Annotated in this window: 117 protein-coding genes, 1 tRNA gene and 2 pseudogenes (2 of these 120 cut by a window edge); 55 read left to right on the top strand and 65 right to left on the bottom strand. The window is 59.5% G+C overall.

Annotated features, from left to right (window positions below; all coding sequences use genetic code 11):
- On the bottom strand, window positions 1–415 hold the start of the coding sequence (locus OOF89_RS09980; RefSeq protein WP_266079747.1) for a glutathione-independent formaldehyde dehydrogenase. The gene continues 746 nt to the left of window position 1, outside the view; only the first 415 of its 1,161 coding nucleotides appear in the window; its start codon is at window positions 413–415; the stop codon falls past the left edge of the window.
- A gap of 153 nt (window positions 416–568) precedes the next feature.
- On the opposite strand from OOF89_RS09980, the gene OOF89_RS09975 reads away from it, so the two are divergent.
- Together OOF89_RS09975 and OOF89_RS09970 are read left to right on the top strand one after the other, a co-directional pair.
- Window positions 569–1,276: a hypothetical protein gene (locus tag OOF89_RS09975; protein WP_266075683.1), complete on the top strand. Its 708-nt coding sequence runs from the start codon at window positions 569–571 to the stop codon at window positions 1,274–1,276.
- Window positions 1,277–1,361: 85 nt separating this feature from the next.
- Window positions 1,362–1,811 (top strand): ester cyclase, encoded by a 450-nt coding sequence (locus OOF89_RS09970; protein ID WP_266075681.1) that lies wholly within the window; start codon window positions 1,362–1,364, stop codon window positions 1,809–1,811.
- Window positions 1,812–1,869: 58 nt separating this feature from the next.
- Here OOF89_RS09970 and OOF89_RS09965 read toward each other — a convergent pair whose 3' ends face one another.
- Window positions 1,870–2,142, bottom strand: a complete 273-nt coding sequence (locus OOF89_RS09965; protein WP_266075679.1) for a hypothetical protein — start codon at window positions 2,140–2,142, stop codon at window positions 1,870–1,872.
- A 131-nt stretch (window positions 2,143–2,273) separates the two neighbouring features.
- On the opposite strand from OOF89_RS09965, the gene OOF89_RS09960 reads away from it, so the two are divergent.
- Together OOF89_RS09960 and OOF89_RS09955 are read left to right on the top strand one after the other, a co-directional pair.
- The gene (locus OOF89_RS09960; RefSeq protein WP_266075677.1) at window positions 2,274–3,968 is read left to right on the top strand and encodes a right-handed parallel beta-helix repeat-containing protein; all 1,695 of its coding nucleotides are present in this window, start codon (window positions 2,274–2,276) and stop codon (window positions 3,966–3,968) included.
- Window positions 3,969–4,037: 69 nt separating this feature from the next.
- Window positions 4,038–4,826: a DUF4397 domain-containing protein gene (locus OOF89_RS09955; protein ID WP_266075675.1), complete on the top strand. Its 789-nt coding sequence runs from the start codon at window positions 4,038–4,040 to the stop codon at window positions 4,824–4,826.
- A gap of 110 nt (window positions 4,827–4,936) precedes the next feature.
- On the opposite strand, the gene OOF89_RS09950 is transcribed toward OOF89_RS09955, so the two are convergent.
- Complete coding sequence (locus tag OOF89_RS09950) at window positions 4,937–5,281, bottom strand: hypothetical protein (protein ID WP_266075673.1); 345 nt, start codon at window positions 5,279–5,281, stop codon at window positions 4,937–4,939.
- A gap of 128 nt (window positions 5,282–5,409) precedes the next feature.
- Here OOF89_RS09950 and OOF89_RS09945 point away from each other — a divergent pair, with 128 nt between their 5' ends.
- Entirely contained in the window at window positions 5,410–5,742 is a 333-nt protein-coding gene (locus OOF89_RS09945) for a hypothetical protein (protein ID WP_266075672.1), read from the top strand.
- Between the two features lie 121 nt (window positions 5,743–5,863).
- Complete coding sequence (locus OOF89_RS09940; protein WP_266075670.1) at window positions 5,864–7,513, top strand: acyl-CoA synthetase; 1,650 nt, start codon at window positions 5,864–5,866, stop codon at window positions 7,511–7,513.
- A 128-nt stretch (window positions 7,514–7,641) separates the two neighbouring features.
- On the opposite strand, the gene OOF89_RS09935 is transcribed toward OOF89_RS09940, so the two are convergent.
- Entirely contained in the window at window positions 7,642–8,073 is a 432-nt protein-coding gene (locus OOF89_RS09935; RefSeq protein WP_266075668.1) for a hypothetical protein, read from the bottom strand.
- A gap of 193 nt (window positions 8,074–8,266) precedes the next feature.
- Here OOF89_RS09935 and OOF89_RS09930 point away from each other — a divergent pair, with 193 nt between their 5' ends.
- Complete coding sequence (locus tag OOF89_RS09930) at window positions 8,267–8,668, top strand: hypothetical protein (RefSeq protein ID WP_266075666.1); 402 nt, start codon at window positions 8,267–8,269, stop codon at window positions 8,666–8,668.
- A 167-nt stretch (window positions 8,669–8,835) separates the two neighbouring features.
- Entirely contained in the window at window positions 8,836–9,960 is a 1,125-nt protein-coding gene (locus tag OOF89_RS09925) for a mechanosensitive ion channel family protein (protein ID WP_266075665.1), read from the top strand.
- A gap of 25 nt (window positions 9,961–9,985) precedes the next feature.
- Here the strand turns inward: OOF89_RS09925 and OOF89_RS09920 are convergent, their stop codons facing one another.
- The 4 genes from OOF89_RS09920 to OOF89_RS09905 all read right to left on the bottom strand — a co-directional run bounded on the left by OOF89_RS09920 (window position 9,986) and on the right by OOF89_RS09905 (window position 12,214).
- A complete protein-coding gene (locus tag OOF89_RS09920; protein ID WP_266075663.1) occupies window positions 9,986–10,297 on the bottom strand; it encodes a hypothetical protein in 312 nt (103 codons plus the stop codon).
- Window positions 10,298–10,383: 86 nt separating this feature from the next.
- Window positions 10,384–10,731, bottom strand: coding sequence for a hypothetical protein (locus OOF89_RS09915; protein WP_266075661.1), 348 nt, complete (start codon window positions 10,729–10,731; stop codon window positions 10,384–10,386).
- Between the two features lie 78 nt (window positions 10,732–10,809).
- Window positions 10,810–11,091 carry a hypothetical protein gene (locus tag OOF89_RS09910; RefSeq protein ID WP_266075659.1) on the bottom strand — a complete coding sequence of 94 codons (282 nt, stop codon included), beginning with the start codon at window positions 11,089–11,091 and terminating at the stop codon, window positions 10,810–10,812.
- Between the two features lie 133 nt (window positions 11,092–11,224).
- Window positions 11,225–12,214: a TackOD1 domain-containing metal-binding protein gene (locus tag OOF89_RS09905; protein WP_266075658.1), complete on the bottom strand. Its 990-nt coding sequence runs from the start codon at window positions 12,212–12,214 to the stop codon at window positions 11,225–11,227.
- A 328-nt stretch (window positions 12,215–12,542) separates the two neighbouring features.
- Between OOF89_RS09905 and OOF89_RS09900 the strand changes: the two genes are divergently transcribed.
- Both OOF89_RS09900 and OOF89_RS09895 read left to right on the top strand, forming a co-directional pair.
- Window positions 12,543–13,712: a thiolase C-terminal domain-containing protein gene (locus OOF89_RS09900; RefSeq protein WP_266075657.1), complete on the top strand. Its 1,170-nt coding sequence runs from the start codon at window positions 12,543–12,545 to the stop codon at window positions 13,710–13,712.
- Window positions 13,709–14,095, top strand: coding sequence for a Zn-ribbon domain-containing OB-fold protein (locus tag OOF89_RS09895; protein WP_266075655.1), 387 nt, complete (start codon window positions 13,709–13,711; stop codon window positions 14,093–14,095). Before OOF89_RS09900 ends, OOF89_RS09895 begins: the two co-directional genes overlap by 4 nt.
- 158 nt (window positions 14,096–14,253) lie before the next feature.
- On the opposite strand, the gene OOF89_RS09890 is transcribed toward OOF89_RS09895, so the two are convergent.
- On the bottom strand, window positions 14,254–14,397 hold the full coding sequence (locus OOF89_RS09890) for a hypothetical protein (protein ID WP_266075653.1): 144 nt from the start codon (window positions 14,395–14,397) through the stop codon (window positions 14,254–14,256).
- A 72-nt stretch (window positions 14,398–14,469) separates the two neighbouring features.
- Between OOF89_RS09890 and OOF89_RS09885 the strand changes: the two genes are divergently transcribed.
- From OOF89_RS09885 to OOF89_RS09860, 6 genes are all read left to right on the top strand, one after another.
- On the top strand, window positions 14,470–15,921 hold the full coding sequence (locus OOF89_RS09885; RefSeq protein ID WP_266075651.1) for an ATPase domain-containing protein: 1,452 nt from the start codon (window positions 14,470–14,472) through the stop codon (window positions 15,919–15,921).
- Window positions 15,922–16,020: 99 nt separating this feature from the next.
- Window positions 16,021–16,221, top strand: a complete 201-nt coding sequence (locus OOF89_RS09880; protein ID WP_266075649.1) for a hypothetical protein — start codon at window positions 16,021–16,023, stop codon at window positions 16,219–16,221.
- A gap of 95 nt (window positions 16,222–16,316) precedes the next feature.
- The gene (locus tag OOF89_RS09875) at window positions 16,317–16,493 is read left to right on the top strand and encodes a DUF7556 family protein (protein ID WP_266075647.1); all 177 of its coding nucleotides are present in this window, start codon (window positions 16,317–16,319) and stop codon (window positions 16,491–16,493) included.
- 163 nt (window positions 16,494–16,656) lie between these two features.
- Window positions 16,657–16,890, top strand: coding sequence for a hypothetical protein (locus OOF89_RS09870; RefSeq protein WP_266075645.1), 234 nt, complete (start codon window positions 16,657–16,659; stop codon window positions 16,888–16,890).
- Window positions 16,891–17,005: 115 nt separating this feature from the next.
- Entirely contained in the window at window positions 17,006–18,082 is a 1,077-nt protein-coding gene (locus OOF89_RS09865) for a M42 family metallopeptidase (protein ID WP_266075643.1), read from the top strand.
- Between the two features lie 63 nt (window positions 18,083–18,145).
- Entirely contained in the window at window positions 18,146–18,385 is a 240-nt protein-coding gene (locus OOF89_RS09860) for a hypothetical protein (RefSeq protein ID WP_266075641.1), read from the top strand.
- A gap of 19 nt (window positions 18,386–18,404) precedes the next feature.
- On the opposite strand, the gene OOF89_RS09855 is transcribed toward OOF89_RS09860, so the two are convergent.
- From OOF89_RS09855 to OOF89_RS09825, 7 genes are all read right to left on the bottom strand, one after another.
- Window positions 18,405–18,923 (bottom strand): hypothetical protein, encoded by a 519-nt coding sequence (locus OOF89_RS09855; RefSeq protein WP_266075639.1) that lies wholly within the window; start codon window positions 18,921–18,923, stop codon window positions 18,405–18,407.
- 101 nt (window positions 18,924–19,024) lie between these two features.
- A complete protein-coding gene (locus OOF89_RS09850; RefSeq protein WP_266075637.1) occupies window positions 19,025–20,383 on the bottom strand; it encodes an ABC transporter ATP-binding protein in 1,359 nt (452 codons plus the stop codon).
- Window positions 20,376–21,410, bottom strand: coding sequence for an ABC transporter ATP-binding protein (locus OOF89_RS09845; RefSeq protein ID WP_266075635.1), 1,035 nt, complete (start codon window positions 21,408–21,410; stop codon window positions 20,376–20,378). Before OOF89_RS09845 ends, OOF89_RS09850 begins: the two co-directional genes overlap by 8 nt.
- Window positions 21,411–21,467: 57 nt before the next feature.
- Window positions 21,468–22,439, bottom strand: coding sequence for an ABC transporter permease (locus tag OOF89_RS09840; protein ID WP_266075633.1), 972 nt, complete (start codon window positions 22,437–22,439; stop codon window positions 21,468–21,470).
- Window positions 22,440–22,443: 4 nt separating this feature from the next.
- Window positions 22,444–23,421, bottom strand: a complete 978-nt coding sequence (locus OOF89_RS09835; RefSeq protein WP_266075631.1) for an ABC transporter permease — start codon at window positions 23,419–23,421, stop codon at window positions 22,444–22,446.
- Between the two features lie 29 nt (window positions 23,422–23,450).
- Window positions 23,451–25,109, bottom strand: a complete 1,659-nt coding sequence (locus tag OOF89_RS09830) for an ABC transporter substrate-binding protein (RefSeq protein ID WP_266075629.1) — start codon at window positions 25,107–25,109, stop codon at window positions 23,451–23,453.
- Window positions 25,110–25,258: 149 nt separating this feature from the next.
- A complete protein-coding gene (locus tag OOF89_RS09825) occupies window positions 25,259–26,737 on the bottom strand; it encodes a metallopeptidase TldD-related protein (protein WP_266075627.1) in 1,479 nt (492 codons plus the stop codon).
- A gap of 107 nt (window positions 26,738–26,844) precedes the next feature.
- Here OOF89_RS09825 and OOF89_RS09820 point away from each other — a divergent pair, with 107 nt between their 5' ends.
- Both OOF89_RS09820 and OOF89_RS09815 read left to right on the top strand, forming a co-directional pair.
- A complete protein-coding gene (locus tag OOF89_RS09820; RefSeq protein WP_266075625.1) occupies window positions 26,845–28,236 on the top strand; it encodes a M28 family metallopeptidase in 1,392 nt (463 codons plus the stop codon).
- Window positions 28,233–28,985, top strand: a complete 753-nt coding sequence (locus OOF89_RS09815; protein WP_266075623.1) for a creatininase family protein — start codon at window positions 28,233–28,235, stop codon at window positions 28,983–28,985. Before OOF89_RS09820 ends, OOF89_RS09815 begins: the two co-directional genes overlap by 4 nt.
- A 41-nt stretch (window positions 28,986–29,026) precedes the next feature.
- Here the strand turns inward: OOF89_RS09815 and OOF89_RS09810 are convergent, their stop codons facing one another.
- The 5 genes from OOF89_RS09810 to OOF89_RS09790 form a co-directional block, all read right to left on the bottom strand.
- On the bottom strand, window positions 29,027–29,665 hold the full coding sequence (locus OOF89_RS09810; protein WP_266075620.1) for a DUF4352 domain-containing protein: 639 nt from the start codon (window positions 29,663–29,665) through the stop codon (window positions 29,027–29,029).
- Between the two features lie 114 nt (window positions 29,666–29,779).
- The gene (locus OOF89_RS09805) at window positions 29,780–30,934 is read right to left on the bottom strand and encodes a PKD domain-containing protein (protein WP_266075618.1); all 1,155 of its coding nucleotides are present in this window, start codon (window positions 30,932–30,934) and stop codon (window positions 29,780–29,782) included.
- Window positions 30,935–31,323: 389 nt separating this feature from the next.
- Entirely contained in the window at window positions 31,324–32,034 is a 711-nt protein-coding gene (locus OOF89_RS09800; protein WP_266075616.1) for a sensor histidine kinase, read from the bottom strand.
- A gap of 357 nt (window positions 32,035–32,391) precedes the next feature.
- On the bottom strand, window positions 32,392–32,949 hold the full coding sequence (locus tag OOF89_RS09795; protein ID WP_266075614.1) for a hypothetical protein: 558 nt from the start codon (window positions 32,947–32,949) through the stop codon (window positions 32,392–32,394).
- On the bottom strand, window positions 32,946–33,719 hold the full coding sequence (locus OOF89_RS09790; protein ID WP_266075613.1) for a nucleotide-binding protein: 774 nt from the start codon (window positions 33,717–33,719) through the stop codon (window positions 32,946–32,948). The genes OOF89_RS09795 and OOF89_RS09790 overlap by 4 nt, the downstream gene beginning before the upstream one ends.
- A gap of 219 nt (window positions 33,720–33,938) precedes the next feature.
- Here OOF89_RS09790 and OOF89_RS09785 point away from each other — a divergent pair, with 219 nt between their 5' ends.
- The 3 genes from OOF89_RS09785 to OOF89_RS09775 all read left to right on the top strand — a co-directional run bounded on the left by OOF89_RS09785 (window position 33,939) and on the right by OOF89_RS09775 (window position 34,651).
- Window positions 33,939–34,076, top strand: coding sequence for a hypothetical protein (locus OOF89_RS09785; RefSeq protein WP_266075610.1), 138 nt, complete (start codon window positions 33,939–33,941; stop codon window positions 34,074–34,076).
- A 199-nt stretch (window positions 34,077–34,275) separates the two neighbouring features.
- On the top strand, window positions 34,276–34,419 hold the full coding sequence (locus OOF89_RS09780; protein WP_266075608.1) for a hypothetical protein: 144 nt from the start codon (window positions 34,276–34,278) through the stop codon (window positions 34,417–34,419).
- Between the two features lie 109 nt (window positions 34,420–34,528).
- On the top strand, window positions 34,529–34,651 hold the full coding sequence (locus OOF89_RS09775) for a DUF7503 family protein (RefSeq protein ID WP_266075605.1): 123 nt from the start codon (window positions 34,529–34,531) through the stop codon (window positions 34,649–34,651).
- On the opposite strand, the gene OOF89_RS09770 is transcribed toward OOF89_RS09775, so the two are convergent.
- Both OOF89_RS09770 and OOF89_RS09765 read right to left on the bottom strand, forming a co-directional pair.
- The gene (locus tag OOF89_RS09770) at window positions 34,652–36,733 is read right to left on the bottom strand and encodes a hypothetical protein (RefSeq protein ID WP_266075604.1); all 2,082 of its coding nucleotides are present in this window, start codon (window positions 36,731–36,733) and stop codon (window positions 34,652–34,654) included.
- 20 nt (window positions 36,734–36,753) lie between these two features.
- Complete coding sequence (locus OOF89_RS09765; protein ID WP_266075602.1) at window positions 36,754–37,440, bottom strand: DUF7504 family protein; 687 nt, start codon at window positions 37,438–37,440, stop codon at window positions 36,754–36,756.
- A gap of 111 nt (window positions 37,441–37,551) precedes the next feature.
- On the opposite strand from OOF89_RS09765, the pseudogene OOF89_RS24620 reads away from it, so the two are divergent.
- Window positions 37,552–37,680, top strand: a pseudogene (locus OOF89_RS24620) (ABC transporter ATP-binding protein); the annotation flags it as partial.
- A gap of 104 nt (window positions 37,681–37,784) precedes the next feature.
- Here OOF89_RS24620 and OOF89_RS09760 read toward each other — a convergent pair.
- The gene (locus tag OOF89_RS09760; protein ID WP_266075600.1) at window positions 37,785–38,966 is read right to left on the bottom strand and encodes a M24 family metallopeptidase; all 1,182 of its coding nucleotides are present in this window, start codon (window positions 38,964–38,966) and stop codon (window positions 37,785–37,787) included.
- A gap of 160 nt (window positions 38,967–39,126) precedes the next feature.
- Between OOF89_RS09760 and OOF89_RS09755 the strand changes: the two genes are divergently transcribed.
- Window positions 39,127–40,986 (top strand): SLC13 family permease, encoded by a 1,860-nt coding sequence (locus tag OOF89_RS09755; protein WP_407661560.1) that lies wholly within the window; start codon window positions 39,127–39,129, stop codon window positions 40,984–40,986.
- A 309-nt stretch (window positions 40,987–41,295) separates the two neighbouring features.
- Here the strand turns inward: OOF89_RS09755 and OOF89_RS09750 are convergent.
- Window positions 41,296–41,369, bottom strand: a tRNA-Tyr gene (locus tag OOF89_RS09750).
- Between the two features lie 129 nt (window positions 41,370–41,498).
- Here OOF89_RS09750 and OOF89_RS09745 point away from each other — a divergent pair.
- The 3 genes from OOF89_RS09745 to ftsZ all read left to right on the top strand — a co-directional run bounded on the left by OOF89_RS09745 (window position 41,499) and on the right by ftsZ (window position 43,579).
- Window positions 41,499–42,020, top strand: coding sequence for a double zinc ribbon domain-containing protein (locus tag OOF89_RS09745; protein ID WP_266075599.1), 522 nt, complete (start codon window positions 41,499–41,501; stop codon window positions 42,018–42,020).
- 185 nt (window positions 42,021–42,205) lie between these two features.
- Complete coding sequence (locus OOF89_RS09740; protein WP_266075598.1) at window positions 42,206–42,385, top strand: ribbon-helix-helix domain-containing protein; 180 nt, start codon at window positions 42,206–42,208, stop codon at window positions 42,383–42,385.
- Between the two features lie 3 nt (window positions 42,386–42,388).
- Window positions 42,389–43,579 (top strand): cell division protein FtsZ, encoded by a 1,191-nt coding sequence (ftsZ, locus tag OOF89_RS09735; protein WP_266075597.1) that lies wholly within the window; start codon window positions 42,389–42,391, stop codon window positions 43,577–43,579.
- A 38-nt stretch (window positions 43,580–43,617) separates the two neighbouring features.
- On the opposite strand, the pseudogene OOF89_RS24615 reads toward ftsZ, so the two are convergent.
- From OOF89_RS24615 to ncsA, 3 genes and pseudogenes are all read right to left on the bottom strand, one after another.
- A pseudogene (locus tag OOF89_RS24615) lies at window positions 43,618–44,586 on the bottom strand (outer membrane protein assembly factor BamB family protein); the annotation flags it as partial.
- A gap of 84 nt (window positions 44,587–44,670) precedes the next feature.
- Window positions 44,671–44,814 (bottom strand): hypothetical protein, encoded by a 144-nt coding sequence (locus tag OOF89_RS09720; RefSeq protein ID WP_266075595.1) that lies wholly within the window; start codon window positions 44,812–44,814, stop codon window positions 44,671–44,673.
- Window positions 44,815–45,052: 238 nt separating this feature from the next.
- Complete coding sequence (gene ncsA, locus OOF89_RS09715; RefSeq protein ID WP_266075593.1) at window positions 45,053–46,060, bottom strand: tRNA 2-thiolation protein NcsA; 1,008 nt, start codon at window positions 46,058–46,060, stop codon at window positions 45,053–45,055.
- 535 nt (window positions 46,061–46,595) lie between these two features.
- On the opposite strand from ncsA, the gene OOF89_RS09710 reads away from it, so the two are divergent.
- Window positions 46,596–47,243 carry a DUF7095 family protein gene (locus OOF89_RS09710; RefSeq protein ID WP_266075592.1) on the top strand — a complete coding sequence of 216 codons (648 nt, stop codon included), beginning with the start codon at window positions 46,596–46,598 and terminating at the stop codon, window positions 47,241–47,243.
- Window positions 47,244–47,506: 263 nt separating this feature from the next.
- Here OOF89_RS09710 and OOF89_RS09705 read toward each other — a convergent pair whose 3' ends face one another.
- Complete coding sequence (locus tag OOF89_RS09705) at window positions 47,507–48,298, bottom strand: class I SAM-dependent methyltransferase (RefSeq protein WP_266075590.1); 792 nt, start codon at window positions 48,296–48,298, stop codon at window positions 47,507–47,509.
- A 138-nt stretch (window positions 48,299–48,436) separates the two neighbouring features.
- On the opposite strand from OOF89_RS09705, the gene OOF89_RS09700 reads away from it, so the two are divergent.
- Window positions 48,437–49,117, top strand: coding sequence for an AzlC family ABC transporter permease (locus tag OOF89_RS09700; RefSeq protein ID WP_266075588.1), 681 nt, complete (start codon window positions 48,437–48,439; stop codon window positions 49,115–49,117).
- A gap of 1 nt (window position 49,118) precedes the next feature.
- A complete protein-coding gene (locus OOF89_RS09695; protein ID WP_266075586.1) occupies window positions 49,119–49,463 on the top strand; it encodes an AzlD domain-containing protein in 345 nt (114 codons plus the stop codon).
- A 14-nt stretch (window positions 49,464–49,477) separates the two neighbouring features.
- Here OOF89_RS09695 and OOF89_RS09690 read toward each other — a convergent pair whose 3' ends face one another.
- The 3 genes from OOF89_RS09690 to OOF89_RS09680 all read right to left on the bottom strand — a co-directional run bounded on the left by OOF89_RS09690 (window position 49,478) and on the right by OOF89_RS09680 (window position 51,797).
- A complete protein-coding gene (locus OOF89_RS09690) occupies window positions 49,478–49,624 on the bottom strand; it encodes a hypothetical protein (RefSeq protein WP_266075585.1) in 147 nt (48 codons plus the stop codon).
- 124 nt (window positions 49,625–49,748) lie between these two features.
- A complete protein-coding gene (locus tag OOF89_RS09685; protein WP_266075583.1) occupies window positions 49,749–50,618 on the bottom strand; it encodes a deoxyribonuclease IV in 870 nt (289 codons plus the stop codon).
- A gap of 369 nt (window positions 50,619–50,987) precedes the next feature.
- Window positions 50,988–51,797 (bottom strand): lipoate--protein ligase family protein, encoded by an 810-nt coding sequence (locus tag OOF89_RS09680; protein ID WP_266075581.1) that lies wholly within the window; start codon window positions 51,795–51,797, stop codon window positions 50,988–50,990.
- Window positions 51,798–51,903: 106 nt separating this feature from the next.
- Between OOF89_RS09680 and OOF89_RS09675 the strand changes: the two genes are divergently transcribed.
- Complete coding sequence (locus OOF89_RS09675; protein WP_266075579.1) at window positions 51,904–52,137, top strand: hypothetical protein; 234 nt, start codon at window positions 51,904–51,906, stop codon at window positions 52,135–52,137.
- A 63-nt stretch (window positions 52,138–52,200) separates the two neighbouring features.
- The gene (locus OOF89_RS09670) at window positions 52,201–52,611 is read left to right on the top strand and encodes a VOC family protein (RefSeq protein ID WP_266075578.1); all 411 of its coding nucleotides are present in this window, start codon (window positions 52,201–52,203) and stop codon (window positions 52,609–52,611) included.
- Between the two features lie 39 nt (window positions 52,612–52,650).
- Here the strand turns inward: OOF89_RS09670 and OOF89_RS09665 are convergent, their stop codons facing one another.
- Complete coding sequence (locus tag OOF89_RS09665; RefSeq protein ID WP_266075577.1) at window positions 52,651–53,790, bottom strand: pyridoxal phosphate-dependent aminotransferase; 1,140 nt, start codon at window positions 53,788–53,790, stop codon at window positions 52,651–52,653.
- Window positions 53,787–54,275: an Lrp/AsnC family transcriptional regulator gene (locus OOF89_RS09660; RefSeq protein WP_266075576.1), complete on the bottom strand. Its 489-nt coding sequence runs from the start codon at window positions 54,273–54,275 to the stop codon at window positions 53,787–53,789. Before OOF89_RS09660 ends, OOF89_RS09665 begins: the two co-directional genes overlap by 4 nt.
- A 255-nt stretch (window positions 54,276–54,530) precedes the next feature.
- Between OOF89_RS09660 and OOF89_RS09655 the strand changes: the two genes are divergently transcribed.
- Entirely contained in the window at window positions 54,531–55,448 is a 918-nt protein-coding gene (locus OOF89_RS09655) for a serine/threonine-protein kinase RIO2 (RefSeq protein WP_266075575.1), read from the top strand.
- Between the two features lie 42 nt (window positions 55,449–55,490).
- Here OOF89_RS09655 and OOF89_RS09650 read toward each other — a convergent pair whose 3' ends face one another.
- Window positions 55,491–55,643, bottom strand: coding sequence for a DUF1328 domain-containing protein (locus tag OOF89_RS09650; protein ID WP_266075574.1), 153 nt, complete (start codon window positions 55,641–55,643; stop codon window positions 55,491–55,493).
- Between the two features lie 592 nt (window positions 55,644–56,235).
- On the opposite strand from OOF89_RS09650, the gene OOF89_RS09645 reads away from it, so the two are divergent.
- Entirely contained in the window at window positions 56,236–56,826 is a 591-nt protein-coding gene (locus tag OOF89_RS09645; RefSeq protein WP_266075572.1) for a 50S ribosomal protein L15e, read from the top strand.
- A gap of 206 nt (window positions 56,827–57,032) precedes the next feature.
- On the opposite strand, the gene OOF89_RS09640 is transcribed toward OOF89_RS09645, so the two are convergent.
- From OOF89_RS09640 to OOF89_RS09625, 4 genes are all read right to left on the bottom strand, one after another.
- The gene (locus tag OOF89_RS09640) at window positions 57,033–58,211 is read right to left on the bottom strand and encodes an AI-2E family transporter (RefSeq protein WP_266075570.1); all 1,179 of its coding nucleotides are present in this window, start codon (window positions 58,209–58,211) and stop codon (window positions 57,033–57,035) included.
- Between the two features lie 109 nt (window positions 58,212–58,320).
- Window positions 58,321–58,476, bottom strand: coding sequence for a hypothetical protein (locus OOF89_RS09635; RefSeq protein ID WP_266075568.1), 156 nt, complete (start codon window positions 58,474–58,476; stop codon window positions 58,321–58,323).
- A gap of 98 nt (window positions 58,477–58,574) precedes the next feature.
- Window positions 58,575–59,591, bottom strand: coding sequence for an NADP-dependent oxidoreductase (locus OOF89_RS09630; RefSeq protein ID WP_266075566.1), 1,017 nt, complete (start codon window positions 59,589–59,591; stop codon window positions 58,575–58,577).
- A gap of 57 nt (window positions 59,592–59,648) precedes the next feature.
- Window positions 59,649–60,464, bottom strand: a complete 816-nt coding sequence (locus OOF89_RS09625; RefSeq protein ID WP_266075564.1) for a CPBP family intramembrane glutamic endopeptidase — start codon at window positions 60,462–60,464, stop codon at window positions 59,649–59,651.
- Between the two features lie 124 nt (window positions 60,465–60,588).
- Between OOF89_RS09625 and ubaA the strand changes: the two genes are divergently transcribed.
- Together ubaA and OOF89_RS09615 are read left to right on the top strand one after the other, a co-directional pair.
- Window positions 60,589–61,407, top strand: coding sequence for an SAMP-activating enzyme E1 (gene ubaA / locus OOF89_RS09620; RefSeq protein ID WP_266075562.1), 819 nt, complete (start codon window positions 60,589–60,591; stop codon window positions 61,405–61,407).
- 80 nt (window positions 61,408–61,487) lie between these two features.
- Window positions 61,488–62,606, top strand: coding sequence for a hypothetical protein (locus OOF89_RS09615; RefSeq protein WP_266075560.1), 1,119 nt, complete (start codon window positions 61,488–61,490; stop codon window positions 62,604–62,606).
- A gap of 8 nt (window positions 62,607–62,614) precedes the next feature.
- Here the strand turns inward: OOF89_RS09615 and OOF89_RS09610 are convergent, their stop codons facing one another.
- Together OOF89_RS09610 and OOF89_RS09605 are read right to left on the bottom strand one after the other, a co-directional pair.
- Window positions 62,615–63,127, bottom strand: a complete 513-nt coding sequence (locus OOF89_RS09610) for a winged helix-turn-helix transcriptional regulator (protein ID WP_266075558.1) — start codon at window positions 63,125–63,127, stop codon at window positions 62,615–62,617.
- A gap of 13 nt (window positions 63,128–63,140) precedes the next feature.
- Window positions 63,141–63,467 carry a DUF7471 family protein gene (locus OOF89_RS09605; RefSeq protein ID WP_266075556.1) on the bottom strand — a complete coding sequence of 109 codons (327 nt, stop codon included), beginning with the start codon at window positions 63,465–63,467 and terminating at the stop codon, window positions 63,141–63,143.
- A 125-nt stretch (window positions 63,468–63,592) separates the two neighbouring features.
- Here OOF89_RS09605 and OOF89_RS09600 point away from each other — a divergent pair, with 125 nt between their 5' ends.
- The gene (locus tag OOF89_RS09600; RefSeq protein WP_266075554.1) at window positions 63,593–64,225 is read left to right on the top strand and encodes a DsbA family oxidoreductase; all 633 of its coding nucleotides are present in this window, start codon (window positions 63,593–63,595) and stop codon (window positions 64,223–64,225) included.
- Between the two features lie 21 nt (window positions 64,226–64,246).
- Here the strand turns inward: OOF89_RS09600 and OOF89_RS09595 are convergent, their stop codons facing one another.
- Window positions 64,247–65,317, bottom strand: coding sequence for a guanosine monophosphate reductase (locus OOF89_RS09595; RefSeq protein ID WP_266075552.1), 1,071 nt, complete (start codon window positions 65,315–65,317; stop codon window positions 64,247–64,249).
- Between the two features lie 116 nt (window positions 65,318–65,433).
- Here OOF89_RS09595 and mutS (OOF89_RS09590) point away from each other — a divergent pair, with 116 nt between their 5' ends.
- On the top strand, window positions 65,434–68,016 hold the full coding sequence (mutS, locus tag OOF89_RS09590; protein WP_266075550.1) for a DNA mismatch repair protein MutS: 2,583 nt from the start codon (window positions 65,434–65,436) through the stop codon (window positions 68,014–68,016).
- Here mutS (OOF89_RS09590) and nucS read toward each other — a convergent pair.
- The 4 genes from nucS to OOF89_RS09570 form a co-directional block, all read right to left on the bottom strand.
- The gene (gene nucS, locus OOF89_RS09585; protein WP_266079741.1) at window positions 68,013–68,705 is read right to left on the bottom strand and encodes an endonuclease NucS; all 693 of its coding nucleotides are present in this window, start codon (window positions 68,703–68,705) and stop codon (window positions 68,013–68,015) included. The genes mutS (OOF89_RS09590) and nucS overlap by 4 nt on opposite strands.
- Before the next feature lie 97 nt (window positions 68,706–68,802).
- The gene (locus OOF89_RS09580; RefSeq protein ID WP_266075548.1) at window positions 68,803–69,324 is read right to left on the bottom strand and encodes a DUF6735 family protein; all 522 of its coding nucleotides are present in this window, start codon (window positions 69,322–69,324) and stop codon (window positions 68,803–68,805) included.
- 58 nt (window positions 69,325–69,382) lie between these two features.
- Window positions 69,383–71,086, bottom strand: a complete 1,704-nt coding sequence (locus tag OOF89_RS09575; RefSeq protein ID WP_266075546.1) for an L-lactate permease — start codon at window positions 71,084–71,086, stop codon at window positions 69,383–69,385.
- 201 nt (window positions 71,087–71,287) lie between these two features.
- On the bottom strand, window positions 71,288–72,058 hold the full coding sequence (locus OOF89_RS09570; RefSeq protein WP_266075544.1) for an NAD-dependent epimerase/dehydratase family protein: 771 nt from the start codon (window positions 72,056–72,058) through the stop codon (window positions 71,288–71,290).
- 84 nt (window positions 72,059–72,142) lie between these two features.
- Here OOF89_RS09570 and OOF89_RS09565 point away from each other — a divergent pair, with 84 nt between their 5' ends.
- Genes OOF89_RS09565 through thiD form a run of 3 tightly spaced genes read left to right on the top strand, consistent with a single transcriptional unit; the run spans window position 72,143 to window position 75,564 of the window.
- Window positions 72,143–73,153, top strand: coding sequence for an AIR synthase family protein (locus tag OOF89_RS09565; RefSeq protein WP_266075542.1), 1,011 nt, complete (start codon window positions 72,143–72,145; stop codon window positions 73,151–73,153).
- A 36-nt stretch (window positions 73,154–73,189) separates the two neighbouring features.
- Window positions 73,190–74,203: an AIR synthase family protein gene (locus OOF89_RS09560; protein ID WP_266075540.1), complete on the top strand. Its 1,014-nt coding sequence runs from the start codon at window positions 73,190–73,192 to the stop codon at window positions 74,201–74,203.
- Window positions 74,200–75,564, top strand: a complete 1,365-nt coding sequence (thiD, locus tag OOF89_RS09555; protein WP_266075538.1) for a bifunctional hydroxymethylpyrimidine kinase/phosphomethylpyrimidine kinase — start codon at window positions 74,200–74,202, stop codon at window positions 75,562–75,564. The genes OOF89_RS09560 and thiD overlap by 4 nt, the downstream gene beginning before the upstream one ends.
- A gap of 27 nt (window positions 75,565–75,591) precedes the next feature.
- Here thiD and OOF89_RS09550 read toward each other — a convergent pair whose 3' ends face one another.
- The 3 genes from OOF89_RS09550 to OOF89_RS09540 all read right to left on the bottom strand — a co-directional run bounded on the left by OOF89_RS09550 (window position 75,592) and on the right by OOF89_RS09540 (window position 77,768).
- Entirely contained in the window at window positions 75,592–76,053 is a 462-nt protein-coding gene (locus OOF89_RS09550) for a hypothetical protein (RefSeq protein WP_266075536.1), read from the bottom strand.
- A gap of 80 nt (window positions 76,054–76,133) precedes the next feature.
- Entirely contained in the window at window positions 76,134–76,481 is a 348-nt protein-coding gene (locus OOF89_RS09545; RefSeq protein ID WP_266075534.1) for a four-helix bundle copper-binding protein, read from the bottom strand.
- Between the two features lie 42 nt (window positions 76,482–76,523).
- Entirely contained in the window at window positions 76,524–77,768 is a 1,245-nt protein-coding gene (locus tag OOF89_RS09540) for an arylsulfotransferase family protein (protein ID WP_456071276.1), read from the bottom strand.
- Window positions 77,769–77,911: 143 nt separating this feature from the next.
- Here OOF89_RS09540 and OOF89_RS09535 point away from each other — a divergent pair, with 143 nt between their 5' ends.
- Window positions 77,912–78,205, top strand: coding sequence for a hypothetical protein (locus OOF89_RS09535; protein ID WP_266075532.1), 294 nt, complete (start codon window positions 77,912–77,914; stop codon window positions 78,203–78,205).
- Between the two features lie 90 nt (window positions 78,206–78,295).
- Entirely contained in the window at window positions 78,296–80,971 is a 2,676-nt protein-coding gene (mutS, locus tag OOF89_RS09530) for a DNA mismatch repair protein MutS (RefSeq protein ID WP_407661603.1), read from the top strand.
- A gap of 82 nt (window positions 80,972–81,053) precedes the next feature.
- On the opposite strand, the gene OOF89_RS09525 is transcribed toward mutS (OOF89_RS09530), so the two are convergent.
- Window positions 81,054–81,236 carry a GMC oxidoreductase gene (locus tag OOF89_RS09525; protein ID WP_266075530.1) on the bottom strand — a complete coding sequence of 61 codons (183 nt, stop codon included), beginning with the start codon at window positions 81,234–81,236 and terminating at the stop codon, window positions 81,054–81,056.
- Window positions 81,237–81,545: 309 nt separating this feature from the next.
- The gene (locus OOF89_RS09520) at window positions 81,546–82,688 is read right to left on the bottom strand and encodes a M24 family metallopeptidase (RefSeq protein WP_266075528.1); all 1,143 of its coding nucleotides are present in this window, start codon (window positions 82,686–82,688) and stop codon (window positions 81,546–81,548) included.
- A 355-nt stretch (window positions 82,689–83,043) separates the two neighbouring features.
- Here OOF89_RS09520 and OOF89_RS09515 point away from each other — a divergent pair, with 355 nt between their 5' ends.
- The 5 genes from OOF89_RS09515 to OOF89_RS09495 all read left to right on the top strand — a co-directional run bounded on the left by OOF89_RS09515 (window position 83,044) and on the right by OOF89_RS09495 (window position 89,353).
- Window positions 83,044–84,537, top strand: a complete 1,494-nt coding sequence (locus OOF89_RS09515) for a S8 family peptidase (protein ID WP_266075526.1) — start codon at window positions 83,044–83,046, stop codon at window positions 84,535–84,537.
- Between the two features lie 123 nt (window positions 84,538–84,660).
- On the top strand, window positions 84,661–88,617 hold the full coding sequence (locus tag OOF89_RS09510; protein ID WP_266075524.1) for a PAS domain S-box protein: 3,957 nt from the start codon (window positions 84,661–84,663) through the stop codon (window positions 88,615–88,617).
- 78 nt (window positions 88,618–88,695) lie between these two features.
- Entirely contained in the window at window positions 88,696–88,977 is a 282-nt protein-coding gene (locus OOF89_RS09505; RefSeq protein WP_266075522.1) for a HalOD1 output domain-containing protein, read from the top strand.
- Window positions 88,974–89,177, top strand: a complete 204-nt coding sequence (locus OOF89_RS09500; protein ID WP_266075520.1) for a DUF7576 family protein — start codon at window positions 88,974–88,976, stop codon at window positions 89,175–89,177. Before OOF89_RS09505 ends, OOF89_RS09500 begins: the two co-directional genes overlap by 4 nt.
- 32 nt (window positions 89,178–89,209) lie before the next feature.
- The gene (locus OOF89_RS09495; protein WP_266075518.1) at window positions 89,210–89,353 is read left to right on the top strand and encodes a DUF7331 family protein; all 144 of its coding nucleotides are present in this window, start codon (window positions 89,210–89,212) and stop codon (window positions 89,351–89,353) included.
- A 36-nt stretch (window positions 89,354–89,389) separates the two neighbouring features.
- Here the strand turns inward: OOF89_RS09495 and OOF89_RS09490 are convergent, their stop codons facing one another.
- Window positions 89,390–89,677, bottom strand: coding sequence for a hypothetical protein (locus OOF89_RS09490; protein ID WP_266075516.1), 288 nt, complete (start codon window positions 89,675–89,677; stop codon window positions 89,390–89,392).
- 255 nt (window positions 89,678–89,932) lie between these two features.
- Between OOF89_RS09490 and mutL the strand changes: the two genes are divergently transcribed.
- The 3 genes from mutL to OOF89_RS09475 all read left to right on the top strand — a co-directional run bounded on the left by mutL (window position 89,933) and on the right by OOF89_RS09475 (window position 93,105).
- Window positions 89,933–92,059 carry a DNA mismatch repair endonuclease MutL gene (gene mutL / locus OOF89_RS09485; RefSeq protein WP_266075514.1) on the top strand — a complete coding sequence of 709 codons (2,127 nt, stop codon included), beginning with the start codon at window positions 89,933–89,935 and terminating at the stop codon, window positions 92,057–92,059.
- 79 nt (window positions 92,060–92,138) lie between these two features.
- Window positions 92,139–92,882, top strand: coding sequence for a hypothetical protein (locus tag OOF89_RS09480; protein ID WP_266075512.1), 744 nt, complete (start codon window positions 92,139–92,141; stop codon window positions 92,880–92,882).
- A gap of 31 nt (window positions 92,883–92,913) precedes the next feature.
- Complete coding sequence (locus tag OOF89_RS09475; protein WP_266075510.1) at window positions 92,914–93,105, top strand: DUF7333 family protein; 192 nt, start codon at window positions 92,914–92,916, stop codon at window positions 93,103–93,105.
- A 10-nt stretch (window positions 93,106–93,115) separates the two neighbouring features.
- Here OOF89_RS09475 and OOF89_RS09470 read toward each other — a convergent pair whose 3' ends face one another.
- The 7 genes from OOF89_RS09470 to OOF89_RS09440 all read right to left on the bottom strand — a co-directional run bounded on the left by OOF89_RS09470 (window position 93,116) and on the right by OOF89_RS09440 (window position 99,581).
- On the bottom strand, window positions 93,116–93,967 hold the full coding sequence (locus OOF89_RS09470; protein WP_266075508.1) for a class I SAM-dependent methyltransferase: 852 nt from the start codon (window positions 93,965–93,967) through the stop codon (window positions 93,116–93,118).
- Window positions 93,968–94,200: 233 nt separating this feature from the next.
- Complete coding sequence (locus OOF89_RS09465) at window positions 94,201–95,211, bottom strand: polysaccharide deacetylase family protein (RefSeq protein ID WP_266075506.1); 1,011 nt, start codon at window positions 95,209–95,211, stop codon at window positions 94,201–94,203.
- Between the two features lie 473 nt (window positions 95,212–95,684).
- Window positions 95,685–96,656: a phosphoadenosine phosphosulfate reductase family protein gene (locus tag OOF89_RS09460; protein ID WP_266075504.1), complete on the bottom strand. Its 972-nt coding sequence runs from the start codon at window positions 96,654–96,656 to the stop codon at window positions 95,685–95,687.
- A gap of 162 nt (window positions 96,657–96,818) precedes the next feature.
- Window positions 96,819–97,397, bottom strand: a complete 579-nt coding sequence (locus tag OOF89_RS09455) for a DUF7110 family protein (protein WP_266075502.1) — start codon at window positions 97,395–97,397, stop codon at window positions 96,819–96,821.
- Between the two features lie 105 nt (window positions 97,398–97,502).
- The gene (locus OOF89_RS09450) at window positions 97,503–97,850 is read right to left on the bottom strand and encodes a glutaredoxin family protein (RefSeq protein WP_266075500.1); all 348 of its coding nucleotides are present in this window, start codon (window positions 97,848–97,850) and stop codon (window positions 97,503–97,505) included.
- A 43-nt stretch (window positions 97,851–97,893) separates the two neighbouring features.
- Window positions 97,894–98,520 (bottom strand): transcriptional regulator GfcR, encoded by a 627-nt coding sequence (gene gfcR / locus OOF89_RS09445; RefSeq protein WP_266075498.1) that lies wholly within the window; start codon window positions 98,518–98,520, stop codon window positions 97,894–97,896.
- Entirely contained in the window at window positions 98,517–99,581 is a 1,065-nt protein-coding gene (locus OOF89_RS09440; RefSeq protein ID WP_266075496.1) for a glucose 1-dehydrogenase, read from the bottom strand. The genes gfcR and OOF89_RS09440 overlap by 4 nt, the downstream gene beginning before the upstream one ends.
- 251 nt (window positions 99,582–99,832) lie before the next feature.
- On the opposite strand from OOF89_RS09440, the gene OOF89_RS09435 reads away from it, so the two are divergent.
- On the top strand, window positions 99,833–100,873 hold the full coding sequence (locus tag OOF89_RS09435) for an NAD(P)-dependent alcohol dehydrogenase (RefSeq protein WP_266079737.1): 1,041 nt from the start codon (window positions 99,833–99,835) through the stop codon (window positions 100,871–100,873).
- On the opposite strand, the gene gfo6 is transcribed toward OOF89_RS09435, so the two are convergent.
- On the bottom strand, window positions 100,863–101,939 hold the full coding sequence (gene gfo6 / locus OOF89_RS09430; protein ID WP_266075494.1) for a D-xylose 1-dehydrogenase Gfo6: 1,077 nt from the start codon (window positions 101,937–101,939) through the stop codon (window positions 100,863–100,865). The two genes, OOF89_RS09435 and gfo6, sit on opposite strands and share 11 nt — an antisense overlap.
- A 356-nt stretch (window positions 101,940–102,295) precedes the next feature.
- On the bottom strand, window positions 102,296–103,243 hold the full coding sequence (locus OOF89_RS09425; protein WP_266075492.1) for an AIR synthase family protein: 948 nt from the start codon (window positions 103,241–103,243) through the stop codon (window positions 102,296–102,298).
- 136 nt (window positions 103,244–103,379) lie between these two features.
- Between OOF89_RS09425 and thsA the strand changes: the two genes are divergently transcribed.
- The gene (gene thsA / locus OOF89_RS09420; protein ID WP_266079735.1) at window positions 103,380–105,008 is read left to right on the top strand and encodes a thermosome subunit alpha; all 1,629 of its coding nucleotides are present in this window, start codon (window positions 103,380–103,382) and stop codon (window positions 105,006–105,008) included.
- Between the two features lie 167 nt (window positions 105,009–105,175).
- On the opposite strand, the gene rbcL is transcribed toward thsA, so the two are convergent.
- Window positions 105,176–106,423 carry a type III ribulose-bisphosphate carboxylase gene (rbcL, locus tag OOF89_RS09415; protein WP_266075491.1) on the bottom strand — a complete coding sequence of 416 codons (1,248 nt, stop codon included), beginning with the start codon at window positions 106,421–106,423 and terminating at the stop codon, window positions 105,176–105,178.
- Window positions 106,424–106,559: 136 nt separating this feature from the next.
- Here rbcL and OOF89_RS09410 point away from each other — a divergent pair, with 136 nt between their 5' ends.
- Complete coding sequence (locus tag OOF89_RS09410) at window positions 106,560–107,393, top strand: NmrA/HSCARG family protein (RefSeq protein ID WP_266075489.1); 834 nt, start codon at window positions 106,560–106,562, stop codon at window positions 107,391–107,393.
- Window positions 107,394–107,424: 31 nt separating this feature from the next.
- Here the strand turns inward: OOF89_RS09410 and OOF89_RS09405 are convergent, their stop codons facing one another.
- Complete coding sequence (locus OOF89_RS09405; RefSeq protein WP_266075487.1) at window positions 107,425–107,595, bottom strand: hypothetical protein; 171 nt, start codon at window positions 107,593–107,595, stop codon at window positions 107,425–107,427.
- 76 nt (window positions 107,596–107,671) lie between these two features.
- On the opposite strand from OOF89_RS09405, the gene OOF89_RS09400 reads away from it, so the two are divergent.
- On the top strand, window positions 107,672–108,184 hold the full coding sequence (locus OOF89_RS09400) for a gamma carbonic anhydrase family protein (protein WP_266075485.1): 513 nt from the start codon (window positions 107,672–107,674) through the stop codon (window positions 108,182–108,184).
- Window positions 108,185–108,621: 437 nt separating this feature from the next.
- Window positions 108,622–109,809, top strand: coding sequence for an alpha,alpha-trehalose-phosphate synthase (UDP-forming) (locus tag OOF89_RS09395; RefSeq protein ID WP_328517175.1), 1,188 nt, complete (start codon window positions 108,622–108,624; stop codon window positions 109,807–109,809).
- Here the strand turns inward: OOF89_RS09395 and OOF89_RS09390 are convergent.
- Complete coding sequence (locus OOF89_RS09390; RefSeq protein ID WP_266075483.1) at window positions 109,806–111,206, bottom strand: nicotinate phosphoribosyltransferase; 1,401 nt, start codon at window positions 111,204–111,206, stop codon at window positions 109,806–109,808. The genes OOF89_RS09395 and OOF89_RS09390 overlap by 4 nt on opposite strands.
- Window positions 111,207–111,446: 240 nt before the next feature.
- Window positions 111,447–112,271 carry the 3' portion of an MFS transporter gene (locus OOF89_RS09385; RefSeq protein ID WP_266075481.1) on the bottom strand. 576 nt of this gene lie beyond the right edge of the window, so only the last 825 of its 1,401 coding nucleotides appear in the window; its start codon lies off the right edge, out of view; its stop codon occupies window positions 111,447–111,449.

Raw genomic sequence — 112,271 nt, 5'->3', positions numbered from 1 at the left:
TGAAGTCCGCGAACGGGACTCGAAGGCGCTCCGCCTGACCTCCTTTGTACGGTCCCATCGCGACGTACCCGTACGCTCCACCGGCGAACCCGGGGTTCACGTTGAGACAGAACCCCGTTTTGCCGTTCTCACAGTTCTTACAGAACCCACAGGCAACGTTGAACGGCAGGACGATTCTGTCACCCTTTTCGAGTGTTTCCACGCCGTCGCCGACTTCGTCTACGATTCCCATGTTCTCGTGCCCGAAGACGATACCGGGGTCCGCGTCGGTTCGTCCTTCGTACATGTGGAGATCGGATCCACATATCGCCGACGTCGTAATGTCGATAACGACATCGTTCGGGTGCTCGATACCGGGTTCATCGACCGATTCCACTTCTACATCGTGCGGTCCTTGGTAAACGACCGCGTCCATTGACATTTGTTCCCACCCCTGCAACTACACGGCTACGAGGGTGAAGACCATGATGTTTTTGTCCCAAAATGAGAGCAATCCATCGGTCGGAACGGATCCGAACGAATCGGCTCGGGCCGTGAGGAATATGCACGTGCAGACCGACCGTTACTCGTGGATAGAAGGGGGTTCATCGAGCGACTGGGAGGGGCAGTCGTCGTGGGGAGCGGCATCGTCGCTGGGCGGCAGAGCGATGGGCGGTACAGAAATCCGACGGTAACCGACCCGCTCGTTCGGCAGTGGGAAATCGAAGCGAGGGAAACCGACCGGTTCGACGTTCGTCGCCGCGGTATCGATTTCGGAGATGCCTACAGAACCACGCTGATTTACAAAGACGTTCGCCTCACGGAGGCGGTCGATACACGTCTTCAGAGCGACTTCGAGGGTATCGTCGGCGTGTTCATCGCCACACGTATCACGTTCGATTCACCGCTCTCGGCGCTCGCGCGACCCGGGCTGGTCGATGGAATCGCCAAACGTCGATTCGAACGAACGGCCCGGAAACGAGGATTTACGGAGTTGCGCGAGCGAGAACCGGCGGAGCGGGAAACGACGCAGGCGCAAGCGACCGCCGAGTACGTCGGGTACTACGACATCGACCGGTACTCCGAGGCCCCGGTTCCGAACATCGAACGATTTCCGGGGATTCGTCGGAACGGTCGAGTGAAGACGGTACTCTACTTCGACGTATCGCGGTCCGACGGATCACTCATCCTCACGACGGGGGTTCGACCAACGAACGAGTTCTTCCGGACGGTGCTGCATCGGAACAGCGACACGTACCGGGGGGAACTCCTCCGGTTGATGCACAGCGTTCGATGATGGCCAGCTATCCAGTGGTCCATCAAATGACATTTCAGTAACAACTTTGTACGTCGGAGTCGTTCCTTTAACTGGGGGAAAAGCGATGACACGAACGGACGAGAACAAAGCTGTCGTTCAGCGACTGATAGCCGAGTTCGTCAACGAGGGGGACGAATCGACGGCCGACGAACTACTCGCGCCTGACTATGTACGATACGACCCCGACGCGCCCGGTGGAGTACAGGGCCCGGACGAATTTATCGAGATGATGTCGATGTTCCAATCGGCCTTCCCGGACGGGGAAGTGACCATCGAAGAGATTATCGCGGAGGACGATTTGGTCGTGTTCCGCGGCGTGGAGCGTGGCACCCACGAAGGGGCGTTCATGGGCCACGAACCGACGGGTGAGACCTTCGAAATCACCGGTCTCGCGATGCATCGCGTCGAGGACGGCGTTATCAAAGAGACATGGGCGAACTGGGATATGCTGGGAATGCTCCAGCAACTCGGTATCGTGCCGATACCCGACGAACTCGCAGGAATGGCGGAGTGAGCGGTTTTTCGGGGTGAACGGGGTACTGGTCGATCGAACCACCCCGGTTTTGCTGACATCACAGAAATCGTCGTACTGACCAGTACAGCCCTGAACCGATGCTTCGCACGACAGCAATCGGGGAGAATTTCGAGTCAGGGTTCGCCGCGGCTTCGAACTCGGTGTCGAGGACGTGCGAAGAGACGTGTAGTATCTCGCCGGTAAACGCGCGTCTTCCTTGTGCGTCGGTCACCCGCAGAAGCGTTATCTCGGCACTCGCGCCGACGACACGATAGACGCCGGACGGGTAGGCATTCGTCGTCGGACGATAGTGTTCGTAAACCTCGACCATGGTGTTAGAGGATCGTCGAAAGAGGTATAAATCGCTATGCCCGTCGATTCGTCCGCGCACTCTAACGGAGAGAGTGCCGACACGGGTTCGGCCACAAAACAATGCTTGCTTCCCGTCGTCACTCGAACGGGATGGGGGGAATTCCACGGCGAGGGGTGTTACGGAGAACTGCCGGATTGGCGCTCGCGTTCGCCGGGCGTGACGTTTTTGCAACCACACCGGAGGAGACGAAAGCGGGCCGTTTCGCCGATGCCGTCATCACGACGACATCGGCCCTCGAATCCGCGTTCAACGACCTCTCGGCGGGCGACACCGTCGTCATTACCGGGGAGAACGCACCGTATCGAACGACCCAGTGGCTCGACATCGACGTGGACGGCGTCACCGTCGTCGGTCCCGACATACCGACGCTGGTTAAACCCGCAGACGGGGCGAACGTCGGTGGGTTCCGAATCGGCCACCACGACCACTGTGAGAACGTCACGATTCGCGGCGTGGGATACGACGGAAACCCCGATGGCCAGCGTCCGAGCGCGAAGTTGTGCCACGGCATCGTCGTGAAGGACGCCGAAAACGTCACGCTGTCCGGGAACTATCTGACGCGAACCCATCCGTATCACGAACACGGAACCGGCGGGAGCGGCATCAGTGCGGAAAAGGAATCCCGTAACGTCCGCATCCTCGGCAATCGAATCCGTGATATCGGCGACAGGGGAATTCAGGTCGGTGGTGCAAACGTCCTCGTCTCCGGAAACGTCGTCACCGACGGCCTCGACCGTTCGATTTCCTGTGACGTCTGGCGCGGGTTCGACCACCAACAAGCCCGAAACGTCGCCATCGTCGGGAACGTGCTAGGAAACAACCTCGAGGGGAGTCTCACCGGAATCGGCGGCAACGATCTCCAAGCTGGAGGATACATCCTCATCGCGAGCAATATCGGGTTTGGCTACCACAAATCGTTCTGTCACGTCGGATTCGGCGGGCGGGCGCGAAACGTCCGAATCGACGGCAACGTGAGCGTCCAAGAGGAGTCCGCGGATTTCGCCGGGGTATCGCTCAACATCGAGCGGGCGACGAACGTTACCGTCGTGGACAACGACCTTTATGACTACGGTGGGACGGGAGTCAACATCGAAAAGGGAATATCGGACTTCGTGGTCGCGAGAAACGGCCTCTACGACGTCGGAAGCGATGGGATTCGAATTACCGGTGCGAAGGATGGCATCGTCGCTCGAAACACCGTATCCGAGACCGGTCGGGCCGGAATCCTCCTCGACGATGCACGATACGTTGCGGTCGAACACAACGACGTTCGAGGAGCTCAGCGGTCGGGTATCGTCTCCCGTGGAAATGGAACGACGAACCACGAAATCAGCGAAAACCGAGTCAGGAAATACGGAAGGAGTGACGGCTACTACCAAGGAATCCTTCTTCAAACGAGGGAAAACGTCGTCCGTGGCAACCGAATCTATCGGAGCGGAGGTGGCCTCGCAATCGTCGAAACCGATGGCGGCGGCGACAACTGCTACAGTGAGAACTGGGCAGACGGAACGTCCCCGTGGCGTATCGAGAGTGCAACCTCGCTCGTTCGCGGCCACGTCCCAGCGTTCGACGTTCATCGCGGTGTCGTCGGCGACGACGCCGGAACCGTATCAGTGAGGTTCGACAAATCCTACGCGCGACGTCCGAAACTGACGTTCGGGCGCGTCGGAGGGGGGATAGAAACGGTGTCCTACACGAAAACGAAGCGTGGAGCGTTCGATGGAGTTACCATCACCGTCGAGTCCTCGAACGGCGTCCTCGACGTCTTCGTCGAATCGGTGTGATGGGCACTCGAACTCGTTGGGGGAAATTCTTTTTTACTAATCAGTTGTCGAACGGCGGGGGAAACGAGAATGGAACAGACACGACGCCGAGTACTCCGAGCTATCGGAGCGAGTGGACTAGCCGTCTTCGCAGGGGTTTCGGGCGCACAGCAAACGACGACGACGGGTGGTGGCGGTGGCAGCGAAAGGGCCGTGGGCATAAGAGCCATCCATGCCATCCCCGGTGGACCGAACGTGGACGTGTTCATCGACGGAGACCCCGTTCTACAGGACGTGGCGTTCAAAGATGTCAGCGACTACCTCGAAGTCCAACCGGGCGAATACACCGTTCAGGTCACGCCGACTGGACAGGGCCAAGGGACCGCGCTTCTCGAGGAGCAGGTGACGCTCGAAGCGCCACTCGACTACACCTTTGCGGCAGCGGGAACGCCCGACAATCCCGAGTCGTTCGTGTTCGAGGACAGAAACGAGATTCCGTCGGGCAACCGGGTCAGCGTCCGAGCGGTCCACCTCTCGCCGGACGCACCGGCGGTCGATATCGCCGCGGACGGCGATCTGCTCGTCGAGGGACTCGAATTCGGCAACGCCAGCCAGTACGTCGACCTTCCCGCCGGGTCGTACACCATCGAAGTTCGACCTGCCGGGGAGAACCAGGCCGTCGCGTCGACCGACGTCACGCTCGACGGGGGTACCGTCATCTCCATGTTTGCCGTTGGCCTTCTGCAAACCAACAACGACGCCGAGGCGTTGGACCTCGTGACAGCGGTGGATTCGGGCGGCGAAGGAACGACAACGACGCAGGAAGGCACCGGTACGGAGACGACTGGAGCGGGGACGACTACGACGCAGTCGTCGTAGTAGGTCCGCCCACTCGTAGCGACTCCAGCTGTTTTTCTGAGACCCGTTCGGGACACTCGCGCTCTTTCGAGGGGGTTACGGCGATTTTGCTCTCGTTCCCGCTTCGACCATCAGGTAAACGATGCTTCCGTCTCCTCTTCGGGGTCGCCCCATTTGTCGTGGTCGTCCGGGTGTTGGTAGAACAACTCGGGCGGTTCGTGTGCACCCTTTCCCTGTGGCTTCTCCGGCATCATGACGTAGTGACCACCCCGAGGTCCGCGCAGGTGAACACGATAGTACACGTCGTCGTCGCGTGCGGACCGCTCCTCCGCGATTCTATCGACGATAAACGAGCGAGGTTCCCGAAACGATCCGGTGTCCGTTCCGACAGTCACGGTATCACCGCGTCGAAGGCGGCGAATCAGCGACTCCAGTCGGCCACTGCTCGCGTCGGTTCCACGATTCGTACGTTCCATATCGTCTCATACGCCGTCGTCGGCTATAACCTCGTTCGGCGAGATGAGTCGGCGACGTATTCGTGACAGTCGTGAATTACGGGAAAGAATCTACATCATTTAAGTTCCGGGTCGATGTTGGATGTGCTATGGGTAGCCATGGGGAACGTCAAACCGACTCGTTGAAAACCAGTGAAAATCCACAGTCGTCCCAGCGCCGTTCTCATCCACCGATGGGGGGTGGATGCCGGATCAGTTGGAACCTCGGCGACCATCTCCGGCGACTCGACACTGTAACGCTTACCACAGAACTGACCGATTCACGGTCACGGCGAACGCTTTCCGTCTACGACCCCGATGGCGATACCTACCTCGTTCGTCTCCAAACGCCCGTTGGACGGGAACGATATCGTGAAGTCCCGAAATCGGAGTTCGACCTCGACGAACTCTCACGGGGGAGCCGCTGGACCCAAACGACATAGAAGATCGGCATTCCCGGCCGAATAACCGTTTTTGACGTACTGGGCCGAGAGCTGTCGAAGTAGACGACATCTAAACGACCAGTGATAACGACTTTATCCACCGTTCCCGATAGTTTGTGTGATGTCTGTGCACAATTTGCACGATTATGACGAAAAACTGGAAACGTTCGACTGGAACGATATCTTTGACGAAGCCGACTGGAACGCGCCGGGGGAGCTAAACATCGCACACGAGGTCTGTGACCGACACGCGAACGATAGAGGGAAGGTCGCCCTCTATTACGCCGGGAGAAACGGCGAACGCGAGACGCTCACCTTCTGGGAACTCGCCGAGCAGTCGAACCGGTTTGCAAACGTCCTCTCCGACCTCGTCGATACGGGCGACCGCGTCTTCTCTTACATGCCGCGGGTACCGGAACACTACGTCGCACTTATCGGGACCCTCAAGGCAGGTGGCGTTTGGGGAGGCGTAAACGAACGGTTCGGACCGGATGGCATCGCCTATCGACTGGACGACTGCGATGCGAAAGTCGTCGTCACCACGTCGAAAAACCGAGAGACCATCGAGAAGGCACTCGATGACGCGCCTTCGGTCGAACACGTCGTCGTCGTAAGCCGGGATGGTACTGGAATTCGGCGCGGCGACATCAGCTATCACGCGGCGATGGAAGACGCGAGTACGGTGTTCGAAACGGTCGAAACCGGTGGTGAGGACGACGCTCTGCTATACTACACCAGCGGCACGACCGGTCTGGCAAAAGGCGTCCTCCACAAACATCGCTGGGTTGCCGGCGTCGCCGCGACCCAGCGATTCGCGGTCGATTTACAACCCGGCGACCTGTACTGGTCCACCGGCGACCTGGGGTGGCTGACCGGACCCATCAACACGCTCGGGGCGTGGTTTTGGGGGGCGAGTCTGTTCACGTACGAGGGCGAGTTCGATCCGGAAACGTGGGCCGAATTGCTCGATGAGTTTCCGATTTCGGTGCTGTTCAGCGTCCCGACCGCCTACCGGATGCTCCGCGAGAACGAGCGGGTTCTGGAGGACGCCTCCCTCGACCTGCGACACGCGCTCTCCATCGGCGAACCGCTTTCCGCGGGCGTGGTCGCGTGGGGTGAGGATATCCTCGGCGTCACCATCCACGACACCTACGGCCAGACGGAGACGGGGAACATGATAATAAATAACTATCCGACCATGGAGATCCGTCCCGGAAGCATGGGCAAACCGCTTCCGGGTATCGAGGCTGCCGTGGTGGACCCGGAAACCGGGGAACCGCTGGAGCCGGGTGAGACGGGAGAAATCGCGCAGCGAGGCGACTACCCATGTTTCTTCGCGGAGTACTGGAACAAACCCGAGAAAACCGACGCCTGTTTCGTCAACGATTGGTATCTCTCCGGCGATTTGGGGCATTTAGATGAGGACGGGTACTTCTGGTTCGAAGGACGGGCGGACGACGTTATCATCAGTGCGGGCTACCGAATCGGCCCGTTCGAAGTCGAAAGTTCGCTCGGCGAACATCCCGCCGTCGCGGAATCCGCCGTCGTGCCGAAGTCCCACACCGAACGCGGGAACATCGTGAAAGCCTACGTCGTCCCGAGCGAGGGTACAGACCCCAGTTCGGACCTCGCCGAGGACATCAAACGTCACGTCAAAGAGGAGCTTTCGGCACACGAATACCCCCGCGAAGTCGAGTTCGTGGACGAGTTGCCGAAGACGGTGACCGGAAAGATACGCCGCACCGAACTGCGCGACCAGACTGGGGAGTAGGCGGAACGATACTGGCGTACCGTTCGTGTTAGACAGGTGGTTGTTGAAACCACGTGGGATTCCCTCATCGGCGTCATGTGACGGATTTCGCCACAACGGAACGTCGTATCAAAAACAACCCCGTCAGCTCATCTCCGAAACGGCTCGTCGCGAACCTGCACGCCCACTTCCTCGCGCTTCGCGTCGAAGTTGTTCGTGGACGCGATTTTACCGAGCGCTTCCTCGTACCGATTCAGGGAGAAGACGAACTCGTCGGGCAGGACGCCCGGGTCTTCGGTGGGAGGACCATACTCCGGCATCGGAAGGAGGGTACCATCATCGAGAGCGAGAAAACTCACTTGGTCGAATGGACTGTCGTCGTGGAACAGGCGGTACGTCGCCTGCTGGAGGGAATCATCGTCCGACCAGTCGTCCCACGGGGCTGAGACGTTCGACCACTCGCCGATTCGTTTCACCGAGATATCGCGGTCGGGATGCGTGAACGAATCCGGCACGCCGTCGGTGACCCACTGGTTCGGATCCGAGTCGAGCACCGCCTGCTTGAGGTCGGTGTTGCTCATATGGACGTTCGTTTCACGACCGGTGTGAAATAGCTATTTGCCGCACGATTACGTATGTAATCCTCCGACTTTCACATGCAGGGTGATGTGGTGACACGCCCTCGTTCGAGCGTCCGACAACGGGTCGTTATACGGTTTTCTCGCCGGTAGTTTGATAGCCGAATCAGTTGTTGGTAAAGCACCATTTCCAACCATGTCACCGAACCGACGACCGATCTACATCGGTACTGACCCCGAAGACGCAGTATGTGAGCGACACGGTACGATGAAACCGAAGACGCCAGTCGTCACCTTCGACGGGCATATTCACGCACCCCGCGAACCGGTGTCCGTTCGCAGTTGTCCCGACTGCTGTCTCGAACTCGCGCGCGAGAGCGGTGGCCCGACTGCGAGTCCACAGGATGCCTTCGAGGCCTGCTGGCGACAACTGGTCGATGAACGCTGGCGAACTGGTCTCTCCCAATTGTTCGTCGACCTTGGCCGTGGCGCTGTCGATGACGGAACGATTTATCTCCACGACGAAACCGACCCGATGGGCGTTCCGCGCTCCCTCCGCGAGACCGACGACTGGGCTGTTCGGATGAAGGACCCCTAGCGAACTCACGTTCGAACACCGTCATGGGTCGCGAAATACGCTCGTACTGTCCCGGGTTTGGAGAACTTCCACCATGCTAAAGCATATCGCAGTCTATACGCTAGGTGGGTACTGCGAGACGCTGTCATTGCATCGATAGCATGTCGCCCCCGACGGAATCGATTCCCATGCCGACCGTACCGCTCCCCGGATTCCTTCAGCAACTCCCGGTTCCAGACGCCCGAATACTGTTCTCGACGTTTCTGCTCGTCGTCCTCGTGTTCGTTACGTGGGTCCTGTGGAAAATCGCACCACGGTTGAAACGACGGATGGACTCGCGTCTCGTGGACGTCCTCTTGCTCACCACGAGTGGACTCGCCGCGGTTCTCATCGGGCAGTACACGCTCGCACTCTGGACGGACTCCGCCGCTCCGGCCCCGAGGGTTGACGTGTTCTCGAAACTAACGTCTGCCGGCGTTCGTCTCGGAATTACCTTCGGCGTGCTCGCGGCGGCCTACATCGGTGCGGGGATGATCGTTCGCCTCGTCGACCGTTTCGCCACTGGAACCGGGCAAGTTACGAGTCATCAAGGGGAGGTTATCGCTCGAGTGACGGAAGTCAGCGTCTATCTCTTCGCCGGATTGTTGTTGCTCGGGGTCTGGCGGGTGGACGTTCGCGCGTTCCTCATCGGGGCTGGATTCCTCGGCATCATCATCGGATTGGCCGCGAACGAAACTCTGAGCGCACTGATCGCCGGATTCACGCTCATGTTCTCGCGCCCGTTCGAAATCGGCGATTGGATACGGATTCCTATCGAAGGCGACGAGGGAGAGGAAGGAATCGTCACAGACATCACGCTGTTTACAACGCGAATCGAGACGTTCTCCGGCAAGTACGTCATCATCCCGAACGACGTGGTCGGCTCGAACATCATCACGAACTACGGGCGAAAAGGCCGACTTCGACTCGAAGTCGAAGTCGGTATCGACTACTCGACCGACCCCTATCGAGCGATTGCGATCGCGGAGAGAACGATGACGGGCCTCGACGACGTTTTAGAGGTCCCCTCCCCACGCGCCGTTTTGACGGGGTTCGGCGATTCCGCCATCCTGCTCGAACTTCGGTTCTGGATAGACCGACCGAGCAGTCGGCGGCAGTGGCGCGCCACCACGGCGGTCGTCGCGGCAGTGAAAACCACCTACGACCGGGAGGGAATCAAGATACCGTTCCCACAACACGAGGTGTCGCCGCGGGAGGGAACTGCCGGGTTTCCCCTCATCGACAGTCGGGAACGGGAACGGCAAATAGAGTGACCTCCGGATTCACCGACACACAGTATCAACCGAATTTCTCCAAGCAGTTCCCGCAGTAGTCGGCGTAGTTCGGATTCGTCGTCTCACAGAAACGACAGCGAACCCCCTCCGAAACGTGATTCGATGTCGTGTACCGATGGCTCCCCGCCGAAAAGGCGAACCGGTCGGGATGAACGAGTAAATCGGATACCGGGCCGAACTCGCCGTTCATCGTTCGATTGACCAGATCGTCGTCACGAAGCGCCATCAACCCCCGCCATAATCCAAGGAACAGCACCGTCGGCGCGACGGTGAGTACCCCGGCAACGAGTACCCGAAAGACGGTCTCAAACTCCATGGCATGTGATAGCAACTCATTCACCTTAATCATTTAAAAACCACCTCCTTTTCAAACAAGTCAGAACGCAGAACTGAAATGGGGCGCTATTCGTCGGGGTTCGTCACCGGGTTACGCGTCTCACAATAGGGGCACCGGTTACGGAAGCGCTCAAGATTGGTTCCGCAGTATCGACACACGTAGCCGTCTTCGGGTGCTTCGACGTTCGTCGGAGACGACGAGTTCCCTCGCGTCAGCACACCTGCTCGAAACGCGAGCACGCTGCCGATGACGAGCAGGCCGACCGCAACCCCAGCGAGTACCGTGCCGTCTACGCCGATCCCTCCGAGGGAGGTTCCGAACTCGTTTCCGCCGAGCAGTCGCCGTCCGAGTGAGAAAACCATGAGAATGATAAGGATTCGAAACAACCGACCTCGGCCGGGTGTCGCCCGCATTATTCTACCCCTCCGTTCATACGTCATCTCGGGAGCGAGCGGGTATAAGCCCTCGGTGCAGCAGGTATCGATAGGCCCTCACAGTCCGTCGAACAGCGATCGCTCCGACTCCTCCTCGTCTACGTTGAGGGGGACAGGCGGTCCCCAGAGATATCGATGTTGCTCGCCACACTCCGGACAGTCGTACGTTGCGATCCCCTCACCGTCATCCACGTCCGAATCCCACTCGTCCGGGTCCGTATCCTCCGTCGCTATCAGTCCCATCGTCTTCGGGCAGTGGATTTCGATGCGGTGGTCCTGGTCGAACTCCGGATGGTCGTCTGTCGTACGTCGGCTGAATGGGTTGAGTTTGTTGAACATGATCACACGGTCCGAGGGTCCCTCGAAGACGGGGTCGTGTTCACGACAACGCAGGTAGGAACTGACCCAACACTAATCCGTCGGTCCATCGTGAGACGTGTCACAGGAAACGAAACGAATACTCAGCAGACAGCTATCCGTTCTGCGGCTTGAAAATATCCGCGATACGTCCGACGAACGAGTTTCGTGCGTCGGTTTTCTCGACGATTTCGTACTCGCGTCGGAGCGTGTCGTTTCTCGTGAGACGCAGGACCGATATCCCCTCGTCCGCGATAACGTCGGCAGTATCGGCACCGACGACTTCCCCCGAGGTGGTAACAAGTGTTGCCCGCGCATTCGCATCGGACGCGATCGACTGCAGTTCACGAACGTCATCTTCCTCAGGGCGTTCGTGAACCGCAGCGATGACATGGTCGTCCAACAGGTCGTCGTGTGCGGAGACGTGGACCGGGGTTTCCGCTCCCGCACCGTTCGTCACCGTCGTGTCGATGCTCGTTTCGAGTTTTCGCGCTTCCAGTATCTCGACCATCAACTGACGCGCGGTCAACTGCTCTTCGACCCACTGCGCACCGTGGTCGCTTATGTAATACCGGTAAAGGATTCGTTCGATGGTTTGCAGGGGCGGCGCTACGTAAAGGCACTCCCGGCACCGAAGACGATGTTTTGGAGTTTCGAAAACCTCCTCGCAGTCCTCACAGATGTGAGCGGCGTCCGATTCGAGGTGTTTCAACGATTCCAAATGCGCTTCGCAGTCGGGGCAGACGACGCCGTTCTCGGCGACGAACTGCTCGCGTAGTCCTTCGTATCCACAGTCGGGGTGTCGAAACCGGTCCGTGCGAATCGTCTGCGGCGATTCGCACGTCGAACAGGCCGTAGTGTACTGCATCCCTTTCGCCTCACACCGGGGGCAGATGTACTGCTTTTCCTGAAATTCACGATAGAGGAGGTCGCGTTCCGCCAGCGTTTCAAGCACCTCGAACGTCTCTCCATCCTGCTCGTCTAACTGCTGTGTCGCGTCGGGATACGTTACCTCTCCCGTATCGACATCGAGCGTAGGCCGAATCTCGTCCAGCGACCCCTCCCAGAGGGCGGTCAACAACCGTACCGTACCCGGTGAAGCCATGCTATAGCACGACGGAGGGCGGCCATTTAGTAATGATTCGAATACGAATCGGTAACTATCGTCATAGATTGCAACGTCAGCGGCGCTCGTGTGACGATCGATATATCCTCGCACGGGTATTCCGCCCCCCGAGAACGCTGCTTCGGAAACCCTCCGCGGAGATAGCGATTCGAACGGGCTCACCGTCGCCCTGAAAGCAGCGGCTACGTGCTTTGGAGAGGAGTTCAACCGATGCCTGACGCTGCCCTCACGAATACGGCAGTGGTCGATTGCTGCTGGGATGGAAAGGGAGGGCAGTTTATTAGTCTCCTTCGTGAAACGAACGGTCGTGCCACGAGCTGTCGTCGTCGGGGCTGGAATGACCGACTTTGGCCCACACGACCAACCGCTGGAGGAACTGTTCGCGGACGCCGCGTTTCTCGCGATCGACGACGCGGGCGTCTCGCTCGACGAAATCGATGCGTTCTACTTCGGCAACGCGATGGGCGGACAGGCCGAAGACGACACGCATCTCGCGCCGAAACTGGCGACCCACATCGGACTGCAGGGAATTCCCTGCCAACGATTCGAAGACGCGTGTGCGACCTCGTCGAACGCGTTCAAACACGCCGTTCAGGCGGTCGAAGGCGGAGTTCACGACGTTACCTTGGTTGGCGGTGCGGAACGCTGTACGCCCGAAACCGGCCTCGGAACCGGCGAGATGACGAAAATATTCGCGAGCGCTGCCCACCGTCAGTACGAACAACCGGCGGGACTGACCTTCCCCGGCGTGTTCGCGTTACTCACCAAACGCCACATGCACGAGCACGGTACGACCGAGGCACAGCTCGCCGATGTCGCCGTCAAAAACCACTACCACGGTCAGTTCAACCCTCACGCGCATTTCGGCCGCGACACGACGACCGAGGCGGTTCTCGAAAGCCCCCTCGTCGCGGACCCGTTTCACCTCATGGACTGCTGTCCGTTCTCCGACGGCGCGTCCGCAGTACTCGTCGTCTCGGACGACCTGGCGGAGAACTTCGACGGAGAACCGGTGAACGTCACCGGCGTGGGGCACCGAACGGACGCGGTTCCGCTGGCCGACAAGGTCTCGCTTTCGGCGACACAGTCCGCTCGCGACGCCGCGCGGGAGGCGTACGACCAAGCCGGGATCTCGTCCGAGGATGTCGATTTCGCCGAGGTTCACGACTGTTTCACGGGCGCTGAGGTTCTGGCCATCGAAGCGGTCGGACTGTTCGAGGACGGAACCGGTGCACGGGCGGCGGCCGACGGCCGAACATACGTCGACGGGGAACTCCCTGTAAATCCGAGCGGTGGCCTCAAGGCAAAGGGGCACCCCATCGGAGCGACCGGGACTGCACAGATCGTGGAGTTGACCGAGCAACTTCGGGGAACCACCGGCCGACGCCAAGTCGAGGATGCGACGACCGGTATCGCACACAACCTCGGCGGCGACGCCGGAACGACCGTCGTCACGGTCATGGAGGAGCGGGAATGAGCTCCGACGATGAAATCGACGAGAACGGCGGTCTGACCTACGCGGAATGGCGAACGCGTCTCGAATCGGGCGACCTCGTCGGACTCGAATGTCGGTCGTGCGGTCACGTCACTGCGACGCCGAAACGCGCGTGCATCGACTGCGGCGGCCGAAACCTCACGTCGAACCATCTCCCGCATGCGGGTACGGTGCACAGCGAAACCACCATCACCGTCCCACCGGTGGGGGTCGACGGTCCGTTTCAAGTCGGTATCGTCGAGTTGGGCGATGCACGCCTCCTCGGTCGTGTCGAGGGCGACGTCGAAATCGGGGACACAGTCGAATTGAGCGGAACCGTCGAAGTTGACGGGATGCCCGCCCCGATGTTCGAAGCACGCGACTGACCGACGACCTCGTTCCTGCGGATGAATTCCGCAGCGTCGTTCGCCGTTCAAACCGTGAACTGACAACGGCAGTGGGGAGAAATCCGTTCGCGATATCGAGGGTTCGAGAATCGAGGGAGAAGACAACAGATCAGATATTTAAACAGTATCCGCGGTTGTCATCCCCGAACGAACGTCGAACCCTCCACGTACAAATCCCTCTTGGAACCGACCCATCCGTTCTCCAACCGGACGGGGAAATGATGTTCGATGGCGCTCCGACGGTCGATAATACGGCGACCGGATTCCCCGTTTTTATCCACCTATACTGAAATATTAGTACGCAGTTTAAATAATCCAAAACTATTTTCCGATAGCGCTTCGCGGCTATACCAATGTCAACGAAACGATTATCCACGGGGATACGCGGGCTCGACACCGTTTTGAACGGTGGGCTTACTGGAGAGCGGTCGTACGTCCTTCGTGGCGATGCTGGCGCGGGGAAGACGCTCGTCAGCCTCCGATTTCTCGAGGCGGGCGTCGAACGGGGCGACACGGCCTTGTTCGTTCACTGCTCGAAAACGCGGGACGAACTCCGTCAAAAAGCCGAATCCATCGATATCGACGCCGAAAACGTCTCGTTTCTCGGGTTGCATGGCGAGACTCAACTCGTGGACGAATCACCAGAGTCGTTCGCCACAAACGTGTCTGATACACGACTCGTCGGACGGGTCGCCGAGCGTATCACCGAACTCGACCCCGACCGCGTCGTTGTCGACCCGGTGACGAGGCTTCGCCACCTCTTTTCCGATTCGGAACGGTATCGGGAGGAAGTCGTCGGTTTGGCACGTCACCTCAAAGGACGCGGAGCGACAGTGCTGTTCACGTGCCGTACCGACCGATACGAGCACGTACCGTCGGTCGTTGACGACGGTCGACTCGAACTCCGCCGAAGCGAACGGACTCGAACGCTTACCGTCCCGAAAGCGCCGAACAGCGCGCGGGATGGTTCACACGGAATGCGAATTTCCGATGACGGCATCCAGATATTTCCGGCCCTCGACCCGGTCGTGTCCGAACGTGATTTCGAACCCGAGAGTCTCTCGTCGGGCATTCCGCAAGTGGATCAGTTGCTCGATGGCGGTATCGAACGCGGAACGACGACGGTAATCAGCGGGGCGACCGGCGTCGGGAAAACGACGTTCGGAACGCAGTTCATGAAGGAAGCCGCCGGGAGGGGCGAACGTTCGGTCGTGTACATGTTCGAAGAATCGACCGAAACGTTCCACGAGCGAAGTAGGTGCATCAACGTTCCCGTCGAACGGATGGTAGCGGATGGATCGCTCCGACTGGAGGAGATCGAACCGGTCAAGCGCTCTTCGGTCGAGTTTTCGGATATGGTTCGACGCGAGGTCGAAACTCACGACACGGATATCGTAATGATAGACGGCGTCGAGGGATACAACGTCTCGCTTCGTGACGACCGACTGAGCCTCGTCGAAACGATGCAGGCACTCTGTCGCTACCTCAAAAACCTGGGGGTGACGGTCATTCTCATCACCGAACACGATTCGATGACTGGACAGGTCAAGGCAACGGGGGAAGGGATCAGCTATCTTGCGGACAACATCATTCTCCTTCAACACCTCGAACTGGAAGGAGAACTACGGAAGGCCATCGGCGTCCTGAAAAAGCGAACCAGCGACTACGAACGTTACCTCCGGGAGTTCAGCATTACCGAAAACGGAATCAAAGTCGGCGAACCGATGGATAACCTGCAAGGAATACTCACCGGAATGCCTCGATTCGGCGACGACGGGGAGCAGATCAGTACCGAGGGCCACTGATCACCGGAAACCGAGAATTATACCGAGTATATCGACTTCGCTCGAGGTTTAATCGGCATTGTTATATGTTACCAGTGTCAGTTCTCGACTGAACAGAGTATGGGAATAACACTCACACTGTTACCATTCTGGGAGACCGTTCGTTGGCTCGGAGCAACCGTCCCGTTCCTTTCCGTACTTCCGACGTTTATCGGCATTCTCGTCGTTATCAAGATGTTCATGCCGGAGGTTTCGACACGCCGAGCAGTGCCAGCGTCTCATGATAGTGAGTACCTCTTCGACCCCGACGATTTCGACTGACGATTCGAGAGATCGGTCACAACGGATTTTATACAACGGACGCAAAACCCGTCCGGAACGAACCGTTCAAACACGCTCGACCATCGACTCCAGTCATGACGAACTCAGCACTCGACGGACGAAACGAGGAAGCGCCGGAAATCGTCTTCGCGATCGACGAAACAGCGGACGACCGATGTCCCGACCGAGCGATCATCGCCGACATCGTACGGGACGACGCATGGGTCGCAGTGGATCTCCCGGACGCGCTGGTGCTGGAAGAGTGGCGATAATCCTGAACATGGGGATACGGAAATGGGAGTCCTAAATTGAGGGACGTTCACCGACTAGCCTTACCCCACGGTACATATCACGAAAGAGGACTGTACAACAGGGAAAAGACAAATCTGTTGGCTTAGAATAACTTTAACACCCTTCTGTGAGTGACCGGAAACGATGTCTGGAATCAAAAAATCACCTGAGATTCCCCAATCCGTTCCGAAATTAGAAGCCGAACTCGTTCGAGAAGCGTACGAGACGGCAGGCCGTGGTCGTCGCCCAGGCGAGGACTTCGGCGACGGAACATCTATCGACCTTTCGGATGCGGAGCGACGAGAGATCCGACGACGAATCATCGAAAACGGCGTCTCTGAAGAGACGCTGGTCGAACTCGGGTTCGACGCGAACTGATAACTGCGGTTTTCGCATTTCACGCCGTTTTGGCCGATATCGAACCGCGTCGAGTGGTAACCGTCCGGATTGCACCGACCCGAACGGTTAACCCCCGTTCGGTCACGGTTCACGCATGCACGTTTCGTTCGAAGACCTCGAAACGCTGGTCGAAGCACCCGGTGCGCCCGGAAACGAGTACGCCGTCGCCGACCGGTTTGCGAACCTGATGGAACCACACGTCGACCACGTCTCGTTCGACGCGATGGGCAACGTCACGGCGACGAGTGAGGGAAGCGAGGATAGCGATTTTGAGGTTATGTTCGCGGCTCACACCGACGAATTGGGGTTCCTCATCGACCGAGTGGACGAAAACGGGTTTCTCACCTTTCGGATGCTCGGTGGACACTACAAAGGGAACCTGTCAGGCCAACGGGTTCGCGTCGGTCCGGACGGCGTTCCCGGCGTCATCGGCCCGCGCTGTCGCCACTATATGAACGAGGACGAAAAGGAGTCGCTTCCGGAGAACCTCCGCATCGACATCGGGGCAACGACGTCCGATGATGTGGCCGAACTCGGCGTCGAACCCGGCGATTATGCGATATGGGACTGTGGCGTCACTCGACTCGGGAACGACCGAATCGCTGGTCGGGCGCTGGACGACCGAATCGCATTGGCAATCCTGCTCGCAATCGCTCGCGAGGAGGATGTCGACGCAACGGTACACTACGTCGCCACGGTACAGGAGGAAGTCGGCCTCCGTGGCGCCCGTGCCGCGGGATACAGTCTCGACCCCGACGTCGCCATCGCGCTCGAAATCTTCCCGGTGGACGACTACCCTGCCGGACGAACCGACGGTGTAAAAGCGACGCTTGATGGCGGTCCCGTCGTCGAGTTCGGCGACGGGACGTCGGAGTACCTCTTCGGCGGCGTCATCGTGGACCGACAGACCAGAACGTGGCTGCAGGATGCCGCGGAAAAAATAGGAGTAACGATTCAACACGACCTGATGTTGACCGGTTCGACCGACGCGACCGAGCTCCAACAGGTTCGCGGCGGCCGCCACGCCGGGGCCATCGCGGTTCCCTGTCGATACTCACATTCGCCGGTCGAAACGCTCTCCATGGTGGACGCGGAGGAGACTGCTGACGTGCTGTTGTCCGCATTGAATCAGGAGTTCCCGAGTCGGGACGAGATTCGGAGACCACGCTGAACGACGGTCATCGACTGCGATCGACTCCACAACGTTCACCTATCTGCTCTCCAACCACGGAGTATGCGACTTCGAGGGCCACAGCGCGGATGGGCGAAGATAACGCTCGGCGTCTCGCTCCTGTTTGCGGTCGTGGTTTTCGTCGCGCTTTCCTTCGCGGGACAACCGTTCCGCGGCGTCGCCGGTGGCGTACTGATTATCGTCGTGGGTATCTGGGAGTGGCGCCGAAAACGAAGCGACGAAATCCGTGCCGAGCAGTTGGAAGCCGAGGCGGAAGAAAGCCAGCGAAAGCGTCGGGGATGACCGACGTAACGGGAGTCGTTCAATCGGACTCACCCTCGGTTGCTCGTTTCAGTCGTTCTATCAGTTCTTCCTCCGGGTCGGACCGTCGTTCCCCCGAAACACTCGAATCGCTCTCCTCGTTCGACTCACCCGCTTCGCTCGATTCGTCTCCCCGTTTCGATCTCACAACACGGGAGCGAATTCCATCCCACAACAGTCGAAGCACGCGACCGACGATGCGTCCGATCAGACCGCCGATCATCCGACCGACGAACGCACCCACCTGCGCACCGTGGCTGCTTGATTGACGGCTTCGTACCGATTTCGATCCCCCGGATCGGGGCACGTCGAGTTCTATCGCGTCCAAGCCGAGCGTGAGTCCATCGATGTCGGCTTTGACACCGGACAGGTCGAGCGACAACCCCCCGAGACGAAAACGAAAGTCGTCCGCGTCGTCATTTGCTTTCGTACTATCGTTCGTCATCGTGCCATCGTCGGCCCTCGTATCATCGTTCGTCCCACCGTCGGAAAGAACCCGAACATCGTTGGTATCGAACATATTGTATCAGTCAGGGACGTTCTCCGACCTTGTTCGACACTATGCGGACGGTACTGTAGTCTTCGGCCGATCACGGTGCCGTTTTCGAAAAGGGAGAGCGTTCAGTTGGCGGACGATTCCGCCGAGGGAGTGAGTTCCTCGGGTTTCGCCTCCTCGATTTCGGCGTACGGATCGAAGCCTTCCGCACTTTCGTAGCGGTGACAGGCGACTTCCCGTTCGCCATCGATGTCCGTCCGTTCGTGGAGTGGTGGGAGTGCATTGGCACAGACACTTTCGTCCTCGAATCGACCGGTGAGTAGGTCGTCAGCGTCGTCCAATTCCCCGGCGGAAACCAACGAGAGACCCTCGTCCACGATATTACCCGCTTCGCCATCGAGGGTTACGTCGGCAAAGAACTCACTTCTGATTTCGGCCTCGTCACGGCTCTCGATATTGTGTAACTGAACCGCGCGCATGAAGGTTCTCACAGCGGTCCACTCGTCGTCGGTGAGGTTGTACTCCGACGGTTGGATGAGTTTTTGACACCGCTTCCGGAACCGACAGCCGGACGGCACGTTGATCGCGTCGCCGACCTCACCCTCCAGTTCGACCCGTTCCCGGCCCGCCAACGGGTCGGGAACCGGCACCGCGTCGATGAGTGCCCGCGTGTAGGGGTGTTTCGGGTTCGTGATTATCTCCTCCGTCGGTCCCTGTTCGACGATTTTTCCCATGTACATGATGGCGAGTCGGTCGCACATGTGACGCAGGAGCGAGAGGTCGTGACTGATGTAGACGACCGAGAGACCGAACTCGTCGGTCATGCGCTCCAGCAGGGAGAGTACACCGGCGCGGAGACTCACGTCGAGCATGGACACCGGTTCGTCGGCGACGATGAAGTCCGGGTCGATGACCAACGCCCGAGCGATGGCGAGGCGTTGGCGCTGGCCACCCGACAGTTCGTGCGGATAGCGGTCGAAGTACGCCTCCGCCGGTTCGAGTTCGGCGAACTCCAGCGCGCGTCGAACGCGCGCGCGTTGGTTCGGCACGTCGTGGATGCGGAGCGGTTCGACCACGGTGTCGTACACCGTCATCCGCGGGTTCAGGCTCTCGAACGGGTCCTGAAATATCATCTGAGCGTTCTGCCGGAAGTTCGTGAGGTCGGAGCCGCTCTTGTCCGCGATGTCCTCGTCGTCGTAGTAGATGCTGCCACCGGTGGGTTCGTACAGTTTCGTCAGGCACATCCCGGTCGTGGTCTTGCCACAGCCGGATTCCCCGGCGATACCGAACGTCTCACCCTCACGGAGGTCGAAAGAGATACCGTCGATGGCGTGAACTGCATCTTCTTCCTCGCCGCGGATGGATCTCATGAGACTGCTCACGAGGCCGGTGCCGACCGGGAAATGCTTTTCCAGCCCTTCGACGCGGACGAGCGTGTCGTCGTCCGTGCCGCTCGCCGCATTCCCCGTCGTCGGGTCAGTCATCGCTCACCCCCATCGACGCCTCGTTCTCCCACGTCTCCGCTTGACTCGCGACTGGACGCAGTTGCGAATCGATCTTGTCGGCATGGTGGCAGTACGACCGCAGGTCGCCGTGGATCACCGCGGGTGGGTTGTCCTCCGTACATTTTTCCGTCGCCAGTGGACATCGTTCCGCGAACCGACATCCGCTGGGTGGGTTGCTCAAATCCGGCGGGTGACCGCCGATGCTCACGAGGTCCTGACTCGACTGTCGGATATCCGGGAACGCGCTTTTCAGTCCCAGCGTGTAGGGATGGTACGGTTCGCCGAAGATGAACTCGGCGGGGCCTTCCTCCGCGATTTCGCCCGCGTACATGACGACGACGCGGTCACAAGTCTCCGCGACGACCGCCACGTCGTGCGTGATGACCATCATTGCGGTGTCGCTCTCGCGCTGAATCCCGTTGATTCGCTTGAGAATCTGGTCCTGCATGATGACGTCCAGTGCCGTCGTCGGTTCGTCCGCGAGGATGAGCGACGGTTGAAGCACGAGCGACATGGCGATCATGGCACGCTGGCGCATCCCCCCCGAGAACTGATGGGGATAGTCCGTCTGCCGTTCGCGGTCGAGACCGACGAGATCGAACGACTCGTCGATGATCTCTTGCGCTTCGGTTCGACCCATCTTCGGGTAGTGTGCGTCGATGGCTTCCAGGATCTGTTCCCGGATGGTGTAGACGGGGTCGAGCGCGTTCATCGCGGACTGTGCGATGAGTGAAATCTCGTCCCAACGGAGTGCCCGACGACGCTTTTCGGGCATGTCGGTCAGATCTTCGCCCTTGAACCGGATGCTCCCGCCGTTGATGTAGCCGTTTTTCGGCAGGATTCCGATGAGGGCCTTGGCGAGCGTCGATTTTCCACAGCCGGATTCGCCGACGATGCCGATGGTCTCGCCCGCTTCGATTTCGAAGCTGACGCCATCGACCGCCTTGACCGGGCCGTCTTCGCTGTCGTAGTACACTTCGAGGTCCTCGACTTCGAGCAGGGCCACGTCAGCGTCCCTCCTCGATTGCGAGTCCGCGATTCGATGATAATCGTGAGAGTAGATTCATTGTTCGACCTGTAGTTCCGGATTGACGATTTCTTCGTAGCCGCGGCCGATGAGGAAGCCGCTGATGACCACGAGCGCGATACAGACTCCTGGCGGCACGAACCACCACCACGCGCCTTCAGTCATCGCGCTGTAGACGCGTGCACTCTGGAGCATCACGCCCCACGAGACGCTGTTGGGGTCGCCGAGTCCGAGGAACGACACCCCGGCTTCGGTGAGAATCGCCCACGCGATGGCGAACGCGCCGTAGAGGAACGCCATCGGGAGGACGTTCGGCGCGATGTGGCGCGAGATGATTCGCCAGTTGCTCGCGCCGGACACCTTCGCCGCCTTGACGAACGAGCGTTCGCGGAGCGAGAGGACGAGCGCGCGAATAACACGCGCCGAGGTTCGCCACTGCAGCAACACGAACGCGAGGATGATGTTCTCCAGGCCCGGTCCGAGCACCGTCACGAGGACGATGACCGTTGGGAGGAGCGGAAGCCCGTAGACGAAGTCTACGATTCGCATCAGTGTGTCGTCCACGCGGCCGCCGTAGTACCCGGCGGTGAGGCCGACGAGGGTGCCGAGACCGACCGTCATGAACGCGGCGACCAGGCCAACCATCAAGGCCGGGCGTGCGCCGTAGAGGAGTTGGCTGAAGATGTCGTACCCCTGCGCCGTCGTCCCGAGGATGTAGCCGCCGTCGCCGCCGAGGAACGAGGGCTTCACCCACTTGGCGAACAATCCGTTCGTCATCAGGCGGTCCTTCGGACCGTACGGCGCTATCCACGGTGCGATTGCCGCGATGATACCGAAGAACGCGAGCGTCAGCATCGCGAGAACGACCATCGGGTCCTCGACGAGCATGAAGAACTGCTCCGAGACCGTCTCCTTCCAGAGTCGGAGGTTCCGTTGCCACGCGCTGAACTGCTCGTCTTCGTCCCCCTCGATGTCTTCGAATATGGACCGTTCGTGTTCCTGGCTCATCGTTTCAGTCATAGGTCACCCGTGGGTCGAGAACGCCGTACAGTAGGTCGGCCACGAAGTTCATCACGATGACCGACAGTGCGAGGACGAGGAACGTCCCCTGCGCGACCGGGAAGTCGCGCCTGAGCACCGCTCGAATCATCTCCCGTCCGATACCCGGCCATCCGAACACCGTCTCGATGAGGACGCTCCCGCCGACCGCGTAGCCGACCGCGATGGCCGCGGCAGTCAGGACGGGAAGCAGGGCGTTTCTGGCGGCGTGTTTGAACATTATCGACCGTTCCGTCAACCCCTTCGCCCGACAAAGGTCGATGAAGTCCTCAGAGAGTGTTTCGAGCATGCTGTTGCGCATGATGAGCAGTGGATAGCCCATGTAATAGAACGCGAGCACGATGACGGGCGCGATGAGGTGATGGAGGAAGTCCACCGAGAAGACCATACCCCAGAAGTCCTTCGGACCGGAACCGAGGCTTGTCATGCCGCTCATCGGGATGACGCCCAACTTGGCACCGAATATCCAGAGGACGAGGATGCCCATCCAGAAACTCGGGACGCTCCGGCCGACGAGTGCCGTCACGACGGCGGATTTTTCGAACTGGCTCCCGCGATACCAGCCGGTGAACACGCCCAGCGTGATGCCGATGATGTACGCGACGACGAATGCGGTCAGCATCAGGATGAGCGTATTTGGAAGATACGTGACGAGCACGTCCACGACACGCTCGTTCGTTTTGAACGAACGACCGAGGTCGAGCGTCAACAAGTTCTCGATGTATCGAACGTACTGTACCCACAACGGGTCGTTCAACCCGTAGCTATCGACGAGTCGCTGTCGCACTTCCGGCGTCATCCCGGGTGAGATGATGTACGAGGTCGGATCCCCCGGCATGAGCCGAAACAGCATAAACAACGCAGTGGCGACCGCCCATAGCGTCAGCCCCAATTGGAGCGTGCGTCTGACAAAGAAATCTAGTTTTCCCATTTAATTTACGTGAAATATGTTGTTTCGCGTTACTTCGACGACTTCGCCTGAACCTTGCCGTTTTTGATACTGTACCCGGCGTCTTCGAGCACTTTCTGTCCCGCTGCTACGCCGTCGTTTTTCTGGTATTTCTTGACGTCCGGGTTGCTGAACTTGCCGAACGACTCGCCGACGAGGTTCCAGCCTTGCGTCGCGAATCCGTACAGGATCTGCTTGTTGATGGCTTTCTTCGGAATCGCGTGGACGGCAGCCTGCCGGACGGCTGGGTCCTTGAGACCTTTCTGCCGGGTATTCTGGCTGAAATGCCACCAGCCGTCGCCGGGTGCGGATTCGACCCCGATACTGTTGTTGTTCTGATTGTCGTTGAGCTGTTTGCCGATACGGGTGTATGGCAGGTAGTTCAGGTCGCCCTTTTTCAGCAGCGACCAGACAGTCGAACTCTCCGGGATGATACGCCAGATTCTGCGGTTGAACTTGACGGGGCGCCAGTGGCTGTCGTACTTTTTGAGGCTCAGTTCGCTGCCCTTGTCCCAGTAGTCGAACTGAAGCGGTCCACTTCCGACGGGTTCTTTGACCGACGCTTTCGCCGGATTCGAACGACTTTCCCATTTGTGCTTGGGAACGATCGGAATCTGGTTCGAGAATAGCTTGTGGACCGGTCCGATCGGGTCCTTGAACGTCACCGTCACCCACTGTCCGTCCACGGAGACCGATTTGTACAGTTCCCACTGCGTCGAGTAGAGCGGAATTTTGTTCTTCTTGATGTAGTCGAGCGTGAACTTCACGTCCTCGGGGGTCACGTCCTCGCCGTCGTGCCACTTGTGACCCTCCCGAATCTTGTACTTCACCGTCGTGTCGTCGGGGCGCTCCCAGTCCGTCGCCAGGCTGAGTTTCGGATCGGGTTCCAGCTTGGAGTTGATGCGCACGAGCTTGTCGTACATCATCTCGAACTGGTGGATGAGTTTCGTCTCGTTGTTGTAGCCGAGAACGTTCATCGTCCCGAGCGTCTCCGCCCACGACCCACGAAGTTCCTTCTTGCTGTTGTTCACTTCGACGTTGGTCATCGGCTCGAAGTGGAAATAGCCCGCGATGTGGTTCGTCCAGCCGCTGACCTGATTTTTGTTGTACGCCACGATGTTCGGCATCTGGACGATCGGATGCATCGGCACGTCCTCGTTGATGGTTTTTTGAATATCGTGGAGCATGTCGATGCGTTTTTGCTCGTCCTTTTCCTGCAGTTGCTTCATCAGGGTCGGGTCGAGGTCCTTGTTCGAGTAGCCGGTGAAATTACCCTGACCTTTCCCCGTGTTCGACGAGTGGAACTGTTCGGGCATTCGCCGACCGGGGTCGATACCGAGACCGCGTGACCACGTCGCGAACGAGTAGTTGAACTCCTCGGTGATCTTGGTGTACAGCGTCCCCCACTCGAACACCTGCACCTTCGTATTGAAACCGAGTTGATTGAGCTGTTCGCCGATGAGGTTGATCGCGTCGTGGCGAGCAGGGTTGTAGTTGGCCGGGTTGTTCAGGTACGTGTACTGTGGTAGTGTATTTCCGGAACTGCCCGAACCGTCACCGTTGCCGTCGGAACCGCTACAACCCGCAAGCGCGGTCATCCCCCCAAGTCCAGCGGCGGTCGAATATTTTAGAAAGTCACGTCGTCCAACATCCTTGTTATCGTTTGCCATTAGCCATTAGTGAACAGGTGCATCTACTATATAAGCTAAATTGAACAGATTTTATAGGAACCCAATGCAACATAGATTGTCGGAATCCAAAATATTAATCAGAACACCGACCTCTGCTTGCGATCGTATCGGTTCACGTTACTACCCCGTCACTCTGTTCGAACGCGCGCAGCGAGTCGAACTGCCGGAGCGGTGACCGCGTAGGGGAGCATCGACCGATGTTTGGAACACGTTCCTGTCACCGTCTCGCGCTCGATGCCGACGCCGGAAATGGAACGAACGTCCGAGAGCGACACGACGACGGAACCCTCGGTGATCATACCCGCCCGCTCCCCGTCGTGTATCGTGTTTCCGAGACGTATCGGAAACACGAACACCTGCTCGTCCGCTTCGTTTTCGAACTCGCTAGGCGTCGTCTCGGCGATGTCTTTCGCGTACAGAACACTCGGCGGCATGGAACTCTCCCGTTTCGTTCTGGTCGCCTCGTTTTCGATTCGCGGTGGTTCGACCGACTCCACGTACAGGTCGGCACCGTCGCTCCGCGACGGTGCCGTTTCGTCGGCGGCCACATCGAGATGTCGCGCGTGGATCCTCGGCGGTCGCTCGTGACCGAGACTCGGGACGACCGAACCCGCCGGTGTCGTCCCCTCCTCGATGGCGGAAACCATATCGTGAAGATGATTCCGAACGATCCCATCGGAAACGAGCGTCACCGGCGTGGTCGGCCGTCCCTCCGCGTCGAACGCCCTGCTCGCCCACGACCCGGAACGAACACCGTCCTCGATGGTGAGACCGGGTGGACCGAGTCGGTCACCCACCGAGAACGGACTCGACCCTAAGTAGACGGAATCGATTTCGAGATAGTGCATGAGATGGTGAAACAGCTCCGCCGACGCCCGCGGACCGAAAACGACTTCGCTCGTTTCCCCGAAATCGGGAGTCTCGTCGGTCGTCGGCCAGTTTACATACCGTCTGACGTCGGTCGCAAGCTCCTCGAAACGTCCCGGAAGCGACTCCAGAAACGACGACCCGGCAGTGCTTCCGAAGTGGCGCTGGACCTTCGGCGCATCGAACGGGTCGAAAACCACGTCCACCGACGCACGTTCGAGGGTCGTTCGAACCGTCGTCCCAGTCGTGGTCAATACGGTACTCTCGATTCGGTCGTCGCGATAGGAGACGTTCGCTCGGTCGAGCGACAGGCCTTCGGTCGTATCCGCGAGTGCTGATCGAACCCGTTCCAGCTTTTCCGCCGCATCGAAATCGCCGAGCGACCCACCTACCGTCCATCCGGAATGCACCGCTCGGTGAACCGTCCCACGGTCGTATCGTGCCGAGGTTCGCTGGTCGAGAACGGTCGCCGACCGTATCGACCGTTCGATGAGATCCTCGAGGTGGTCGGTTTCGAACGAGGTAGCGTATCGGTAGTCGGCACTCCCGTCCGCGAACAGTCGCCACCACACACCGGCCTGTGAGAGGTCGGTCGCGGACCGTACCTCCGCCGGAATCACCGACCCGTCGGTGCTTTCCCTGTCGATAGATCCGACCTCGGCGTAGGCGACCGACTCCTCGGATTCGAGTCGTGATAGCACCCACTCCGCGGTGTCGATGCTCTGCGTAAATCCTTCCATGCCGTCCGTTGGTCCGGGTGTGGTAAAATTTGTTCCGCAGATGCGCGGATTTCTCCCATCCAAACCTACATTACACCCGCTCCCATCTGTGTTTTCTACCACGGACAATGAAAACAGTACCCACGACAATAGTTGGCGATGCGTACACCAGTTCGCATCATTGGAATCTCCTCTGTGATCTCGTCGATTTGGACAATCGGATGGCCGGACAACAAGGCGAAATCGAAGGCGCGGCGTTAGTGAAAGACGCGTTCGAGTCACATGGCCTGCGAGACGCCTCGATAACCGAATTCGAGATTCCCGGTTGGTGGCGGGGGTCCAGTTCGCTAACCGTCGAACGCGAGCGAACCCACGAGTTCGATGCACAGCACGAGACGGTCGCTCTCCCGGGAACGCCGAGCGGCGACGTGAGCGCCGAACTGATCGATGTCGGTGATGGACTGCCGGAGGATTTCGAGAACGCCGATGTGGAGGGAAAAATCGTGATGGCGTCCAGTCTCACACCGGACGAGTACGGACGGTGGATTCACCGTGGGGAGAAATACGGCGCGGCAGTGCGCGGCGGTGCGGCCGGGTTCCTCTTTCGAAACCACCTCGACGGCAACCTTCCACCAACGGGAAGTATCGGCAACGAAGACGGCTCGGGGGATATCCCTGCGGTCGGCGTCTCGAAAGAGGTCGGCCATCGATTGGTTCGTTACTGCGAGGATGGCGAACCGACCGCCCGACTGACCGTCGACTGTCGAAACGAACCGACGAACTCCCGAAACATCGAGGCGGTCGTCGGTCCGGAAACGGACGAAGAGGTCCTCGTGACCGCCCACGTCGATGCGCACGACGTGGGCGAGGGTGCGAACGACAACGGCGTTGGCACCGTGCTCGTCGCCGAAATCGGACGACTGCTCGTCGAAATGGAGGACGAACTCGACACGAAGGTTCGCTGTCTCGTCTTCGGCGCGGAGGAAGTCGGCCTCTACGGGGCGTATCACTGGGCCGAAACCCACGACCTCGATTCGGTGAAATGCATCTTCAACATGGACGGTGCGGGCTACTCCCGGACCGCCGACGTGTACACGCATGGCTTCGAGCCCATCGGGGACGCGTTCGCGGAAGTGCGCGACGAACTGGGCGTTCCGGTCGAAATAAACGCGGGAATCCGCCCACATAGCGACCACTGGCCGTTCGTTCAGAACGGCGTTGCGGGTGCACAAGCACGGTCCATCGCCGACGACAGCGGACGGGGATGGGGACACACCCACGGTGACACCCTCGACAAGCTCGACCGCCGTGACCTTCGCGACCTCGCCGTCGTCTTCACTGCAGGAGTCGTCAAACTCGCGGACGGGTCCCGCGAAATCTCCTCGAAACCGGTCGCGGAAGTTCGTGATGCGACCATCGAACAGGGGTACGAGGAAGGGATGCGAAACGCCGGAAACTGGCCGTTCGAGGGTGACGAAGCCGAAACAACCGCGGGAGCGATGGCGAAGGGTGACCGATGACCGTCCGTCTCGATTACGAGGAGTACGACCTCGGTGGGATGACGTGGGAGGATGCCGAAGATGCGATCCCGGACGCCGACTTTGTCGTTCTACCGACTGGAAGCGTCGAACAACATTCGATCCATCTGCCGGTCACCGTCGACACGCTCCGGGCCGAAGCCCTCTCGCGTGAACTGGTCGAATCCGCACCGGAACACGACCTATCCATGGTACGACTGCCGACACTACCCTACGGCTACTCCGAACACCACATGAACTACGCCGGGACGATTACGCTGTCGGGAGAGACGTATCAGCGCGTCATCATGGAAATCGCACAGTCGATGGCGGAACACGGCGCGAAACGACTCGTCCTGCTCAACTGCCACGGCGGCAACCGCCCGCCGATGAAGCTCGCTGGCGACCGTATCCAGCGCGACTACGGCGTGAAAACGTTCTTCGTTCACTGGACGGATTTCGCCCGCGAAAGACTGAAAGAGCGATTCGGTGAGGAGTGGGGTCACGCGGGCGACCACGAGACGAGCGTCATCGAGCTATTCTACCCCGACCTCGTGAAAGCCGACAAAAAGGAGCCACAGACCCGAAAAGCGAGGTTCAAAGCCCGACAGTACACGTACTACGATGACATCACGGAACAGGGCGGACGTGGCGATCCGACCGAATCCGATGCTGAGTTTCTGGCGGAAGTCGTCGAGGAGACGACCGGAAAAATCCTGTCCGCGCTGAAAGAGGACATGAACCAGGAGTGACTCGGACAGCGACCGATTCCCTACTGTCGGTCGAACTCCGGTCAATCCATGCGCCACTGAACGACCCGTTTCGTTCCCGATTCGCTGTACGACACCACCACTGCGAGATCGAACGAAGAAGCTGCGTCCTTCGGCACTTCGAAGGCGACGGTCGCTGACGCCGACTCGCCCGAGCGTACCGACGTCGAAACGTACTGTTGCCACCGTTCGGTTGCCGCATCGGCCAATTCGTACTGTCCCTCGTTCGTCCGCACAGACGCCGCCGTTCCTTCGGGCAGTGACTGGGCGGACTGTGCGGAGTTTTTCGTCTCGAACGTTACGACGAGGAACGTCTTTTCGGCACCCGATTTCGTCGTCGTCTCCCCATGCTCGTACGAACCTGACGTGTTCGCCTCGGTGACGGCGACTTCGAGACCGTCGCCAACAGTCGCGGACTCACCGAAAGCGACGGTTCGTGTCTCGTCCGTCGTCGTGGACGATTCCGACGTTGTCGTTTCGGTTGTCGTGCCGTCCGCCGTCGTTTTGGAGGCGGTGGTTTCGCCCGCCGTGGTGCCGGTCGCTCGTTTCGTTGTCGATTGCTCAGTTCCGGTCGTCGATGAACCGGTGTCGTCTCCGCTGGAGGAGCATCCCGCGAGAAAGACCGCACCCGCCGTCCATCCGATAAACGTTCGACGTTTCATAGCGTCTCGGCGGTTTCCGCTCGACGTATAATTCACTATTGGCCGTGAAAATGCAAATTATCCCAACATTTGTTCAAGAACGTTGCGAGAACCAACAATAATTTACAGTACCAATCAGACGACGGAGATGACGACTTCGTCGGTCGCCATCGCACCTTTGTCGTCGGTTACCTGCAAGGTGACTCGGTAACTTCCACACTCGGACGGCGTCATTTCGGTAGACTCGCCGTCAGTTTCGAACGAACCGTCGCCGTCGAGGTCCCACATGTATTCTACGATTTCGCCATCACCGTCTTCCGATGCGGAGGCGTCCAGTGTCACAGTCTCACCCCGTTCGACTGACCCGCCACCAACGTTTGGCGCCGTTTGAATATGCGCGACAGGTGCTTCGTTCTGCTCGTCACCGGTTTCGCCGTCCTCGCCGTCAGTTCCGTCGTCATCCTCGTTTCCGTCCTCCTCATTGTTTTCGTCTTCGCCGTCCCCGGACGTGGTGAGGATTTCCTCCTCGACGAGTTGTTGAACGAGTTTGGTGTGCCACTGCACTCGCTTGTCGATTCCCGTGTCCTTGGATGTCACTTCGGCCAGGAAGGCGAGGGCGTCGGCATCACGTGCGGCCTTGTGGGCGAACAGTCCGCTCGGTTCGTTCGACGGCGAGGAGAACGCTCCGATCGAGAACTCGTACTCGTCGCGCGAGACGTAGTTTTCGTTGAGATAGTCGGCAGCCTTTTTCGCGTCGCTTGACGCCGCTTCGTCCCACGAAGTGAAGATCACCTGTCCGACCCCGCCGACGAGGTCTCCATCGTAGATACCGACCGATTCGTGAAGGTCGATGACGACATCGGGATCGTACTCCTCGACGACGCCCCAGATGGCACGGGCGAGTTCAGTCGTCGGTTCCTGACCGGTCGGGAACTGGCGGTTCAGGTCGTCCTCGCCGTTCGCAGTGCGCGCGTCTTCCGCGACGGCTTCGGCGTTCGTTTTCGGAATCACGACTAGCGTTCCACGTTCGATATCCCATTGTGCGACTCGTTCGGCGGCGAGGTACCCTCCCTCTTCGTTGCCGTGCATTCCGCCGACGACAAGCGCGGTCGGTCCGGATTCGCTGGCCGTAGTTACGTAGACCTTCGTCGCATCTTCTGTTCCGCCCATGAGCGTGAACGAATCGCGGGAGAGGTCAGCGCCGCTATCGCCACCGCTCTGTGCCGCACCGAGGCCGAGGAGTCCTGTGCAACCGACAGCAGTCAAGAACGTACGTCGTGTAGTGGTCATCGATACTCATCTACACGTCGAAAGCCTAGGTTATCTTTTTTTGGATTTACTCAAAATTATGTGGGCCGTATTTACAATCTTGGAGTAATAAAGGATATATAATAACACAAAAATCAGGTCATACGGCCATATATGAAACAAAAACATAAAACTAGACAGACATATAATTTTTTTGAGTGACATGGTTTGGTAGAAACTGACGAACGAAATGGATGGTTCACGACGGGCAAAACGCTGCAAGCACGTAACCAACGATCATCTGACCGAACCGCAAAGCGACGATAGACTGTCTCCGACGGCGAATTCGACGACCGTGGGGAGCGGGAACTCGACCGACGCACACCCAATCGCCACAGCGTCTTTCGCATCGATTTTCATCGTTTGCCGACTCAACTGTTCGGGACCACGGGATTTGTGAATACTTCGAACCTCGCGCCACTCGTATCCCCCTCTCCGACCGTAATCGACCACCCGTGAGATTTCACCAGATTCTCGACGATGGCCAACCCGAATCCGGTCCCGTTTTTCTGCGTCGTATACCCCATCTCGAACACCTTACTGCGCATTCCGTCCGGAATGCCTGTCCCATCGTCTTCGACGTAAAATCCGTGTTCGGTCGTCCCGATTGTGATAGTTGTCGCCTCGCCGTGTTCGATGGTGTTTCGAAACATGTTTTCGAAGACGTGTTCCAGCAAATCCGGGTAGCCGTCGAGCATACGATCGTTTGTGCGCGCGAAAGACACCGATCCCGTTTCGACGTTCGACCACGCATGTTCGGTCAATTTGTTGAGTCGGATCGGTTCCTTATCGCGCCCCTCAGTACCGTACCGCATGAGGGAAAGGGCGTCATCGATGATGGCTTCCATTCGCAGGAGCGATGAGAGAACGTCATCGAGATAATCGTCCTCGATATCCATCGCCAGTATCTTCGCCGACCCTTGCGCTACTGCGAGCGGGTTACGAAGATCGTGTGAGAGAAGTCTTGCGAACTCCTGCAGTTCCTCGGTTCGGCGCTCGGCTTCCAGTTCCGCGACCTTTCGCTGGGTGAAGTTCTCGTGTACGACGACGAGATAGTCCGACTCGCGTGCATCAGAAACCATCGTTTTCTCCCCGGAGAGTGACACGGGTATTCGAACGAGAACGTCTCGCGTTCCTCGTCGATGATTTCACGAAGGCCAGCAACAGCGGTTCGTGCATATTCATCGTCCGATCGGTCACAGATGTCGATATAGTTGTCACCGACCGTGTCCGCAGGCGGCCGAATATCGTTGTCACGACCGAACTCCTGCCACGCACGATTTGAGGCGAGTATCGTCGCATCCGAATCCAGAATGGCAACGTTGAGTGTGAGCGAGTCGAGCGCCGGGCCGAGGAGATTCCCGGGAATCTGCATCCGTTTTCAGTCACTCGATTGAGGTACCTATACCTTCTCCCTTCGAACGAACACGATCGCTTGCTTATGTGCCTAACTGACTGTCCAATCCCCACTCCTCGGCGCGGCGTTTGGCTTCTTCGCGCGCCTGTTTTCGAATCGCATCGATTTTCTCTTCGTCTTCGAGAAACGCCTCCACCGCACTGACTGGACTATCTCCCTCGTCGTCGGGTAACGCTTGCTGTCGGTCGATGGGCGCACATTTTCGTGTCCGCGATGCCAGTTCCGGGTCGCCCGCCAGTCGCTCGGCGGGCATTCCGGGGGGAACTCGACGATTACCGTTCGCACCGACGTGGTCGAGTTCGTCCGAACGAAGCCGAAAAAGATCGATACTGTACGGTCCGGGGACGGCGAGGTCAGCCAACGCCGGGGGGCCACCGCGACCAGTTCCGGTATGGTACGCAAAGACTGGAACGCCCGCTTCGAACGTAATGATTCCATGACCATCAGCATCCAGGAGGAGGGTATCCTGTGGTTCGAAGACGGCGTATCCTGTCAAGCGTCGCTCTAGGACGGTCGATAGCGCCGTTGCAGGGTCACTAACGACTCGGGACCGGACGAGTTCGCCACCCAACTGCATCATGGCGAATCGGGGATGACCGCGCTCCGAAAGCGCTCCGCGACGGCGGTCGATTCACCCGACCGAACGTCGAGGCTGGCAGCGGCATCTCGATATGCTCGTGCCGCTGGGCTTTCGGGCGCATGTGCGAGGAGCGGTTTTCCCGCCTGTCGTGCCGCACGTGCCGCGTCGTCGTCCGGAACCTTGGCGAGCGTTGGCCCGTCGAAGTAGCGCTCGCTTTTCTCTGCAATCGCGGCCACGTTCTCGTCGGCGTGGACCTTGTTGAACAGCACACCTGCGGTCCCGGTTCCGTAAGAACGAGCATACTCTTGGACCTTCAGACCGTCGCTGAGCGACGGAATCGTGGGTTGGAGAACGACGACGATACGGTCGGCGAGGACGATCGGAAGAATTGCACTCTTGCTCCCGAGGGCTGCGGGCGAATCGAGTAACAGCACGTCCGTTTTCGACGCGAGTTCAGCAACCACATCTTGCAGTCGATCCGGGTCGGCACGCTCGAATGCGGAGAGACTCGTGCCACACGGCACGACACGCATCCCGAACTGCTCGTAAACCGCATCTTCGACCGCCGCGTCGCTCCCTTCGATGAGGAGATCGTGGAGTGTCGTTTCTACATCGGTAAGACCCGCGTGGAACAGGAGATTCGCCATTCCCGTATCAGCATCGACCACTGTTACATCGTACTCCTCTGCCAGCGCCATTCCGAGCGAAAGCGTACTCGTGGTCTTTCCAGTCCCGCCTTTGCCGCTCGCGACCGCAAACGCCTCGACCATTGTTCAATACTCCTCTCGCCATTCGTTAAAAAATCATCCACTTCGAGAGTTCGGAAAACCGTCCACAGACGTACGTGACGAGTGGAGGCGATGTGTATCGACCGTACTCGTAGAAACGAACGACACACCGATTGTCAGCGGGGAAAATCCGAAGGTTCGGAGTTATCTCGTCCAGCGATAGGGTAGGGACGCACGCCGAAGCGACCGACGGCGACGCGAGTGGGGGAGGGTGTCGCAGTCCGCATCGAAATGCTCTCACACTGGTCGAACGGTGGTGACCAGTGTGAGAGCCGTGCGTACGAATCGGTCGTTCATTCGTTTCTCGTGCATCCCACCGCCATCTACAACTTACTTTGACTAAAAATTTATCGTTTAGTCGGACGTATATTAAAATGGGTTGTATCGAGATGGATCCGATATAGTTTCGAAACAAACATGCGATACCATACCAAATGGGTACTCCGCAGGACGAGCTCACCACACCGCCACTCACACGAGTGTTCGTCTATTCCGCACGCGTAAAATTTCTCGCAGTACTCGCGGACAACCCGGACGAATGCTTCAACGCGACGTATCCGGATACACGCTTGCTTCGACGGTGCATGTACAACTCCTGCGCCGACTCTCTGAGGACATCGACGCCGTCCTGTACGAACTCAATGACCCGCTCTCGGACGTTATCGGCGGTTTCGCGCAGTGAAATTCCGCAAGGCAAATTGACACTATTCATTAATTATTTACTATAATTAATTTTTAGTCCGTATTATTAAATTAAATATAAGAAAGAAGAACCACATGTATTAGTTGCAATGTCACAAGATGATGCAAAAGGGCTCGCACAGAACCCACGAATGATCGGCGCACTGTTCACACTCAGCGTGCTACTAACGCAAGCGGGTAGCGCTTTGGCTGGAACGTATCCCGGCCCATAGCTACTCGAAATCCGATATTTTGAGTTCATTGCACCAATAAAGACAATTTTCAACCTCGACGGGGGCGACTTCGAACGAAAACCGTTGGTCGAGTTCATCCGAGGTTAAAACGACGGTCGTCAGTGGTGCAGACGCGATATACTGCTTGTGGGATCGGTCTCGAGGAAGGTTGGCAAGCGTTCCGAATCCCTGTAGATCCGTTGGATATGTGTTGACTTCTACTTCAAATCGGTCATCGCCGATCCGTTCAACGACGAAATGAAACGGAATCCCACTTTCACACTGTACAAGCGACAACCCACCATCGCCAATTACTGTGTACTGGTAGCCATATACCGAGTGGCGACGCGCAATCAATAGCGCCGAGCGAAGCGGAAACCCGCAATTCAGGAGTCGTGCCAGTGTTTTACCGAGGTCTGTCGCTGACGGGTTACCGACCGGCGAGAGCGTGGCGACGCCGCCACGGCTTCCCTTTTTGACGAGTTCGTACCCCTGTTGGTATGATTCACAAGCGTTCAAGAGGAACGCCGTCACGCCGACGTCCGAGAGCGACCGAGCATCGAGCGACCCGTCGGAGCACAGAAACCCCCGGTCGTCGATGTGGCCGATGTAGTGGAGGAAATCCGACTCCACGGCGAGCAGGTCCCTGAGTTCGTCACACGAGAGGTCGTAGTGACCAGTGACGTCGAAATCGAGGAACTCACGCGACCCGTAGAACTCCTTTACCACGTCCTCGTCCTGCATTTTATCGTCGTTGCAGACGACGTGGATGTCGATAGTGTCCGAGGAGGGGGTCCGGTCGACCCCTCTTCGGAGCGCGGACAGGTCGAGTTTGTTGACCTCGAGCGGGAATCCCGGTCCGGCCCAAGCCTGTTCGATTACGTTCATCATCGGATCGACCTGAAACACGTCTTGGTTGTCCACTTCGTCCCATCCGTCCGACCCGCGTAGCATCGCGCCGGCCGGGGGTGAACGGAAGAATTCGCTTTGTGCATCCGACATCGGCTTGACCGATTTCGGGTTCGGGGTATCGGGTATCCGAACCAGGGCGACGTTATTCGCAAGATACGGGATGTACTCGATGTTTTCGACCGTCGGGGTGAGGTCAACGCCGAGCCGCCAGTTCGGGATATGAGGTTCGAGCGTCTCGAACGGAACCGATAGATGGGTCGCAAGACGTTCAGTCAGTGACGCGTCGTAGAGTGCCGAAAAATCTATCTCGACCAGCGGTTCGATCTGCTGGCGTTCGTGAAGGTCGACTCGATAAAATCCCTCAGTTCGAGTGAGACAGTCGAGGAAAAACGTCTGTCGAAGAACCCGATTGACGGCGTTTACATACCCATCCGGACCGGTCAGTTCGTACTCGAACTCCCCCGCGACGAGGCGTGGGCTACATCCCGGAACGACGTCCGCACCGAGGTAGTATGCAAGCGACGCCAGCGGATAGACGTGCTCTCTGTCCGGTGGAACGACCAACTCGACACCCGTATCCGGCGAACGAATTCCTGTCGGTGCCGAGAATTCGTCGCCGCGCTCGATAAGCGGCGGGTGCCCGCGGAGCGTCGGGAACGACCGTTCAGGACTCGTCGTCTTCAGTGCCGAACCGGATAGCGACATCGCGCGCATCAGGTCACGCACGTTGTCAGTGACCGTTATCGTTCCTGCAGGGCGGTCGTGATAGGAGCGTGCACCGACGCGAACGGTCGCTTTCGAGCCGAAATCGAGGACGACAGTGGCGTCTTGCTGTTCGAGTTTGAACGCGCTCTCGGCCGCGACGTACAGTTTCATCGGCGCTGTGCTTAACTCGATCAGATAGCGTCCGGGCCCGATGGTTTGATTACCCCCGTCGGAGGTTTCTGCGACCATCCGACCGTCCTGTGTTCGAATCGTAACCGGTAGCAGTTTCGGGACTTCCACTGTCGCGGTTTCGATCGTGACGGCCGCATCGACCGGAAAATAGAACGTCTCGGTCGCTATGGCTGTCGGCTGGACTGGGTCGGACGTCAACAGCGCAAACCGAACGTTCTCGATGGGGTCATAGATATCGAGACCGTCCCGGTTAGGATGCCGCCGAAACTCCATGGATGAAATATGTGTATCTTTTATGATAGTTGTACCCAGTATGTGGTCTCATCGAGATCGGGAACGTGCCAGCGCTGTTCTGCCACCCCGGGACGTTTTCGAAGTTCGATGCGTGCATCGAACAGGGGTGACAGATCCTCTACGAGCTGGTCGTCGTCAGGCACGCGGACGTGGTAGTGTGCCATTCCGTTCACACCGCGAACGATGGCTGTGAGACCGCGAAGGAATTGAGAGAACGAAACGATGTCCTCTCCTCCGGTGAGCATATCGATCGAGTCGATACCAAGTCGGAGTTCGGCGGGAGCAAACCCACCATTTTCATCGTCGAATCGACTGATGGCTGAGATCAACTCCGAGCGGAGCGTCTCTCGGTCGAGGTCGGAAACGCGTTCGTTTACGCTGTCGCTCGTCGTACCCCGGTGTTCGGTCCGCCGGTCGAAAATCCGTGTATTTCCGGTGGTCGGGTGGACCGGAAGATAGGACCCGGCATCGAGCGTGGTGGGATTCGTGAGTGCGAGAAGGCGCGACCGTCGTCCCTGCCCGAAGAGCGTCCGACTGAAGCCGGCACTCGTCTCTTTTGGCACGTCACCAGTAACGAGGAGATTGCTGCCGCTGGTTTTCAGTTCTGCGAGCCATTCGGTGAACTGCACGTCTTGTGTCGCCGAATCCTCCCCCGTCCGATTTCGAAATTCGAGACGAGAAGCCATTAGTAAGACGAACGTTCCGACCAAAAATAAGGGTTCGGGGTGTGGTGTTATCGGTCGTGGTGAAACGTTCCCGGCGAACACTATACGCCCCTCGGAGGCGTTCTCCGTCCCGTGTCCATAACGGAACCGATCACAGTCGAGCGGTTGACAAAATACTACGGGGACGTTCGCGGAGTCCAAACCCCCACGTTTTCGGCCGAATACGGGGAAATATTCGGTTTTCTCGGAGCGAACGGGGCGGAAACAGGCGGAATCAAAACTCCGAACATCCCCCACGGCGCGTAACTCAGGTACGACGGTAGCCGACAATTGGGTGGCGGTGAATCACCCGCAGAAACGGTTGCTTACCACGTGATGACGTTGCTCTCCAGGTCACGCGGGAAGTAAGTTAGCATTTCCGTGCCGTCCTCGGTGATGGCAATCGTATCGGAGTGGCGATAGCCGTAGGTGTCGGTGTAGAGTCCAGGTTCGATGGTGTACACGTGGCCGGGTTCCATCTCGGCGTCGCGGTCATCGACGTGGTCGCTCCATCCTCGGTCGATGTACGGCGGTTCGTGCCCGCCCATGCCGATATTGTGCCCGACGTGGTGCTGTGCCAGGTCGGTAACGCCTTGCTCCTCGAAATAGTCCCACACTTGCTGGTCGACGTAAGACAATGGGACGCCCGGACCGAGTGCGTCGATAGCGATGGTCTGGGACTCCAACATCAGTTCGAAGTACTGTTCCTGTTCGTCGGTCGGTTCACCGACGAACATGGTCCGCTCCAGTTCGGAGTAGTAGCCATCGACGTTCGCGGCAGCACCCGTGATCAGGACGTCCCCCTCCTCGATTCGACGGTTCGCGGTGTGTCCGTGGGGGAGAGCGGTCTGCGGGCCGGAAATGTAACCTGCATAGGCCGGACCGTCGCCGCGCGTGCGCGGTACATACGTGTCACCGAGCGTATCCAGCATCGCGCGAGATGCATCCGTCGAAGCCTGCTGGCTGACGGTTGCTGGGTGTGCTCCGGGTTCGGTGTAGTCGGCGAGATACCGGTGAGCGAGATTTCCCCACTTCGCCGACTCTCGGATGAGGTCGATTTCGGCATCCGTTTTTGCCCACCGCATCCGATCTACCCAACTTTGGGATTCGACTTCGATGAACTCGGAGAGTGCGGGACCATCGTACCCCATCACACCCGGCGCGCCGTCCGCGTCCGCAACGACGGTCCTCACGTCAAGCCCCGAAAGCATCTCGGCAGCGACGTCGATCGGTTTGCCGCCGGGATAATCGAAGTAGTGATGCACCGCATCGATTCGTGGGTTCGGTCGTACCCGCTCGACTTCGAGTCTCGGAACCGTGATTTCGATTCGGTCGTCAGTGACGGCCAACACGACCGGTCGCTCGGTTTGGATGTGGTCGAAGCCGGTAAGATATTCGATGCTCGTGGCGCCGAACCAGACCCCAGCGTCCGCATCCCGTTCACGAATCTTTTCTCGCACCTCGGCGAGACGGTGGTCGAACTCGGAATCGGGAAGTCGTGTACTCATACCGGAGCGTTCACAGGTGCAGAGTAAAAGCCTTCACGTGGCGGAAACCTGCTCCACGCATACTATTACGGACGAATCACGTCCTTACTCGGCGAGAAGGCCGAGCCTACTCACGTTTCGCAGGATATTCTTTACTGGTTGGGCGACGTGTTCCGTTCGGATGCTCATTCCCGACCTCGCGGTCCAAACCGGGTCGGCGATTCCGGAACTCACGCTGGAGATGGTCGTCGTTTTCGGTATCGCAGTGGCGACTTTCGTTCTGTTCGCGACGGAGACGTTTCCTCCCGACATTACCGCCATTATCGTCATGGTCGTCCTCATCCTCCTCGGCCCATGGACGGGAATTTCTCCTGAAGAGGGCATATCGGGGTTTTCGAACGACGCGACGATCACCGTCCTAGCGATGCTCGTCTTGAGTTACGGGGTGAGCCAAACTGGAGTCGTACAGGAACTCGGCGAACGAATGGCGTCGTTCGCGGGCACCGACGAGCGAAAACAGCTCGCTTCCGTTCTCGCATTCGCGGGTATTCCGTCGGGCGTACTCAACAATACGCCGATCGTCGCCATGCTCATTCCAGTCGTTTCCGACCTCGCAAATCGCGGACGGACGTCACCGTCGAAACTGCTTATCCCGCTTTCGTATGCGGCGATGGTCGGCGGTATGCTCACGCTCATCGGCACGTCGACGAACCTCATTGCCAGCAGCGTCGCCGCACGTCTCGGGCGCCAGTACCCCTCCCTCCACGCGTTTTCGATGTTCGAATTCACGAAACTCGGAATCGTCGTTTTCGTCGTGGGAACGGTCTATCTGATGACCATCGGCCAGCGACTCATCCCAGAACGAGTGCTTCCGGAGGAAGACATTTTAGAGGAGTACGAACTGTCGCCGTATTTGACCGAGGTCGTCGTCGGCGAGGACTCGGCGTTCGTCGGTCGAACCATCGACGAAACCCTCTCCGAAATCGAACTCGACGTGGATGTCGTTTCGCTTATCAGAGACGATGAGACGTTCATAGAACCGCTAATGAGGAAAACGGCTCGACCGGGAGACGTGTTGGTCGTTCGCGCGGATTTCGGGTCGCTTCGGGAATTGATGTTAACGGAGGGCCTATCGCTCGTCGCGTTTTCGTCCGTAACCGAGGAGGCACTCGAACCGGAGCAGGAAGGCGGAGCGCTCGTCGAACTCGTCCTCCCATCGTGGTCGTCGGTGACCGGTGAGACACTCGAAAGCACGACGTTTCGTGAACGATACGACGCCAACGTTCTTGCGATCAGGCGGGGAGCGGAACTGCTCCGGGAGCGGATGGACCGGACGACGCTCCGGCGGGGGGACACCTTGCTGGTACAAGCAACGGAAGACAGCGTCAATCGGTTGGCTACGAACCGCGATTTTATCGTCACGCAGGTAGCAGCCGAACCGGACTATCAGCGGTCGAAGATTCCCCTCGCCATCGCCATCATCCTCGGCGTTGTCGGGTTCGCTGCGCTGGGTGTGTACGATATTCTCACGACTGCATTGGCGGGCGTCGTCGTGATGATACTGACGGGTATCGTGAAGCCGGGAGAGTTGTATGACGCGGTGGAGTGGGACGTCATCTTCCTCCTCGCAGGCCTCATCCCGCTCGGCATCGCGTTCGAGGAGACCGGTGCGGCGAACCTCGTCGGTGCGGTAGTAGCGACGAGTGCGGACTTTCTGCCCGCAATCGGTGTCCTATGGGTGTTCTACGTCATCACTACCCTCGTTACGGCCGTCGTCAGCAACAGCGCGAGCGCCATTCTCATGATACCGGTTGCCGTCGAGGCAGCGACTCGCGTCGGTGGCGACCCGTTTTCGTTCGTCCTCGCCGTGACGTTCGCTTCCAGCGCCGACTTCATGACTCCCATCGGCTATCAGACGAACCTGCTCGTGTACGGTCCGGGCGGATACAAGTTCACGGACTACTTCCGCGTAGGCGCGCCGCTCCAACTACTGCTGTCGATAGCGACCGTCCTCGGAATCGCCGTATTCTGGGGCGTATAGCGTGTAATACACGAGGTGTTTGCAGCAAGTTTCATACAGAAAATTGAGGGACGACTCGACGACGATGCCAAAATCCAAATGTTTACGGACGAACGACCTGCCCCGTCTCGCTCGACCACGAAGCACAGAACGGAGCAGATGCACCCCGAACGCTGTGAGACGGTCCTGCTCACACGGGAGGGGACGAACTCTTCCCTGTTCCCGTTCGCTCCGTGTTCGTTCACGAGAACGTCGCTGCGCGGGCGTGCGACTCACAAGCTCAAACGCCCCAGTCGTGCGTATGACTGCTCACGTCGTTCGCAGTAAAAGTCCGCCCTCCCCGATTTGAACGGGGGACAAGTCGATCTACAGTCGACTGCTCTACCAGTCTGAGCTAAGGGCGGGCACGCACTTCCACCTAACCGGGTTGTGGACTTAAGAATTATTATTCGCGGCCGCGTGTCGGACACACGGAAAGGTTCAAGTATGATAGGCTGTGTGTATCGGGATACAGACGAATTCAGGTGGCCAACATGAGTAAAATAACATTTCGCGCGGACGACGACCTCGTTAAACGACTCGAAACGCTCGATGCATCGAAGAGCGAGGTCATGCGCGAAGCACTCCGCGACTATCTCGACGGCCACAGCGAATCGACGGAGCAGAACGACGGAACGCTCGATGCAGTCGTCGCAGAGCGCGTAGACGACCTTATCGACCAACGACTAGGCCCACGCGGGAGCGAAAACGCGCGCGACATCAACGTGAACGTTACCGTCGAAGGTAGTAACGTCCGAGCGAGCGAAGGGAATTCGGTAGCGAGCACGACGGACGAGCGTCCACGTCATACGACCGCCGACACATCTCAGGCAGGAAACACGTGCGGGCAGTGCGGCGAGTCGCTGGATTCGGGCCACGTTTACTGCCCGAACTGCGGCGAGAAGGCAGCCCATCGCGTGTTCTGTGACTGTGGTGACGAACTCCGTTCGGACTGGGCGTTCTGCCCCGGGTGTGGGCGACGAACACCATCGGCAGACGTTTTGGACTCGGCGTAAAACGATTGTTTTACGATCGCCGTTAATTATATATACTGTGCCTCTGTGGATACTTCCACGTAAGACGATTGTCTTACGCCGCGAACTAAATGGCCGAATTACTACGTCTCGGCTGCTAATACGGCGTAAGACGGGATAAACACCGCATCGCGTGTATCGTCTTACCATACAAGGGGAATACAACTATGGAGCGCGTGACACTACGAATTCCAAAACAGCAAATCGAAGAGGTCGAACAGATGGTCGAAACTGGCGAGTTCCCGAATCGAAGCGAAGCGATTCGCGCAGCAGTTCGTGACATGCTCAACGAGCAAGACGGAAACGGAACCGAGACCACGAACAAGCGCACCTGGGCAAAGGTGTGAACGATGCAGGACATCGTCCAAGAAGCACTGGAGAACGCCGAAAGCGAACAGCGTGAGATGGATGCCGTCGCAACCGGTGACGAGTTCGGTGACCCGCGAATCGTCATCGTCGGTTGCGGTGGCGCAGGGAACAACACTATCAATCGGCTCTACAACATCGGCGTAGACGGTGCTGACACGGTTGCAATCAATACCGACAAACAGCACCTGAAAATGATCGAAGCCGACACGAAAATCCTCGTCGGCAAATCCCTCACATCCGGTCTCGGGGCTGGCGGCGACCCTTCCATGGGCGAGCGCGCCACCGAGATGGCACAGGGAACGGTCAAGGAAGTGCTCGGCGATGCCGACCTCGTCTTCGTGACCGCAGGCATGGGTGGCGGCACCGGAACCGGTGCTGCACCCGTTGTCGCGAAAATCGCCAAAGAACAGGGCGCAATCGTCGTCGGGATGGTCTCGACGCCGTTCAACGTCGAGCGTGCTCGCACAGTAAAAGCCGAAGAAGGATTGGAGAAACTTCGCAACGAGGCGGACTCCATCATCGTCCTCGACAACAACCGACTCCTCGATTACGTCCCGAACCTACCGATCGGCAAGGCATTCTCGGTGATGGACCAGATCATCGCCGAGACCGTGAAAGGTATCTCGGAAACCATCACACAGCCAAGCCTCATCAACCTCGACTACGCCGACATGACCTCCATCATGAACCAGGGCGGCGTCGCGGTGATGCTCGTCGGTGAGACACAGGACAAAAACAAGACCGAGGAAGTGGTGCGCGACGCGATGAACCACCCGCTTCTCGACGTGGATTATCGCGGTGCCTCCGGCGGACTCGTGCACATCACGGGGGGACCGGACCTCACGCTCAAAGAAGCAGAGGGCATTGCGGCCAACATCACCGAACGCCTCGAAGCGAGCGCCAACGTCATCTGGGGGGCGCGCATCCAGGAGAACTACAAGAGCAAAGTCCGAGTCATGGCAATCATGACCGGCGTCAAAAGCGCACAGGTGCTCGGCCCATCGACACAGAAACAGGCTGACCGCTCCCGCCAGAAGATGCGCGACGTGGATGCACAGTCCTACGACGCCAGTAACAACGCCGATGCTGTCCAACAGAAAACGTTTGGCACCCAAAGTGACGGTGGCAGAGACGAAGTAGAGAAGAACAACGGTCTCGACGTTATTCGATAATTCACGGCCCCTCCTTTTCTCTCTCGGTGACCGACGGATTACTCCAGCGCGAGCAGGTGATATTTTCGTTCGCCAGTCTGCGCAACGACGTAGAGTACTCCGTCGTTCAGGACGGGACCAGGGCCGACGCGACCATGAAACGATGTTTCGAATCGGAGACTCGGACCCGTTCCCGGAATCCGAAACGATGGCGTCGGGTCGAAAGCGTACAACTTATCTCCACCCACGAACAGCGTATCTCGACCGAGCGCGGGGGCGGTCCACCGCCAGTCACCGATGTCGTGTTTCCACACTCGTTCACCGTTATCCGGGTTGATAGCGTGCAGTCCCCTCGTTCCGGCGGCGTACAGGTGTTTTTTCACCGCCAGTCCTCCGCCCGCCCAGCCAGTCCGTCGCTTCCAATCGATGTTCAGTTTTGGTGGGTTTTCCATCGTCATCCCGTACGTCCTTCCGTCCATACAGGTGACGTAGACGCCGTCCGCGTCCGCGGTCGGCGGTGCCCGAGGCTCTGCCGGCAGGTTCCATTCACCCTCGCCGGTGCCATCCGGGGCGAGAAGATACAGCTTCCCAGCTTTCGTGGCGAGTACGACGAAATATCCCATAAAAACCGCGGGTGAGCCGAGGATTTCGCCGAAGAGCGCGCGAGACCATTCGATTTCCCCCGTATTCGAACTGACTCGGTACACGGTTTCCCCGACGGGAACGTATAGCCAGCCCGAGTCGTACATTGCCGGGGTTCTGACGCTCCCACTCTCGTCGAACGTATGTTTCCACTGCGTCCCGCCAGTTTCGACATCCAGCGCGAGCAATCTGTCGCTTCCACTGACGTAGACGGTCTTCCCACGAACGAGGGGTGTCGCATACGTATCGACACCGCACTCGCGAGTTTTTCGCCACAGTTCGGCCCCGTCAGTCGCATCGTAGACGACGAGTGCGGACGGAGTAGGAACGAAAACTCGACTATCGGTGACGAGCGGTTCCTGATACGTGGTTTGTGGAACCTCGACCCGCCATCGTTCGGAAACACCATCGACGGGAGCTTTTCCGTCGGCGACTGCACGCGTATTACTAGCGTTACAGCCGAAACTCGACTATTCGCCGTCCGCGCCGTAAATATGTCTATCGGGGTCCGTCGATTGGTTCGACCCTGGCTCGGGTGGGTCGTCGGCAATCGTCGTACACCCGGTTATGGCAGTAACCGCACCAAGCGCGAGGAACCGTCGTCTGGAGGGCATATCTTCGGCGTTGGTGTTCGTCGTAATAAGTTTTCTTTACCGCAGGAGAGGCTACAAACGGCAGGGTTTCAGTCGTTGCTACAATAACTGTTGATCTATTACAATAGTGAAACACGCATGGACGAGTTCGAACCGGTGCTCGTTTCGCCTTGGTCAAATACTGGCTTCGAGAGGACGAGATCTCCCTCCGGTGACGAAACTTCGGCGAGGAATCGAAAGCGAGGCTTCGCCAGTTCGGCTATACCGCGTGAATCGATTCCACGAGCGCGCATTTCCGACAGACGTCGCGGGTCGTGGATGCACCGCAGCGTTCACATTCGTTGAGTTCCCGTTTTCCGTCTCCCGCACCGAATTCGTCCGCGGCAACAGCGGCGAGTTCTTCGTACCCGGCCATGATGGAGTGGCGCGTTCCGGGGTGATTTTCCTCCAGTGAAAGCATCAGCTCCTGAATTTCGGCCCGATATGCCTCGCTGGAGTGTGGACATTCGGTGATGTGTGCAGGTAGGTCTTCCAAGTGTGCGTACAGCGCGACTTCTTTCTCCGGGACGTCTCGAAGCGGTTTTGCACGGGGCACAAACGAATCTTGGTCGCTTCTCGTCGGTGAAGTGTCTTCGTCCGACCCGCCTCGCGCGTCTTCCGCGAACTTTCCGAGACTCGCATCGAAATGTTTGGCGATTTGGGCAACGTCGCCTTCGAGGAAGTTCATCAGCGCGGTTTCGGCCTCGTCGTCCAGATTATGCCCCGTGAGTAGTTTATCTGCCTCGTATTCTTCTGCGTACTTCGAGAGCAAATCCCGGCGGAACACGCCACAGTAGGCACAGGCGGCCATACTTTCGGGATCCTTTTCCACGACATCGTCCATCCGAACGTCGAACTCGTCCTCGTAGGTGACGACTTCGTGCCGGATGTCGAGGTCGTCGGTGAGTTCGAGGCAGGCGTCCAAGCTCGCATCACGGTAGCCCTCGATACCTTCGTGAATCGTCAGCGCAACGAGTTCGATCCGTGGATCGTTCGCGAAGGTGTCGTGGAGAATCTGGGTGAGAACGACGCTGTCTTTGCCGCCCGAGAGCCCGATAAGCCACGTCTGGGGATCATCGGGGGTTGCGGACGAGGGGAGGAGATTGTCGTCACGGATCCGCCGTCGAAGACGCTTTTCGACCGACCGACAGAAGTGGTCTTCGCACAGATGAAGCCCGGAGTAGGCCGCATGCATCACCGCTTCTCGGTCGCACTTATCGCAGTCCATTACGTGTCGTTTTCGTCGCGGGCCGTTTCACGGTTTCGCTCCGTCGTAAACCAGATATCGCGATAGCAAATTGGAGGTGTGTCGTACGAGGGATATCGAACGAACTCAACCGTACGTCGGACTGTTTCGCCTTTCGAAATTCGACACCCAAATGTGAGGATGACGGGGACACCGTGACCCTCTCGTAATCGGTCAGATAGGCCGGCAACCGCTCGCCACCTCGAGGTCAGACATCAATACAGTTCCAACGTTTCGGATACCGACATTTACGTCGGTGCCAGCGACAGCCGAGTGTACGTACTGTCGGCCGACGACGGAACCGAATTCGACGGTTCGAGACCGGCGCTGAGATGGGACACGTCGCGGTCAATGAGAGCGGGACGAGCGATGTAGCATATGCATCGAGCGACGTCGTGTACGCTTTCGAATAGTACTCGACGTGCTAGACTGCGCTATAGTCCAGAACCATGAGAGATTGTAACGTCGTCTGGCTGTTCCAGCGGACTTATCCACGCCAAACCCGAATCGTGAATCGATGGAGCGAAGCGAGGCAATCGAGCACATCGAGAAAATCGTCGAGACAGTCGATACCGACACTATGCCCGTCCCTGTCCGTGAAATCTGGGTGTTCGGCGACGTAGCGCTCGGTCTCGATCCGATCGATCGCCTCGACGTCTACATAACGAAGGATATCCTGCTCCGCGGCGACGATGCCGACCGCGAAACGGAGTTCGTTGATACTCACGCGGTAAAAGGCATCGGGAAGACGGTACGTGCCGCGTGGGCAGACGAACATCCGGACCTGATTCGGGCGAACGACAACGGCTATGCCGCTCCCGAAAAGTGTCTCGCAGCGCACCTACTCCCGGAGGACGAACCGGTTCATCTCGAAGTCTGCAATTCGAGTTTCGAGGATAACGTCACGCAACGATTGCGGGGTGCAATGGCGCGCGACGCCTACGAACAAATCCTTGACCCGCGCGGAGTCTGTCTCTGGATCGATGGGCAGCGGAGCACGGAAGCGTTCCGTAAACTACGGGAAGGCGAGTTTGCCTTCCCGACGCTCCCTGCCGCGTTGGAAATGCTCGGAATGGACGATGAGAAAATCGACGAGGCCGCAGAAGCGGTCGAATCGTACCGACGGCGACAGGAAGGCACGACTGTCCGCGGCGACGTGGTATAGTCGTCGGGGTTGGTTGGGCTAACGGGCGATGCTTGCGATTCACGTGGGGGCGCACCGCACGACCGCTTCGACCACCCACGCGACCGATTTCAGGTCACGTCGAGGTTGGCCGCGCTTCAGTATATAATATCACGCAATTCGGTTGTCGTGACTTCGTCCCGTCTCATTACTCGGACACACCGAGCCAGAAGACTCGTTTGGCAGTTCGATCGTTCGATCGACTTCGATATACGAGTGTATGACGATCGGCGATCGCGTCGAGTTCATATCCGGCCAGTCGTAACGTAGAACGGTACGACCTCCGCCCGCCGATACTCGCCCGTTTGCATTTGCTCGATGACCAACCGACCCATCTCGCGCCAGCGGGCACGAAGGTTTTCGTATTCGTCGGGAGAAAGTGATTCGAGCAGCGTCTCGCGTTTCTCGACGAGTGCGTCCGCAGTGGCTTTTTTCTTCGCGGCCTCGAGGTCGCGCGCCGAGTACGGCGGCGCGACCGTTTTCCCGTGATGGTGTTTGTGGGTCGAAACGCCGTCGAGACCGATCGCGTTGAAAGCGTTCCGTGTTCCCTCGCCGCCGAGAGCCACGTCCGTATTCACACCGGCGACGTACGCTTCACGGGCGCGACGTGCCAGTTCCGCTTCCGCGGAAACCGTCGATTCGACCGACACGGCCGAGTTATCCGGTTCGATCGCCGAGACGATGTTGGACGAAACGCGGGCGAACTCCCGCACGGCTCGTTCCGGGTCGGGGAGATTGATGAGCAGTGCTTGACAGACGACGAGGTCGAAGCTGTCGTCCGGAAATGGAAGACGGTGAGCATCGCCCGCAACGACCGAAACGTGTTCCCGGGCGACGGACAGCAGTTGCGAGTCGGCGTCCGTCCCGACCACTTCCCCCGGCGTCTCTTCCGCGAGGACACGGGCGAGTTCACCCGTCCCACAGCCGACATCCAGCACGCGCTCACGGGTGTCTAGTCGGAGGTTGGACAAGGACTCGCGTGATTCCCACATCCCGTCCCGCGTTCGTCGCAGATAGTCGGCGGAGAACTCTCGCACACTTGATTCCTCATCTCGATTTCGAAGGGGAACGGGAAAAACGGGGTGGTCTGTGATTCCGGGCCACTCGGTCGGAACGTAGCCGCGACTTACCGAGATACCAAGCTTGATACCGGAAAGCGAACCTACGATGAGACAGTGTCTTCATCACGTGCGGATTTCCTCTCCGGAGTTCGGGTTTCCCTTCCGATTATTCTCGGTATCGTTCCGTTCGGAATGGTCGCGGGGGTTGCCGCCGTCAGCGCCGGGATACCGGCCGCACAAGCGCTCGCTATGTCTGTCGTTATTTTCGCTGGAGCGTCCCAACTCGCCGCGGCAGACCTCATCGGACGAAACGTGCCCGCCGCCATCGTCGTGCTGACTGTCCTCATCATCAATCTCCGGATGATGATGTACAGCGCCTCCATCGCTCCGTACTTCCGCAAGCAGTCGGCACGGTGGAAGGCGGGGCTTGCATATTTCCTCACCGACCAGGCGTATGCCGTCTCCCTGATGCGGTTCGAACGCGACGACGAGACGAACCGGCGATGGTACTACCTCGGCGTCGCAACCCCGCTCTGGGTAGCGTGGCAGTTCGCCACCGTGGCTGGAATCCTTCTGGGCACGAGCGTCCCCCCGAGTTGGAAGCTCGAATTCGCCGTCCCGCTCGTCTTCCTCGCGGTCCTCGTCCCGAGTGTTACCGACCGCGCGACGACGGTGGCCGCGGTCGTCGGCGGGACGACTGCAGTCCTCGCCGAGGGACTCCCGTTCAACCTCGGGCTGGTGATCGCCGCAATCGTCGGCATTCTCGCCGGGTTGTTGGTCGAGGAGGTGGCCTAAGATGGCGCAGACGGGATTCACCCCCGAAATGCTATGGCTCATCATCATCGGTGCGGGAGTCGGGACCTACGCGATTCGGGTGTCGTTCATCGCCTTTTTCGGACGGTTGGACGATATTCCGGACTGGATCGAACGGGCGCTTCGATTCGTTCCCGCGGCGGTGCTTTCCGCGCTGGTCGTCCCGCAGTTCGTCTATGCCGACGGCGCGATTTCACTCTCACCCGATAATCTCCGCCTGTTCGCGGGGGGATTAGCGATACTCGTCGCGTGGAAAACCGAGGACATTCTGGCGACACTGGCCGCGGGAATGGGCGCGCTGTGGCTGTTGAGTTTCCTGTTCGGCTGAAAACGGGTCGCTATTTACTGACGGTACATCGATCGTCGAATCGTCATGAAGAGTGCGATGATGACACAGCCGACCGTAAATGCCATGACGACGGGATTTCCGGTCGAATCGAGCCGCCAATCGAAGACGATGGAGCCAACGAGTCCGACGACAACCGCCAACAAGCCGACGAGTTAGAGAGCGTTGGACTGCGAACGCATGATCGATAATGATCCGTGTCAATACAAAAAATCGGTCACTGGGAAGCGGTGTGGAAACGGATATGGTGTAGCTGTTCGCTGACGACTATTTGTTCCTGAGTTCCTTCACGCGGTCGATATTCCACGCAAAGCCTTTGCCGTTCTCGGTCGGCGTTTCGAGGACGAGCGGCACGTCTTCGAGTTCGGGATGGTTGATGAGCGTCTCCATCCCTTCCTCGCCGATGAGGCCCTTGCCGATGTGGGCGTGTTCGTCCTTGTTCGTGCCACACTCGTGTTTCGAATCGTTGAGGTGGATACATTCGAGGTGTTCGAGTCCGACGACATCGTCGAACTCCTCGATGGTCTCCTCGACACCCTCGCTGGTGGAGAGGTCGTAACCCGCCGTGAACGCGTGGGCCGTGTCGATACAGACGTCCAGGTCCTGCTCCGACTCGGAGAGTACCTGCGCAAGGTGTTCGAAGTCGCCGCCGAGTTTCGTCCCGCTTCCGGCGTCGCTTTCGATGAGCACCGTCACGCCGTCCGGGATGTCCAGTTCATCGAGTGCGCTCGCGGCGTTCTCAAGTCCGCCTTCGACGCCTGCGCCAGTGTGTGCGCCGAGATGGACGTTCACATACTCGACGCCGAGTTTGTCCGCGGCATCGACTTCCTTTTGCATGCTGTCGATGGATTTCGCGCGGAGGTCGTCCTTCGGCGTGCAGAGGTTGACGAGATACGAGGAGTGGATAACCCACGGTCCGTCGAGTTTCCCTTCGGTTTCCCGCTTGAACAGTTCCGCCTCCTCGTCGCTGATGTTCGGTTCCTTCCACACCTGCGGGGAAGTCGTGAATATCTGCCCGCAGTTGCCACCGAAGGTAACCTGCCGACAGACGGCGTTGGCGATGTTACCGTGCTTCGGTTTCGACTCGTCACTGGAGACTTTCGAACTGGAGATGGACACGTGTGCTCCGACTCGCATATTCGCTGACTAGTAATTCGGGGGTCAAATGCACTTCGAAGCGCTTCCGAACACGAATGTCGATACCCCAAGAGAGTCGCGAAAGTCCGATTCAGGTGGCCTGTCGGTCGGGAAGGGGGCAGCCGAGTAGAGGTGGCCCACCCGTTACCAGCGACGGGACGGTCGAAGCCATCTCGCTTTCGTCATCCTTGCGAACAGTTCTGTACCGTCATCGTTTTGCACGAACGATTTCGGACCGGAATCTCCCGATAGACCCGACGATGGACCTACCGCCGCTGTCGAAGTTTCAGGAAGCGATTCAGATGCATACGGTCCTGTACCGGAACGGGTTGGCTTTTGAGCCGATGGTACACGACAGGACAGGTTGGATTACGCAGTCGGGTCGTCGCGCCGTTTCGTCCACGCCTCGCTTCCGAATTTGGCACGGGCGTGTTCACGTCCCCGAGACAGTTCGTCGTCAGTCCACTCTCCTCCGCTCGCGTCGGCCCAGTCCCGAAGTGCGGATTCCACAGCCGTGACGGCATCTTCGCGGGAGAGACTGACTTGTTCGTTTATCGTCGTCACGCGTTCATGGAACGTCTCCGGCGTGGTATCCGGTTCTGCGAACGTCGAAAGGTGGCGCTCGGCGTCCAGGGCGAACTTCAGTGAACCGTGTTGGATGACGGCATCTTTCCGGCGGTACTGGGCGTTTCCGCTGATTTTTCGCCCCCTCGCTACTACGTCGTGTGCGGGATGGAGTTCGCGAAGGTAACACGCGGGTTGATGGATGACGGGGAGTTTTTCGTCGGTGAACTGCGCGTCGATACCCATCCGATCGAATGCATCGAAGAGAGGGTTACAGAGCAGTTCGTACGTGTCCATCAGGTTTCCCGGTAGTTCATCGGCGGGCGCGATGATGGAATAGGAGATATCCCCGTAGTTGTCGTGGTAGATGCCGCCACCACCGGTGGGTCGCCGGGTGACGGTGATGTTTTCGGTTTCGCAAAACTCCCAATCGACCGTTTCCGGTTCCTGTCGGTAACCGAGCGACAATGTGCTCGGCTCCCAGCGATATACGCGAAGGGTTCGCGGGCCGCCCTCCGCTGCGGTTTCGGCCGCGATTTCGTCCAGTGCCATGTTGAGCGGGCCGTCCCACGACTCCTCTCGAATCAGCCGCCAGTCCCTATCCGCCAGCGTCATACCACGGGGTTGGGAAGGGGGAGCAAAAGCGATTGCGGACGACAGACAATCGAGTTGACAAAACGCTAGTGGATGGTAAAGGGATTCGCAGATGTAGCTGAAGCCATTGTTCGTCGAACCACAGGCCGAGTTCGGAAGTTACGAACTCATCGAAACGACCGTCACGTATCGATCGTTGGACTTCTATCGTGACAACCCGGTGCAGGTTCGAACCGTCGTTGATCCACGAATCACACCGCCACCCGACCTCGCACAACTGGTGGATGATCGAATTACTCGACGAACCGGGAAGGAAACTGACGTCGAAGTAGCGTTCGTTCGATCGCAGGAATCGTCCTGACCGAACTGATTCGACCGACCTTCGATTCGGTAATCATTTGTCAGCGTACCGCCCATTTCGAGCGTGACATCCGATTCTCGATCCGGATTACTCCATCACGTCGAACTGTACGCCTCGGACTTCGACACGTCAGCCGCTTTCTGGGAATGGTTACTCGGTGAACTCGGCTACTCCGTCTACCAGAACTGGGACGGTGGTCGGTCGTGGAAGCGTGGACCGACGTATCTCGTTCTCGTGCAGGCGGATGAGAAGTATCTCGACGAACCATATCATCGCAGTCGTCCGGGTCTCAATCACCTGGCGTTTCACGCCGACTCGCGGGAGCACGTGGACGAACTGACTGCGCAGCTTCGCGAACGAAGTATACAGATCCTGTACGAGGATGACCATCCGTATGCAGGTGGAGACGGCCACTACGCCGTCTATTTCGAGGATCCGGAACGGATGAAAGTCGAAATCGTTGCACCGGAGTGACTCGGACGCGACAACGGTTCGAAGTCGTCTCCGAACCGACTATCGCTCGGTGATGAACGTCTCGATTCTGCTCATGGCCTCCCGGAGGTCGGCCATTCCGGTCGCATACGAGACGCGAAGATGGCCTTCACCGCCCTCGCCGAAGACGCTTCCCGGAACGATGGCGACTCCCTGTTCACGGAGGAGATTTTCGGCGAACGCTTCGTCGTCGCCATCACAAGCGGGAAAGGCGTAGAACGCGCCGCTGGCGTCGAAACAATCTAGCCCCATCTCGTCGAACCGTGAGAGCACGAATCTCCGGCGACGATTGTACTCATCCCGCATCTCGGCGACCTCGTCCGCACAATTTCTGAGCGCGTCCAACGCGGCGTACTGGGCCGTTACGGGAGCCGAAAGCATCGAGTATTGGTGAATGCGATTCATCGCGTTTATTGCTACTTCCGGGCCGAGGGCATAGCCCAATCGGAGCCCCGTCATCGCGTAGGCTTTCGAAAACCCGTTAAAGACGATAGTTCGTTCGCGCATGCCCGGTAAGGTGGCGATGGAGGTGTGGTCGCCGTCGTATGTGAGTGCCGCGTAGATCTCGTCCGAGAGGACGAAGAGGTCGTTTTCGCGGACGAAATCGGCGACTACCGCGAGTTCGTCACGAGTCATCGTGGCACCCGTGGGATTGTTCGGATAGCACAGCACGAGCACTTTCGCATCCGCCGCACCCGCCGTCTCGAGTGCTTTCCGCGTCAACACGAACTCGTCGTCTGCACTCGTCGGAACCGGGAGTGGTTCACCACCTGCGAAGGTGACGCCTGGGACGTAGGAGATGTACGACGGTTGTGGAACCGCGACTGAGTCGCCGGGGTTCACCAACGCTCGCATAGCCACATCGATGGCTTCGCTCGCTCCTGCAGTTACGAGGATTTCAGTATCCGGGTCGTACTCCAAGTCGTATCGCCGGACGTGATCGGTAATCGCCTCGCGGAGATCGTGTCGTCCTCGGTTGGCCGTATACGACGTTTTTCCGCGCTCCAGCGCATCGATTGCGGCGGTACGCGCCGACCATGGTGCAGAGAAGTCCGGTTCGCCGACCCCCAGCGAGATGATGTCGTCTCGCTCCTCCGCGAGTTCGAAGAAGCGACGAATACCCGACGGTGGAACCCGTTCGACGCGGTCTGCTGGGTTCATGGTGAGACGGAGAGTCGGTCGTCCTCGTCGTGGTCGTCGAATTCGATGCCGCGCTCCTTGTACGTCTCCATCACGAAATGGGTGACCGTCTGTGTCACTTCCGGAATCGGAGCGATTTGCTCCGCGACGAAGTTCGACACGTCGTGCATCGACTCGCCCTCGACGTCGAGGGCGAAATCGTAGTCGCCGCTAACCAACCGGAGGGACGCCACCTCCGGAAACTTGGCGATTCGACGGGCGATCTCCTCGTAGCCGGTTTCACGGTCGAGTTCGACGTTCAGTTCGACCTCGGCCTCGACGTGTTCGTCGGTGAAGCGGTTCCAATCGACGACCGCTTGGTAGCCTCTGACGATGCCCTCCGATTCAAGGTCAGCCACCATCGATTCAACGTCGGATTCCGAAAGTCCGATCTGTCGGGCGAGGTCGGCAGTGTCCTCACGGGCGTTCGACAGCAGGAGAGTCAGTAGTTCTCGTTTCGACTCCATAGCGGTTCTGCGGTTGTGGGGCACAAAAACCTGACCGCACCTGACAGCCAACCGTATCGGAAGTCGGATTTTGTATCGCGGTATTTGATTTACTGCAGGGGTCGCCACTTACTGCCATCGTGCAACGACGGACAGAGATGGTATCCGCGCGCTCTCTATTGCGTGTATTCCGTCTACGTTTGGGTTACACCGATGTCACACCCGATTCGAGTCGTGGCGCAAGTCCCTTACGCACCCACCGAGTAGACGAAGCCGATGGTTCGGAACGTCGCCCCCGAGATGGCCGAGTTGGAGCAAGCGGATTTTTACTTGCTCTCCGGCGTCGAACAGGGCATGCGCTTCAGCGAGTGGGTTCAAAAAGAGAAAATCCCGAACTTCTCGCGGTTGACCGCCGAGGAAGTGGATTACCGAATCGACCGCTGTCTGGACCGTGAACTGCTCCAGCGTAAAACCATACAGTACGAGGGATACACCCTCACGTTCGAAGGATACGATGCCCTGGCGCTCCGAACGTTCTCACAACGGGATACGATTCAAGGAGTCGGCTCGCCGCTCGGCGTTGGCAAGGAAAGCGACGTGTACGAGGTGCAGTCGTTCCGCCCGCTCGCGCTGAAATATCACCGGGAGGGGTATACGAACTTCCGCGAAGTGATGAAAGAGCGCGATTACACATCAGACCGCGAGCACGTTTCGTGGCTCTATACGGCCCGAAAAGCGGCCGAGAGGGAGCATGAGGTGCTCGAGACGCTCTACCCGGACGTAAGCGTTCCTCGGCCAATCGACCACAACCGCCACGCAATCGTGATGGAGAAAGTGGACGGCGTCGAACTCGCTCGTGCGAAGTTCGAAGACTCACAGGTCGTCCCGGTGTTGGACCTTGTACTCGGTGAAATGAACGAGGCCTACGCGCGCGGCTACGTTCATGCCGACATGAGTGAATACAACGTCTTCGTCAGCAGTGAGGGGGTCACGGTGTTCGACTGGCCACAAGCCGTGCCGACCGATCACCAGAACGCGGTCGAGTTCTTGGAGCGCGACGTGCGAAACGTGGTGGGGTATTTCCGACGCAAGTATCCCCGACTCGTCGGCGACGTGAACGTGTCGGGTGTCGCACGAGCGATCGCTGATGGGACGTTCGAATCAGTGCGAGACCACGTAGCGGACGAGCCATAGACTCGACACTGCTGAATAATTCGGGGAAAAGCGAGTCGCCGGTCAGAGGACGTACGATATGATAGCTAAGACGAGGAAGACGATAACCAACCACTTGGCGATATCCATCGATAGCCCCGCAACGCCGCCCGCGCCGAGCACCGCGGCAATGATCGCGAGGACGAAGAACGCGATCGCGAGTTCGAGGATAGCCATCAGTACGCCACCTCACTGATTTCGTATCGGGATACGAAGTTCATGAGAATTGGTAGGCTAGCAAGCGACTTCTGACTGCGGGCTGAATTAGCAAGGTTCAGATATGGCTTTCGGCCATTCCGGGGGTGAAAATTTGGGAAATTCGATGTTCGAATCGTGATTGCTGCGGGAAAGGAAATCGATCAACCCGTACTCGTGTCACAATAGAGACGGAAGGAGGAGGAGGAGGTTCCGATGGTAGCGAGTGACAGTACCACGAATCGGGTCCGGAATGGATGCCTCACCAGACCCTCTGGTATCCCGTGTGACGAAAGATGATCGCCGCACCGTCGAAGCGAACTGCTTCCCGGACCACATGTGCGTTTCCGGAAGACTACCCGACGGTCGCTCATCGGCAATCGGAACGATGGTGAACCTCGTGCGAGTTGTGCCAGAGAGAAGACGAAGCCCTTAAACCCACGAACCGGGAATTTTCGATAACTCGCTGGTCGACGGGCACCAGTGGGCACCTGCGATCGCAGGACGGAATGTGGCGTGTCCGATTCGAACATCGTTCACACGCTGAACCACTCAACGCCCGTGGTGATAGACCATGGCAAAAAGCTTCTATACCCACATTCGAGACGCGTGGAAGGACCCGGACGACGGCAAACTCGCCGAACTCCAATGGCAACGAAAGCAGGACTGGCGCAAACAGGGCGCGATCGAGCGAATCGAGCGCCCGACCCGACTCGACCGTGCCCGCTCCCTCGGCTACAAAGCCAAGCAGGGCATCGTCGTCGTACGCGCGAGCGTCCGCAAGGGTGGTGCACGCAAACAGCGCCACAAAGCAGGCCGCCGTAGCAAGCGCCAGGGTGTCAACCGCCTCGGCCGGCGCAAGAACATCCAGCGCATCGCCGAGGAGCGCGTGAGCAAGAAGTACCCGAACCTTCACGTGCTCAACTCCTACTGGGTCGGTGAAGACGGGAGTCAGAAGTGGCACGAAGTGATTCTCGTGGACCCCGAACACCCCGCCATCCAGAACGATGACGACCTCAGTTGGATCTGTGACGACTCGCACCGTGGCCGCGCACAGCGCGGTCTCACGAGCGCGGGCCAGAGCAACCGTGGCCTGCAACAGCGCGGGAAGGGAACGGAACACACCCGACCGAGCAACTCGAAAGGCAAAGGCCGCGGTAAGTAACGACGTCCGCGGTTCGACAACGACCACGGTTTTTATGGGACCGATTCGGCAACAACTGCTCTTTTTGTCGAGCGTCGGCTTCTGGAGCTTCGGCGCTGGAGCTGTAGAGGGACCCGATTACCGTTACAATTCATAAACCAAAGCGTACGATTCGGGATTCAGTTCGTGATTCCTCCGTGAAGGAGAACCGATCGAATCGTCGTCGATCAGTCGTCGTTGTCGCTGGTTGCCGTATTGTCGTCGTCCGGGGACGCGTTTTTGTTGACGGTGTCGGGATTCGTTCCGATGGACCCACCCATCGAAACGGTCGGCGTGAGTGGTTCACCGTGAAGCAGCTGTGGGAGAACGATTCGAATCGCTTCGAGCATCAGGATGAACAGAATCGGGAGCAGGAAAAAGCCATACCAGCCGAACAGCACCGGGCCGAGCAAGTAGGCGAACATCATTACGATCATATCGAGTTGGCGGCCGGTCATGTACGGCTGAACGAACGTCTGCGGAAGGATATCGAGGACGAGGAAGTAGACGACGAGAACGGCGCCGACGAACCCGAGATGGTTGCCGCCGGAGTTCATCGCCTGAAATCCGAGGTAGCCCACGACCGGGAGGTAGATCAGTTTCCCGACGACGATTGGAATCAGGCTGGCGACGCCGGTCAGCAACCCGAGCACGAAGACCATCGGGACGTGAAGTGGCCCTGGTGCGAAAAGGTTCGTCGCCGAGTACGTCACCACAGCAATGAGGGACATGGCGATGACGAACAGGAAGTTCCCGAAGAAGACGGATTCGAGGTCCTCGTCCACGGCAGTAGCGTACGCGTGGGCCGTCGTCTCCCGCCCACCGAACAGCCGCGTCAATCCATCTTCGATATCGTCGTCGTTCTTGAGGAGGAAGTACGAAAGTGTTAGGGACAACCCCACGAGGAGAATTCCACCGATGAGACTCGAGGCCACCTTTATTCCCGTTTGCAGTAGTTTGCCGGGATTGGTCACGAACCGCCGTGGGTTCCGAACGGTCGACAGCAGTGTTCGACGTTGTTGGTTCGACAGTGCGTCGAGAACGTTTCCCGGGATCGGAACGCCACTCGTGCTCCCGAGAAGCTGTTGGGCCTGTTGAACGAGATGAATACCGGCGTAGAACGCGAGTAGGATGACCGGAAGCAAGACCACGACGAGTGTCAGTCCAGCCACGACGCCGTCCGAGTCGGTGAGGGAACCGAGCCGCCGATAGATCGGTCGCGTGGCGTAGTACCCGAATATACCGAGTACCAGCATCCCGACGAACGAGTATGCGATGAACGCCGCGATAACGCCGAGGGCGAGAACGAATAGCCACCAACCGATACGAAAGCGATTATCGGTGGTAGCCGAGAGAGGATTGTTCATCTCCTTTCGGATAGCGGTTTCACCCCTGAAACGGTTGTGGCTGCACGGTGAAAGGTCCCGGTCGAACGACGGCCGTCCCCTCCGTCTCGTTCGTTCTTCGTGCCCCGGATTAGTCGTCCGATACTAATTCCAACTCGATTGTTACGTCCCCCCCGATTTCGATTTCGATTTCGAACGGTCCCCACTCGAACTCGAACTTGCCGACCTTCGCGTCGATTCGCCACTGCAGTTCGTTTACGTCTTCTTCGCCCACCTGTACTTTCATAGTAGCAGACAGGCTACGATAACCACGAAGAAAATTCTTCGTGCCGCCGGGAATGACGGCACCTCCCGGACCTACGCGGGAGAGCATCGTGTGGGGGACTACGCCTCTCGTTCGCCGACTTTTACCAACTGCTTTCCGATGTTTTCCCCTTCGAACAGCCCCAAGAAGGCATCAGGTGCGTTTTCCAACCCCTCCGTCACCGTCTCGCGGTAGGTGAGTTCGCCCGACGAGACCCATTCGCCCAACTGCCGGGTCGCCTGCTCGAAACGGGGGGCAAAGTCAGCCACGAGGAGGCCCTGCACCCGTGCACGACTCTTGATGAGTGTACCGAGTTTTCGCGGGCCCGTCGGTACTGACTCCTCGTTGTAGAGCGCGATTTGGCCGCAGACGGCGACACGCGCATCGACGTTCAGTTTCGAGAAGACGGCGTCAGTAATCTCACCGCCGACGTTGTCGAAGTAGACGTCCACGCCATCGGGTGCGGCCTCGTCGAGTGCCGCACCGTAGTCGTCCGTGGTCTTGTAGTTGATTCCGACGTCGAATCCACATTCCGTTTCGAGAAAGTCGATTTTTTCGTCGGAACCGGCGAACCCGACGACGCGAGCGCCCGATTTCTTCGCAATCTGGCCCGAAACGGAACCGACCGCGCCTGCCGCACCGGAAACGACGAAGGTATCACCCGCTTTCGGTTCCGCTACTTCTCGGGTCCCGAAGTACGCGGTTCGACCGGGCATCCCGAGGACGCCGAGCGCGGTCGAGATCGGCGCAAGGTCGGGGTCGACCCGCTGGAGTTCGGTACCTGGAGCGGTCGCATAATCGGCCCATTCGAGATTGCCAGCCACGACCTGCCCCTCCTCGAACCCCGAACCGTTCGACTCCACGACTTCGCCGACCACGCCACCTTGAAGTGGATCGCCGACGTCCCACGGTTCGGCGTACGATTCCGCGTCGCGCATCCGCCCACGCATATAGGGGTCAACGGAGAGGTACAGCGTTCGGACGAGAGCTTCACCCGGTCCCGGTTCCGGAACGTCCACTTCGACCAGTTCGAACGTCTCGCGATCCGGTGTCCCATCGGGGCGCTGTGAAAGGAGGTATTTTCGGTTAGTCGCCATGGGAGAACGAACGGCAGGGAAACGGAACAGTACTTCGGCAGAAGCCGCGTTTGCCGCTTACACGACGAGAACAAGTGACACGATGACGAGTGGCAGATGAAACGACACGTGACCAACCATCGCCGTTTCGAGGCTCTGTCGCCAGTAGAGCCAGCCGAACCCGATTCCCGCGATTGCGTTGAGAAGCACCGTTCGAACGACCACGGCGGATGTCAACGGTGCGGTTATCGACTGGGCAGGGAGGTGACCCAATCCGAAAACGATGGCGGAGATGACGATTGCAGTCCACATGAGCGGGTCCGACGGACGCTCGCCGCCGGTCAGTTTCCAGAGACTCCACGCGACGAGTGACATGATCCCGTATCGTAGCATCAGCTCCTCGGTAATTCCACCGTAAAGGAATCGTACGGGAATCCCGGCGAGAACGTCGAAGATTGACACGTTACTCGCTGTTACGACGGTCGTCGTCGAGAGTCTTGGAACGAACGACGCGAACCCGAAATCCAGCACGAGTGTGAGGAACGAGATCCCAACGCCGACACCGATGCCGATAGGAACCTCCTCCGCGAACAGGTTCGGCGGCTGAATTCGACCCGTGATTCGGGCCAGCAGACGGGAGCGAAGTCCCACTCGGGGGGCAAGAGCAGTTCCGACGAGGCACGCGAGTACGAGCAGAATGAGTGGTTGTGTAACCGCCAGGAAAAACAACGCCGTCGCCGATAGTTCGGCCAGTTGTGGAAGCGTCCGAAGCACACCGATCGACGAAACACCGACAGCCACGATGCCGGGGAGTCCGAGAAGAAACATCGCTACGACTCCTTTCACAAACGAACGCGATCCCGTTCGTTTCGTTCGGGCTGTGACGGTTTGCATATCACAGGGGCCGCATCGAAGGGCGAAAAACTATTCCAATTCCCTTTCACCGTGCGCTCGACGTGAACCGAATGTGGGGTCGTTGAACCACGGGTTTATACATCGATACAACCAATCCGAACGCATGAGCGGCCTTTCGCTCGACGCGACACAGCTCGACCGGTACTCTCGGCACATCATCATGGACGAAGTGGGGCCGGAGGGCCAACAGGCACTCCTCGATTCCGGCGTTCTCGTCATCGGAGCGGGAGGACTCGGCGCACCGGCAATCGAGTATCTCGCCGCCGTCGGCGTCGGAACGCTCGGCATCGTGGACGACGACGTAGTGGAGCGAAGCAACCTCCAACGGCAAGTCGTTCACGGTGACGACGACGTTGGACGCCCGAAAGTCGAGAGTGCGAAGGATTTCGTCGCCGACCTGAACCCCGACGTAACCGTCGAAACCCACGAACTGCGGGTCGAGCCCGAGAACGCCGAAACGCTCGTCACGGACTACGATTTCGTCGTCGATGCGACCGACAACTTCCGGACGCGCTACCTCGTCAACGACGTGTGTACGCTGGCCGGGATTCCGTTCTCCCACGGCGCGATTTACAAGTTCGAGGGACAGGTGACGACGTTCACGACCGACGGACCGTGTTATCGGTGTCTGTTTCCCGAAGCACCGCCGGACGGCATGGTCGCTGACTGTGCGACGACGGGTGTTCTCGGCGTGCTACCCGGAACCGTGGGTTGCATTCAGGCCACCGAAACGGTCAAATGCCTCACCGGAATCGGCGAACTACTGGAAGGCAGAATGATATTTTACGACGCCATGGACATGACCTTCGAGGAGGTCGAGTACCGCAACAATCCCGACTGCCCGGTCTGCGGTGACGAGGGCATCGACTCGATAGGCGAAGTGGAGTATACCGACGAGTCGTGTGCGGTGCAGGCTGATTAAACCGAGGTCCTCTCTCGATGGCAACTCGATAGGCGGCGTGAATCCAGTGCCTACATGTCGACCGAATCGTAAATCCGATTATGGACTCGAACGTGAAAGCATGGGGGAGCCGAGCGCTCGTGGTACTGACGGCCCTCGCCACGCTTCCGATCGCTTCCGCACACGGCGGCGGCCATGGACCAGCGTATCCACAATGGCTCGCACTGGTCGTTCTGTTCGTCGGCGTTGGTATGGTCGCTGGAAGCGTCCTCCTCGGACGCACCGTCTGGGTACATCAACGAACGGTGGCACTCTGGGGTGTTTTCGTTGGCCTGTTCGTCGCCGCCGCCGGAGCGGTTGGACTGGTACAGTTGTCGCCGGTCGAAACGCTCCATGCATCACAGGCACCGCTCGGTAGGGAGTGGTATCAGCCACTGACGCTAGCAGCGGGGACGATCGTCGCCGTCGGGAGCCTCCTCGTCGGACGCCTCAAGTGGCCCGAGCGCCCGCGTTATGCCGGTGTCGGGATGCTACTCGGGGCGTGGGTAGCCTATCCCGCTGTGATGGACGCTTTCGGCGCGCGAACGCATCCACTCGGTTATCTACTCGTCTTCGGTGCCCCGCTGGGCGTTGGCTACGTGCTCTGGCGGGACGCCCGTCGGCCGCTCTCGTGGGTGACGAGCGACCGACCTGCGCGCTGGTTCGGTATCGGAAGCGGCATCCTCGCGGGACTCTTTTTCGCGTTCTCGATGGGGATGCTCACCTTCGTCCCGGAACACGGTATCGGTGTTCCCGACGGTGCGTTCGTCACGACGATTCCCGTCGCCAATCCGCTCGTTTACTGGACCGCCGTGGAGTTCAGCTTCCCGTCGATTCCCATCGCAGGCGTGTTCTCACCCGGTATGCTGATTCAGATCTGCATGGTCGCGGTCCTCGTCGGTCTGAACGCCTCGGTCATCGCGTTCCAGTGGCAAAGTTCGACGAAATCCGGCACGAGAGAGGTCACCTCAGGGACGGCGGCAGTGGCGGCCCCGAACGCCTGCTGTTGTTGTGGCCCGATCATTTCGGAACTCGCCGTGGTATCCGTCGGACCGTCCGCCGCCGCCCCGCTCTACTGGTTGTTCGTCGACCTCGCCTCGCCAGTCGGCGCGCTGTTTTTCGTCTTCAGTATCGCCCTGTTAGCCGGAAACCTGGCGTGGTTCGGCATGCAGAACGAGTGACACAACCGTCAGTCCGCCAATAGATCATCCACGAGTCGGGTAAACCGGTCCACCATCCGTTCCGGGAACGACGGCGTGACGGTCGCCAGCAGTTGACCGGTCGCTTCCGGACGTGCTGGAACGAGCGTCACCCGATTTCTCGCGTCGCGTCGTTTTTCGACTAACTCCTGCTCTACGAGATGGTCGACGTGCCATTCGAGCGTGCTCCGGGCGATACCCAGATCGTCCGCGAGCCTTGCTGGGCGGTCCGTTTCACGCTCAAGAAGGGTGACGAGAACGTCACGTGCAGTCTCCCTACGGAGGAGGGCGAGCGCGGACCGCTCCCACTCGTCGTACTCCGGGGGGTAGTAGTGTGTTTTCCCGTACAGTTGTTCGCTCGTGAGTTGTCGTTCTCCGAGTAGATCACGGAGATGATACTGAACCTGTCCGGGTGCGAGTCCCGACCCTCGAACGAGGTCGTTGAAATGGACGCCGGGACGGGATTCGACGTATCGTGCTATCTGCGTTCGTGTTTCTGTCATCGTCGTGTTTCAGTTATCGCGTTTCGATTTTCCGTGCGTAGTACACCGCGCCGATGAGAAGGGCGATGATTACTACGTCGAGCGCGTGTTCCGCGAGATGGTGCGTGCTTCCCGTGAGATAGTTGGCGGTCGTCAAGCCGCCGATGAGCGTCTGCCCTGCGAGTGCCCCAAACGCCAACGCGACCAGCAGGTACGGAACCGACCGACGTTGTCGAAAGGCGACCACCGATAGCGTGAAGACGACTGCCGACCCGACGGCCGCCAACACGAGGACGGTCGGGAGCATCAGTTCGGCACCGCCTCCCGCAAGCGCGTGAAGCGGCTGGGCCACGGATGCCATTCACAGTAACGTTAGTGCTCCGGCTACCTCAGGTGTTCGGTTCGAGACGGGTTCGACGCGGGCGATGCATCGGCAATTCCCTCCCGATTCGTCTCCCTTTACAGGCGGAACCCACAAGAAAGGGTATGAGCGACTCACAGAACAGCGATCGAGTGACGGTCTACTCCGACTACGTCTGTCCGTTCTGCTATCTCGGACGCAAATCCCTCGAACGCTACGAGGAACGAAGGGACGACACTGTCGAGATCGACTGGCACCCGTTCGACCTTCGAAGCGGGAAGCGAAATCCGGACGGCAATATCAACCACGGAGTAGACGACGGCAAGGACGACGCCTACTACGAACAGGCGAGGGAGAACGTCCGACGGTTGCAGGAGAAATACGACGTCGAGATGGCGCAAGAGATCGCGACCGATATCGACTCGCTTTCCGCGCAGATCGCCTCGTTCTACGTCAAAGAAGCGTATTCAGACCGATGGCGAGCCTTCGACGAGGCTATCCTGGATGCGCTCTGGCAGGACGGACGGGACATCGGCGATTCGGACGTGTTGGCAGAAATCGCCGAAAACGAGGGTATCGACGGTGACGAGGTTCGAGAAGCGATCGAAGACGAGGAACGACAGGAGCGAGTTCACGGGAAGTTCGCCGAAGCACAGCAACGAGGTATCACGGGCGTTCCGACGTTCACCTACGAGGGCTACGCGGCCCGGGGTGCGGTTCCGCCGGAGCAGCTAGAACGGCTGATAGATGGTGTATAGGTCGAGAAAAAGCGCATTTCGCTATTGCAACGGTGCCAGCTCTTTTTCGGTCTCGGGTTCCACATCCGCGAACACCGAGTGAGCGCCTTCGCGCTCACGTGCGCTCGGGGCAACCTGAATGAACTCGGCGTTCTCGCGGGCCGCTTCGATGTCGTGACCGCCACAGTAACTCAACCCGGAGCGGATTCCGGCGAGGAACGGTTCGACTTCGCTCGCGAGCGATCCTTTGTACTCTGTCAGGCCCGCGATACCCTCGTCCGCATCCGGCGTGAGGTCCTTGTCGGTGCGGTTTTCGTTCGCCGCGGTGGACGCCATCCCGCGAGAACGTTTGAACTTCCGGCCATCGACGGTCACCGTCTCACCAGGTGCTTCCTCGGTTCCGGCGAAGAAACTGCCCAGCATCACGGTGTCGGCACCCGCCATCAGCGCCTTCACTGCGTCACCGGAGGTTCGAATACCGCCGTCCGCGACGATGTGAATGCCGAGTTCGTGGGCTTGCTCCGCACAGTCATCGACCGCGGTCAACTGCGGGGACCCAGCGCCGGTGACCTCCCGGGTCGTGCAGTGGGAACCGGGGCCAACGCCGACCTTCACGCCGTCCGCACCCGCAGAATAGAGGTCGGAAACCGCCTCCGGAGTGACGACGTTGCCCGCGACGAGTTCCGCGTCGGGGAACTCGCCGTCGATGCGCGAGACGGCATCGAGACAGCGTTCCATGTGGCCGTGGGCGACGTCGACCATGATACAGTCCACGCCCGCTTCGAGCGTGGCTTCGACGCGCGCCTCGAACTCCTCGTTGATGCCGACAGCGGCGGCGACGAGTTCGCCAGCGTCCTTGACCGAGCGAACCATCTCCGCCTGTTCCTCGATGCTCATGAACCGGTGGAGCGTTCCGAGACCACCCATTTCGGACAGCGCGATGGCGGACTCCGTTTCCGTGACGGTGTCCATGGCCGCGCTCAGCAGCGGTGCATCGAGTTCGAGATCGGGAGTGAGATTCGTGGAAAGGGAAACGTTACTCCGGCTATCGACCGGGGAGCGTTGTGGAAGCAAAAGCACGTCGCCGTACGAAAGACCAGTCCTGATGTCCATCGGTAACCTTCATTTTCGAGTTTTCGGCTCTACTTAGTTCTACTGAAACCGGTTTTTCGTGGAAATGGCCGGACGATTCCGGAGGCTTATTTGCATGCAAGCACTGGGTTTCTCGCATGGATTCGGCGCTGGGGCCACCGGAGAAGATGGCCGAACACAGCGAGGAACTGACGCCGATGATGCGTCAGTACTTCGAACTGTGTCGGCAGTACGAGGACTCGTTGGTGCTGTTTCAGGTGGGCGATTTCTACGAGACGTTTTGCGAGGCTGCCGAACGAACCGCCCGTATACTGGAGATAACCCTCACACAACGTGAGGACAGCACGGGAACGTATCCGATGTCGGGAATTCCAATCGACAACGCCGAGTCGTATATCGAGACGCTTCTCGACGCCGGATATCGTGTCGCCGTCGCCGACCAAGTGCAAGATCCGGCGGATGCGTCCGGCGTCGTCGAACGAGCAGTTACGCGAGTCGTAACGCCGGGAACGCTGACGGAAGACGAACTGCTCCACACCGACGACAACAATTTCGTTGCATGTCTCACCAGCGGCGGCGAGCACGGTAACGGCGACTACGGGGTGGCCGTTCTCGACGTTTCGACGGGCGACTTCTACGCGACGACGGTCGAAACCGAGAGCGATGTTCGGGACGAGATCGGCCGGTTCGCACCTGCAGAGGCGGTCGTCGCCCCCGAGACACCCGAAACACCGTTCGACACCGACTGTATGGTCACGGGATACGAAGAATCGGCCTTCGACATCGAAAATGCGAGCAGCCTCGTTGCGGAATACTTCGGCCCGCCGGAGCGACTGCTCGCTACCGACGCCGAGATTCGGGCCTGTGGCGGACTCCTCGCCTACGCCGAGTACGTCCGGGGCGGAGAGTATGCAAGCGAAGACGGCGGAGAGGAAACCGAACCCGGCCATCTCGACTACCTGAATCACCTCACCAGATACGATCCGCGTTCGTACATGCTCGTGGATGCCGTCGCGCTTTCGAGCCTCGAACTGTTCGAATCGCGGGCCGTCCACGGACAGGACGACGCGACGCTCGTCGGCATTCTGGACGAAACTGCGTGCGCGCTCGGTAGCAGGCGATTGAAGGATTGGATTCGCAGACCGTTGCTAGAGCGAGAGAGAATCGAGGAGCGACTCGACGCGGTCGAAGAATTGACGACCCGAGTACAACAGCGCGAGGAGGTTCACGAACTTCTGCGAAACGTGTACGATATCGAACGGCTCATCTCCCGAGTCGCTCGTGGGCGTGCCAACGCCCGCGACCTACGCTCGCTGAAATCCACGCTGGACGTGGTGCCGGAAGTGGCCGACGCGATGGCGGACGTAGAGTCGGACAAACTCCGGACGCTGCACGGAAACCTGGACGAAATGGCCGACGTGCGCGATCATATCGGTCGCGCGATTGCCGAGGAGCCCCCCATCGAAATCACCGAAGGTGGCGTCATCAAATCGGGGTACGACGACGAACTCGACGAACTCCGAGAAACCGAGCGTTCGGGGAAGGCGTGGATAGACGACCTCGAAGCGAGCGAGCGCGAACGAACCGGCATCGGGTCGCTCAAAGTCGGCTTCAATCAGGTGCACGGCTACTACATCGAGGTGACGAACCCGAACCTCGACGACGTGCCGGATGATTACAACCGCCGACAGACACTGAAGAACTCGGAGCGGTTCTACACGCCGGAACTCAAGGAACGCGAGGACGAAATCGTCCGCGCGGAAGGACGCGCCGACGACTTGGAATACGACTTGTTCCGCGACGTACGCGCGACGATTGCCGAGGAATCGGAGCGAGTGCAGTCGCTTGCCGACACGCTGGCCGAACTGGACGTGCTCGTCTCGCTTGCGGAAGTCGCAGCGAAGCACGGGTACTCCCGTCCCGAAATCGGGAACGATGGGATCGAGATTCGAAACGGTCGCCACCCGGTCGTCGAGCGGACCGAAAGCTCGTTCGTCCCGAACGATACGAATCTCGACCGGGACACGCTCGCAGTCATCACCGGGCCGAACATGTCGGGGAAATCGACGTACATGCGCCAAGTCGCGCTGATTACCCTCCTCGCACAGGTCGGCAGTTTCGTTCCCGCGGACGGAGCGGAGGTCGAACTGGTTGACCGAATCTTCACTCGAGTCGGTGCGAGCGACGACATCGCGGGCGGGCGTTCTACCTTCATGGTCGAAATGACGGAAGTCGCGGACATTCTGCAAAACGCGACCGAGAAATCGCTCATCCTGCTGGACGAAGTGGGACGCGGCACCAGTACGACCGACGGGTTCGCTATCGCACGGTCGGTGACGGAACACATCCACGACGAAATCGGCGCGAAGACGCTTTTCGCCACACACCACCACGACCTCACTGCCGTCGCGAACGAACTGTCGAACGCCACCAATCTCCACTTCGGCGCGACCGAAAATCACGGCGAAGTCGTGTTCGAGCACGACATCTCGCCGGGCGCGACGATGACATCCTACGGCATCGAAGTCGCGCAGGTCGCGGGCGTTCCGAAATCGGTTATCTCCCGGTCGAAGGAACTGATCGACGAAAACGAGGAGCTAGAATCCACGTCGAGTGGCACCGCGGACATCCTCGCGGAACTAAAACGGACGAACATCGCGGATACGACGCCACTGGAGGCGCTACAACTGCTCGACAGACTGAAAGGGCAGTTGGATTAGGGTTCGAGCGAGACGAACTCCAACCCGCTCTCAGCCAGCATATTGCGAGCGCGTTCCGTAACCGATGGGGCTACCAGCACCCCCCTGACTTCCGCTCCGGCGTGAAGGTCGCGCCGAAGCGCGTCGATGTACCGCCGGAGTTGACCGACCGCGTCCGGACCGACACGCCGACGCTTGAGTTCGACGACCATCGTCGTTCCTCCCGCGTCCTTTCCGTAGATATCGATGGCACCAGCGGTGGTCTGGCGCTCGGTCGCTAACGGCGTGAACCCCTTTTCCACGAGGTCCGGGTCGTTCAGGATTCGCTGGCGGAGGTCCTCTTCGCTTCCAGCGAGCGATATTTCCTTCGCGTCGGTCACGTCGAACGCCGAGAGTTGGACGATGCGTTCGAAGTGGACCGCGAGCGTTTCATCCGGGTTCGGTCGTCTGCTTTCGACGAGCAGTCGCTCGTCGTTCAGTTCGGCGTCGAACGACCCACCTGGTGGTTGCCAGTTGACGGGTTTTTGTCCCTCTTCGGTGTGGACGAGTGCGGTGCCGTCGGGTTTGAGCACGACCAGTCGGTCGCCGGGACCGAGGTAGCTCTCCGCACGGCCGTCGTACTCGACGGTACAGCGTCCGAACAGGGTAAGGAGGTCGCCTCGTTCGATTGCCGCTTCGACCTGTGTCAGTGCCTCACCGTGGGTCGGCATCAGTGTCGTGGTCGGTTCGCCGCTGCCCTCGATTGTCACTGGTGGACGATAGATGGCGGTCGGATAAAAACCGACCGTCATCGGCGTATCGAAACGGTCACGACATCGAAATCACCTCCCGACGGTCACCCCCCCATTCGACAAGACGGGCAGCGAGGTAGTTCGTCGCGGAGTGCTCGGAAAGCACTCCGCGACGAACCATATCCCAAACGACCGCTCGCGTCGCCCGATACCACTGTCGGACGTGTGCAGCGTCGTGGTCGTCGGAGACCGCAACGAGCGCCCCCGAATCCGGTGCCGTATTCGCGGGAGTGCCGAACCAGAGCGGAAGATAAACAGTCACGACCCACGTCAGCGAGACGACGTAGAACGCTTCGATCTGCTGATAATCGAACGACGCCGCGCCCTTGCACGACAATGCTGTTGCTTCGGGGGTTGGCTCGATGGCGGGTATCCATCGGTTCGTCGAACCACCGCGGGAACTCCTCGAATCACCACCGAAAGGCGTTTCGGGCGTGATTTTGTGGCGGAGCGAAAGCGACGTCGCTCCCCAATGTGCGTAGTGGCGGTCGTAACGGCCGTCGGGTCGCTCGTAGGCGACAAATGCTCGGTGTCCCACGGGTGGCTCGGAGTGGGCCCGTTATCCGATAAAAAGGTTCGTGAGAGGAAACGTCCCTTCAGAAAACGTTCGGGAATATCACGTAGACGAACAGCATCGTCAGCGTCCCGGTCGCGACGGCGTAGTAGGCCAACGGAATGAGTTCGAGACGGATGACCCGCCCCTCCTCTCCCACGAGACCCACTACGGCGAGCGCCGCGACGACGTTGTGGATCGCGATGAGGTTGCCGATAGCACCGCCGACGGCCTGAGATCCGACGAGAATCGTCCGGGAGACGCCGAGGTTTTCCGCGACGTTGTACTGGAACGTCCCGAACAGGATGTCGCTGACCGTGTTCGACCCTGCGAGGAAGGCACCAAACGCGCCGACGAGCGCCGCGAAGAACGGATACACGCCCCCGGCGAAGTTCGCAGTCGCGTCCGAGAGAACGGCGAGCATGCTGTCGATGCCGGCCGCCTTCCCCGATTGAATCATGATTTGGACGGTCGCGACTGCGAACAGCAGTGCGACGACTGCTGGCATGACCTTCTCCGCCGTTTCGACCCACGCGGCTTTGATTTCGCGGCCGTTCATATCCTGAAGCGGTATCGTCAGGAGGTGGACGAAGACGAACACCGCGCCGGGAAGGTACAACAGCGGGAAATCGTTTTCGAGGCCCGTTCCGAGGATGTCGGACCACACGAGTACGAGCGTATGAGTCAGGAAATCGGTCAGCGGCGACCAGACTCGCGTAAGGACGAGCACCGCCGCCAACATCGCGTACGGCGTCCACGCCTTCCAGAGGGGCATCTGCTTGGTGACGACACCACCGTCGGCGGCGATGGTACCGTCTTGCGTGGTCGTTTCACCCGGCTCGATGTCGCCGACCCAGTGGTTCGGCCACGTCTCCTGGGGGCCGAAATCCCACTCCTCGTCTGGGTGGAAGAAGCCGGCTTTGAGCGCGGCGACGGTGAACACCATCCCTGACATCGCGCCGATGAGACCGGGAAACACCGGCCCGATGAAGTAGGCAGTGATCCAGTACGGAACGGCGAAGGTAAACCAGGCGAACAGCGTGAGCGGAAGCACTTCGAGCGCAGGTTTGATGGATCGCTCCTCGCCGAAGAACCGAGTCATCATTGCGACACCAATGAACGGAAGCAAGAGGCCGACGGTGACGTGAAACGTCGCCGCCCAGACGCCGATTTGAGCGACCCACTCCGGAACGGTCGTTCCGGCGGGCGTCGCAACGTCCGAAGTGGCGAACACGTCCTGAAGGCCGATGATAAGTGGCGTTCCGACTGCGCCGAAGGTAATGGCCATCAGGTTTCCGGTGAGGGCAACCACGACGGCCGCGAGCGGCGGAAATCCGAGACCGACGAGAAGGGGTCCGACGACCGCCGCGGGCGTGCCGAATCCGGCCGCAGCTTCGATGAACGACCCCAACAAGAAGACGAGCAACACCACTTGGACGCATCTATCTTCGCTGATGGAGGTGAAGCCCGCGTTGATGGTGTCGAACGCACCGGTCTGTTTCAACGTGTACAGGAGTAAAATCGCGCCGAAGACGATCCAGAGGATGTTCGTCGCGGTGATGAAGCCGTTGATGGTCGCCGCGGCGACCCAGCGCGGCGTCATCTCCCAGCCGAAGAAGCCGACGACGACGGCGGAGACCCAAGCAACCGGCATCGCGCGCGTTGCTGGCCAGTACTCACCGACCATCAGGTACGCGATGACGACGAGTGGAAGAACCGCAAGGAGGATTTCGGTCGCGCTAGCCATCCGGAGACACCACCGTGAAATCGATTCGTGAAGCTGTGGAATGGGTGTAGGTCGTATGACGACCGAAACCATGGCTGTGACTATCTGGCATGAATCCAAAGTATAGACTTCAATATTTATAGTTAACTACTATGCAATAATTGAGTGGTCAGGTTCAGTACCTATCGATTCATTTGATGAAACCCCAACTTCGAAGCGTCTCTACTGAACGTCCAACACTTCGCTCGCGTTGTCACGGGGGCGATACCCGAGTGTTCGCTCGGTTTCGAGGAGCGAAAGGAATCGGTCGTCGTTCCGCGATGTCGCGTGGGCGGTCACGGTCGGTTCGGGGAGTAAAGCGGTGGCGGCCGCGTACATCACGTTTCGACAGTCGCGGGGGCTGAGCCACATCGCACGCGAAAATCGGGCGTGTTCGTCCGACTCGGTTTGTGTGTCTCGAAGTTCGTCCTCCGAGATGAGCCACCCGATTCGGAGGTTGACGACTTCGATACCGTGGCGATCGGCGAAGTAGGTTCCGAGTGCTTCCCCCGTCACTTTGCTCACACCGTAGTAGGAGTCCGGACGTGGCGGGTCGTCGGGATAGACGGGGTGGGCGCGCCCGGTAACCATCGTTTCCGTCTCCGACGGGTCGTCCGCGTTGTACATACCGACGGCGTGATTCGAGGAGGCAAAGACGACGCGGTCGATGTCGTGCTCACGGGCGGCCTCGAAGACGTTGCGAGTACCCTCGATGTTCACGTCCACCGTGCTTCGCCAACCTGCCTCCGGGGAGGGATTCGCAGCGAGGTGAACGACGACGTCGTGACCGGCGAGAATCTCGGAAAGTGCGTCGGCTTCGGTCACGTCGCACACTTCGCTATCGAGATCGTCGTGCTCACTGTGAGTAATCGGGGTTACGTCGTACTCTTCGAGAGCGGCGAGCGTTTCCCTCCCGACGTTGCCAGCGGCACCCGTCACTGCGATTCGCGTCATGTGGGCGGAATTGGTGTACTATAATGTATAACTCCCGGCCCGTCGAACCACCACCGATTTGTGCCACCGGGAGATATCTCTGGTATGACGGAGCTCGGAAAGATAGATCGGGATTTTTTCGACGAACATATCTATCCCTCCCTCGGTGCGGAGCGTGAGGACGAACTACTCGGGCCGAAACACGGCGTGGATTTCGGGGTCATCGACGTCGGTGAGCACGTCGTCGCACTCGCCACCGACCCGCTTTCGATTCTACCGGAACTCGGATTCGAACGTTCGGCGTGGTTCGCCTTCCACGTCGTCATGAGCGACGTGGCGGTGAGTGGCCTTCGGCCGACCCACCTCGCCGTGGATTTCAACCTGCCGCCCGAAATCACGGACGAGGAGTTCGCCACCGTTTGGCGGACGTTCGATCGCGAAGCCAAAAAATTGGGCGTCAGCGTCGTCACGGGCCACACCGCCCGCTATGCGGGGTGTCAGTATCCATGGGTCGGCGGAGCGACGACGCTCGCAGTCGGGAAAAAAGACGATCTCGTGCGACCGGATGGAGCACGACCAGGCGACCGTATCCTCGTCACGAAGGGACCGGGCGTTGAAGCGGCGGGCTTTCTGGTCACGCTGTTCGAGGAGCATATCGACCTCCCATCGGAGACCATCGAACGAGCCACGGAACGGTTTTACGACATGAGTCCCGTCGAGGACGCGCTGGTCGCGGCGGACGCGGGCACCGTCACCGCGATGCACGACGCGACGGAGTGTGGGATTCACGGTGCACTGGTCGAGATGGCTCGGGCAGCGGCCGTTCGGTTCGATGTGACGCACGACGACGTGCCGATATTGCCGGGTGTGTTGGAAGCGTGTGAGTTCTTCGACATCGACCCGTGGGAATCCACGACAGAGGGGACACTCCTCCTTTCGGTCGCACCCGAGGACGTAGAACGTATCCTCGGCGCGCTCGCAAACGTGGGGATTCCGGCGGCCGAAATGGGTACGGTGTGTGAAGGCGATGGGGTCTACGTCGATGGAAGTCGAATCGAACATCCCGATGTAGACCCCTCGTGGCAGGTGTTTGCCGAGTATGCAGACCGGGACTGAACACCACTAAATACCACCTAGTAATAATACCTTCGTATGGACAAGCTCGGCAAAGTAGATAGGGCGTTTTTCGAGGAGTACATTTACCCGCATCTCGGTGCGGAGCGCGACGACGTAATGCTCTCGCCACAGCACGGTGTGGACTTCGGCGTGTTCGAGGTCGGCGGGGAAGCAGTTGCAACCGCGACCGACCCGATTTTTATCATGCCTTCGCTCGGGTTCGAGCGTGCGGCGTGGTTCGCCTTCCATATCGTCATGAGCGACGTGGCGGTCAGCGGGCTTTCGCCGACCCACCTCGCCGTGGATTTCAACCTGCCGCCCGAAATCACGGACGAGGAGTTCGAAACGATTTGGACGACGTTCGACCGCGAAGCCAAAAAACTAGATGTCAGCGTCGTCACGGGCCACACCGCCCGCTATGCGGGGTGTAACTATCCGATGGTCGGCGGAGCAAACGCCATGGCCGTCGGTAATCCCGATGACATCGTTCGGCCGGACGGGGCGCGCCCCGGTGACCGCGTCCTCATCACCAAAGGTCCGGCGGTCGAAGCGACGGGGCTGCTTTCCATCCAATTCGAGGAACTGATGGAACTATCCGAAGAGACGGTCGAGAACGCCAAGGAACGGTTTTACGATATGAGTCCTGTCGAGGACGCGCTAGTCGCGGCGGACGCGGGCACCGTCACCGCGATGCACGACGCGACGGAGGGCGGTGTCCACGGTGCACTGGTCGAGATGGCTCACGCCAGCGGCGTCCATCTCGACGTTTCCCGGAACTCGGTCCCCGTTCTCCCGGGTGTACTGCCAACCTGCGAGTTTTTCGACATCGATCCGTGGGAGTCGATAAGCGAAGGAACGCTTTTGCTTTCGGTCGCGCCTGAAGACGCCGAGGTCGTGCTTTCGGCGCTTTCCGCCGCCGAAATCCCTGCCGCTGATATCGGTGAAGTCCGCGACGGGGATGGCGTGACGGTCGATGGCAATCGAATCGAACATCCGGAGGTAGACCCGTTCTGGGGCGCTTTCGAGGAGTACATGGGGCGATCCGAATGAGCCGGATTCCAGCACCGGTCGAACTGCCGGTCGCGTTGACGATCGCTGGAAGCGATTCCGGAGGAGGTGCGGGAATTCAAGCCGATTTGAAGACGATGGAGGCTCACGGCGTCTTCGGTACCAGCGTCGTGACGAGCGTCACGGCACAAAACACGCGAGGCGTCGAAGGAGCGTTCACCCTTCCCGTCGCGGAAGTCGAAGCCCAGTGCTCCGCCGTCCTCTCTGATTTCGACGTTCGGGCGGTCAAGACCGGGATGCTCGCGGAAGCTCCGGTGGTTCGGAGCGTCACGGAACAAGTCTCCGGTCTGGATGTTCCAGTCGTCATCGACCCCGTGATGGTTGCTGCTTCGGGTGATCCACTGCTGGACTCTGACGGACAGGACGCCTACGAGGAACTCATCGAACACGCGACGCTCGTGACGCCGAACGCCGACGAAGCCGAAGTGTTGACCGGAACGAAACCCGTGAACGAAGAGAGCGCCCGTACGGCGGGCGAGAAACTGCTCGAACAGGGGGCCGACGCGGCACTGATGAAGGGTGGGCACGTTCCGGACGAAGACGTTCGAGACGTGTTGGTGACCGCGGACGGCGTCGAAACCTTCATTCACGACCGAGTCGAGACGGACGCGACCCACGGGTCCGGATGCACGCTCGCCAGTGCCATCGCCGCCCGACTCGCGCAGGGTGACGTCCTGCGCGAGTCGGTTGCAGGTGCGACGGCGTTCATGGAACGTGCCGTTCGCTACCATCTGAACGTCGGCGAGGGGCCGGGATCGGTTCACCATCTCGTGGAACTGCGAAACGAAGCCGACCGCGATTCGACCGCGGAAGCGGTCGAACGTGTCGTTCAGTCGTTCGTCGAGCGCGACGTGAGTGCACTGGTTCCGGAGGTCGGAATGAACATCGTCGGTGCGACACCGTCCGCCGAGTCGGTGGGCGAAACCGCAGCCGTCGAGGGGAGAATTACCCGAACACTGTCCGGCGTGAAGCCGAATCGCGGCGTGCGGTTCGGCGCGTCGAGTCACGTCGCCCGATTCCTGCTCTCCGCGCGCGAGTTCGACCCCGCCCTCCGATTCGCCGTCAACTGCCGGTTCGACGAGGATGTGGAAGCGGCGCTCTCGACGCTCAATGGCGAAATTTCGGAGTTCGACCGCGAATCGGAGCCTGAAGACGTGAAAGAACAGGAAGGGAGTACGATGCAGTGGGGGGCAAAACGAGCGTTCGAGTCAGCGAGCGGGACGCCCGTGGCGATAATCGACCGCGGAGAGGTCGGTAAGGAGGCCATCGTGAAACTCCTGGCGACGGATACGGAGGAACTGCAACGCCGGGCGTTTGCAGTGCTCTCGACGTTGGAGTCCTGAAGGAGTAACCGAAGTTCCCTCCCACCCTTACTTCTCACCCATCCAGTTGTAACACCGAAACGTCTCGCGGTCGGTCGTCAGCATTTCGATGGGGATGAAACCCGTACCCCCTCGTGCACCCGCCTTCGGTTGGTCGGGGTCGTCCGCAACGAACATCGGCTTCGCACGGAGTTTGAACGTCACTTCGAAATCGCCAACCCCGCCATCTTCGGGTTCGAACGACATCTCGACGCCGGATGCGCCGACGCCGAAGGTAACGTATCCGTTCGGCGATTCGACCGCTACGTCGTGGCTCGCCATCCCGTCAGCGAGGTCCGAAAGCCATTCAGCCATCTCCGCTCGGTCGAGGTCGGTTTCGAGGGCGAACGAACCGTCGTCCCCGATGGTCCCCCCTTCGAAGACGAACTCCGGGTACCGGAGTTCGTCGGGAGAAAGCGCGTGGTCGTCGTGTTCGTCACCCCCCGTATGCTCCTCGTGGTCGTCGGTCATGGTCTGGACACGAATGCGAACGGACATTATGTTATCGGGAACCGGCGGTCGAGGCGAAAAGATGGCCGACGATGACCGACTTACGACGCGATCATCGAGCGGCAGCTTTCGGCACAGTCTTCCAACACGTCGGCACAGAGTTGACAGTGGTCGTGGTCGTGTCGGGAACACTCCTCGGCACACTCCTCGCACGCACCGGCACAGGCTTCCGCGAGTTGCTCGCTATAGTTCGAGTTCCGGGCCATGAATCGGGCGTGCTGGCTGGCGAGGTCGGCCACGTCTCGGCAGAGTCGAATACACCGCGCCATATCCCCGTCCTCCCCGGCACATTCGTCGGCACACCATTCGCAGGCTTGGGTGGCTTCGAAACAGTTGTCGATGCAGTCGCGCTGTTCGTCGGTCAGATGGTCGATTTCGCTGAGTGCCATGGAAGAAGTGAGGGGAGTGTCCGCCGAACGAACTGTGGTTGCTCATGCAACCGTCTTTTCCCCGCCTCGAACGAACAGCCAGAGTCCGACGAGGAAAAGAAGGAGTGCGACGGAACTAACCGCGAGATGCCACCCGGCCAGCCAGTACGGGAGGGAAACCACGTGTCGAGCACTGTCGAGCAGATAGCCGAAAACGGGCAGCGTTATCGTTCCGGTGCCGACGTCGCTCGCGGAATCGTACGATCGCCCAGCGGGGTATTCTCCGGGGTCGCGGTCCGCCTCGTAGGGAACAGTGGGAACCCGCGCGCTCCAGACCATCGCGCCGGATTGGTTCAGTTCCACGACGCGGTTGTTCCGACTGTCGGTGATGAGCGTGTTGCCGTTCGGCAGGCGGTCCGCATCCCGCGGCCAGTCGAACCCGATTCCACCCGCGCCGCGGGCCTGCCACGCGACGTTCCACTGCCCGGTCGATCCGTTTCGGTGGAGCTCGACCACCCGGTCGTTCTCCGAATCGGCGACGAGAATCGTGTTTTCCGAGAGCCACTGTGGGTTGTGCTGGTAGTTCAAGACGCTCGCGTCGCGGTTTTCGTTGACGACCTCGACGACACCCCGGCCGCGTTCGATGACGAGCAATTGGTTCGCGTTCCGAACCGAGACGAGATATCTCCCGTCGCCGATTCGATCCACGTCGTTGATGTGGAGCCAGTCGGTTTTCGTCGGGTCGGGCGGCGCGTCGTAGAACTGGCTCGCGTTCCATTGCCACGTTATGGTTCCGTTTGGTGCGAGCGTGAACACCCGTTCCCTGTCCATGTCCGCGACCAGCAGTTCGCCGGAGGGGAGAAATTCCGCGTCGTGGACCTCGCTGTTGAGGCTGGTTCGAACCGGGAACGACCACTCCCGGACGACGTGGGGGGTCGGCTCCGGGTCGATGATTCGAATCCCGGTGCGTTCGCATGGTGACTCGTAGGGGCCGCAGTCGTCATACCCACGTGCCATGAACGACGCGAGAATCGACCCGTTCGGAAGACGGGACACGTCGTGATAGCTGGCCGCCTGTCCGAAATCCCATACTTGCTGACCGCTCGCGTCCAGAACGGCGACTCGTCCCTTGGTGGTCGTCGATTGTACCCCGACGACGGTTTCGGCCGAGTCGTTCGTCAGCGACGGCTTCGAAATCGGGGGCGCGGCGAGGGCGCTAACAACGAGTACGAGAATCACACTGACGAGCGCAACGCCCATCAGTCCGGCACCGAGTCGACGTCCCGACGGGAACCCAATCGAAACCACGTGAATGGTGTCAAATGCCACGAAACGACAAAACTGTGCTGGCCTCCGGTCCTCCGTTCGACCCGCCCAGGGAATGTGCATTGGTAGCACTCGTAGGGCAGTACGAGGGAACGCTTTAGACCGTGAGCAACAATTCCACGATAATGCTTGGGTCCCTTCAACAAGAAATCGATGTAATTGCAAGAACTGTCGAAGTTCTCGAATTTATCGATATCGAGCAACCGGTCGGAATCAGACGGACGTCGGCGGGTACCAACACCCCCGAACACCGAATCCGAACCTCCTTTCAGATACTGGAAAACCACGAACTGATACGCTCGACGGACGATGGTGCGGTCACGACCGAACTGACCGACGAGTTTCTCGCCGCGTACGACGAGGAGGTCGAATCAGTTCGGGAAACCGTCCTCGAACTCGTGAACGTGATCGATTATTGACAGTGTGCTGGCTATCGTCGGAGAATCCACACCGTTTTAGTCGCCCTCCAACTCACTTCCGTACATGATTTCGACTGCCCGTCTTCGGTGGTGTCTCCCGTGAGCGAGGGCGGCATCGTCGGGGAGTTTTTCTCACTGAAGGAGAGCTCCGATGCGGATGTGCTGACGATGCAAGTCGGCGACTTCTACGAATTTTTCGCCGACGACGCGGAACTGGTCGGCGACGTACTCGATTTGAACGTCTCGCAGAAGTCGAGTCACGGCAGTAGCTATCCGATGGCGGGAGTCCCGCTGTCGGAGATAACGCCGTACATGAAACAACTCGTCGAACGCGGTTATCGGGTGGCAATCGCCGACCAGTACGAGTCGGAAAACGGCCACGCTCGCGAAATCACGCGAGTCGTGACGCCGGGCACACTGCTCGAAACGACCTCAGCGGACGCCCGATATCTCGCCGGAATCGTCCGCGTGGACGAGGGTTACGGCTTGGCCTTCGCGGACGTCACGACTGGACGATTCCTCGTCAGTTCGGTATTCGGCCCCGACGCGGATTCGAAGGCGCTGACCGAACTCTACCGGTTCGACCCCGCGGAAGTGCTACCCGGCCCCGAACTTCGCAACGACGATTCGTTCCTCGAACGGGTTCGGGAACGAACCGACGCGTCCCTCTCGCTACACGACGCGAACGCGTTCGCACCGGGAAAAGCGAAACACGTCACCCGCGAGCAGTTCGGCGCGGAAACGATATCCAGTCTCGGCTTGGATTCGGACGACGGAGGGGAAGTACGTGCCGCGGGCGCAGTGCTCTCGTATGTCGAGGAAACCGGCGCGGGCGTTCTCGGTTCGATGACGCGTCTCCAGTCCTATCACGCCGACGACCACGTCGAACTCGACGCGACGACCCAGCGAAACCTCGAACTCACGGAAACGATGCACGGCGACCGAAACGGGTCGCTGTTCGAGACGGTAGACCACACCAAGACGAGCGCGGGTCGTCGCCTGTTGAAGGAGTGGCTCCAGCGTCCACGACGGTCGGCCGAGTTGCTCCGTGAACGGCAGTCGAACGTCTCTGCGTTCGCCGAGTCGGCACTGGCTCGCGAGGAGATTCGGGACACCCTGTCGGACGCATACGACCTCGAACGGCTGGCGAGCAAAGCGACGTCGGGGAGCGCGGATGCGGACGACTTACTTCGAGTACGTGACAGCCTCGCAGTACTCCCGGCGGTTGCGGATTCGATTACGAACGCACCCTCCCTGTCGAGTTCGCCACTCGCCGAACTCGTGGGTCGCCCTGACGGCGCACAGTCGGAACGCCTACGCAAGGAGTTGGCCGAGGCGTTGGCCGACGACCCACCGAAAACCGTTACACAGGGCGGCCTGTTCCGCCGAGGCTACGACAAGGAACTGGACGAAATCATCGACCAGCACGAGGAGAACCTGGAGTGGTTCGACAGCCTCGCAAGCCGGGAGAAGTCCCGGACCGGAATCTCGCATCTGCAGGTAGACCGCAACAAGACGGACGGCTACTACCTGCAAGTCGGCAAATCGGATACGGACAAGGTTCCCGAGGAGTACGAAGCGATAAAGACCCTCAAAAACTCGGAACGCTACGTCACCGACGAACTCCGCGAGCGGGAGCGCGAAATCCTGCGGCTCGAAGAGCGACGGGGCGAACTGGAGTACGACCTGTTCGAGCAACTCAGAGCGCGAACCGCGAACCACGCGGAACTCATGCAGGACGTAGGACGGACGCTCGCCGAACTCGATACGTTGGCGAGTCTCGCGGTTCACGCCGTCGAAAACGGATGGATCCGCCCGGAACTCGCGGACTCCGGACTCGACATCCAGCAGGGTCGTCATCCCGTCGTGGAACAGACAACCGAGTTCGTCCCCAACGACGTTCAAATGGACGACGAACGCGAATTCCTCATCGTCACCGGGCCAAACATGTCGGGGAAATCGACGTACATGCGCCAAGTCGCGCTGATTACCCTCCTCGCACAGGTCGGCAGTTTCGTTCCCGCGGACGAAGCACGCGTCGGTCTGGTCGATGGTATCTTCACCCGGGTCGGCGCGCTGGACGAGTTGGCCCAAGGGCGTTCGACGTTCATGGTCGAAATGCAGGAGCTATCGAACATCCTGCATTCCGCGAGCGAGGATTCGCTCGTCATTCTGGACGAAGTCGGGCGCGGTACCGCGACCTACGACGGGATTTCGATAGCCTGGGCGGCCACGGAATACCTCCACAACGAGGTTCGCGCGAACACCCTATTTGCGACTCACTACCACGAGCTGACGACGCTGGCCGACCACCTTCCGCGAGTGTCGAACGTCCACGTCGCGGCGGACGAACGGGATGGCGATGTAACCTTCCTCAGAACCGTTCGTGACGGACCGACCAACCGAAGTTACGGGATTCACGTCGCGGACCTCGCTGGCGTACCGGTTCCGGTGGTCGAACGCTCCCGCGACGTGCTCGACAGACTGCGCCAGGAGAAGGCAATCGAAGCGAAAGGCGGCGCGTCGAACGAACCCGTGCAGGCCGTCTTCGACCTCGGGTGCGGCGAGTTCCAGCAGGGAGAACGCGATTCGGGTGCCGGAACTGGTGGTGACGAAGCGAGCGAAAACGGGAGCGACGAGGCGAAATTCGACCCGGAAACCGAGGCGGTGCTGTCCGAACTTTCCGGCGTCGAAGTCGCCGACGTGTCGCCGATCGAGTTGATGTCGAAAGTGCAAGAGTGGCAAAAACGACTCGAAAGCGATTGAATGCCGTCAGAGGGCGGGGACGTTCGCTGTTCGCGTTTATCGTTCGATTCGAGAACGAATAGCGTGCCGAAAAACCCGCTCGTTAGAAGTAGCTGTCCGCGATTCGGTCGGCAGTTCGCAGGGCGAGTGCCTGCCCACTGTTCGTCGGATTCGGGCCCCCCAGACCGTTCGCCAGCGCCGAGTGGTCGGCGACGAACAGGCGCTTTACGTTCTTCGCTTCGGCGTTCGAATCGAGGACCGTGCCCATGCGCATCGATGACTGCATATGTAACAGGAGCGGCGGCCAATCGCACCTGTGAACGTGCTCGGCCCCTGCCTCCTTGTGGATACGGGCCGCGATTCGGGAGAGTTCGTCGCGCGACCGTCTCGATGTCGGTGACGTAGGCGTTCGGTCGAAGTGCGACGTTCCCCTTTTGGAGTCGGTGTTCGTATCGAGTACACGCGGTACGTATCCGACGTTGCTGGAAAACGAACCTAGCTGAGACGGTACCTCTGTTCGGTTGAAACGATCGACGGGGAACCGTGGGGCTCGTCGGTTCGGTATCGAGCAGCAGTTGCCGGAACTGAAACGCCGCTATCGACCCGATGTCGGTCGAAGTCGCCGAGGATACTCGGTGAGGTTTTCGTAGCCCGATTCCGTGACGACGACGAGGTCTTCGATTCGAACGCCGCCGCGTTCCGGGTCGTAAACCCCCGGTTCGACAGTGACGACGTGTCCGACTTCGAGTCGCGCCTCGCTCGACAGGGATGGCGGTTCGTGAAGCGAGAGTCCGACACCGTGCCCGGTTCCGTGATACATCCCGGCCGAAACGGCTCCGACATCGAACCCATGACTTTGGAGCGCTTCCGAGACGCTCCGGTGAACCGTCTCGGCGGGGGTTCCTGCCCCTGCATCGAGCGTCGAGAGGGCGGCGTCCTGTGCATCTCGAACGGCGTCATAGGCGGCGCGTTCCCACTCGCCGACATCACCGACGACGAACGTTCGAGTGAGGTCACCGTAGTAGCCACGCGAACCGCGTGGGGAGATGTCGAGCAACACCGTCTCCCCGGAACGGATCCCGTCTTCGCCCGTAAAGTGGAGGTCCGCACAACTCGGCCCAGCACCGATGACGGTGTTTCCGGCGTCACCAACGCCGTGGCGTGCAAGGACGGCGTTGACCTCCCGTCGCAGACGTTCCGTGGTGAGCGGTTTGTCCTTCCAGTGAAGGTTTTCGCCCTGAACCGTCGTTTCGGCGAGGACGGTTTCTGCACGGGCCATTCCCCGCTGTGCGGCGGCCTGAACCCCGGCGATTGCGGTACGCTCGTCCGGCGTTTTCCGCGAACGACCGAAATCGGCGTCCGTCGTGATGAGTTCGAACTGCTGTTCTAGCGACGTCGCCGTCCGGTGGGATATGTGGCCGGGGACGAGAATTCGCCGGGCATCGGCGAACTCCCGAATCGTTTCGATGGCTCGGGCCGGTGCTGTCGTCCCTGTTTGTTGCACACTCGTTCGTACCTCGTCACCGCCGAACTCACGGCGTGCTTGCTCACCGAACAATCGGGGCGCACAGAGTATCGACCGTCCGGCTACGTGGACGAACGCGTAGTCGCGGTCCGGCCCGGAGAAGTCGGTGAGATATCGAAGCTGGTCATCGAATCGGTCGCCGACGTGAACGAACGCATCCGCGTCGGCCCTGTCGAGTTCACGGATGATGTCGTCAAACGGTTTCTGAACCATTGTTCACTCGTCACTGGTATCCTTTCACACCCTGCCAATAGCCTATTCGCTGACCCCTATCGATTGCCGCTTGTTTGGAATCCCCGTGTTCTAGTCCCCGATGCAGGATAGAAGAACGATACTGTACTCGGACGTGGGATCACTGCGTAGTAATGTTCTACGGAGGTACCAGCGAGATTCAGAGGAACGTCATCGCGGACCGCTTGCTAAAAGCATCGACCCGGGGCAGATTCGACAGTGAAGGGTTCGATTTCGCCGATTATCGTCGGTATTCGGGAAACGGTTCCGTGTACGTATGATATAACTCGAAATTGTAAACAAGATATATTAACAGGGAGGATGAGATGAAGATGCTATGCCAAACCTTAACAGAAGAACGTTCGTAAAAAGCGTCGGTGCCGGAGCCGTCGCGTTGGCCTCGATGGGCGTCGCGAGCGCGGCGGACGGCCGCGACCAGTTCGTCGTTACTGTCGGGGGGAAGGGTGCTCGAAAACGACTCGAACGGTCGGGCGCGGATGTACAAGACAGCGTCGCCGACGGTCGCGTCCTGCTCGTGGCGGCGGCCGAAAAGTCCACGATTCAGCGCGTCAGCGGCGTCAAGCACGTCGAATCCAACCTCGGTTATCGGGCGGTCGGGCCCAAACTGCAATCGACCGAGGAATCGACCGACGAGGAGTATGCGGACATCCAGTGGGACAAACACGCTGACACCACCGGTGCCTTCCAAGCCCACGATACCGCGACAGGTGACGGTCGAACCGTCGCCATCATCGACACCGGCATCGACACTGCCCATCCCGACCTGCGAAACCGGGTCGAACGAGGACGACTATTCCGTGCAGATGGGGCGTCGAGTCCCGATGGCGGCCCGGCGGTCGACGGCGATACGACGATCGACGCCAGACTGCCACCCAGTGGCGAAGAGATAGAATCGTACACCTATCTCGGTGCCCCCGCCATCCGGTCTCAGATGGCGGCAGACGACGTTCACTCCCACGGCAGCCATTGTGCCGGTATCGCCACGGCAAAACACGATGACACGTCCGCGGGCGAAGACTTCGGTATCGTGGGTATGGCACCCGACGCCGACGTGGTTCCACTGCGGGTGTTCTATTGGAAGCGGTTGGACGACTATCAGTACGATACGGACGGCGATGGTGAGGACGAAAGCGTCACCGTAACGACGCTGTGGACGACCGATTTCGATATTCTAAGTGCCATCGACTACGCGGGGACCATCGGTGCGGACGCTGCGAACATGAGCCTCGGCGGTGGCGTTATCAAGGGCAGTGCACACAAAGACGGCGAGCACGTCGGCTACCAGAAGGTTATCCAGTCGGCAGTTCAGCGTGGAACCGTCGTCACGACCAGCGCAGGGAATGCGAGTTCCGACCTCCAACACGAGGGATACTACACCCTCCCGAACAGCGTCCCAGGGTCGATCAGCGTCTCCGCAACGGGGCCGAACAACGAACGAGTATTTTACTCGAACTACGGCACCAGCGACATCGACGTGGGCGCACCCGGAGGTGGCTACGAGACGCTCGAAAAAACGCTCGCGAGCGATACGGAGTGGCCCTACCCACTCAACCTCGTCTACTCGACCGTGCCACCGGACCTGAACGACGGCACCGCATACGCCTGGTACGCGGGCACGTCGATGGCGGCACCGCAGGTCGCTGGACTCGTTGCACTCGTCCGGGAGGTCAATCCCGACTTGAACGCAAAGCAGGTTCAGAGTATCATCGAGAACACCGCGCGGTACAGCAACGGCAAGGGCGACGCCGATACCGGGGCCGGTATCATCTACGCCCCCGACGCCGTCGAGGAAGCCGATCACCGAAAATAAGCACTCACGAGGGAGAGCGGACGAAGAGTACGTAACGAATGGTGTTCCGGGTGGCAATGGATTCATCACCTTTCCCTCCCTCTCTGCAGGTAGCCCCTGTTAGCAGCGAGGAGCACAACGAGTATGACTTCGTTCCCCGACAAACGGGCGTCGCAGGATGCGGACGGGTTCGATGCTGTGGCGTCGTGGCTGTGCGGTAAAGAGCAGTCATTTGCCCCACTGTTCGCGGCGATAGACGACACGGTGTTCGCCTTCGCCTTTCGACCCGACCAACCCCTCACGTGGTGGTCGAATCGCGTGACCGTACTGACCGACTGGACGGATTCCGACCTCGGGTCACGTCGTGCCCGCGACCTCGTCGCGAATACCTGCCGAGAGCGCTTCGAAGCGGGAGTTCAGACCGCACTCGGCGACGGCGACACGACCCTTCCCGTGGCACTTACCACGACCGACGAAACCCGTATCGGCGAGTGTAAACTCGTCCGAATCGCGAAGGACGACCTCCTCTTCGGGATCGTAACCGAAGAAAGTGAACCGAGCGAGCGGCAAGAGGCGCTGGTCCGCGTCGAAACGATAATTTTCGCGCTCGACGCGGAGTTACGATTTACATACGTGAACGAATCGTGGTACGAATCGGCGGCCGAATGGGGACACGACGGGGAACCAGTGAGTGGAAAGCACATCTGGACGCAGTTTCCGGCGGCCACCGATACGCAGTTGTACGACGAAATCACCACCGCGCTTGAAACGCAGCAACCGAACACGTTCCAAGAGTACCTCTCCACGACGGACAGGTGGATGCAGACGCATCTCTACCCCTCGCCTGACGGCGTCACGGTATTCGCAACGGATATCACGGACGAAAAGGAACGTGAACGCGACCTCGAACGCTACGAAACCATCGTCGAGACGGTCGGCGACGGTATCTATGCGCTGGACGAGGAGTTTCGGTTTGTCTCGGTCAACGAAGCGATGGAGGAGTTGACGGGGTACTCCCGCGCGGAACTCGTCGGCGCACACGGGTCGCTCATCGCGGACGACGAGACGGTCGAAGAGGCGATTCGCCAGCGAGAGCTCCTTCTCGCTGGCGATATCGACGTCGGAAAGTACGAGATCACCATCAGAACTGCCGACGACGACCCCGTTCCCGTCGAGGTTCGGTTCACCTCCCTCCCGGTCGAAAACGGGGGGTTCGAGGGAACGGTCGGTGTCATGCGCGATATCTCGGACCGAGTCGAACGTGATCGGCGACTCCAAATCGAACGCGACCGGGTTGCGGCACTGTTCGAGAATACGGGTGACCCGATGGTGTACTGCGAATACGACGGCGACGTACCGCTCATCCGGTCGGTAAACGCCGCGTTTGAGGACTGTTTCGGAGTGATCAGCAGTGAGGTGTGGGGAACCCCCATCGACGACGTCGTCGTCCCATCGGAATTCACTGAGGAAGCGGCCGAAATCAACCGGCGCACGAGGACGGGAGAGTACCTCGAAAACGAAGTTCGACGGAAGGCCGCGGACGGCATGCGCGATTTTCTGTTGCGGTCAGTGCCGATTCGTCCAGGAGAATCCGGGGAACGGTCGTACGGCGTGTACACCGATATCACCGATCGAAAAGAGCGTGAACGCGACCTCGAACGCTACGAAACCATCGTCGAGACGGTCGGCGACGGTATTTACACGACGGACGAGGGGTCCCGGTTTACCGCAGTCAACGACGCGTTGGTCTCGTTGACCGGTTATAGCCGCGACGAACTGCTCGGGAGTACGCCCGCACTGGTGCTCGACGAGGGGACGCTCACGAAAACCACGGCAATGCGCGAGCGACTACTGAACGGCACCTCCGAAATGGAGTCTGCCACGATAGATTTGTGCGCCGCGGACGGGGAATCGATTCCGGTGGAACTTCGGTTCAAACCCCTCCCGACCGACGACGAGGGACGAGGACATGGGACCGTTGGCGTCGTCCGCGATATCACGGAGCGCGTCGAACGACAGCGTGCACTCCGTGAGAACGAAGAACGGCTGAGGACGGTCGTCGAGAACGTTCCCGTTATCCTGTTTGCCATCGATTCCGATGGGGCGTTCACGTTGTCCGAAGGACGAGGATTATCGGCATTTGACGCGACTGCCGGGGAGGCAGTCGGCGACTCGATTTTCGACTGGTTGGCCGAGTATCCCGACGCCGTTGCGGACATTCGGCGAGCGCTGGCTGGCGAGACGTTCGATGTCGTCCACAAGATGGACGAGTTCTACTTCGAAACGTGGTACCAACCGGTGTGGGACGGGGACGAAGTCACAGGCGTCATCGGTGTTTCGATGGACGTTACTTCACGAACACGTCACGAACAGGCGCTCACCGCCCTCCACACTGGGACACGGGAAATGCTCGAAGCGGATTCGACCGAGGCGATCGCTCAAATCACCGCCGAGGTGGGTGCCTCGATACTTGACCTTCCCGGCGTAGTCGTCTACATGTTCGACGAGGAGACGAATGAGCTCCGTCCCGTCGCTCATTCGGACGACGTCCCGGAACTCGTCGGAGAACCGACGCCGTTCGAAGCCGGGGAAAGCATCGCGTGGCAGGTTTTTGTCACTGGTGAGATAAAAGTGTTCGACGATGTGCGGGAATCCGAACACGTCTACAATTCGAATACGCGCCTTCGAAGTGGGCTGTACGTCCCGCTCGGAACTCATGGCGTCTTCATATCCGTCGATGATACGCCGGAAACCTTCGAATCGGATGCGGTCGAACTGGCGACCATCTTCGCCGCGACCACGCAAGCCGCGCTCGACCGGGTGAGTCGAGAATCCTCGCTCCGCGAGCGGGAACTGGAACTCGAAGAGCAGACCGCACGTCTGGAGCGACTTCACGAAACGACTGAACTACTCCGCGATATCGAACACGTTCTCGTCCTCGCGGAATCCCGTTCGGACGTCGTCAGGGACGTCTGTGAACGTTTCGCTGCAACGGACCGGTTCGCGATGGCGTGGGTTGGGACGCCGGACGAATCCGCATCACGGATACTCCCCGAAGCGTGGGCCGGGATCGAACGTGGCTACCTGAACAGCGTCCCACTGGAGTTGGAAGCAGACCCTGAGACGATTGAACCCGCCGTGCAGGCACTACAGAGCGGTGAACTCGCGACCGTACCGAACGTAGCGGACGTGACGGGAGCGACAAACAGGTTCCAGCGCGATGGCTGGCGAGCAGAGGCACTCGCACGAGGGTACCAAGCAGTAATCGGCATCCCGCTGGAATATCGCGGCCATACGTACGGTGTTTTGTCCGTGTACGCTGGTCGGGCGGATGCGTTCGACGAACTCTCACAGGCGGTGTTCGCCGAACTCGGGAGCACGATCGCCTACGCCATCAACGCGATCGAAACGAAGCGTGGACTGCTTACCGATCGAATCACCGAACTCGACCTACGTGTCCACGGTTCCGATGACTTACTTCAGCGACTTGCGGCCACCGGTAGTTGTCACGTCACGTACGAAGGCATCGTCGCCGGAGAGGAGGGGGACAACTTGTTCATCACGATTTCGGAAGGTGATATAGACGCGGTCGAAGCGTACTTGGACGAGGTCGTCGGCGTCGAAAACAGTCGTCTCGTCGGCGAACACGACGACGAGGTGCTGTTCGAGGTGACCGTCACGGAACCATTGTTCGTGTCCGCCCTCGTCGAACGAGGTGCGGTCCCCGAATCGATCACGGCGACCGAAGACACCGTTCGGGCAGTCGTCGATCTCCCACATGCGATGGAAGTCAGGGAGTTTATCCAGCGACTCCGAGTGCGCTATCCGAATCTCGAACTCGCCGCACGACGCGACCGTGAACGACCGGTACAGACGGTTCAAACCTGCCGCGCCGCGTTCGAGAAACGGCTCACCGACCGTCAGCGACAGGTGTTGGAGACCGCCTATCTCAGCGGTTTTTTCGACTCGCCACGAACAACATCGGGGCAGGACGTCGCGGCCTCCCTCGGCATCACACAACCGACGTTCATGAACCATCTCAGAACGGCACAGCGAAAGTTGTTCGGACAGCTCTACGGTATTGACTCGCTAGATACCTAGTGCATGCTCATCCTTCTCACTGCATAACTAGCTGGAATCGCTTTGTCAATACTACTCGTGGGTCCGGTCGTAGAATGCATGAGTAACCGAGACAACTCCGCCACGACATCGGTCGAAGACGGTGCGGTCAGTGAAGCGGTCATCCGTGCGATTTCACAAGTCAACGGTGTCGATCCGCTTGACCTCAGCCCCTTGTACGATACCATCGACCCCGATGCACTGGATCGCCTCTTTCGGCCGACTATCTCGACGGAGCGTGATATCGAATCGTGTGTCCAGTTTACCATGGCCGGTTGCGAAATCACGATCACCGACAATCAAGTCGTGGCCGCAAAACTGCTCTCGACGGTCGATACATGAGGGACGACGCAGAGGACAGGAACGTTGATACTCGAACCGAGGTCACCTCCCGAACGGGAACACCGATCTGTTCTCACTGTGGCTCCCCCATCGAGACGACGGAATGGTTTCCCATCGTCACGGAAACCACCGAAAGCGAGTCGGTCGTTCTCCACTCGTTCTGTGACGAGACGTGTCAGGACGCGTGGAATCGGTCGTAACGATCCCCGGAAACCCCTACCCACACACCCCCATGTCAACAACAATTGACGAATCAGCAACCGAACTCAAGCAAACCGAGTATCTCGACGGAACGGGTCGTGTCGTGATGATCTACGATCCCGAGAATCCTGATGCGTGGATTCGTTCCTGCATGACGTATCCCGTCGAACGTTAAAATCGTCGAAAAGGCCTCGGATCGGGTCCGACGCGGTCATCGCGTAATTTCGATATCGTTGGCCTCCCCTGCGAGGGTCCAGTCGTCGTCGCCAAAGCTGTAGTGGCGAACTTCCGGTACCGACCACTCCCCGTCGATACACTCCGCGCTGACCGCGCACCGTCGGATTTGCTCGTGGCCGGGTTCGATTTCGAGTCGGAAGCGTTCGTCCGGCATGTAGTCGATAGGACTCGCAGGCCCCTCGTAAATCGTCCCGTCAACGAGTTCGATCCGGACGTTGTCCCCCAGAACAACGATTTCCAGTGTTTCGGTGAACGTCTGCATGCCGCTAGGTAACACGGTTCGGAGGCGAGTAAGCGTTCCGGCCTTCGTGAGGGGTCGTTTCCGAAACGGATATTGGACGATTTGAATCCTTGTGTTGTTTTGTTAGGAATCCGTGGCAAACCCGGTCGCCAGCGACGACACTACGCCACCGCTTTCCACCAGATCAGTATCACGTGGGTCATTCTCTCATCTCGACTTCTTTCGCGCGGTCGAACACGCCAAAGTTGAATACGCCGGAATGAAACGGTACGAGAAATGAGCGATAGGGAGACGAACATTCGGGCACTGGACGAGAAAACCGTCCAGCGAATCGCGGCAGGAGAGGTCGTCGAACGACCGGCCTCCGTGGTCAAGGAACTGGTCGAAAACAGTCTCGACGCGGATGCCTCGCGGATTTCGGTGCGCATCGACGGCGGCGGCACGGACCGAATCGTCGTCGAGGACGATGGAATCGGGATGAGCGAAGAGGACGTGAGACTCGCCGTCGAGGAACACACGACGAGCAAGATACGGGATATCGACGATTTGGAATCCGGCGTCGCAACCCTCGGTTTTCGCGGCGAGGCCCTCTACACCATCGGTGCAGTTGCGCGGGTGACCATTCGAACGAAACCGAGAGGCGGCGAGGCAGGGACCGAACTCCGACTCGACGGAGGTGAAGTGGACGGAGTCGAACCGGCAGGCCGACCGGTAGGGACGACGGTCGAAGTTACCGACCTGTTTTTCAACACCCCTGCGCGCGAAAAGTACCTGAAAACCGACTCGACCGAGTTCGCACACGTGAATCGAGTCGTCACACAGTACGCGCTGGCCAATCCGGACGTGGCGTTCTCGCTGGAACACGACGGTCGCGAAGTTTTCTCGACGACCGGACAGGGTGACCTCCAATCCACGATCTTGTCCGTGTACGGACGTGAAGTCGCCACCGCGATGATTCCGGTCGGAAGCGAGGCGGAAGGCGAAAGCATCGAACACGGGACGGGAGAACTCGACGTTTCGGGGTACGTTAGCCACCCTGAAACGACGAGAAGCACGCGAGAGTACGTCGCGACGTACGTCAACGGGCGTTACGTACGGTCGTCAGTCGTCAGGGAAGCCGTCCTCTCGGCATACGGAAACCAGCTCGCACCCGACCGGTATCCGTTCGCCGTGCTCTTCCTCTCGGTGCCGGGTGAGTCGGTAGACGTGAACGTTCACCCTCGCAAGATGGAGGTCCGTTTCGGCGACGAAGGAACGGTACGGGATGCAGTCCGCACCGCGATAGAGAGCGCGCTCCTCGACAACGGACTCGTTCGGTCGTCCGCACCCCGAGGCCGCTCTGCACCCGACGAAACCGACGTAGTACCCGAATCGATGCAGTCCGAACTCGATGCCACCGTCGACGAACCGACCACTGACGAAACGGAGACCACTGCGTCGGTTGTCGGCGACGAGGACAGTCGGGCCGACAACTCTTCGCCGGTCGAATCGTCGGCCGGCGATTCGACACGGGCAACGAGTAGTTCGACATCGAGCAGCGAGAGCACGAGGAACGCCAACGATTCATCGTCGGCCGAAAGCGAACCGTCAGAGAAGAACCGACCACAAACCACCAGTTTCGCAGGTACCGACGGGAGCCACGGTGTGAACCGAACGTCATCGACGAGTGAATCCCCGACATCGCGAAACGAACCCGGCGGATCGTTTCAGGAACGAAAGTTCAAAGCCCCGACGGAAACCGGCACGCTGACCGAGGCGTCGGAATCGACCGACGAGTTCGACGGGTTACCACGAATGGACGTTCTGGGCCAACTCCACGACACCTACGTCGTTGCCGAAACGCCCGACGGGTTGGTGCTCATCGACCAACACGCCGCCGACGAACGCGTGAACTACGAACGACTCCGTGACCAGTTCGCGGGCGACACGACGTCGCAGGTGCTCGCTTCGCCCGTCGAACTCGAACTGACGGCGGCGGAGTCCGCGCTGTTCGAGGAGTACGACGAGGCGCTGGCGCGATTGGGCTTTCACGCGGCACTCACCGGCGAGCGAACGGTCGAAGTGACGACGGTTCCCGCCGTCCTCAGCGAAACGTTGGCCCCCGACCTCCTGCGTGACGTGCTGAGCGAGTTCGTCTCGACTGACCCCGACGAACACGACCGAAACTCCGCGGAGGCAGTGGCCGATACGCTGATCTCGGATTTAGCGTGCTATCCGTCGATTACCGGTAACACGTCGCTCCGGGACGGCGACGTGGTGAGCCTGCTCGCAGCGCTGGACGATTGTGACAATCCGTATGCTTGTCCGCACGGCCGACCAGTCATCATCGAGTTCAGCGAACGGGAGATCGAAGACCGGTTCGAACGGGACTATCCCGGCCATTCTGGGCGGCGGGCGGAGTGACTATTTTAGTACTATTCTCGACCATTTTTACGACCGGTAAGGAGAACCTTCATATCGACTGGCCGAATCAAATTCCGGTATGTCACGTGGGACGAGTCAGGGAGGACTCTTCGATGCGATACGATACGACGTACGGCAGTTACATACCGGGTGGATGTCGCTGTTCTTTCCACGGCAGCGACAGCAAGCACATTCGGTACTCGGACGGTGGACGCCACAGAGCACGTCCGGGAAGGTAGCCTATCGGATATGGGGTACGGTCGGCACGCTCGTGGTCGGCCTCCTGTATCCGTTCGTCCTGTTCGGGTTTGCGACTCGTTATTACACGAGTCGAATCGACCGAACCGCGGCGAGTCTCGGCGTGTTGGGCGTCATCCTGCTCTCGGTTGTCGTTTGGGGCGGATTGGCGGCGCTGGCTAGGGTCCGCTTTTCGACGGAGGGGTTTTATGCCGTCACCGCCGCGGGTGGCGTGGCGACCGTCGCAGCGGTGCTAGCGTCTCTCACCAGTCGGTACGGCGGTCGAATCACGACGGTGCTGTTCGCCTATCCGTTCGGCATGACGGCGCTGTTCCTGCCGCCCGTCGTCGCGGCGCTGTACTCGCCGACGCTCTCGGAGATCGTCTTTCCGAACAGCGAAACGCTAGCCATGTGGTTGCTCGATAACGTACTCGATTATCGCGGTATCGACGAGGTTCTCCGCGCCCGGTTCGAACTGGAAGGGTTCGCCTACGTCGGCATGTGGTTCGGCATCGCGGTACCGTTGGGTTGGTTCCTCGGGTTCTTCGTCACCTTGGCGAATCTCATGCGGCCGAAATCGGAGTAACCCTTTTCTATTGGTCGGCTAACTGTCCGGTATGGAGTTCAATTTACCCGTGACCGCCGCGGCACTGCTGGCAATCGTCGCCGTCGGTACGGCGGGACTCATCGGAATGGGAGTTATGGCGACGAGTACGGTGCTGATGATGGTCGCACCCTCGATGCTCGTGTTCGGCCTGATCGCACTCCTCCTCGGTGTCAAACACGGCGAGTACCGGGCGACGCGATAGCCAAACGAATTTACCCGACACGTCCGACCGCGAGGATGTGATTCGACAGGTCGGCGACGGTCGGGTCTTCGCGCAGTTTTCGAACGACTTCTGTGACGTTCTTTTGCGCGTCAGCGTCGATCTCTTCCAGCGGAGCTTCGAAGTTCGAGGCCGGACCTTCGAGTCCGGCGACGACTTCGACGGCGAACTCGTGTTTTTCCAGCAGGTTGCGGAGTTCCGCCGCGCGGAAGAAGTGACACTCAACGAAGGCAGGGTCGTCGTCCTCGTACTTTTTCGCGAGTTCGGCCGAATACGTAGCCGTCTCGATGAACTCGGGGAGTTGGCGAACACCCGCCTCGAAATGGGCCGCGCTCTTGATGAGGTTCTGGACGACGGAAACGAAGCCCATCACGGAGACGAAAACGGGAGCACTCGACTGCATCACACGATTCAGTTCGCGGATTGCCTCGCTCCGCTCGTCGTCCGAGATGATGTGTGAGAGCGGTCCGCCGAGACACAGGGTCGCATCGAATCGGGTTTCGGAAAACGGCAGGTCGCGAATGTCACCCTGTTGAATGGTAACCTGCGATTCGAGGTCACGTTCAGCAACCCGTGATTTGGCGATGGCGACCTGCTCCGCCGAAAGGTCAAGCAGGGTCACGTCGTAGCCTCGCTCCGCCAACCAAATCGAGTACCTCCCGGCGGCCCCGCCAGCGTCGAGCACGTGCCCCGATTCGGGAAGATACTGACTCAAATAATCGGTCGTGTTCTCGAACTCCAGCGAGTTCTTGAACGACTCTTGGAGACGTTCCCACTCGCCCTCGCCGAGGTCGTCGTAGTAGTTCGCCGGGTCGATTTTGGCCTGCAGGTCATCATCTGCCATCGTGACACGTCCATCTCTGATAATGAAATAAAGTTCTTCGTCCGATAGGGTGGTACTATCTGCTAGCGAGAAAGCGAGTGGGACGAGAAAAACCATCAGTTTTCCGTTTCATTCGTCGTGGAAGAGAATCACTTTGTCCACCGAATGCAATCGCAAACCTAAACTTCAACCGTCCAGTTCGTGTCGTCGTCTTCTGCGGCGTAGTCCGGGTTGTATTGGTACGGGAAGAGGTCCTACCGCTGCGTCGTGGTCGTCATCGGTTTTGCGTATCCCAAATCGACGAGTGCTCTCCGAAGCGTGACGATTTCGATGTTTCGCTCCTTTGCCAGTCGGATTGCCGTTCGAACACGCTCCGCACTGAAACTTTCGTAGGCGCTGTGACCGACGAAAATAGCGAGCACGTCGCTATTTGCCACCGTATCGAGATGCGTTTCCAGTTCGGGTTTCGACAGCCGGTCCGGTCTGAAATAGCGCCGATGGAGGTTGTACGGGTCGAGCCCTCGAATCGGATTCAGACCATCACCTCGCACTGCATTTGCGACGGCGGAGTAGTGTTTCGGAATCAACGCTTGCCCGCGGTCGCTGTTGACACCGTAGGGAAGGACAAAATTCGAGACGTGCACGCCGTACCCTTCCAACTGCGCTTTCGAGCCGCCGATCGCGGATTTCAATATCTCGTCCGAATAGCGAATCCGTGCGTGCTCTGCGCTGAACGCCTTCGTCACTGGACTTTCGAGCGTGATGTATTCCCCAGTTTCGTCAGCGCCGTTCCCAGTAACGGTCACGGTTTCGTGCTTTTCGGAATCGAAGATCCGAACGTCGTCGCCCGGGAGTTCGCCGAAACGGTTCGAACGTCCGTAGACTTTCACGTCGCCTTTCTCGACATCTTTCGTGACTTCGAGACTTCCCAACGCCCTGTGTTTGATCGTGTGAGAGATGATTTCGTGCCCGGCGGCGTTGATGTCGAGTAGTTGGTTTTTCGTGAGTCGTCCTTCGGTTCCGATCAGTCCCGAAACGACCGCGAAACATCCGGGGACGCCCGCTTCCTGATGGACGGGGTACGTTTCGGCGTAATCCGCCGTCGTTCCGTCGTCGTAAATGAATACGAGCTTTCCCGACCCCGAATTCTGTACCATCGCTGATGCAGTGGCGAGCGAAACGACTGCCGACGAGGTGAGAGTGAGACCACTGATTCCGGCAGTTCGGAGAAATCCACGGCGGGAACCCAATGCAGACTGTCTCACAGAGATACATGTACCCGTCTACTCAAAAATCGATTGTATCAATTTGAAGGTGGAAGGATTTGATATTAGCGACTTCACGCGAGCAGACCGCTCGACAGGGCGGGCAAACGGTAACATCGGCGACGTACTCATCCATCGACTAAACCGTCGCGATTCCCAGCAAGCGAAATGGTTGTGCGAGTTTGAGACTTCGCGAGTGAGGAACGCAGTGACGAACGAGCGGGCCGACGACGAGGTAAAATGGATTGAAGCGAAGAAGGAATGTCTTCGTGAGCAGTGCGAACGACGGCCCGGAAGTCGCGGCCGCGGAGCTCTCGTGAGCAAAGCGAACGAGAGCACGGAAGAGGGTGCCTCTTCCCGAGCGAACAGGGCCGTTTTCCGGTGCGTTTGGTCCAGCGTTTACAGGGAAACGGTCAGCGTCTACGTCGCCACGACGCAGACGCTTACCCCTCGACCATCGAAAAGGTGGGTGCCTACATGTAGCCGAGATCGCGCAGACGCTCCATCAGGTCTTCTTTGTCCTGGGCGCGGCCTGCACGCTCGGTCGTGTTCTCCATGTCCTGCAACCACGCAGGCTCCTGATCGCTCTTTTTCGTGCTGACTTCGCTGCCGAGCGAGCGGAAGCCTTCGAAGTATTTCGGCGAGACTGGGATGTCGTCTTGTTCCACACCCTCCGGCAGGTCGTCGAATCCCTGCGGGACGTAGCCATCGTCGGGGTACGCCTCGACGGTGTCCGGGACGACGAAGTACCAGAACGCGTCCCAAACGGCCGGTTCGTCGAAGTGGAGGATAGGCTGAATGCGGTCGTGGGGTGGGTAGATTTCGGGGTCGTGGCGCGGGCTGAAGAACGTCTCGTCGGCGCGGGCTTCCTGTTCGTCCCATCGGACGCCGGAGATGACGCCGTCCACATCGTACTCTTCGAGCGCGTCATTCAGCGCGACGGTCTTGAGGAGGTGGTTGCCGACGTAGGTGTCGAGCAGGAACGGGAAGGTGTCCTCCTCGTATTCGAGGAGGTCACGAACGTGGTGCTGGTTGTGCTCGGAAAGCTGGGTGATGTCGATGTCGTCACCCGGTTCGAGACCGTGCTCATCGACGTACGCACCGACGTCCTCGTTGCGGGCGTAGATGACGTCCAAATCCCACTCGTCGGCCCAACGTTCGACGAAGTCGTGGATCTCCTGAAAGTGCTGATAGTGGTCGATGAAGACCGCCGGTGGAACCTCCATGTCGTATCGCTCCGCCACTTCCTTGATGAAGTAGAGCGTGAGCGTGGAGTCCTTTCCACCCGTCCACATCACGGCGGGGTTTTCGTACTCTTCGAGACCCTTCTTCGTGACTTCGATAGCTTTCTCGACTTTGTGTTCGATCGAGGGATAATCCTCGGGCTGTTCGCCTTCACCATCGCTGTAGTCTACATCGAGATAGTCTGGGAACTCGGTTGCCATGACTCGTAATTAGATATAATTACCTCGCTAAAGTGCTTTTCGGCTCCGTGTGAAGAACCATTTAGGTTAGTGACACACCGCGTTCGAATTTTATGATGTGTGGGAAAAATCGTGCGGCGAAGGCTCGTCCGTTCCGTCTGAATGCGAACCCAGAACGCGGCGTTAGGAAATGAACTTGTTGTCGCGCCAGTTCACGCCGCTAGACGAGGAGTTTTCGTTCCGTGGTCCTTCCACCACTTCGATGGAGGCCGGTCGGTCGTCACCGTCGACGATACGGGTCGCTTCCAAATCACCATCGACCTCCGATATTGCGGTGAGTGTGCCTTTTTCGGCTTGGCGGGCGAGGGAACACAGCACCTCGAACATCGGATACTGAAGCGCGGTGTTCTGTAGCACCGTCTCCCGGTCGCCTTTGAATGCGGCCATCTCGATGAGTTCGCCGGTCGGTTCCTCCTCCTCTTCGTCCTCGGCGTCCGCGCCCCATCGAGGGGCGTTGCGTCGCGCCTCCTCCTCTTCGGTGAAGACTCGCGTCTCCGAAACGCTGGCTTTCAGCTGTGCCGTTGGCGTATATTTACTAATGCTCTCGTCCGTCGAGACAGCACTGATGATAAGCGTGTTATTCCGGCGGGTGATATCGACGCTGTCGATTCCATCCGGTAGTATCGGGTCGCTTTCAAAGTGGTCGTAGACGGTTTCAAGCGGCAGTTCGAGCGTCGAGTGTAGTCGGTATACCTGGCTCATTTGTGGTCGTGAGTTCCGTCTCCCGTCGGCGGTACGTTTGTTACTACGTGCCCCGAACTTATAGGGGCTACCCTTTCGGTTGCATATGCAACCGTCGGATTGACGTTAGTTGGTTCGAAGCGTGTCACCGAGTTCATCTCGTTCTTCCATTTCCGCGAGGATGTCGCTCCCGCCGATAAATTCGCCGCCGACGTACGTTTGTGGAATCGTTTCCCATCCGCTGTGCTCCGACAGCTCCTCCCGGTAGGCGTCCAGATTGTCGAGCACGTCTACCGTCTCGAACTCGTCGCCCCGGTGCTTTCCGATGAGTTCGAGGGCTCGTTGGGAGAACCCGCACTGTGGCATCATTCGAGTGCCCTTCATGAACAGTACGACCTCCTCCTCTTCGATCGTCGAATCGACGCGGTTCGCAACTTCCTCGGCGGAGAGTTGCTCGCCGGGTGTAAACGTCATGCGCTTGCGTAGGAACTCACGGCGCAAAGAAGTTGCGCCCGAGTTACTCGTCGCTTCCAACGCCAATGACCTGCACGAGCGAGTAGACCGGGACGCCGTTCAGTTCCTCGATGCCTTGTTTGTCCGCGAGTACGATGCAGGCGACCGGTTCGCCACCTCGATCCTGGATCGCTTCGATGGTTTCGGTCATCGTCGTTCCACTGGTGATGGTGTCGTCCACGACGTAGCATTCCCGGTTGCGAATCTGCGCGAAGTTGCGAGAGAAAGTACCTCTGGAATCCTCGATGTCGCCTTCCTCCCACTGGTGCTTTCGGGGGGCGTACGTTCCGAGATCGGTGTCGAGTTCGCGCGCGACCACGGTTGCGAGCGGTGCACCAGCTTTCTCGATACCGATGGTCAAGTCGACCTCTTCGCCGTGTTTCGACAGGAGATCCGCCATCGCCGCACCGATATGGGAAAGGCGGGCGCTGTCGCGCCCGATGGCGCTCCAATCGACGTGGATATCCTGCGTGCCACCTTTCGGTTCGGGGGTTGGGGTGCTCCCACTGCGCTCGACGAGCCAACTGGCCGTCTCGCGCGACACGTTCAGTTCATCCGCGATTTCGCCCTTCGAGAGGCCACGCTCTGCGAGTTCCGCCGCACTCTCTATCAAGTCGTCTACGTTCTTCATTGAGTGTGGAATTTAACCGCCGTCTTTATTGTCGTTTCGTCGTCCGCAAACGCCGACTCGAAATTCGACACATCGTAGATGCCAGTCACGAGGTCATCCAACAACCACGCCGGTAGTTCGGCGAGCGTTTCGACCGCCGATTCGAAATGCCGGTAGTTGGAGTTTACGCTCCCGACGAGCGCCTTGTTGTTCATCACGAGCTCTCGGTGAAGTGTCCCTCCGTCGATCTCGAAGGACCACGAATTCGGCACGCCGAGCAGTGCAGCGACTCCGTTCGGGGCGAGCGCACCGATCGACTCGAAGGCGTGTTTGGCGTAGCCAGTCGCCTCGTAGATGAAATCCATCGATTCGTCTTTGTCGGGAATGTCGGAAACGGGCGTCACGCGTGAGTCGATATACGTCGCACCCAACGCTTCGATGATATCGATAGTCGGGTCCGGCCTATCGCGTCGTCCAAGACAGTAGATTCGGTCGAAGTCTGAGTCGAGCATGGCGACGGTGAGTAGCCCGAGACTGCCGTTTCCGAGGACGAGCGCGCTTTCAGGTCGCCAGTCGAACGCGGATCGGGAGGCGCGAGCGTGCTCGATCGCTTTCACCGAGATACTGATGGGTTCGATCAAAAACCCCCACTCTGCCAATTCCTCCGGAATCGGAACGAGGTTCTGGGCAGGACTGACGAAATACTCGCTCATGAATCCGTGGTCACCCGAAATCCCGCGTTCGGCCGTTTCGTCCGGTGGAGCCATGTCAGGTTCGCCGCGCTCGAAGTACTCCGTTGGGCCGTCCGGGAGTGGTCTTCGGACGGTTGGAACGACCACGTCACCTTCCTCGAACGCGGTTCCGTTCGGGTCTTCCACGACGCCGACCGCTTCGTGACCGAGTACGAGGTGGTCGTCGTCCGCGGGGAATTCACCGTGGTGTCCGGCGAGGATTTCGTGGTCGGTGCCGTCTACCCCGACCCGGAGTGTCCGTACCAACGCCTCGCCCGGGCCGGGTTCCGGACGTGGTTTCTCGATAACCTCGGGGCTGTCCGCCCCGCGTCGAAGTGCGACTGCGTGCATATCGCTCCCTTGGAGCCACCGATTCAAAAGATTTATTCTTCACCGAGTAAATTTGTTTGTTGCAGGAAGGTGGCCACTGCACGACGTTTGGCTCACATCGGGTCCCGAACATCATCCCCGATTCTCCGTACTGGCCACCCTCGTTCTGACTGAAATGCGCTTCCGAACGAATGGCGATTGTATCCGAGTCGCTCGGAGGGGTTCCGAGCGGTCGCCACAACACCTGTCATCTTTCGCGTTGTTGTGAACCCATGCAAGCCGCACGACTCCACGACTATACTGACGAGATGGACGATGCGCTCTCCATCGACGAGGTAGACCGACCGGAGGTAACCGACGGGAACCACGTCGTCGTCGAAATAGAGGGTGCTGGCTGGTGTCAGACCGACAACCACGTCATCGAAGGTATGTGGGAAGAACAGATGGGTCAGTCGCTACCGATGACACTCGGCCACGAGAACGCTGGAATCGTAACGGAAGCGGGAGATGACGTGAGCCTCGTCTCGGCGGGCGATGCCGTCATTTGTCATCCGGCACGAACCTGTGGTACGTGTCGTGCCTGCCGACGTGGGCAGGACATGCACTGTGACAACCTCGTTTTCCCCGGCCTTTCGACGGATGGCGGCTTCGCCGAATATCTACTGACCAGCGAGCGTGCCGTGATTCCGCTTCCCGACGGGGTCGACCCGACGGAAATCGCCCCACACGCCGACGCCGGAATCACGGCCTACCATGCAGTGAAAAAGGCAGTCCGTGAACTGAATCCCGGTGAACACGCCGTCGTCGTCGGCGTCGGTGGATTGGGTCACATCGGACTGCAAGTGTTGCGGGCGATGAGCGCGGCGGAAATTACCGCCGTCGAGGTGAAAGACGCAGCGCTCGACCTCGCCACCGATTTGGGTGCAGACCACACCGTTAATTCGCGCGACGAGGACGTGGCGAACGAGGTGGACGCGATCACCGACGGTGCGGGAGTTCATCAGATCCTCGATTTCGTGGGCAGTGACGAGACGCTCCGGTACGCTCCGAACGTGCTCGCAGGGGGCGGCGACCACCACGTTGTCGGCTACGGTGGCCACATTCACGAACCGGCCCAGGCACTCGTAAACGGCGATTTCGACTATCGAGGAACCCTCGTCGGAACGTATCCCGAACTACAGGAACTCATGTCGCTCGTCGCTCGGGGCGACGTCGATTTACGAACAACGCGATACGACTTGGACGAGATCAACGACGTAGCGGAGAAGCTGGAACACGGCGAAATCGAAGGTCGGGCCGTCATCACCCCTTGATCAACTCCCGTTCGCCGGTCTCGGCGGACTCGTAAATCGCCTCGATAGCGCGCATATCCACGAGTGCGTGCTCCCCGTCCGGTACCGGGTCGCGTCCGGAAAGCAGGCGGTCCGCGAAGTAGTCGAACTCCTCGGCGACTTCGTTCACCGGTTCGACCGAAAAATCCGCTTCCGCGCCGCCGCGTCGAACGGCCAACTGTGCTTCACCGAAAAAGGCCGGGTCGAGCGTCAGTCGTCCATCGGTGCCGATGACGGTGAAGTGGCTCCCCTGCTGGGCGTACTGGCTGGCGACACAGGCTGCCGTGATGCCGTCCTCGAACTCGACTTCGAACGAGACGTGCTGGTCCACTTCGGTAAACCGGTCGTCCGAACTCGTAGTCGTCCCCTGTGCGCTCACGGGGTCAGTATCGAGCACGAACCGGGCGGTGTTGAGCGGGTAGATACCGAGGTCGATGAGCGCCGACCCCCCGGCAAGGTCGGCGTCGAGTCGCCACTGATTCGGGTCGGGTGAGATCATCTCGAAGACGTTCTGGCACATCCCCCCTTCGACCAGTACGGGATCGCCGACGAACCCTTCGCTGACGAGTTCGCGCATCCGACGCACTGCCGGGTTGGTATGCATCCTGTAGCCGACCATCAGCATCACGCCCGCATCGTTGCAGGCTTCGGCGATTCGCTCAGCGTGTGTCGTCGTCGCCGCTATCGGTTTTTCGCAGAGAACGGCTTTGCCGAAATCGGCAGCGCTCTCTACGAAATCGAGATGCGTCGCGTTCGGGGTGGCGATGTACACCGCGTCGTAGTTCGATCGGCCCTCCCCGGCGTGGAATTCGTCGTACGTGAGCGCACGGTCTGCACCAGCCTCGTCGCGGACTCTGGCGGCTTTGTTTCGATCCCCGCTGACGACCGTACCCACTTCACAGAGAGCGCTTTCAGCGAGGGCTGGGATGACCGCCCCTTCCGTGAACCACCCCAGCCCGATCAGCGCAAATCGGATGCGATCGTCCGGGTCGGTGACGGTCTGCCAGTCACGCTGCGTGAATTCGGAGAGATGTTCGGCGAGTTCCATCTGAAGTGTGGACGACGAGGGTTTGGTTAGCGTTTGGGGCCTCGTGGATGGAGGGAAAACGGTAGTGAGAACGATGCCTGTCGGGGATTTCCCGGTATTCGGACCGTTTCATCCTCGTTGCGAGCTACTGTCGGCACCAACCATCACATTCGCCGAGGACCACATTCCTCCCCGCCCGCAAGGAATGTGATTCGCGGTTCGCTCACGCTCACTGCTCGTGCGATGCTCGCAGGTGCAACATACGGAAAGCTACTCACGCGATATGACACGCGTCGGCGAAGCGGCGAAAATACACTGTTTCGCAGAAACCGCAAGCGGGCGTCCGAGACGCTTCGACGAAATTCACCGCGGTGTCACTATTCCCAAAGGTGGTATAGGTCGTCCCGAGGCGGATCCGAAATACGTTCTCCATCCAAGCGGAGTTCGCCGTCACCTGCGCTTACCTGCCCGATCTCGTCCGCCGAAATTCCCGCGTCTCGAAGGTCGGAGAGAACTCTTGAAACGTCGTTTTCCGGCACTGCCGCGAGCAGCGCTCCCGACCCAAAAATTCGCAACGGGTCCACGTTCATGGCTCCACAGAACTCACGGGTTACGTCCCGAATTGGAACGTCCTCGCGCGAGACTTCCAGACGCACATCCGAGGCTTCGGCCATCTCGAGCAGTCCCGTGACCACACCGCCCTCGGTCGGATCGTGCATAGAGGTGGCGTACTCCCGACAAACACGAGCGTCTTCGACCACGCTGATTTCCTCGAAAAACGATTCGCCTCGTTCGGCGTTGGGACCGACATCGTCGCTGAAGTCGGTGGCAAGGATTGCTGTTCCCTCGATTCCTGCCCCCTTCGTCAACACGAGTTTGTCGCCCGGTGTCGCTCCGCCGGTCGGAACGAACTCGTCGGTGAGGCCCATGCAGGTCATCGTCACCATCGGCCGTGAGAGGTCGGGTGCGTATTCGGAGTGTCCGCCGACGATGGCCACGCCCAACTCGCTCGCTGCATCATCTATCTGCTGCGTTACCACATCGAGAGTTTCAGGGTCGTCGTCGGGCAGAAAGACGACGTTGGTCAACCAGCGTGGGTCCGCGCCGGAGGCGGCCACGTCGTTGCAGGCGACGTTGACCGCCAGCGTTCCGAGTCGCTCACGGGCCAGCGAAAGCGGGTCGGAACTGACCACGAGTGACTGGTCACCGACTCGAATTTCGGCGGCGTCCTCGCCATATCCGGGACCGACAACCACGTCCTCGTCTCGTGCACCCGTGCGCGAGACGACCAACGCGAGGTCTTCCGGGTCGAGTTTGCCTATCATTGTCCGCAAATTCTCGTGGGGAGGGGATGTGCGTTTCGCCACGATGATGGAACGAAACCAACTACCGGACGACGTATCGGGATAGTTCTTTTGTGGATGCTCGCGTACCTCGGTTGGGGGTACCATGGCAAACAGAATGCAGAGCGGACCGATTCTGATACTGGGAGAGGACGCACAGCGAACCAGCGGGCGGGACGCCCGCGAGACGAACGTCACCGCGGCGAAAGCCGTGGCGGAGGCGGTACGAACCACGCTCGGCCCGCGGGGAATGGATAAGATGCTCGTCGATTCGATGGGTGACGTGGTCATTACGAACGACGGCGTTACCATCCTCAAACAGATGGACATCGAGCATCCGGCGGCGACCATGGTGGTCGAGGTGGCCGAGACACAGGAGGACGAAACCGGAGATGGGACGACCAGCGCGGTAATCCTCGCCGGGGAATTGTTGAAGCGTGCGGAAACCCTGCTAGAACAGGGCGTTCATCCGACGGTCGTCGCTCACGGCTATCGGCTCGCCAGCGAGGAGGCCCACCGCGTGCTCGAATCGAAATCCCATCCGGTCGAGGAGGCGGGCCTGCTGACGGCGATCGCACGGACCGCGATGACCGGCAAGGGTGCAGAAGCAGCAAAGGGAGCGCTTTCGGAACTCGTCGTAACGGCGGTGCGCGCGGTCAAAGACGAGGACGCTATCGACTTATCGAACGTCTCCGTCGAAACCGTCGTCGGGGGCGGGATTTCCGACTCGGAACTCGTGGAAGGAGTCGTCGTGGACAAAGAGCGCGCCGACGACAACATGCCCTGGCACGTCGAGGATGCGAGCATCGCGCTCATCGACACGCCGATCGAGGTGCGCGAAACGGAGGCGGACACGGCCGTGAGCGTCACCGACCCCGACCAGTTGACGACGTTCATCGAGCGCGAGGAAAACCAACTCCGGGAGATGGTCGATAGGATCGCCGACAGCGGTGCGAACGTCGTCTTCTGCCAGAAAGGGATCGACGACATGGCACAGGACCGTCTCGCACGGGAGGGTATCCTCGCCGTCCGTCGAACGAAAGCTACGGACATGAAACACCTCGCTCGTGCAACGGACGGCAGAGTCGTTTCCAGTCTGGACGACATCGACCCCGCAGACCTCGGCGAAGCGGGGTTGGTCAGCGAGCGTGACGTGGCAGGTGATACGATGATTTTCGTCGAGGAATGTGACAACCCGAAAAGCGTCACGTTGCTTTTGCGCGGCGGAACGGAGCACGTCGTCGAAGAGGTCGAACGAGCGGTTGACGACAGTCTTGGAGTCGTTCGAGTCACCTTGCTCGATGGACAACTCCTGCCGGGCGGTGGCGCGCCGGAAACGGAACTCGCGCTCGCCATCCGCGACTACGCCGACGGCGTCGGTGGTCGGGAGCAACTCGCCGTCGAAGCCTTCGCCGACGCGATGGAGGCAATCCCACGCACCCTCGCGGAGAACGCGGGCGTCAGCCCGATCGACGCTCTGACCGACCTCCGAAGCAGGCACGACGCGGGAGAGGAAAGCGCAGGCCTCGACGCCGAAACCGGGGAGGTGGCCGACATGCTCGACGCTGGCGTGGCCGAACCGCTCCGCGTGAAAACCCAAGCCATCGAGAGCGCGACGGATGCCGCGGAACTCCTCCTCCGTATCGACGATGTGATTTCGGCGGGTGACCTCGGCAAGAGTGGCGACGAAGAGGAACCCGAAATGGGCGGGATGGGTGGCATGGGCGGAATGGGCGGTGCGATGTGAAAACAGGTGTCGCCTAATTCACGTCACGCGATCGTGATGCGACCGCATCACGATCGCGTGAGGGTTCCGTCACTCCACGCTCCGAACCAACTACTACCGGCGAATCAGCGTACTGTTCGAAAGCACGACATACGCCACGTTTGTATTCGATTTGGGGGCCGAGAATTCTATCGTGGCGTTTCAGTTCCCCACTTGTCCAGCGCGGTTTTCAGTTCGGGGTGGTCTTCGGCGTACTCCTGGATGGGGATGGCTGCGACCGAAGCATCGACCGCTTGCCGGAGGGCCGCTGCACCTGCTCGGGTTCCGTCGGGGTGACCGTGGACGCCGCCACCCGCCTGAATGGCGATGTTCGTCCCCTCGCGCTCGATGAGTTCGGGGACGAGTCCGGGGTGGAGGCCGCCGGAGGCGACGGGGAGCACGTCGTTCATGCCGTAGAGGTCGGAGTAGAGCCACTCGTTGATGCCTTCCGTGTCCTCGTTTGCGAGTTTGCCGAGGTCTGCGGTACCCGTGTGAAGCTGGTCAGCACCGCAGAGTCGGGTGATCTGTGCGAGAACGCGCATCGAGACGCCGTGGTCTTCGAGACGGTCGAACGCGGCGTGCATCGCGCGATGGGCGTGAATCGCGAGGCCGAGTTCCTCACAGCGTTCGCGGACGGCTTGCACGGCGGCCCACCCGGTCGTGACCACGTCCACCATCACGTATTCACAGCCCTGTTCGGCCACCATGTCGGCGCGTTCGAGCATGGTGTTCGCGTCGGCAGTGATGTTGATCAGGTAGCTCTTTTTCTCCCCCGTTTCGTCCTGTGCATCGTCGCGGTAGGAGAGGCTCTCCGTGAGACGGTCCTGGAACGGATTGAACGCTTGGTCGGTCAGGTTCTCGTCGTCCTTGAGGAGGTCGAGGCCGCCCAGCCACGCCTCGTAGCCGATTTTCGCGTGCTGGTCCGTCGAGAGACCGACTTTCGGTTTCGGCACCGTCGCGGTGATGGGTCGGTCACCCGCGTCGAAAATATCGTTTCGCACGTCGCTTCCGAACTGCGGACCGGGGAACGACGTTGTGAGGGGTTCGGGCCACGCACAATCGAGCAGACGGATGCGGTCCACCGCCTTCATCCCCATGATGTTGCCCGCGATGCACGAGAGCACCTGGGCCATGTTGCCGTCCTCGAACAGTTCGTCGGGGTAAGCGACTCGAATCGTGTTCCCGTCGATGTCGAAGGTCGTGGCGCTCAGATCGGTGATACCACCTTCGACCTGTAGTTCCGCCCACGTTCCGTTGGAACTCTCGCTGGCAACGCGTGACGCGGCGGCCTCCATATCCATGTCCTTGGCGGGGTCGATGTGGAAGGTGCAGACGAGTTCGGTGTCGGCGGGGGTGTAGTCCAGGTTCAGGAAGTCTTCGTATGTGATTCCCGGCATAACCTGTTACTTCATCGTCATCGGTTAAAAAACCGACCGCCAGTTTTTGCTGGAAGGTGGAGACTACCGGGGCGAGAACAGCTAAGAATGTTCCCGTCGTTCTCCCTTCGTTATGCTACCGGAGCGAGTGCTTGTGGTGGGGGCAACGGGACAACAAGGAGGGGCAGTCACGAGACACCTCTTGGAGCGCGGTATCGAAGTTCACGCACTGACGCGGGACGAGCACAGCGACCCGGCGCGCGAACTGGACGAGTTGGGCGCGACGCTCGTCGAGGGCGACCTTCGCGATAAGGAGTCGCTTCACGACGCGGTTCGGGAGGGAGACGTGGACGCGGTGTACGGCGTGACGACGTGGGTGGAGGGACCCGACGCGGAAGTCGAACAGGGAACGAACCTCGGCGAAGCGGCCGCGGAACACGGAGTCGATCAGTTCGTCTTCAGTTCGGTGTGGGGTGCGGACGCGGACAGCGGCGTCCCGTTTTTCGACTCCAAACACACCATCGAGCGACGATTGGCTAATCTCGACCTGTCGCTCACCATCGTTCGGCCGGTGTTTTTCATGCAGAACATAGAACGAATGCGCGACGATATCATGAACGAGACGCTCGCGATGGCGCTCGAACCCCGCGTCCCGCTCTACATGATCGATGTGGACGACATCGGCGCGTTCGTCGCGGAAGCGTTCCACGACCGAAACCGGCACGTCGGGAAGACGTTCGACCTCGCGGGCGACGAACTCACGATGTCGGCGATGGCGATTCGACTGTCGGCGAGCATCGGCATCGACGTGATGACCGACCACATTCCGATCGAAGCGGTCGAAGAACGGGCAGGCAAAGGGTACGCTTCGATGTATCGGTGGTTCAATCGAAACGAGGCACCCATCGACATCGCGAAGCTACGAACGAATCACGGGGTCGATTTCACGACGTTCGAGGACTATCTCCGGACGCACGACTGGGGCGAGTAGTCAGTGCGAACAAAGGGGAAAAGTCAGGCGACTACCAGAGTGTTCGTCCCGCTTCGTCGACGCGACCGACCCACAAGAGATGGGCAAACGGAACGAATGCGAGAAAGTCGCCGTCCTCGTCGAACAATCTGACACCGACTTCCTCCATCTCGTAGTCGTCGCACCGTATCTGTTCGCCGTCGGAAAGCTGTGCTTTGTACATCGCTGTAGAGACACGACGTTCGTCCAGTAAAAGCTACCCCCGCCAGAGCTTTGTCCGAAAACGTCGTGTCAGAGCTATGGCTCGAACGTATGGGTTTGAGGGGGAAGAACCATCCATCCACGAGGACGCTCACGTCAGTCGGGAGACGACGCTCGTCGGAGACGTGCATATCGACGCTGACGCGAGCGTTTGGCCCGGCGTGGTTTGCAGGGGAGATATTTCGCCGGTGCGAATCGGCCGGGAGTCACACATCGGGGACAACGCCGTCCTACACGCCTCGGTCGTCGGCGACCGGGTGATGGTCGGTCACGGCGCGGTCCTCAACGACGCGGAAGTCAGGGACGGCGCACTCGTCGGGTTCAACGCGACGATAAACAGCGACGTTCGAGTTGGAGAACGAAGCATCGTCGCGTCGGGAACCGTGACACCGGAAGCGTTCGAAATCCCGCCGGAATCGTTCGTTCGCGGGGTACCGGCACAGGTCACGCCACTCGCCGAGACGGCAATCGACCCCGAGGAAACCTTCGAAGCCTACTCCTCCGGTGCCTATACCGACCTCGCGGAACGCCACGGCGAACTGTTCGAATAGCGCCTCGTGAAAGGAGAAAATATCGTTTCGGTCGGTCGTAATAAATCGACTTGCAAACGCAACCCACGCAGTGATTGTGCTTTCGCTCACAAACACGACAGTGAGCAACTCGGATACACCCGCTTCGGATTCTCGTTCCGAAGCGAACGGATTCCCTCCTTCGATGCCCGATTCCTTCGAGAATCGTGATTTCGTTCTGGTATCGAATCGAGAGCCATACACGCACGAACACGACGACGGGTCGATCACCGTCACTCGACCAGCAGGCGGTCTCACGTCAGCACTCGACCCGATGATGGCGGATACCGGAGGGACGTGGGTTGCGTGGGGAAGCGGCGACGCGGACGACGAAGTGACCGACGAAAACGGCTGCGTTCGGGTCCCCCCCCGAATCCCCATCATACGAACTGAAACGCATCGATCTCACCAACGAACAGGTGCGAAACTACTACTACGGGTACAGCAACCAAGTGCTGTGGCCGCTGTGTCATTCCGACACGGCGAAAGTAACGCAGGAGGCACGATACTGGCGACAGTATCGGGAGACGAATCGACAGTTCGCGGACGCGATCGTGGAGCGAACCGATCCGTCGAACGCCGTCGTTTGGTTTCAAGACTACCACTTCGCGCTCGCACCGAGATACGTGCGCGAGCAGTCGTCCGATGCGTTCTGCATGCAGTTTTGGCATATTCCGTGGCCATCGTGGGACGTGTTCCAGAGCTGTCCGCAGTACGAAGCGCTGCTCGATGGACTGCTGGCCAACGACCTCCTCGGCTTCCATCTCGATCGATACTGTCGGAACTTCCTCGACTGCGTTGCACAGACGCTCGACGCCGACGTGGACCGAACCCGCGGCCACATCGACTACGACGGTCGGACGATTCGTGTCTCGGCATTCCCCCTCGGTATCGATACCGAAGAACGACGGACGCTCGCCGAGTCCGACGAGGCGGACGAACAGTGGAGGTCTCTCCGAGAGACCTATCCGCTTCCTAATGAGGGAGGGATCCTTCTCGGCGTTGATAGGCTCGATTACACGAAAGGAATCGAACAGCGACTCGCCGCGCTCGAACATCTATGGGAATGGTATCCCAGCTGTCGGGAGCAACTCACGTACGTACAGAAAGTGACCGAAAGCCGGAGCCAAATCGACGAATATCAGCGCGTACAAGCGAACGTCGAGGAACAGGTCGAACGAATCAACGACCGGTTCGGAACGCCGACGTGGCAACCGGTCGTCTCGATAGACGACCACCTGCCGCAATCGGCGCTGGCCGCACTGTATCGGGAGTCCGATATCTGCCTCGTAAGCTCGCTCCGGGACGGGATGAATCTCGTGGCGAAGGAGTTCGTCGCCTCACAAATCGCCGAGCCGGGTGTGTTGGTACTGAGCGAACTCGTCGGTGCACACGAGGAACTCGGGGAGTCAGCGTTGACGGTTCACCCGAACGATACCGAAGCGTTCGCGACGACCGTCGAACAGGCACGAACGATGGACCAATCGGAGCGGTCGGACCGAATGCGTCGGCTCCGAGCGCAGGTCGAAACGAACGATATCGAGCGATGGAAACGCGACGTACTTCGTTCGGCGAGCGAAATGCTCACCCAACGCGAGAACGTCTAGTCAGCCGCCAGTTCCGCCTGCAATTCGTCCGTCAACGCTCGGAGTCCGTCGCTGATTTCTACCGAATACTCCTCCGATTCGTGCAGGGCGCGACATCGCACAGGGAGTTTTCGGCGTCGTTCCCCCGCTCGATCCGCAATCGCATCGAGATGCGGTAGGTCGATCACTCGATTTCCGTTTTCGAAGACCGTCACCAGCTGGTCGTCTGCCGCTTCTACTCCAGCAACGTCTTCGTTTCGCAGCGCGAGAACGTCCTTTTCGTACGTTTCGTCACCCTCTCCGCTCCGGACTCGATAGACGCTCTTCGCGCCGGGGAAGGTGACTTTGCCGGACGAAAGTTTCATGCTCGGGCGCATCTCGCCGTCGCGTTCGATTTCGGTGAGTTTGTACACGAGGTCGAGTGAAGGCGCGTCCTCGCTCGTCGTCAGTGCTGTACCGGGACCAAACCCGGTCGCCACGCCGCCGTTTTCGAAGAATTCGACGATTTTGTACTCATCCATGCTCGAGGAGACGAAGATCGGCGCATCGCCGACGATCGCTTCGACTTCGTTCGAGAGCACGGCGAGGTCGCCCGAATCGAGGCGCACGCCGACCTCGATATCGTGTTCGTTAGCGACGTCCATCGCGATTCGAGCCCCCTCGACGGAGTCGTACGTATCGACCAACAAAATCGGGTCATCGCCGTACTGTTCGATGAAGGTCGAAAACGAGTCACGCTCGTTTTCGAAGCTCTGAACCCACGAGTGGGCCATCGTGCCATAAACGGGGATATCGAACGTTTCCCCCGCAGAAACGAGCGAAGTGCCGTCGAAGCCACCGACGACGGCGGCACGAGCGGCTTTCATTCCGGCGTCGGTGCCGTGGGATCGCCGACAGCCGAAATCGACGAGCGACTGGTCGTCGCCGTAGCGTTCGACAGCTTCGCGCATTCGTGCCGCCTTCGTCGCGACGAGGCACTGATACCCGACTTGGTTCAACAGAATCGTCTCGAACAGCTGCGCTTCGAAAATCGGGGCGGTCACCTCCAGAATCGGTTCGTTCGGAAACACCGGCGTCCCCTCCGGAAGCGCCCGCAGTTCGCCGGTGAACTCGAAATCGGCGAGTTCGTCGAGAAACTCATCCTCGAATCCCCTGTCACGGAGATACGAAAGTGCCAGCTCGCCGAACGAGAGGGATTCCACGGAGGCGATCGCTTGCTCCAATCCCGCCGTGAGAACGTAGCCTCTATTCGGCGGCAGGTCGCGAAAGAAGAGGCTGAACGTCGCCCTGGGGGTGTGATTCGCTCTGTAATACCCCTGCAGCATCGTCAACTCGTAGAGGTCGGTAAACAGTGCCACGTTTTCGGGTGTGACGTACCCGAAGTTCGGGTCCTCGTCGTCGAACTCGCTCCCCACCATAGCAAGCGGGACGACGGGAGTTCAGTAATAGCTGTGGGCAGTCGAGCAACGGTTCGGCCACGTTAGATCCGACGAGATGCGTTTATTCGCTCGCGTCCTACTGGTGTCGTGAACCTCGAATCCTTGAGACCGGATTTCCTCACCCCGAACTGGAAATGTAATGCGTGCGGAAAGAAATACTGGCGAAACCGCCGACAGTGTCGGCGCTGTCAGAACACGGTTTTCGACCGTGTGCGCTAGTTAGCGCCCGGTAACGTCCTCCGCTGGATTGGGATGAACGTCCCCGTCTGCGTTGCGCCGTGCCTGTTCATAGGCGATCGTCTTTTCGAGCGAAAAGCCCCCTTCCGCGGTCGGACCGCAGAAGGCGTCGTACGTCTGTCCGCATGAGAGTTCGGTCGCAGTGTCGGCGTGAAGGTGTTCGGTTCGTTCAGTTCCTGAGGGTACGTCGATGTGTGCCGTCTCCGGCAGGTATCGCCAAACGAGAACGACGATGAAAACCATCGCTCCCGCCGCAATCGTCGTCGTGCCGTCGTACCCGACCGCGACGTAGGCCCCTCCCGCGAGTGCACCGCCGATGCCGGAACCGACCTGTCCGATACCGACCGTGAGGCTCATCAGAGACCCACGCTGGTCGCCGGAAACGAGTTCGGTGAGCATCGTCTGGAACGGTGTGGCCCGGGAGGCGAACAGACCCATCACGACGAAAAACAGCGCGTACACCGCGAGGACTCCGGCCGCAATCGCGAGGAACGGCGTTGCGAACATGACGACCGCGATGCCGACCGAGGCGGCGACGATGACTCGCTTACGACCCACGCGGTCGGAGAGGATTCCAGCCTGTGGCCCCGCGAGGACGTTGGCGATGCCGCCGACGAAGAACATCGCGCCGATCGCCGTCCCGCTCATTCCGAGGGTGGCTTCGAGCCACGTCGGGAGATAGGTCGTGTACAGCGCGTTGCCCATGAACATCACGATGAACACGATCGTCGCCGCGGCGATCTCCGGACGACGGAGAAGGGTCGCGTAGGCATCGATGGCCGACCCGAAGGAGAGTCGGCCGGTCGC

This window comes from Haladaptatus caseinilyticus, from assembly GCF_026248685.1.
GTDB classification, from domain to species: Archaea; Halobacteriota; Halobacteria; order Halobacteriales; family Haladaptataceae; genus Haladaptatus; species Haladaptatus caseinilyticus.
This window is presented reverse-complemented; position numbering and strand designations above follow the sequence as displayed.

Excerpts from the sequence above, each read along its gene's own strand:
- OOF89_RS09970 (WP_266075681.1), top strand. The coding sequence starts at position 1,362 with ATGACACGAACGGACGAGAACAAAGCTGTCGTTCAGCGACTGATAGCC.
- OOF89_RS09965 (WP_266075679.1), bottom strand. The coding sequence starts at position 2,142 with ATGGTCGAGGTTTACGAACACTATCGTCCGACGACGAATGCCTACCCG.
- OOF89_RS09960 (WP_266075677.1), top strand. The coding sequence starts at position 2,274 with ATGGGGGGAATTCCACGGCGAGGGGTGTTACGGAGAACTGCCGGATTG.
- OOF89_RS09955 (WP_266075675.1), top strand. The coding sequence starts at position 4,038 with ATGGAACAGACACGACGCCGAGTACTCCGAGCTATCGGAGCGAGTGGA.
- OOF89_RS09950 (WP_266075673.1), bottom strand. The coding sequence starts at position 5,281 with ATGGAACGTACGAATCGTGGAACCGACGCGAGCAGTGGCCGACTGGAG.
- OOF89_RS09945 (WP_266075672.1), top strand. The coding sequence starts at position 5,410 with ATGGGTAGCCATGGGGAACGTCAAACCGACTCGTTGAAAACCAGTGAA.
- OOF89_RS09940 (WP_266075670.1), top strand. The coding sequence starts at position 5,864 with ATGTCTGTGCACAATTTGCACGATTATGACGAAAAACTGGAAACGTTC.
- OOF89_RS09935 (WP_266075668.1), bottom strand. The coding sequence starts at position 8,073 with ATGAGCAACACCGACCTCAAGCAGGCGGTGCTCGACTCGGATCCGAAC.
- OOF89_RS09930 (WP_266075666.1), top strand. The coding sequence starts at position 8,267 with ATGTCACCGAACCGACGACCGATCTACATCGGTACTGACCCCGAAGAC.
- OOF89_RS09925 (WP_266075665.1), top strand. The coding sequence starts at position 8,836 with ATGCCGACCGTACCGCTCCCCGGATTCCTTCAGCAACTCCCGGTTCCA.
- OOF89_RS09920 (WP_266075663.1), bottom strand. The coding sequence starts at position 10,297 with ATGGAGTTTGAGACCGTCTTTCGGGTACTCGTTGCCGGGGTACTCACC.
- OOF89_RS09915 (WP_266075661.1), bottom strand. The coding sequence starts at position 10,731 with ATGCGGGCGACACCCGGCCGAGGTCGGTTGTTTCGAATCCTTATCATT.
- OOF89_RS09910 (WP_266075659.1), bottom strand. The coding sequence starts at position 11,091 with ATGTTCAACAAACTCAACCCATTCAGCCGACGTACGACAGACGACCAT.
- OOF89_RS09905 (WP_266075658.1), bottom strand. The coding sequence starts at position 12,214 with ATGGCTTCACCGGGTACGGTACGGTTGTTGACCGCCCTCTGGGAGGGG.
- OOF89_RS09895 (WP_266075655.1), top strand. The coding sequence starts at position 13,709 with ATGAGCTCCGACGATGAAATCGACGAGAACGGCGGTCTGACCTACGCG.
- OOF89_RS09885 (WP_266075651.1), top strand. The coding sequence starts at position 14,470 with ATGTCAACGAAACGATTATCCACGGGGATACGCGGGCTCGACACCGTT.
- OOF89_RS09880 (WP_266075649.1), top strand. The coding sequence starts at position 16,021 with ATGGGAATAACACTCACACTGTTACCATTCTGGGAGACCGTTCGTTGG.
- OOF89_RS09875 (WP_266075647.1), top strand. The coding sequence starts at position 16,317 with ATGACGAACTCAGCACTCGACGGACGAAACGAGGAAGCGCCGGAAATC.
- OOF89_RS09870 (WP_266075645.1), top strand. The coding sequence starts at position 16,657 with ATGTCTGGAATCAAAAAATCACCTGAGATTCCCCAATCCGTTCCGAAA.
- OOF89_RS09865 (WP_266075643.1), top strand. The coding sequence starts at position 17,006 with ATGCACGTTTCGTTCGAAGACCTCGAAACGCTGGTCGAAGCACCCGGT.
- OOF89_RS09860 (WP_266075641.1), top strand. The coding sequence starts at position 18,146 with ATGCGACTTCGAGGGCCACAGCGCGGATGGGCGAAGATAACGCTCGGC.
- OOF89_RS09855 (WP_266075639.1), bottom strand. The coding sequence starts at position 18,923 with ATGTTCGATACCAACGATGTTCGGGTTCTTTCCGACGGTGGGACGAAC.
- OOF89_RS09850 (WP_266075637.1), bottom strand. The coding sequence starts at position 20,383 with ATGACTGACCCGACGACGGGGAATGCGGCGAGCGGCACGGACGACGAC.
- OOF89_RS09840 (WP_266075633.1), bottom strand. The coding sequence starts at position 22,439 with ATGAGCCAGGAACACGAACGGTCCATATTCGAAGACATCGAGGGGGAC.
- OOF89_RS09835 (WP_266075631.1), bottom strand. The coding sequence starts at position 23,421 with ATGGGAAAACTAGATTTCTTTGTCAGACGCACGCTCCAATTGGGGCTG.
- OOF89_RS09830 (WP_266075629.1), bottom strand. The coding sequence starts at position 25,109 with ATGGCAAACGATAACAAGGATGTTGGACGACGTGACTTTCTAAAATAT.
- OOF89_RS09825 (WP_266075627.1), bottom strand. The coding sequence starts at position 26,737 with ATGGAAGGATTTACGCAGAGCATCGACACCGCGGAGTGGGTGCTATCA.
- OOF89_RS09820 (WP_266075625.1), top strand. The coding sequence starts at position 26,845 with ATGAAAACAGTACCCACGACAATAGTTGGCGATGCGTACACCAGTTCG.
- OOF89_RS09815 (WP_266075623.1), top strand. The coding sequence starts at position 28,233 with ATGACCGTCCGTCTCGATTACGAGGAGTACGACCTCGGTGGGATGACG.
- OOF89_RS09810 (WP_266075620.1), bottom strand. The coding sequence starts at position 29,665 with ATGAAACGTCGAACGTTTATCGGATGGACGGCGGGTGCGGTCTTTCTC.
- OOF89_RS09805 (WP_266075618.1), bottom strand. The coding sequence starts at position 30,934 with ATGACCACTACACGACGTACGTTCTTGACTGCTGTCGGTTGCACAGGA.
- OOF89_RS09800 (WP_266075616.1), bottom strand. The coding sequence starts at position 32,034 with ATGGTTTCTGATGCACGCGAGTCGGACTATCTCGTCGTCGTACACGAG.
- OOF89_RS09795 (WP_266075614.1), bottom strand. The coding sequence starts at position 32,949 with ATGATGCAGTTGGGTGGCGAACTCGTCCGGTCCCGAGTCGTTAGTGAC.
- OOF89_RS09790 (WP_266075613.1), bottom strand. The coding sequence starts at position 33,719 with ATGGTCGAGGCGTTTGCGGTCGCGAGCGGCAAAGGCGGGACTGGAAAG.
- OOF89_RS09780 (WP_266075608.1), top strand. The coding sequence starts at position 34,276 with ATGCTTCAACGCGACGTATCCGGATACACGCTTGCTTCGACGGTGCAT.
- OOF89_RS09775 (WP_266075605.1), top strand. The coding sequence starts at position 34,529 with ATGTCACAAGATGATGCAAAAGGGCTCGCACAGAACCCACGAATGATC.
- OOF89_RS09770 (WP_266075604.1), bottom strand. The coding sequence starts at position 36,733 with ATGGAGTTTCGGCGGCATCCTAACCGGGACGGTCTCGATATCTATGAC.
- OOF89_RS09765 (WP_266075602.1), bottom strand. The coding sequence starts at position 37,440 with ATGGCTTCTCGTCTCGAATTTCGAAATCGGACGGGGGAGGATTCGGCG.
- OOF89_RS09760 (WP_266075600.1), bottom strand. The coding sequence starts at position 38,966 with ATGAGTACACGACTTCCCGATTCCGAGTTCGACCACCGTCTCGCCGAG.
- OOF89_RS09755 (WP_407661560.1), top strand. The coding sequence starts at position 39,127 with ATGCTCATTCCCGACCTCGCGGTCCAAACCGGGTCGGCGATTCCGGAA.
- OOF89_RS09745 (WP_266075599.1), top strand. The coding sequence starts at position 41,499 with ATGAGTAAAATAACATTTCGCGCGGACGACGACCTCGTTAAACGACTC.
- OOF89_RS09740 (WP_266075598.1), top strand. The coding sequence starts at position 42,206 with ATGGAGCGCGTGACACTACGAATTCCAAAACAGCAAATCGAAGAGGTC.
- ftsZ (WP_266075597.1), top strand. The coding sequence starts at position 42,389 with ATGCAGGACATCGTCCAAGAAGCACTGGAGAACGCCGAAAGCGAACAG.
- OOF89_RS09720 (WP_266075595.1), bottom strand. The coding sequence starts at position 44,814 with ATGCCCTCCAGACGACGGTTCCTCGCGCTTGGTGCGGTTACTGCCATA.
- ncsA (WP_266075593.1), bottom strand. The coding sequence starts at position 46,060 with ATGGACTGCGATAAGTGCGACCGAGAAGCGGTGATGCATGCGGCCTAC.
- OOF89_RS09710 (WP_266075592.1), top strand. The coding sequence starts at position 46,596 with ATGGAGCGAAGCGAGGCAATCGAGCACATCGAGAAAATCGTCGAGACA.
- OOF89_RS09695 (WP_266075586.1), top strand. The coding sequence starts at position 49,119 with ATGGCGCAGACGGGATTCACCCCCGAAATGCTATGGCTCATCATCATC.
- OOF89_RS09685 (WP_266075583.1), bottom strand. The coding sequence starts at position 50,618 with ATGCGAGTCGGAGCACACGTGTCCATCTCCAGTTCGAAAGTCTCCAGT.
- OOF89_RS09680 (WP_266075581.1), bottom strand. The coding sequence starts at position 51,797 with ATGACGCTGGCGGATAGGGACTGGCGGCTGATTCGAGAGGAGTCGTGG.
- OOF89_RS09665 (WP_266075577.1), bottom strand. The coding sequence starts at position 53,790 with ATGAACCCAGCAGACCGCGTCGAACGGGTTCCACCGTCGGGTATTCGT.
- OOF89_RS09660 (WP_266075576.1), bottom strand. The coding sequence starts at position 54,275 with ATGGAGTCGAAACGAGAACTACTGACTCTCCTGCTGTCGAACGCCCGT.
- OOF89_RS09655 (WP_266075575.1), top strand. The coding sequence starts at position 54,531 with ATGGTTCGGAACGTCGCCCCCGAGATGGCCGAGTTGGAGCAAGCGGAT.
- OOF89_RS09650 (WP_266075574.1), bottom strand. The coding sequence starts at position 55,643 with ATGGCTATCCTCGAACTCGCGATCGCGTTCTTCGTCCTCGCGATCATT.
- OOF89_RS09645 (WP_266075572.1), top strand. The coding sequence starts at position 56,236 with ATGGCAAAAAGCTTCTATACCCACATTCGAGACGCGTGGAAGGACCCG.
- OOF89_RS09640 (WP_266075570.1), bottom strand. The coding sequence starts at position 58,211 with ATGAACAATCCTCTCTCGGCTACCACCGATAATCGCTTTCGTATCGGT.
- OOF89_RS09635 (WP_266075568.1), bottom strand. The coding sequence starts at position 58,476 with ATGAAAGTACAGGTGGGCGAAGAAGACGTAAACGAACTGCAGTGGCGA.
- OOF89_RS09630 (WP_266075566.1), bottom strand. The coding sequence starts at position 59,591 with ATGGCGACTAACCGAAAATACCTCCTTTCACAGCGCCCCGATGGGACA.
- OOF89_RS09625 (WP_266075564.1), bottom strand. The coding sequence starts at position 60,464 with ATGCAAACCGTCACAGCCCGAACGAAACGAACGGGATCGCGTTCGTTT.
- ubaA (WP_266075562.1), top strand. The coding sequence starts at position 60,589 with ATGAGCGGCCTTTCGCTCGACGCGACACAGCTCGACCGGTACTCTCGG.
- OOF89_RS09615 (WP_266075560.1), top strand. The coding sequence starts at position 61,488 with ATGGACTCGAACGTGAAAGCATGGGGGAGCCGAGCGCTCGTGGTACTG.
- OOF89_RS09610 (WP_266075558.1), bottom strand. The coding sequence starts at position 63,127 with ATGACAGAAACACGAACGCAGATAGCACGATACGTCGAATCCCGTCCC.
- OOF89_RS09605 (WP_266075556.1), bottom strand. The coding sequence starts at position 63,467 with ATGGCATCCGTGGCCCAGCCGCTTCACGCGCTTGCGGGAGGCGGTGCC.
- OOF89_RS09600 (WP_266075554.1), top strand. The coding sequence starts at position 63,593 with ATGAGCGACTCACAGAACAGCGATCGAGTGACGGTCTACTCCGACTAC.
- OOF89_RS09595 (WP_266075552.1), bottom strand. The coding sequence starts at position 65,317 with ATGGACATCAGGACTGGTCTTTCGTACGGCGACGTGCTTTTGCTTCCA.
- mutS (WP_266075550.1), top strand. The coding sequence starts at position 65,434 with ATGGATTCGGCGCTGGGGCCACCGGAGAAGATGGCCGAACACAGCGAG.
- nucS (WP_266079741.1), bottom strand. The coding sequence starts at position 68,705 with ATGCCGACCCACGGTGAGGCACTGACACAGGTCGAAGCGGCAATCGAA.
- OOF89_RS09575 (WP_266075546.1), bottom strand. The coding sequence starts at position 71,086 with ATGGCTAGCGCGACCGAAATCCTCCTTGCGGTTCTTCCACTCGTCGTC.
- OOF89_RS09570 (WP_266075544.1), bottom strand. The coding sequence starts at position 72,058 with ATGACGCGAATCGCAGTGACGGGTGCCGCTGGCAACGTCGGGAGGGAA.
- OOF89_RS09565 (WP_266075542.1), top strand. The coding sequence starts at position 72,143 with ATGACGGAGCTCGGAAAGATAGATCGGGATTTTTTCGACGAACATATC.
- OOF89_RS09560 (WP_266075540.1), top strand. The coding sequence starts at position 73,190 with ATGGACAAGCTCGGCAAAGTAGATAGGGCGTTTTTCGAGGAGTACATT.
- thiD (WP_266075538.1), top strand. The coding sequence starts at position 74,200 with ATGAGCCGGATTCCAGCACCGGTCGAACTGCCGGTCGCGTTGACGATC.
- OOF89_RS09550 (WP_266075536.1), bottom strand. The coding sequence starts at position 76,053 with ATGACCGACGACCACGAGGAGCATACGGGGGGTGACGAACACGACGAC.
- OOF89_RS09545 (WP_266075534.1), bottom strand. The coding sequence starts at position 76,481 with ATGGCACTCAGCGAAATCGACCATCTGACCGACGAACAGCGCGACTGC.
- OOF89_RS09535 (WP_266075532.1), top strand. The coding sequence starts at position 77,912 with ATGCTTGGGTCCCTTCAACAAGAAATCGATGTAATTGCAAGAACTGTC.
- OOF89_RS09525 (WP_266075530.1), bottom strand. The coding sequence starts at position 81,236 with ATGCAGTCATCGATGCGCATGGGCACGGTCCTCGATTCGAACGCCGAA.
- OOF89_RS09520 (WP_266075528.1), bottom strand. The coding sequence starts at position 82,688 with ATGGTTCAGAAACCGTTTGACGACATCATCCGTGAACTCGACAGGGCC.
- OOF89_RS09515 (WP_266075526.1), top strand. The coding sequence starts at position 83,044 with ATGCCAAACCTTAACAGAAGAACGTTCGTAAAAAGCGTCGGTGCCGGA.
- OOF89_RS09510 (WP_266075524.1), top strand. The coding sequence starts at position 84,661 with ATGACTTCGTTCCCCGACAAACGGGCGTCGCAGGATGCGGACGGGTTC.
- OOF89_RS09505 (WP_266075522.1), top strand. The coding sequence starts at position 88,696 with ATGAGTAACCGAGACAACTCCGCCACGACATCGGTCGAAGACGGTGCG.
- OOF89_RS09500 (WP_266075520.1), top strand. The coding sequence starts at position 88,974 with ATGAGGGACGACGCAGAGGACAGGAACGTTGATACTCGAACCGAGGTC.
- OOF89_RS09495 (WP_266075518.1), top strand. The coding sequence starts at position 89,210 with ATGTCAACAACAATTGACGAATCAGCAACCGAACTCAAGCAAACCGAG.
- OOF89_RS09490 (WP_266075516.1), bottom strand. The coding sequence starts at position 89,677 with ATGCAGACGTTCACCGAAACACTGGAAATCGTTGTTCTGGGGGACAAC.
- mutL (WP_266075514.1), top strand. The coding sequence starts at position 89,933 with ATGAGCGATAGGGAGACGAACATTCGGGCACTGGACGAGAAAACCGTC.
- OOF89_RS09480 (WP_266075512.1), top strand. The coding sequence starts at position 92,139 with ATGTCACGTGGGACGAGTCAGGGAGGACTCTTCGATGCGATACGATAC.
- OOF89_RS09475 (WP_266075510.1), top strand. The coding sequence starts at position 92,914 with ATGGAGTTCAATTTACCCGTGACCGCCGCGGCACTGCTGGCAATCGTC.
- OOF89_RS09470 (WP_266075508.1), bottom strand. The coding sequence starts at position 93,967 with ATGGCAGATGATGACCTGCAGGCCAAAATCGACCCGGCGAACTACTAC.
- OOF89_RS09460 (WP_266075504.1), bottom strand. The coding sequence starts at position 96,656 with ATGGCAACCGAGTTCCCAGACTATCTCGATGTAGACTACAGCGATGGT.
- OOF89_RS09455 (WP_266075502.1), bottom strand. The coding sequence starts at position 97,397 with ATGAGCCAGGTATACCGACTACACTCGACGCTCGAACTGCCGCTTGAA.
- OOF89_RS09450 (WP_266075500.1), bottom strand. The coding sequence starts at position 97,850 with ATGACGTTTACACCCGGCGAGCAACTCTCCGCCGAGGAAGTTGCGAAC.
- gfcR (WP_266075498.1), bottom strand. The coding sequence starts at position 98,520 with ATGAAGAACGTAGACGACTTGATAGAGAGTGCGGCGGAACTCGCAGAG.
- OOF89_RS09440 (WP_266075496.1), bottom strand. The coding sequence starts at position 99,581 with ATGCACGCAGTCGCACTTCGACGCGGGGCGGACAGCCCCGAGGTTATC.
- OOF89_RS09435 (WP_266079737.1), top strand. The coding sequence starts at position 99,833 with ATGCAAGCCGCACGACTCCACGACTATACTGACGAGATGGACGATGCG.
- gfo6 (WP_266075494.1), bottom strand. The coding sequence starts at position 101,939 with ATGGAACTCGCCGAACATCTCTCCGAATTCACGCAGCGTGACTGGCAG.
- OOF89_RS09425 (WP_266075492.1), bottom strand. The coding sequence starts at position 103,243 with ATGATAGGCAAACTCGACCCGGAAGACCTCGCGTTGGTCGTCTCGCGC.
- thsA (WP_266079735.1), top strand. The coding sequence starts at position 103,380 with ATGCAGAGCGGACCGATTCTGATACTGGGAGAGGACGCACAGCGAACC.
- rbcL (WP_266075491.1), bottom strand. The coding sequence starts at position 106,423 with ATGCCGGGAATCACATACGAAGACTTCCTGAACCTGGACTACACCCCC.
- OOF89_RS09405 (WP_266075487.1), bottom strand. The coding sequence starts at position 107,595 with ATGTACAAAGCACAGCTTTCCGACGGCGAACAGATACGGTGCGACGAC.
- OOF89_RS09400 (WP_266075485.1), top strand. The coding sequence starts at position 107,672 with ATGGCTCGAACGTATGGGTTTGAGGGGGAAGAACCATCCATCCACGAG.
- OOF89_RS09390 (WP_266075483.1), bottom strand. The coding sequence starts at position 111,206 with ATGGTGGGGAGCGAGTTCGACGACGAGGACCCGAACTTCGGGTACGTC.